117 protein-coding genes, 2 tRNA genes and 1 pseudogene (2 of these 120 only partly in view) are annotated in these 108,837 nt (G+C 61.9%); 67 read left to right on the top strand and 53 right to left on the bottom strand.

What is annotated here, in order from left to right; genetic code table 11:
* A protein-coding gene (locus OHD58_RS04830) for an alpha-ketoglutarate-dependent dioxygenase AlkB family protein (RefSeq protein ID WP_263801925.1) crosses the window boundary here: on the top strand, positions 1-521 show its 3' portion. It extends 97 nt beyond the left edge of the window; 521 of the gene's 618 nt are visible here — the last part of the coding sequence; the start codon falls outside the window, past its left edge; the stop codon is at positions 519-521.
* A 16-nt stretch (positions 522-537) separates the two neighbouring features.
* On the opposite strand, the gene coaA is transcribed toward OHD58_RS04830, so the two are convergent.
* The 3 genes from coaA to hisF are packed head-to-tail and all read right to left on the bottom strand — an operon-like array spanning position 538 to position 2,650.
* Positions 538-1,497 (bottom strand): type I pantothenate kinase, encoded by a 960-nt coding sequence (gene coaA, locus OHD58_RS04825; protein ID WP_263801924.1) that lies wholly within the window; start codon positions 1,495-1,497, stop codon positions 538-540.
* 28 nt (positions 1,498-1,525) lie between these two features.
* Positions 1,526-1,849 carry a phosphoribosyl-ATP diphosphatase gene (locus OHD58_RS04820; RefSeq protein WP_263801923.1) on the bottom strand — a complete coding sequence of 108 codons (324 nt, stop codon included), beginning with the start codon at positions 1,847-1,849 and terminating at the stop codon, positions 1,526-1,528.
* A gap of 9 nt (positions 1,850-1,858) precedes the next feature.
* Complete coding sequence (hisF, locus tag OHD58_RS04815; RefSeq protein ID WP_263801922.1) at positions 1,859-2,650, bottom strand: imidazole glycerol phosphate synthase subunit HisF; 792 nt, start codon at positions 2,648-2,650, stop codon at positions 1,859-1,861.
* 33 nt (positions 2,651-2,683) lie between these two features.
* Here hisF and OHD58_RS04810 point away from each other — a divergent pair, with 33 nt between their 5' ends.
* Positions 2,684-3,421, top strand: coding sequence for a DUF3800 domain-containing protein (locus tag OHD58_RS04810; protein WP_263801921.1), 738 nt, complete (start codon positions 2,684-2,686; stop codon positions 3,419-3,421).
* A 152-nt stretch (positions 3,422-3,573) separates the two neighbouring features.
* Here the strand turns inward: OHD58_RS04810 and hisA are convergent, their stop codons facing one another.
* The 4 genes from hisA to hisB are packed head-to-tail and all read right to left on the bottom strand — an operon-like array spanning position 3,574 to position 6,049.
* Positions 3,574-4,299: a 1-(5-phosphoribosyl)-5-[(5-phosphoribosylamino)methylideneamino]imidazole-4-carboxamide isomerase gene (gene hisA, locus OHD58_RS04805; protein ID WP_263801920.1), complete on the bottom strand. Its 726-nt coding sequence runs from the start codon at positions 4,297-4,299 to the stop codon at positions 3,574-3,576.
* The gene (hisH, locus tag OHD58_RS04800) at positions 4,296-4,946 is read right to left on the bottom strand and encodes an imidazole glycerol phosphate synthase subunit HisH (RefSeq protein ID WP_263801919.1); all 651 of its coding nucleotides are present in this window, start codon (positions 4,944-4,946) and stop codon (positions 4,296-4,298) included. The genes hisA and hisH overlap by 4 nt, the downstream gene beginning before the upstream one ends.
* A 1-nt stretch (position 4,947) precedes the next feature.
* Complete coding sequence (locus OHD58_RS04795) at positions 4,948-5,430, bottom strand: DUF2628 domain-containing protein (protein ID WP_263801918.1); 483 nt, start codon at positions 5,428-5,430, stop codon at positions 4,948-4,950.
* A gap of 7 nt (positions 5,431-5,437) precedes the next feature.
* Positions 5,438-6,049 (bottom strand): imidazoleglycerol-phosphate dehydratase HisB, encoded by a 612-nt coding sequence (gene hisB / locus OHD58_RS04790; protein WP_263801917.1) that lies wholly within the window; start codon positions 6,047-6,049, stop codon positions 5,438-5,440.
* A 187-nt stretch (positions 6,050-6,236) separates the two neighbouring features.
* Here hisB and hslV point away from each other — a divergent pair, with 187 nt between their 5' ends.
* The 5 genes from hslV to OHD58_RS04765 all read left to right on the top strand — a co-directional run bounded on the left by hslV (position 6,237) and on the right by OHD58_RS04765 (position 10,332).
* Complete coding sequence (gene hslV, locus OHD58_RS04785; RefSeq protein WP_263801916.1) at positions 6,237-6,785, top strand: ATP-dependent protease subunit HslV; 549 nt, start codon at positions 6,237-6,239, stop codon at positions 6,783-6,785.
* A complete protein-coding gene (locus tag OHD58_RS04780) occupies positions 6,775-7,284 on the top strand; it encodes a GNAT family N-acetyltransferase (protein WP_263801915.1) in 510 nt (169 codons plus the stop codon). Before hslV ends, OHD58_RS04780 begins: the two co-directional genes overlap by 11 nt.
* 3 nt (positions 7,285-7,287) lie before the next feature.
* Positions 7,288-7,890 (top strand): DUF2585 domain-containing protein, encoded by a 603-nt coding sequence (locus OHD58_RS04775; RefSeq protein ID WP_263801914.1) that lies wholly within the window; start codon positions 7,288-7,290, stop codon positions 7,888-7,890.
* Between the two features lie 2 nt (positions 7,891-7,892).
* Positions 7,893-9,206 (top strand): ATP-dependent protease ATPase subunit HslU, encoded by a 1,314-nt coding sequence (gene hslU, locus OHD58_RS04770; RefSeq protein WP_263801913.1) that lies wholly within the window; start codon positions 7,893-7,895, stop codon positions 9,204-9,206.
* 166 nt (positions 9,207-9,372) lie between these two features.
* On the top strand, positions 9,373-10,332 hold the full coding sequence (locus OHD58_RS04765) for a DUF1402 family protein (RefSeq protein WP_263801912.1): 960 nt from the start codon (positions 9,373-9,375) through the stop codon (positions 10,330-10,332).
* Here the strand turns inward: OHD58_RS04765 and OHD58_RS04760 are convergent.
* Genes OHD58_RS04760 through OHD58_RS04745 form a run of 4 tightly spaced genes read right to left on the bottom strand, consistent with a single transcriptional unit; the run spans position 10,329 to position 13,100 of the window.
* Positions 10,329-10,703, bottom strand: coding sequence for a helix-turn-helix domain-containing protein (locus OHD58_RS04760; RefSeq protein ID WP_263801911.1), 375 nt, complete (start codon positions 10,701-10,703; stop codon positions 10,329-10,331). The two genes, OHD58_RS04765 and OHD58_RS04760, sit on opposite strands and share 4 nt — an antisense overlap.
* Positions 10,700-11,248 carry a Smr/MutS family protein gene (locus tag OHD58_RS04755; protein ID WP_263801910.1) on the bottom strand — a complete coding sequence of 183 codons (549 nt, stop codon included), beginning with the start codon at positions 11,246-11,248 and terminating at the stop codon, positions 10,700-10,702. The genes OHD58_RS04760 and OHD58_RS04755 overlap by 4 nt, the downstream gene beginning before the upstream one ends.
* Positions 11,245-12,351: a murein transglycosylase A gene (locus OHD58_RS04750; protein WP_263801909.1), complete on the bottom strand. Its 1,107-nt coding sequence runs from the start codon at positions 12,349-12,351 to the stop codon at positions 11,245-11,247. The genes OHD58_RS04755 and OHD58_RS04750 overlap by 4 nt, the downstream gene beginning before the upstream one ends.
* Before the next feature lie 44 nt (positions 12,352-12,395).
* Positions 12,396-13,100 (bottom strand): Tim44/TimA family putative adaptor protein, encoded by a 705-nt coding sequence (locus OHD58_RS04745; protein WP_263801908.1) that lies wholly within the window; start codon positions 13,098-13,100, stop codon positions 12,396-12,398.
* 264 nt (positions 13,101-13,364) lie between these two features.
* Here OHD58_RS04745 and OHD58_RS04740 point away from each other — a divergent pair, with 264 nt between their 5' ends.
* Positions 13,365-13,802: an FxsA family protein gene (locus tag OHD58_RS04740; protein ID WP_412177159.1), complete on the top strand. Its 438-nt coding sequence runs from the start codon at positions 13,365-13,367 to the stop codon at positions 13,800-13,802.
* A 112-nt stretch (positions 13,803-13,914) separates the two neighbouring features.
* Complete coding sequence (gene secB, locus OHD58_RS04735) at positions 13,915-14,412, top strand: protein-export chaperone SecB (protein ID WP_263801907.1); 498 nt, start codon at positions 13,915-13,917, stop codon at positions 14,410-14,412.
* A 72-nt stretch (positions 14,413-14,484) separates the two neighbouring features.
* Here the strand turns inward: secB and dnaQ are convergent, their stop codons facing one another.
* The 5 genes from dnaQ to OHD58_RS04710 are packed head-to-tail and all read right to left on the bottom strand — an operon-like array spanning position 14,485 to position 18,126.
* Positions 14,485-15,189 (bottom strand): DNA polymerase III subunit epsilon, encoded by a 705-nt coding sequence (gene dnaQ, locus OHD58_RS04730; RefSeq protein ID WP_263801906.1) that lies wholly within the window; start codon positions 15,187-15,189, stop codon positions 14,485-14,487.
* 51 nt (positions 15,190-15,240) lie between these two features.
* The gene (coaE, locus tag OHD58_RS04725) at positions 15,241-15,846 is read right to left on the bottom strand and encodes a dephospho-CoA kinase (RefSeq protein WP_263801905.1); all 606 of its coding nucleotides are present in this window, start codon (positions 15,844-15,846) and stop codon (positions 15,241-15,243) included.
* On the bottom strand, positions 15,843-16,685 hold the full coding sequence (locus tag OHD58_RS04720; protein ID WP_263801904.1) for a shikimate dehydrogenase: 843 nt from the start codon (positions 16,683-16,685) through the stop codon (positions 15,843-15,845). The genes coaE and OHD58_RS04720 overlap by 4 nt, the downstream gene beginning before the upstream one ends.
* Positions 16,678-17,277, bottom strand: a complete 600-nt coding sequence (locus OHD58_RS04715; RefSeq protein ID WP_263801903.1) for a Maf-like protein — start codon at positions 17,275-17,277, stop codon at positions 16,678-16,680. The genes OHD58_RS04720 and OHD58_RS04715 overlap by 8 nt, the downstream gene beginning before the upstream one ends.
* A 27-nt stretch (positions 17,278-17,304) precedes the next feature.
* On the bottom strand, positions 17,305-18,126 hold the full coding sequence (locus tag OHD58_RS04710; protein ID WP_263801902.1) for a pyruvate, water dikinase regulatory protein: 822 nt from the start codon (positions 18,124-18,126) through the stop codon (positions 17,305-17,307).
* Between the two features lie 397 nt (positions 18,127-18,523).
* On the opposite strand from OHD58_RS04710, the gene hemE reads away from it, so the two are divergent.
* From hemE to rho, 3 genes are all read left to right on the top strand, one after another.
* Positions 18,524-19,558, top strand: coding sequence for a uroporphyrinogen decarboxylase (gene hemE / locus OHD58_RS04705; RefSeq protein ID WP_263801901.1), 1,035 nt, complete (start codon positions 18,524-18,526; stop codon positions 19,556-19,558).
* Positions 19,555-20,094 carry a protoporphyrinogen oxidase HemJ gene (gene hemJ, locus OHD58_RS04700; protein WP_263801900.1) on the top strand — a complete coding sequence of 180 codons (540 nt, stop codon included), beginning with the start codon at positions 19,555-19,557 and terminating at the stop codon, positions 20,092-20,094. The genes hemE and hemJ overlap by 4 nt, the downstream gene beginning before the upstream one ends.
* Positions 20,095-20,254: 160 nt before the next feature.
* Positions 20,255-21,520: a transcription termination factor Rho gene (gene rho, locus OHD58_RS04695; protein WP_263801899.1), complete on the top strand. Its 1,266-nt coding sequence runs from the start codon at positions 20,255-20,257 to the stop codon at positions 21,518-21,520.
* A 13-nt stretch (positions 21,521-21,533) separates the two neighbouring features.
* Here the strand turns inward: rho and OHD58_RS04690 are convergent, their stop codons facing one another.
* Positions 21,534-23,546 (bottom strand): thioredoxin domain-containing protein, encoded by a 2,013-nt coding sequence (locus tag OHD58_RS04690; protein ID WP_263801898.1) that lies wholly within the window; start codon positions 23,544-23,546, stop codon positions 21,534-21,536.
* Between the two features lie 60 nt (positions 23,547-23,606).
* Here OHD58_RS04690 and mnmE point away from each other — a divergent pair, with 60 nt between their 5' ends.
* The 5 genes from mnmE to OHD58_RS04665 all read left to right on the top strand — a co-directional run bounded on the left by mnmE (position 23,607) and on the right by OHD58_RS04665 (position 29,341).
* The gene (gene mnmE / locus OHD58_RS04685) at positions 23,607-24,923 is read left to right on the top strand and encodes a tRNA uridine-5-carboxymethylaminomethyl(34) synthesis GTPase MnmE (RefSeq protein WP_263801897.1); all 1,317 of its coding nucleotides are present in this window, start codon (positions 23,607-23,609) and stop codon (positions 24,921-24,923) included.
* A gap of 166 nt (positions 24,924-25,089) precedes the next feature.
* A complete protein-coding gene (mnmG, locus tag OHD58_RS04680; RefSeq protein ID WP_263802697.1) occupies positions 25,090-26,964 on the top strand; it encodes a tRNA uridine-5-carboxymethylaminomethyl(34) synthesis enzyme MnmG in 1,875 nt (624 codons plus the stop codon).
* The gene (gene rsmG, locus OHD58_RS04675; protein WP_263801896.1) at positions 26,961-27,593 is read left to right on the top strand and encodes a 16S rRNA (guanine(527)-N(7))-methyltransferase RsmG; all 633 of its coding nucleotides are present in this window, start codon (positions 26,961-26,963) and stop codon (positions 27,591-27,593) included. Before mnmG ends, rsmG begins: the two co-directional genes overlap by 4 nt.
* 42 nt (positions 27,594-27,635) lie before the next feature.
* A complete protein-coding gene (locus OHD58_RS04670) occupies positions 27,636-28,433 on the top strand; it encodes a ParA family protein (RefSeq protein ID WP_263801895.1) in 798 nt (265 codons plus the stop codon).
* A 32-nt stretch (positions 28,434-28,465) separates the two neighbouring features.
* The gene (locus tag OHD58_RS04665; protein ID WP_263801894.1) at positions 28,466-29,341 is read left to right on the top strand and encodes a ParB/RepB/Spo0J family partition protein; all 876 of its coding nucleotides are present in this window, start codon (positions 28,466-28,468) and stop codon (positions 29,339-29,341) included.
* Between the two features lie 22 nt (positions 29,342-29,363).
* Here the strand turns inward: OHD58_RS04665 and holA are convergent, their stop codons facing one another.
* A complete protein-coding gene (holA, locus tag OHD58_RS04660) occupies positions 29,364-30,407 on the bottom strand; it encodes a DNA polymerase III subunit delta (RefSeq protein ID WP_263801893.1) in 1,044 nt (347 codons plus the stop codon).
* 92 nt (positions 30,408-30,499) lie between these two features.
* Between holA and OHD58_RS04655 the strand changes: the two genes are divergently transcribed.
* Positions 30,500-31,207 (top strand): HAD family hydrolase, encoded by a 708-nt coding sequence (locus OHD58_RS04655; protein WP_263801892.1) that lies wholly within the window; start codon positions 30,500-30,502, stop codon positions 31,205-31,207.
* Between the two features lie 100 nt (positions 31,208-31,307).
* Here OHD58_RS04655 and OHD58_RS04650 read toward each other — a convergent pair.
* Positions 31,308-31,382, bottom strand: a tRNA-Gly gene (locus tag OHD58_RS04650).
* Positions 31,383-31,596: 214 nt separating this feature from the next.
* Here OHD58_RS04650 and OHD58_RS04645 point away from each other — a divergent pair.
* The 4 genes and pseudogenes from OHD58_RS04645 (at position 31,597) to OHD58_RS04630 (ending at position 34,139) form a co-directional block, all read left to right on the top strand.
* Positions 31,597-32,093 (top strand): annotated as a pseudogene (locus OHD58_RS04645) (prolyl-tRNA synthetase associated domain-containing protein).
* A 63-nt stretch (positions 32,094-32,156) separates the two neighbouring features.
* Positions 32,157-33,158: a thioredoxin gene (gene trxA / locus OHD58_RS04640; protein ID WP_263801891.1), complete on the top strand. Its 1,002-nt coding sequence runs from the start codon at positions 32,157-32,159 to the stop codon at positions 33,156-33,158.
* Positions 33,159-33,216: 58 nt separating this feature from the next.
* On the top strand, positions 33,217-33,888 hold the full coding sequence (locus OHD58_RS04635; protein WP_263801890.1) for an LON peptidase substrate-binding domain-containing protein: 672 nt from the start codon (positions 33,217-33,219) through the stop codon (positions 33,886-33,888).
* 29 nt (positions 33,889-33,917) lie between these two features.
* Positions 33,918-34,139, top strand: coding sequence for a Trm112 family protein (locus OHD58_RS04630; protein ID WP_263801889.1), 222 nt, complete (start codon positions 33,918-33,920; stop codon positions 34,137-34,139).
* 54 nt (positions 34,140-34,193) lie between these two features.
* Here OHD58_RS04630 and OHD58_RS04625 read toward each other — a convergent pair whose 3' ends face one another.
* The 3 genes from OHD58_RS04625 to OHD58_RS04615 are packed head-to-tail and all read right to left on the bottom strand — an operon-like array spanning position 34,194 to position 39,764.
* The gene (locus tag OHD58_RS04625; RefSeq protein WP_263801888.1) at positions 34,194-37,562 is read right to left on the bottom strand and encodes an error-prone DNA polymerase; all 3,369 of its coding nucleotides are present in this window, start codon (positions 37,560-37,562) and stop codon (positions 34,194-34,196) included.
* The gene (locus OHD58_RS04620) at positions 37,559-39,019 is read right to left on the bottom strand and encodes a Y-family DNA polymerase (RefSeq protein ID WP_263802695.1); all 1,461 of its coding nucleotides are present in this window, start codon (positions 39,017-39,019) and stop codon (positions 37,559-37,561) included. Before OHD58_RS04620 ends, OHD58_RS04625 begins: the two co-directional genes overlap by 4 nt.
* Positions 38,961-39,764, bottom strand: a complete 804-nt coding sequence (locus tag OHD58_RS04615; protein ID WP_263801887.1) for an ImuA family protein — start codon at positions 39,762-39,764, stop codon at positions 38,961-38,963. Before OHD58_RS04615 ends, OHD58_RS04620 begins: the two co-directional genes overlap by 59 nt.
* Before the next feature lie 43 nt (positions 39,765-39,807).
* Here OHD58_RS04615 and OHD58_RS04610 point away from each other — a divergent pair, with 43 nt between their 5' ends.
* The 3 genes from OHD58_RS04610 to OHD58_RS04600 are packed head-to-tail and all read left to right on the top strand — an operon-like array spanning position 39,808 to position 40,957.
* The gene (locus OHD58_RS04610; RefSeq protein ID WP_263801886.1) at positions 39,808-40,143 is read left to right on the top strand and encodes a hypothetical protein; all 336 of its coding nucleotides are present in this window, start codon (positions 39,808-39,810) and stop codon (positions 40,141-40,143) included.
* Position 40,144: 1 nt separating this feature from the next.
* Positions 40,145-40,585, top strand: a complete 441-nt coding sequence (locus OHD58_RS04605) for a metallopeptidase family protein (RefSeq protein WP_263801885.1) — start codon at positions 40,145-40,147, stop codon at positions 40,583-40,585.
* 24 nt (positions 40,586-40,609) lie between these two features.
* On the top strand, positions 40,610-40,957 hold the full coding sequence (locus tag OHD58_RS04600; RefSeq protein ID WP_263801884.1) for a hypothetical protein: 348 nt from the start codon (positions 40,610-40,612) through the stop codon (positions 40,955-40,957).
* A gap of 10 nt (positions 40,958-40,967) precedes the next feature.
* Here the strand turns inward: OHD58_RS04600 and OHD58_RS04595 are convergent, their stop codons facing one another.
* Complete coding sequence (locus OHD58_RS04595) at positions 40,968-41,174, bottom strand: DUF1737 domain-containing protein (protein WP_263801883.1); 207 nt, start codon at positions 41,172-41,174, stop codon at positions 40,968-40,970.
* A gap of 36 nt (positions 41,175-41,210) precedes the next feature.
* Positions 41,211-42,086, bottom strand: a complete 876-nt coding sequence (locus OHD58_RS04590; RefSeq protein ID WP_263801882.1) for an HpcH/HpaI aldolase/citrate lyase family protein — start codon at positions 42,084-42,086, stop codon at positions 41,211-41,213.
* Between the two features lie 99 nt (positions 42,087-42,185).
* On the opposite strand from OHD58_RS04590, the gene OHD58_RS04585 reads away from it, so the two are divergent.
* Positions 42,186-43,355, top strand: coding sequence for an NAD(P)/FAD-dependent oxidoreductase (locus OHD58_RS04585; protein ID WP_263801881.1), 1,170 nt, complete (start codon positions 42,186-42,188; stop codon positions 43,353-43,355).
* Positions 43,356-43,371: 16 nt separating this feature from the next.
* Here OHD58_RS04585 and OHD58_RS04580 read toward each other — a convergent pair whose 3' ends face one another.
* A complete protein-coding gene (locus OHD58_RS04580; RefSeq protein WP_263801880.1) occupies positions 43,372-43,647 on the bottom strand; it encodes a zf-TFIIB domain-containing protein in 276 nt (91 codons plus the stop codon).
* 318 nt (positions 43,648-43,965) lie between these two features.
* Between OHD58_RS04580 and OHD58_RS04575 the strand changes: the two genes are divergently transcribed.
* The 5 genes from OHD58_RS04575 to leuB all read left to right on the top strand — a co-directional run bounded on the left by OHD58_RS04575 (position 43,966) and on the right by leuB (position 47,595).
* Positions 43,966-44,397, top strand: coding sequence for a glyoxalase superfamily protein (locus OHD58_RS04575; RefSeq protein WP_263801879.1), 432 nt, complete (start codon positions 43,966-43,968; stop codon positions 44,395-44,397).
* A gap of 91 nt (positions 44,398-44,488) precedes the next feature.
* On the top strand, positions 44,489-45,094 hold the full coding sequence (gene leuD, locus OHD58_RS04570; RefSeq protein ID WP_263801878.1) for a 3-isopropylmalate dehydratase small subunit: 606 nt from the start codon (positions 44,489-44,491) through the stop codon (positions 45,092-45,094).
* 63 nt (positions 45,095-45,157) lie between these two features.
* Entirely contained in the window at positions 45,158-45,997 is an 840-nt protein-coding gene (locus OHD58_RS04565; RefSeq protein ID WP_263801877.1) for a hypothetical protein, read from the top strand.
* A gap of 17 nt (positions 45,998-46,014) precedes the next feature.
* Complete coding sequence (locus tag OHD58_RS04560) at positions 46,015-46,398, top strand: RidA family protein (protein ID WP_263801876.1); 384 nt, start codon at positions 46,015-46,017, stop codon at positions 46,396-46,398.
* A gap of 84 nt (positions 46,399-46,482) precedes the next feature.
* Positions 46,483-47,595, top strand: coding sequence for a 3-isopropylmalate dehydrogenase (gene leuB / locus OHD58_RS04555; RefSeq protein ID WP_263801875.1), 1,113 nt, complete (start codon positions 46,483-46,485; stop codon positions 47,593-47,595).
* A 2-nt stretch (positions 47,596-47,597) separates the two neighbouring features.
* On the opposite strand, the gene OHD58_RS04550 is transcribed toward leuB, so the two are convergent.
* The 4 genes from OHD58_RS04550 to OHD58_RS04535 all read right to left on the bottom strand — a co-directional run bounded on the left by OHD58_RS04550 (position 47,598) and on the right by OHD58_RS04535 (position 49,594).
* Positions 47,598-48,296 carry a DUF805 domain-containing protein gene (locus OHD58_RS04550; RefSeq protein WP_263802692.1) on the bottom strand — a complete coding sequence of 233 codons (699 nt, stop codon included), beginning with the start codon at positions 48,294-48,296 and terminating at the stop codon, positions 47,598-47,600.
* A 92-nt stretch (positions 48,297-48,388) separates the two neighbouring features.
* Positions 48,389-48,844: a hypothetical protein gene (locus OHD58_RS04545; protein ID WP_263801874.1), complete on the bottom strand. Its 456-nt coding sequence runs from the start codon at positions 48,842-48,844 to the stop codon at positions 48,389-48,391.
* A gap of 18 nt (positions 48,845-48,862) precedes the next feature.
* Positions 48,863-49,216, bottom strand: coding sequence for a DUF6152 family protein (locus OHD58_RS04540; protein ID WP_263801873.1), 354 nt, complete (start codon positions 49,214-49,216; stop codon positions 48,863-48,865).
* A gap of 69 nt (positions 49,217-49,285) precedes the next feature.
* Positions 49,286-49,594: a DUF982 domain-containing protein gene (locus tag OHD58_RS04535; RefSeq protein WP_263801872.1), complete on the bottom strand. Its 309-nt coding sequence runs from the start codon at positions 49,592-49,594 to the stop codon at positions 49,286-49,288.
* Positions 49,595-49,868: 274 nt separating this feature from the next.
* Here OHD58_RS04535 and OHD58_RS04530 point away from each other — a divergent pair, with 274 nt between their 5' ends.
* The 8 genes from OHD58_RS04530 to OHD58_RS04495 all read left to right on the top strand — a co-directional run bounded on the left by OHD58_RS04530 (position 49,869) and on the right by OHD58_RS04495 (position 59,838).
* Positions 49,869-51,125, top strand: a complete 1,257-nt coding sequence (locus OHD58_RS04530) for an ABC transporter substrate-binding protein (RefSeq protein WP_263801871.1) — start codon at positions 49,869-49,871, stop codon at positions 51,123-51,125.
* A 91-nt stretch (positions 51,126-51,216) separates the two neighbouring features.
* Entirely contained in the window at positions 51,217-52,092 is an 876-nt protein-coding gene (locus OHD58_RS04525) for a carbohydrate ABC transporter permease (protein WP_263801870.1), read from the top strand.
* Complete coding sequence (locus OHD58_RS04520; protein ID WP_263801869.1) at positions 52,089-53,009, top strand: carbohydrate ABC transporter permease; 921 nt, start codon at positions 52,089-52,091, stop codon at positions 53,007-53,009. The genes OHD58_RS04525 and OHD58_RS04520 overlap by 4 nt, the downstream gene beginning before the upstream one ends.
* A gap of 1 nt (position 53,010) precedes the next feature.
* Positions 53,011-54,063: a LacI family DNA-binding transcriptional regulator gene (locus OHD58_RS04515; RefSeq protein ID WP_263801868.1), complete on the top strand. Its 1,053-nt coding sequence runs from the start codon at positions 53,011-53,013 to the stop codon at positions 54,061-54,063.
* 26 nt (positions 54,064-54,089) lie between these two features.
* On the top strand, positions 54,090-55,994 hold the full coding sequence (locus OHD58_RS04510; RefSeq protein WP_263801867.1) for a glycoside hydrolase family 127 protein: 1,905 nt from the start codon (positions 54,090-54,092) through the stop codon (positions 55,992-55,994).
* Between the two features lie 293 nt (positions 55,995-56,287).
* The gene (locus tag OHD58_RS04505) at positions 56,288-57,244 is read left to right on the top strand and encodes a sugar-binding protein (protein WP_263801866.1); all 957 of its coding nucleotides are present in this window, start codon (positions 56,288-56,290) and stop codon (positions 57,242-57,244) included.
* A gap of 60 nt (positions 57,245-57,304) precedes the next feature.
* Positions 57,305-58,864, top strand: coding sequence for a sugar ABC transporter ATP-binding protein (locus tag OHD58_RS04500; protein ID WP_263802691.1), 1,560 nt, complete (start codon positions 57,305-57,307; stop codon positions 58,862-58,864).
* A complete protein-coding gene (locus OHD58_RS04495; RefSeq protein WP_263801865.1) occupies positions 58,861-59,838 on the top strand; it encodes an ABC transporter permease in 978 nt (325 codons plus the stop codon). The genes OHD58_RS04500 and OHD58_RS04495 overlap by 4 nt, the downstream gene beginning before the upstream one ends.
* A gap of 18 nt (positions 59,839-59,856) precedes the next feature.
* Here the strand turns inward: OHD58_RS04495 and OHD58_RS04490 are convergent.
* Positions 59,857-59,932 (bottom strand) — tRNA-Ala (locus tag OHD58_RS04490).
* Positions 59,933-60,160: 228 nt separating this feature from the next.
* On the opposite strand from OHD58_RS04490, the gene OHD58_RS04485 reads away from it, so the two are divergent.
* The 4 genes from OHD58_RS04485 (at position 60,161) to OHD58_RS04470 (ending at position 62,228) form a co-directional block, all read left to right on the top strand.
* Positions 60,161-60,451: a YggT family protein gene (locus OHD58_RS04485; RefSeq protein WP_263801864.1), complete on the top strand. Its 291-nt coding sequence runs from the start codon at positions 60,161-60,163 to the stop codon at positions 60,449-60,451.
* Between the two features lie 12 nt (positions 60,452-60,463).
* Complete coding sequence (locus tag OHD58_RS04480; protein ID WP_263801863.1) at positions 60,464-60,790, top strand: DUF167 family protein; 327 nt, start codon at positions 60,464-60,466, stop codon at positions 60,788-60,790.
* Complete coding sequence (locus OHD58_RS04475) at positions 60,790-61,251, top strand: hypothetical protein (RefSeq protein WP_263801862.1); 462 nt, start codon at positions 60,790-60,792, stop codon at positions 61,249-61,251. Before OHD58_RS04480 ends, OHD58_RS04475 begins: the two co-directional genes overlap by 1 nt.
* Before the next feature lie 68 nt (positions 61,252-61,319).
* Positions 61,320-62,228, top strand: coding sequence for an SMP-30/gluconolactonase/LRE family protein (locus OHD58_RS04470; RefSeq protein ID WP_263801861.1), 909 nt, complete (start codon positions 61,320-61,322; stop codon positions 62,226-62,228).
* A gap of 12 nt (positions 62,229-62,240) precedes the next feature.
* Here OHD58_RS04470 and OHD58_RS04465 read toward each other — a convergent pair whose 3' ends face one another.
* On the bottom strand, positions 62,241-62,882 hold the full coding sequence (locus OHD58_RS04465; RefSeq protein ID WP_263801860.1) for a LysE family translocator: 642 nt from the start codon (positions 62,880-62,882) through the stop codon (positions 62,241-62,243).
* A gap of 172 nt (positions 62,883-63,054) precedes the next feature.
* Here OHD58_RS04465 and OHD58_RS04460 point away from each other — a divergent pair, with 172 nt between their 5' ends.
* The 3 genes from OHD58_RS04460 to OHD58_RS04450 all read left to right on the top strand — a co-directional run bounded on the left by OHD58_RS04460 (position 63,055) and on the right by OHD58_RS04450 (position 66,316).
* A complete protein-coding gene (locus OHD58_RS04460; protein WP_263801859.1) occupies positions 63,055-64,176 on the top strand; it encodes a TRAP transporter substrate-binding protein in 1,122 nt (373 codons plus the stop codon).
* 83 nt (positions 64,177-64,259) lie between these two features.
* Positions 64,260-64,901 (top strand): TRAP transporter small permease subunit, encoded by a 642-nt coding sequence (locus OHD58_RS04455; RefSeq protein WP_263801858.1) that lies wholly within the window; start codon positions 64,260-64,262, stop codon positions 64,899-64,901.
* Positions 64,898-66,316 (top strand): TRAP transporter large permease, encoded by a 1,419-nt coding sequence (locus OHD58_RS04450; protein ID WP_263801857.1) that lies wholly within the window; start codon positions 64,898-64,900, stop codon positions 66,314-66,316. Before OHD58_RS04455 ends, OHD58_RS04450 begins: the two co-directional genes overlap by 4 nt.
* A gap of 130 nt (positions 66,317-66,446) precedes the next feature.
* On the opposite strand, the gene OHD58_RS04445 is transcribed toward OHD58_RS04450, so the two are convergent.
* Positions 66,447-67,457 (bottom strand): hypothetical protein, encoded by a 1,011-nt coding sequence (locus OHD58_RS04445; protein WP_263801856.1) that lies wholly within the window; start codon positions 67,455-67,457, stop codon positions 66,447-66,449.
* A gap of 205 nt (positions 67,458-67,662) precedes the next feature.
* Here OHD58_RS04445 and OHD58_RS04440 point away from each other — a divergent pair, with 205 nt between their 5' ends.
* Together OHD58_RS04440 and OHD58_RS04435 are read left to right on the top strand one after the other, a co-directional pair.
* Positions 67,663-68,886 carry an argininosuccinate synthase gene (locus OHD58_RS04440; RefSeq protein ID WP_263801855.1) on the top strand — a complete coding sequence of 408 codons (1,224 nt, stop codon included), beginning with the start codon at positions 67,663-67,665 and terminating at the stop codon, positions 68,884-68,886.
* A 5-nt stretch (positions 68,887-68,891) separates the two neighbouring features.
* Positions 68,892-69,419 (top strand): hypothetical protein, encoded by a 528-nt coding sequence (locus OHD58_RS04435; RefSeq protein WP_263801854.1) that lies wholly within the window; start codon positions 68,892-68,894, stop codon positions 69,417-69,419.
* Positions 69,420-69,485: 66 nt separating this feature from the next.
* Here the strand turns inward: OHD58_RS04435 and OHD58_RS04430 are convergent, their stop codons facing one another.
* Entirely contained in the window at positions 69,486-70,283 is a 798-nt protein-coding gene (locus tag OHD58_RS04430; RefSeq protein WP_263801853.1) for a lytic transglycosylase domain-containing protein, read from the bottom strand.
* Positions 70,284-70,448: 165 nt separating this feature from the next.
* On the opposite strand from OHD58_RS04430, the gene OHD58_RS04425 reads away from it, so the two are divergent.
* Positions 70,449-71,714: a flavin monoamine oxidase family protein gene (locus OHD58_RS04425; protein WP_263801852.1), complete on the top strand. Its 1,266-nt coding sequence runs from the start codon at positions 70,449-70,451 to the stop codon at positions 71,712-71,714.
* A gap of 63 nt (positions 71,715-71,777) precedes the next feature.
* The gene (locus OHD58_RS04420) at positions 71,778-72,446 is read left to right on the top strand and encodes a DUF1236 domain-containing protein (RefSeq protein WP_263801851.1); all 669 of its coding nucleotides are present in this window, start codon (positions 71,778-71,780) and stop codon (positions 72,444-72,446) included.
* A 46-nt stretch (positions 72,447-72,492) separates the two neighbouring features.
* Here OHD58_RS04420 and OHD58_RS04415 read toward each other — a convergent pair whose 3' ends face one another.
* Both OHD58_RS04415 and OHD58_RS04410 read right to left on the bottom strand, forming a co-directional pair.
* Positions 72,493-72,975 (bottom strand): PaaI family thioesterase, encoded by a 483-nt coding sequence (locus OHD58_RS04415; protein ID WP_263801850.1) that lies wholly within the window; start codon positions 72,973-72,975, stop codon positions 72,493-72,495.
* A 65-nt stretch (positions 72,976-73,040) separates the two neighbouring features.
* Positions 73,041-73,520 (bottom strand): MarR family winged helix-turn-helix transcriptional regulator, encoded by a 480-nt coding sequence (locus OHD58_RS04410; protein WP_263801849.1) that lies wholly within the window; start codon positions 73,518-73,520, stop codon positions 73,041-73,043.
* A 349-nt stretch (positions 73,521-73,869) separates the two neighbouring features.
* Here OHD58_RS04410 and ffh point away from each other — a divergent pair, with 349 nt between their 5' ends.
* From ffh to rpsP, 3 genes are read left to right on the top strand one after another with little or no spacing between them, the layout of a single operon-like run.
* Positions 73,870-75,453, top strand: coding sequence for a signal recognition particle protein (gene ffh, locus OHD58_RS04405; RefSeq protein WP_263801848.1), 1,584 nt, complete (start codon positions 73,870-73,872; stop codon positions 75,451-75,453).
* 8 nt (positions 75,454-75,461) lie between these two features.
* Positions 75,462-75,797, top strand: a complete 336-nt coding sequence (locus tag OHD58_RS04400) for a chorismate mutase (RefSeq protein ID WP_263801847.1) — start codon at positions 75,462-75,464, stop codon at positions 75,795-75,797.
* A gap of 54 nt (positions 75,798-75,851) precedes the next feature.
* Complete coding sequence (gene rpsP, locus OHD58_RS04395) at positions 75,852-76,265, top strand: 30S ribosomal protein S16 (RefSeq protein WP_263801846.1); 414 nt, start codon at positions 75,852-75,854, stop codon at positions 76,263-76,265.
* Positions 76,266-76,394: 129 nt separating this feature from the next.
* Here rpsP and OHD58_RS04390 read toward each other — a convergent pair whose 3' ends face one another.
* From OHD58_RS04390 to OHD58_RS04380, 3 genes are all read right to left on the bottom strand, one after another.
* Positions 76,395-77,369 carry an alpha/beta fold hydrolase gene (locus OHD58_RS04390; RefSeq protein WP_263801845.1) on the bottom strand — a complete coding sequence of 325 codons (975 nt, stop codon included), beginning with the start codon at positions 77,367-77,369 and terminating at the stop codon, positions 76,395-76,397.
* Between the two features lie 64 nt (positions 77,370-77,433).
* Positions 77,434-78,561, bottom strand: a complete 1,128-nt coding sequence (locus OHD58_RS04385; protein WP_412177158.1) for a metallophosphoesterase — start codon at positions 78,559-78,561, stop codon at positions 77,434-77,436.
* 40 nt (positions 78,562-78,601) lie between these two features.
* Entirely contained in the window at positions 78,602-79,507 is a 906-nt protein-coding gene (locus tag OHD58_RS04380) for a bestrophin family protein (RefSeq protein ID WP_263801844.1), read from the bottom strand.
* A gap of 360 nt (positions 79,508-79,867) precedes the next feature.
* Between OHD58_RS04380 and OHD58_RS04375 the strand changes: the two genes are divergently transcribed.
* The gene (locus tag OHD58_RS04375) at positions 79,868-80,665 is read left to right on the top strand and encodes a hypothetical protein (protein ID WP_263801843.1); all 798 of its coding nucleotides are present in this window, start codon (positions 79,868-79,870) and stop codon (positions 80,663-80,665) included.
* A 169-nt stretch (positions 80,666-80,834) separates the two neighbouring features.
* Here the strand turns inward: OHD58_RS04375 and OHD58_RS04370 are convergent, their stop codons facing one another.
* Positions 80,835-81,869 carry an aspartate-semialdehyde dehydrogenase gene (locus OHD58_RS04370; protein WP_263801842.1) on the bottom strand — a complete coding sequence of 345 codons (1,035 nt, stop codon included), beginning with the start codon at positions 81,867-81,869 and terminating at the stop codon, positions 80,835-80,837.
* Between the two features lie 610 nt (positions 81,870-82,479).
* On the opposite strand from OHD58_RS04370, the gene OHD58_RS04365 reads away from it, so the two are divergent.
* From OHD58_RS04365 to OHD58_RS04355, 3 genes are all read left to right on the top strand, one after another.
* A complete protein-coding gene (locus OHD58_RS04365) occupies positions 82,480-83,610 on the top strand; it encodes a porin (RefSeq protein ID WP_263801841.1) in 1,131 nt (376 codons plus the stop codon).
* A 300-nt stretch (positions 83,611-83,910) separates the two neighbouring features.
* Positions 83,911-85,035 (top strand): porin, encoded by a 1,125-nt coding sequence (locus OHD58_RS04360; protein WP_263801840.1) that lies wholly within the window; start codon positions 83,911-83,913, stop codon positions 85,033-85,035.
* A gap of 205 nt (positions 85,036-85,240) precedes the next feature.
* On the top strand, positions 85,241-86,479 hold the full coding sequence (locus tag OHD58_RS04355; protein ID WP_263801839.1) for an MFS transporter: 1,239 nt from the start codon (positions 85,241-85,243) through the stop codon (positions 86,477-86,479).
* Between the two features lie 101 nt (positions 86,480-86,580).
* Here OHD58_RS04355 and OHD58_RS04350 read toward each other — a convergent pair whose 3' ends face one another.
* From OHD58_RS04350 to hemC, 6 genes are all read right to left on the bottom strand, one after another.
* A complete protein-coding gene (locus tag OHD58_RS04350; RefSeq protein WP_263801838.1) occupies positions 86,581-87,282 on the bottom strand; it encodes a glutamine amidotransferase in 702 nt (233 codons plus the stop codon).
* Between the two features lie 16 nt (positions 87,283-87,298).
* Entirely contained in the window at positions 87,299-87,778 is a 480-nt protein-coding gene (locus tag OHD58_RS04345; protein WP_263801837.1) for a TerB family tellurite resistance protein, read from the bottom strand.
* Between the two features lie 48 nt (positions 87,779-87,826).
* Positions 87,827-89,476, bottom strand: a complete 1,650-nt coding sequence (locus OHD58_RS04340; protein WP_263801836.1) for a heme biosynthesis protein HemY — start codon at positions 89,474-89,476, stop codon at positions 87,827-87,829.
* A 17-nt stretch (positions 89,477-89,493) separates the two neighbouring features.
* A complete protein-coding gene (locus OHD58_RS04335; protein WP_263801835.1) occupies positions 89,494-90,984 on the bottom strand; it encodes a COG4223 family protein in 1,491 nt (496 codons plus the stop codon).
* Positions 90,985-91,094: 110 nt separating this feature from the next.
* A complete protein-coding gene (locus OHD58_RS04330; protein WP_263801834.1) occupies positions 91,095-91,811 on the bottom strand; it encodes a uroporphyrinogen-III synthase in 717 nt (238 codons plus the stop codon).
* Positions 91,811-92,734, bottom strand: a complete 924-nt coding sequence (gene hemC / locus OHD58_RS04325) for a hydroxymethylbilane synthase (protein ID WP_263801833.1) — start codon at positions 92,732-92,734, stop codon at positions 91,811-91,813. Before hemC ends, OHD58_RS04330 begins: the two co-directional genes overlap by 1 nt.
* A gap of 76 nt (positions 92,735-92,810) precedes the next feature.
* Here hemC and tsaD point away from each other — a divergent pair, with 76 nt between their 5' ends.
* The 6 genes from tsaD (at position 92,811) to OHD58_RS04295 (ending at position 96,884) form a co-directional block, all read left to right on the top strand.
* Complete coding sequence (gene tsaD / locus OHD58_RS04320; RefSeq protein WP_412177177.1) at positions 92,811-93,911, top strand: tRNA (adenosine(37)-N6)-threonylcarbamoyltransferase complex transferase subunit TsaD; 1,101 nt, start codon at positions 92,811-92,813, stop codon at positions 93,909-93,911.
* Positions 93,908-94,897: an NAD(P)H-dependent glycerol-3-phosphate dehydrogenase gene (locus tag OHD58_RS04315; RefSeq protein ID WP_263801831.1), complete on the top strand. Its 990-nt coding sequence runs from the start codon at positions 93,908-93,910 to the stop codon at positions 94,895-94,897. Before tsaD ends, OHD58_RS04315 begins: the two co-directional genes overlap by 4 nt.
* A gap of 98 nt (positions 94,898-94,995) precedes the next feature.
* Positions 94,996-95,292 (top strand): YciI-like protein, encoded by a 297-nt coding sequence (locus OHD58_RS04310; RefSeq protein WP_263801830.1) that lies wholly within the window; start codon positions 94,996-94,998, stop codon positions 95,290-95,292.
* A gap of 31 nt (positions 95,293-95,323) precedes the next feature.
* Positions 95,324-95,749 carry an EVE domain-containing protein gene (locus OHD58_RS04305; protein WP_263801829.1) on the top strand — a complete coding sequence of 142 codons (426 nt, stop codon included), beginning with the start codon at positions 95,324-95,326 and terminating at the stop codon, positions 95,747-95,749.
* Positions 95,704-96,408 (top strand): class I SAM-dependent methyltransferase, encoded by a 705-nt coding sequence (locus OHD58_RS04300; RefSeq protein ID WP_263801828.1) that lies wholly within the window; start codon positions 95,704-95,706, stop codon positions 96,406-96,408. The genes OHD58_RS04305 and OHD58_RS04300 overlap by 46 nt, the downstream gene beginning before the upstream one ends.
* A 50-nt stretch (positions 96,409-96,458) precedes the next feature.
* The gene (locus tag OHD58_RS04295) at positions 96,459-96,884 is read left to right on the top strand and encodes a DUF1761 domain-containing protein (protein WP_263801827.1); all 426 of its coding nucleotides are present in this window, start codon (positions 96,459-96,461) and stop codon (positions 96,882-96,884) included.
* A gap of 30 nt (positions 96,885-96,914) precedes the next feature.
* Here the strand turns inward: OHD58_RS04295 and gcvA are convergent, their stop codons facing one another.
* Positions 96,915-97,832: a transcriptional regulator GcvA gene (gcvA, locus tag OHD58_RS04290; RefSeq protein ID WP_263801826.1), complete on the bottom strand. Its 918-nt coding sequence runs from the start codon at positions 97,830-97,832 to the stop codon at positions 96,915-96,917.
* 120 nt (positions 97,833-97,952) lie between these two features.
* Here gcvA and OHD58_RS04285 point away from each other — a divergent pair, with 120 nt between their 5' ends.
* Positions 97,953-98,189: a hypothetical protein gene (locus OHD58_RS04285; protein ID WP_263801825.1), complete on the top strand. Its 237-nt coding sequence runs from the start codon at positions 97,953-97,955 to the stop codon at positions 98,187-98,189.
* A 52-nt stretch (positions 98,190-98,241) separates the two neighbouring features.
* Here OHD58_RS04285 and OHD58_RS04280 read toward each other — a convergent pair whose 3' ends face one another.
* Positions 98,242-98,757 carry a L,D-transpeptidase family protein gene (locus OHD58_RS04280; protein ID WP_318528233.1) on the bottom strand — a complete coding sequence of 172 codons (516 nt, stop codon included), beginning with the start codon at positions 98,755-98,757 and terminating at the stop codon, positions 98,242-98,244.
* A gap of 166 nt (positions 98,758-98,923) precedes the next feature.
* On the opposite strand from OHD58_RS04280, the gene OHD58_RS04275 reads away from it, so the two are divergent.
* Positions 98,924-99,607: a response regulator transcription factor gene (locus OHD58_RS04275; protein ID WP_263801823.1), complete on the top strand. Its 684-nt coding sequence runs from the start codon at positions 98,924-98,926 to the stop codon at positions 99,605-99,607.
* 202 nt (positions 99,608-99,809) lie between these two features.
* Positions 99,810-100,262 carry a Crp/Fnr family transcriptional regulator gene (locus tag OHD58_RS04270; protein ID WP_263801822.1) on the top strand — a complete coding sequence of 151 codons (453 nt, stop codon included), beginning with the start codon at positions 99,810-99,812 and terminating at the stop codon, positions 100,260-100,262.
* 24 nt (positions 100,263-100,286) lie between these two features.
* On the opposite strand, the gene OHD58_RS04265 is transcribed toward OHD58_RS04270, so the two are convergent.
* From OHD58_RS04265 to OHD58_RS04240, 6 genes are all read right to left on the bottom strand, one after another.
* A complete protein-coding gene (locus tag OHD58_RS04265) occupies positions 100,287-101,093 on the bottom strand; it encodes an exodeoxyribonuclease III (protein WP_263801821.1) in 807 nt (268 codons plus the stop codon).
* A 114-nt stretch (positions 101,094-101,207) separates the two neighbouring features.
* The gene (locus OHD58_RS04260; RefSeq protein WP_263801820.1) at positions 101,208-101,900 is read right to left on the bottom strand and encodes an outer membrane lipoprotein carrier protein LolA; all 693 of its coding nucleotides are present in this window, start codon (positions 101,898-101,900) and stop codon (positions 101,208-101,210) included.
* A gap of 93 nt (positions 101,901-101,993) precedes the next feature.
* Positions 101,994-104,585, bottom strand: a complete 2,592-nt coding sequence (locus OHD58_RS04255; protein ID WP_263801819.1) for a DNA translocase FtsK — start codon at positions 104,583-104,585, stop codon at positions 101,994-101,996.
* A 296-nt stretch (positions 104,586-104,881) separates the two neighbouring features.
* Positions 104,882-106,264: an ammonium transporter gene (locus OHD58_RS04250; RefSeq protein ID WP_263801818.1), complete on the bottom strand. Its 1,383-nt coding sequence runs from the start codon at positions 106,262-106,264 to the stop codon at positions 104,882-104,884.
* A gap of 88 nt (positions 106,265-106,352) precedes the next feature.
* A complete protein-coding gene (locus tag OHD58_RS04245) occupies positions 106,353-106,691 on the bottom strand; it encodes a P-II family nitrogen regulator (protein ID WP_263801817.1) in 339 nt (112 codons plus the stop codon).
* 218 nt (positions 106,692-106,909) lie between these two features.
* Positions 106,910-107,785: an acyl-CoA thioesterase gene (locus tag OHD58_RS04240; RefSeq protein WP_263801816.1), complete on the bottom strand. Its 876-nt coding sequence runs from the start codon at positions 107,783-107,785 to the stop codon at positions 106,910-106,912.
* A gap of 90 nt (positions 107,786-107,875) precedes the next feature.
* Between OHD58_RS04240 and OHD58_RS04235 the strand changes: the two genes are divergently transcribed.
* Positions 107,876-108,837 carry the 5' portion of a ubiquinone biosynthesis hydroxylase gene (locus OHD58_RS04235; protein ID WP_263801815.1) on the top strand. 301 nt of this gene lie beyond the right edge of the window, so the window shows 962 of its 1,263 coding nt (coding positions 1-962); its start codon is at positions 107,876-107,878; its stop codon lies off the right edge, out of view.

The following is a 108,837-nucleotide window of genomic DNA, read 5'->3' as shown; positions in this document are numbered from 1 at the left end:
AGGCGCCGCTCTATGTGCCGACCATGCCACGCACGGGAAAGCCGATGAGCGTCAGGATGACCAATTGCGGAACCCTTGGCTGGGTCACCGACAAGGAACGAGGCTACCGCTATCAGGCGACGCATCCCGAAACCGGTGCGCCGTGGCCACCGATGCCCGAACGGTTGCTGCAGCTGTGGCGGGAGGTTGGCGGCTACCCGCATCCGCCCGAAGCATGCCTGGTCAATTTCTATGCCGCCGATGCGAAGATGGGGCTGCATCAGGATCGCGATGAACAGGATTTCGACGCTCCGGTGGTTTCCGTCTCGCTCGGCGACACCTGCCTGTTCAGGGTCGGGCAGAATACGCGCGACGGACAGACGGTTTCGTTCAAGCTTGCCAGCGGCGATGTCGTCGTGCTGGGCGGCCAGGGCCGGCTGGCATTCCACGGGGTCGACCGGGTCTATCCGTCGACGTCGGCGCTGCTGAAGAAAGGCGGACGGATCAACCTGACGCTGCGTCGTGTGACGAAACCAGCCTGAAAGCCAATGCGGCGGCTCAGAGCTTCCTGAGCGCGACTTCCTCGACCAGGTGGTCGGCGCCCTTGCGCAGGATCAAGTCCGCCCGCGCGCGCGTCGGCAGGATGTTTTCGCGCAGGTTCTTCAGGTTGATGTTGTTCCACAGGCCTTCGGCAATCGCCTTGGCCGCATCCTCCGACAGCTGCGAATAGCGGTGGAAGAAGGATTCAGGATTACGGAATGCAGTTTCGCGCAGCCGCATGAAACGGGCGATATACCACTCGTGGATCAGGTTTTCGTCGGCGTCGATATAGATCGAGAAATCGAAGAAATCCGACAGGAACGGAACGATCTTGCCGTCTCGCGGCAATTTGCCGGGCTGCAGCACGTTGATGCCTTCGAAGATCAGGATGTCGGGGCGGTCGATGGTCGTGAACACACCTGGCAGGACGTCGTAGGTCAGGTGCGAATAAAGCGGTGCTTGAACATCGCGCAGGCCCGCCTTTATCCCCGACAGGAACCTCAGCAGCGCGCCGACGTCATAGCTGTCTGGAAAGCCCTTGCGCTCCATCAGGTTCTTCTGGCGAAGGGTCTCGTTGGGAAAGAGAAAGCCGTCGGTGGTGATGAGATCGACCTTTGGGCTCGAAGGCCAGCGCGCCAGCAGCTCTTTCAAAACGCGTGCGGTGGTCGACTTGCCAACTGCAACCGAACCGGCGATGCCAATGATGTAGGGCGTCTTGACCACGCTTTCCTTGTTGAAGAAGGCCTGACGTTGCCGAAACAGCAGCTGGCTCGACTCGACATGTGCCGACAGCAAGCGCGACATCGAGAGATAGATGCGCTTCACTTCTTCCAGATCGAAGGGATCGTTGAGCGAGCGTAGCCGGTCGATTTCCTCCTCGGTCAGCGTCAGCGGCGTGTCGGCGCGGAATTTGGCCCATTCGGCGGCGGAAAAGAAAAGATAAGGAGAATATTTCTCGGTGGGCGCAAGCTGGTCCATCAAAACTCACTCTTGTGCTTCCACCGGATCAGCCCGGCTTGCGTGAAGCCTTTTCGGCCAGGCCCGACTGGGCGGTGCGACGCTCAAGCTCGGCCATCACGTCGGCCAGCGGAATGCCGGCGATCGCCAGGACGACCAGCCAATGATAGATAAGATCAGCACTTTCGGAAACGAGGCCTTCGGCATCGCCTTTTACGGCGGCGATGACCGTCTCGACCGCTTCCTCGCCAAGTTTCTGCGAGGCCTTGTCGATGCCGCGCGAAAACAGCTTCGCGGTCCACGAATCAGTATCACCGGATCGTGCGCGTTCAGCAACAATCCGTTCCAGGTCGGAAAGCGAAAAACCTGCCATGCGCGCCCTTTAGGATGGTTGGGCGACGGAGTCGAGTCGCATCGGGAGACCGGCCCGGGCCATGTGCGCCTTGGCTTCCGCAATCGTATAGGTGCCGAAATGGAAGATCGACGCGGCCAGCACCGCCGTCGCGTGGCCGTCGCGAATACCGGCCACCATGTGGTCGAGATTGCCGACGCCGCCTGAAGCGATCACCGGCACGCGCACTGCATCCGCGACCGCTCGCGTCAGAGCAATATCGTAGCCGATCTTGGTGCCGTCGCGATCCATCGAGGTCAGCAGGATTTCGCCGGCTCCCCGGTCCACGACCTGCTGGGCAAACTCGACCGCGTCGATGCCGGTCTTCTCGCGGCCGCCATGCGTGAAAATCTCCCAGCGAGGGCTCTCGTTCTCCCGGGAAACCCTTTTTGCGTCGATGGCGACGACGATGCACTGGTTGCCGAACTTGTCGGCGGCTTCGGCGACAAAATCCGGGTTTTTGACCGCCGCCGTATTGATCGAGACCTTGTCGGCGCCGGCCAGCAGCAATTTGCGTATATCCGCGACTTGGCGCACACCGCCGCCGACTGTCAGCGGCATGAAACATTGTTCGGCGGTGCGGGCGACGACGTCGAAGATCGTCTCGCGATTGTCCGACGACGCGGTGATGTCCAGGAAACAAAGCTCATCGGCGCCGGCGGCATCGTAGGCCTTGGCCGCTTCGACGGGATCGCCGGCATCGATGAGGTCGACGAAGTTGACGCCCTTGACGACACGGCCGTCCTTGACGTCGAGGCAGGGGATGACGCGGGCTTTCAGCACGGGCTAAACTGATTACCTTTCCGAGGGATTCTCATGGCAGCGCATGGAGACTATATCTTCTATGCTGATGAAAGCGGCGATCACTCGCTTACGTCGATTGATCCCGCCTATCCAGCCTTTTCTCTGTCGCTCTGCGCTTTCCGTAAATCAGACTATTGCTCGCGCATAATACCCAGCTTTCTGAGCTTCAAGTTTAAATACTTCGGCCACGACGCGATCGTACTTCATGAGAGAGAAATCCGGAAACAGACGGGTGCCTTCACCTTCCTTGTGGATCTGAGGACTCGCGAGGCATTCATGGAGGATTTGACTGCGCTGGTTGGTCGTTCGCGGTTTGCGATATTCGCAGCGGTGATCGACAAGCATGCCCTGAAGCTAGATCTGTTTCCAAGCAATCCGTATGGGATCTCACTTCGGATTTGTCTTCAATCGGCTTTCCGCTATCTCGAGAAGCGAGGCCAGATAGGATTGGTCCACCATTTCATCTTTGAGAAGAGAGGCACCAAGGAAGACCAAGACTTAGAACTCGAGTTCCGCCGGATCGTCGATGGAGCGAATGATTTAAGGATACGGTTCCCTGAGTTTAATATCCACTTTTCCGACAAGCGGACAAATTCAACAGGCATGCAGATAGCAGATCTGACCGCGCGTCCTATTGGATTGAAGATCGTTCGGCCAACTCAGGCCAACCGATCATATGATGCAATCGCCATGAAGCTTAACAATTATAAGCGATTCGCTCGGCCCAGCAGCGGTGTCTATGCTCCATAAGCGAAAGGCTTCGGAATACTCCGAAGCCCAACGCCGACCGGGAACCCCCAATCCATTTATCCAGTTATATAGTCTGGAAAACCAGAAAAGTCAAAGAAATAGATCTTGACTTTCAATTACATAGCGAATTCGGCTAAGTGATTCTATCGATTCTACTTTTTCAGGATCGCCAAGGCCTCGTGCGGGTCGATGCGACCGTCATAAAGTGCCCGCCCGGAAATCGCACCCTCCAGCTTTTTCGCGTCGGGCATTGTCATGCGGACAACATCGGCGATCGACGCCAGCCCGCCTGAAGCAATGACCGGAATCGTCACCGCCTCGGCGAGATCGATGGTCGATTCCCAGTTGATGCCGGCCAGAACGCCGTCGCGATCGATGTCGGTATAAACGATGGCGGCAACGCCGGCGCCCTCGAACTTTTTCGCCAGCTCGATGACACCGAGTTTCGAGGCTTTCGCCCAGCCTTCAACCGCAACCTTGCCGCCCTTGGCATCGATGCCGACGGCCACCTTTCCCGGAAACTTCCGGCAGGCCTCCTTCACCAGATCGGGGTCCTTCACCGCGACAGTCCCCAGGATGACGCGGGCGAGCCCCTTTTCCAGCCAGGCCTCGATGTGCGCGAGAGTGCGGATGCCGCCGCCAAGCTGCACCGGATTTTTGGTCGCCCTGAGGATTGCCTCGACAGCGCTGCCATTGACACTCTCCCCGGCAAATGCGCCGTTCAAATCGACCACATGCAGCCACTCGAAGCCTTGGCCTTCAAAGGCTTTCGCCTGCGCGGCCGGATCCGCGTTGTAGATCGTCGCCTGGTCCATGTCGCCGAGCTTCAGGCGCACGCATTGGCCGTCCTTGAGGTCTATGGCCGGGAACAGGATCATGGCTTCCACCTCAGGAAATTTGCGATCAATGCCAGGCCGAGTGCCTGGCTTTTTTCGGGGTGGAACTGGGTGCCCGCAAGGTTGTCCCGGGCCACCACCGCCGTCACCGGGCCGCCATAGTCGGTCACTGCCACCACTTCATCGGCATTGGTCGCCTCGAGATGATAGGAATGGACGAAATAGGCGTGCAGCCCGTTTGGCCCGGTCGGAATGCCGGTAAACAGCGGATGGTCGCGCTGGAGCTTCAGCGTGTTCCAGCCGATCTGCGGAATCTTGAGGGCCGGGTCGGCAGGCGCGATCTCCTTGACGTCACCGTCGATCCAGCCAAAGCCCCGCGTAACGGTTTTCTCCAGGCCACGCTCCGACATCAGCTGCATGCCGACGCAGATGCCGAGGAATGGCCGCGCCTTGGCGACCGCAACCTCTTCGACCGCCTCCCACATGCCGTCGACGGCGCGCAGGCCGGCAGCACAATCGGCATAGGCGCCGACACCCGGCAGCACGATGCGATCGGCGCTCCGCACCCGTTCCGCATCGGCGGTCAGGTCGATCTCAGCGGCAATGCCGCCTTCGCGCGCGGCGCGCTCGAAAGCCTTGGTCGCCGAGCGCAAATTGCCCGAGCCGTAGTCGATGATTGCAACCCGCATTTCAGGATTTACCGGGGTTGAGGAGCAAGCCGAGCATCGGGCCTGAGTCTGCCCTGCGCGACGCGTCGGGCGCCGGCGAAAAATCCGGGCGTCCGAATTCGGGTTCTTCCGGCAAGGCTCCTGCCTTGATCAGCCAGCGCATTTCAGCGTCGTCCTGGCTGTCCGCCACAACCACGCCGAGTTCACGCCAGCCGCGGCGGCGCAGTGCCGCGATGCGCAATGCCGCTCCTTCGAGCCCGGCATAAATCGAAACCAGCAAAGACAGCAGCGGCGCGGCCATGCCGAATCCGCCAACATTTCCGAGTGCCGTCAGGGCCAATGTCGTAGCAATTGCCAGTGCGGCCTCAATCCACAAGCGGTGCCACAGCAGCCAGACCGCCGGCAGGAAGAAGGCTATGTAGGCAAAACCGTCACGGACGAACACCGCGGCCTCGGCATCCGCGCCGGCATTGCCCTCAGGCTGCATCACGACATAACTGGCCATTACAGCGTCACCCGTTCAGTGTGCCCTTGGTCGAGGGGACCACGCCCGCCTGACGCGGATCATGCTCGGTGGCTGCGCGCAGCACCCGTGCCACGGCCTTGAAGCACGTCTCGGCAATATGGTGATTGTTGGCGCCGTAGTGGTTGGTCACATGCAAGGTGATGCCGGCGTTCTGCGCCAGTGCCTGGAAGAACTCGCGCACAAGTTCGGTATCGAAAGTGCCGACCTTGGGTGCCGAGAACCCGACGTTCCAGACCAGGAACGGGCGGCCCGAAACATCGATCGCGGCGCGCGTCAGCGTTTCATCCATGGCGAGGTCGAGCGATGCATAGCGGGCGATGCCGCGACGGTCGCCAAGCGCCTTTGAAATCGCCTGGCCGATGGCAATGCCGGTGTCTTCCACCGTGTGATGATCGTCTATGTGAAGATCGCCCTTGGCCTTGACCGTTATGTCGATCAGCGAATGGCGTGAAAGCTGCTCCAGCATATGGTCGAAAAAGCCGACGCCGGTCGAAATATCGAAGCTGCCCGAGCCGTCGATATCGACGGACACCGAAATCTCGGTCTCCTTGGTCTTGCGGCTGACGCTCGCGGCGCGTTTTTCCTTGCCGGATGCCATCGATCATTTCTCCGAAACGAATTGCAGAAGCGGCTGCCTTCTATCAGCATGGCGCGGCGAATTCCAGTTGGCCGACGGCTTGGCGGCCGACATGGTTTGCAAACGTTTCGGCCATGCATACATATGGCCGGACCCTCACTCGTAACGGGCGATTGCCATAAGGGATCGCGCGACATCGGAGCCATATATGTCGAATGATTTGAGCATGCACGCCACGACCATCGTGACGGTGCGCAAGGGCGGCAAGGTCGTGATCGCCGGCGACGGCCAGGTCAGCCTCGGCCAGACCGTCATGAAGGGAAATGCCAAGAAGGTCCGGCGCCTCGGCAAGGGCAATGTGATCGCGGGCTTTGCCGGCGCAACGGCAGACGCCTTCACCCTGCTTGAGCGCCTCGAGGCAAAGCTCGAGCAATATCCGGACCAGCTGACGCGTGCCTGCGTCGAGTTAGCCAAGGACTGGCGCACCGACCGTTATCTGCGCCGCCTCGAAGCAATGATGCTGGTCGCCGACAAGAATGTTTCGCTGGCGCTCACCGGCACCGGCGACGTGCTCGAGCCGGAGCATGGCGTCATGGCGATCGGCTCGGGCGGCAATTATGCGCTGGCGGCGGCACGCGCGCTGATGGATACCGACAACGACGCGGAAGAGATCGCCCGCAAGGCCATGCAGATTGCGGCCGACATCTGCGTCTACACCAACCACAACGTCGTTGTCGAAACCATCGATGCCGCGTGACGCAGCGCCTCGCTACGATTTCCGCTCGGTAACAGTGGACGACCTGCCGATGCTGGCCCGATGGCTTGCCGAGCCGCACCTCGCCGAGTGGTGGGGCGACCCGCAGGAGTCTCTGGCCGAGATCCGGGAAGCCATGGATTCCGTCGAGACCGAGCCGCTGATCGTCGAGCTGGGCGGGCGTCCGATCGCCTACATCCAGAGCTACGACCCGCATCTGGAAGACGGCCATCCCTATCAGGATCAGCCGTACGGCACCTTGGGCATCGATGTTTCGATCGGCGATCCGGCCCTCGTCGGCATAGGGCACGGCTCGGCGATTATCCGCCAGTTCGTCGACACGCTGTTCGCCGAGGGCACGCCTCGCGTGGTCATCGATCCCGATCCAGCCAACATCCGCGCCATCCGGGCATACGAAAAGGCCGGGTTTCGGGCTTTCGATACCCGCACCTCGGTGTATGGTCCTGCCCTGATGATGGCGCGGGAAGCCGGAGAGGACTGACCCATGAGCACGTCCGGTGGCGGAAAAAACGGATCGACGTTCGCGGACGCCTGGCGGATCGGGCTGCTGGTCTCGATCGGGCTGATCGTGTTCCAGGCCGGCATTCTCTACGGCATGGGCCGCACGCCGATCTGCGAGTGCGGCTACGTCAAACTGTGGCACGGCGTCGTCCAGAGCTCGGAGAATTCCCAGCACATCGCGGACTGGTATACCTTTTCCCACATCATCCACGGCTTCCTGTTCTATGCGCTGACCTGGTTCCTTTTCCCGCGCATGTCGCCGTGGCTGCGGCTGATACCGGCGATCCTGATCGAAGGCGCGTGGGAAATCCTGGAAAACAGCGATTTCATCATCAACCGCTATCGGGAGGGAACGATCTCGCTGGACTATTACGGCGACAGCATCGTCAATTCGGTGGCCGACACGCTGGCCATGGTGCTGGGCTTTGTGATGGCCGCGAGGCTTCCTATATGGATGATCGTTGTCCTCGCCCTCATCTTCGAGTTCGGCGTGGGCTATCTCATCCGGGACAATCTGACGCTCAACGTGATCATGCTGCTGCATCCGTTTGAGTCCATCAGGCAGTGGCAAAGTGGATTACAGTAGATATGAGCACCTTCTCTCCCCGCGAAATCGTTTCAGAACTCGATCGCCACATCATTGGCCAGCAGGACGCCAAGCGCGCCGTGGCCATCGCGCTGCGCAACCGGTGGCGCCGGCAGCAGCTCGAAGGCGACATGCGCGAAGAGGTCATGCCGAAGAACATCCTGATGATCGGACCCACCGGCGTCGGCAAGACCGAGATATCGCGCCGGCTGGCGCGGCTGGCCGGAGCGCCCTTCATCAAGGTCGAGGCGACCAAATTCACGGAGGTCGGCTATGTCGGCCGCGACGTCGAACAGATCATCCGCGACCTGGTCGAGGTCGCCATCGGACTGGTCCGTGAAAAGATGCGCGAAGACGTCAAGGCGCGCGCGCACATAAACGCGGAAGAGCGCGTTCTCGAGGCATTGGTCGGCAAGACGGCAAGCCCGGCAACGCGCGACAGCTTCCGCAAGAAGCTGCGCGATGGCGAACTGGACGACAAGGAAATCGAGGTCGAAGTGACCGACACCGGCACCGGCGGCATGCCCGGCTTCGAGATTCCGGGAATGCCTGGCGCCAATATCGGTGTGCTGAACATCAACGACATGCTGTCGAAGGCGATGGGCGGCAAACAGACCAAGACGCGCAAGACCACGGTCAAGGAATCCTACGCACTGCTGATCGGCGACGAGTCCGACAAGCTGCTCGATCAGGACGAGGTGGTTCGCAAGGCACTCGAGGCGACCGAAAACGACGGCATCGTCTTCCTCGACGAGATCGACAAGATCGCCAACCGCGAAGGCGGCATGGGGGCTGGCGTCTCCCGCGAAGGCGTGCAGCGCGATCTGTTGCCGCTGGTCGAAGGCACCACGGTCGCGACCAAGTACGGACCGATCAAGACCGACCATATCCTTTTCATCGCGTCGGGCGCATTCCATGTTTCCAAGCCGTCGGACCTGCTGCCTGAATTGCAGGGCCGCTTGCCGATCCGCGTCGAACTCAGGGCTCTGGAAAAGAACGATTTCGTCCGCATCCTGACCGAGACCGAAGCCAGCCTGATCAAGCAGTACATCGCCTTGATGAAAACCGAGGGGGTCGATCTCAGCTTCTCGGACGATGCCATCGATTCGCTCGCCGGCATCGCGGTCGATCTCAATGCGAGTGTCGAGAACATCGGCGCCAGGCGGCTTCAGACGGTGATGGAGCGCGTGCTGGACGATATTTCGTTCAACGCCCCCGACAAATCGGGCACCTCCGTTGCGATCGATGCCGCCTATGTCGAGAAACATGTCGGCGACCTGTCGCGGAACACGGATTTGTCGCGTTTCATCCTTTAGCGAAGCGGCATCGGATCTGCTCCGATGCCGGGCTGCGGGTTGCCCGGTCTTGGCCGGGCAACTATTCCCTCGACTTGCTTGCTGGCGTTACCTAATTTGCGCGGTTAATACCTTCTGGGTGTGCATGATCTTGGCGGATCAAGCATGGGCAACGGTGCGGCGGCGCATGAAACGATCCTTTCTTCTTCTATCCTGCCTTTTCCTGGCGATGGGTTTTGCCCACGCGCAGGCCGCCACGTTGGTGCCGCCGGGAAACCATTACCCGGATCAGCCCGATGTTCCCGGTGCTTCGGCCAAGCGGACAAAGGCCAACAACACGACTTATGAAGCCAAATACCGCAAGGTTTATGCGCTGCTGAAGAACGACCGGAAGCTTCGCTCGAAGATCAGGGAAGCCGCCGCCGCCTACGGCATCGACCCGATGCACATCGTCGGTGCGATCGTCGGCGAGCACACCTACAACGTCGATGCGTATGACAGGCTGCAGACTTATTATGTGAAGGCCGTCGCCTACCTCAGCAACCGGCTCACCTTCAGCTATGAAGGCGAGGATATCTCGGATTTCGTCGCACGGCCGGAATTCGCCAGATGCAGCGGTGCGAACGGCAGCTACGATCTCTGGACTTGCCGCGAATCCGTTTGGAACGCTTCATTTCGCGGCAGGCAGGTCGGGGGCACAAGTTTCCCGAACGATCGCTTCAGCGCGACCTTCTTCCAGCCGCTTTATGCCGGACAGACCTTCGGCATCGGTCAGCTCAACCCGCTGACGGCGCTGCAGATGAGCGATATCGTCAGCCGGGTTTCCGGACTGCCCAGGCTTGACGCGAAAAATCCTCACCGGGTCTACGAGACCATCATGGATCCCGACCTGACGCTGCCCTATGTGGCTGCGACGTTGAAAAAGTCGATCGATTCCTACCGGAGCATTGCCGGTTTCGATATCTCGCAAAATCCCGGGATCACCGCGACGCTGTACAATGTCGGAAATCCGGAAGCGCGTGCCTACGCGCTCAAGGCGGAAAACGAGAAGCGCCAAAGCGAAGGTGTGGAGCCAAAACTTCCCGAAGAAAACTACTACGGCTGGCTGGTGAACGAAAAACTGCCCGAGCTTCGGGCGCTGTTCTAAGCTTGTTTCGTCCTTTCAAGCGCGGCATCGAGCTGAAACATCAGACCGTCGATATCTTTTTCGTCGAGCTGTGAAATGTCCTTCGACAGGCGATTGGCCAATTCCGTCGCCCGCGGCGAAAGGCCGGACGTATCGATCACCACGCGCGGATGGGAGGTCTCGGCAAGCCGCTGGAGTTCCTCCGCATCGTCCCAGATGATGTTGAAGTAGCCGATCATCTTCTGCACCATCGCCCAGGTGGGAATGCCGCGACGGCCATGTTCCAGCGCGGAAAGATATGCCGCGCTGATGCCGAGTGCACCGGCCATCTGTTTCTGGGAAACGCCTTTGGCGCGGCGAAGCTCACGCAGTTTCAGGCCGAATGGCGTCATGTCCGGTCGCCGTTTCGCCGGCGCAGCCGGACATAGATGGCGCCGCCACCGCCGTGATGGCGCGCCGCACCGTCATGGCTGCTCACCAGGCCACGGAAGGACGGCGTTGCCAGCCATTCGGGCACGGCGCGTCGCAACACGCCGTCGCTGCCGAACGACGAACCCTTGCCGGTGATGATCAGGACGTAGCGCATGCCTTCGGCATAAGCGCGATGCAGGAAGGAGAGCAGCAGGGCATGCGCCTCGCTTTGCGTCATCCCGTGCAGATCGACCCTGCCTTCGATCGGCAACCGGCCTTTCGAGAGCTTGTTGCGGGTGGGAGCATCGAAGGGGTGCAGTCGTGATTTTTCCTTAACTGGCTGTTTAACCGAGGTCGCCGCGACGATCGCCTCGGCGGCAAAAATCTGCTCCATCGCAGCCCGATCCGAGGGCTCGGGCTCCGACATGAGGACAACTTTGCTGCCTCTCAGCGGCTTTGCCGTCTTGGCGACCCTGTTCCAGAGAATGCGGTCCTCGTCGCTGAGCTTTTTCTCCCGACCGTTCATCGGGGCACGCCGGACAAGAGTACCTTTGGCACAAGTGCATAAAAATCTGCCGGATGCCGGATAACGCCGGCGATTTCGCCAGCCGCGAAGCCTGATCCCGCGAAGAGATCGCCCCGCGCCGGACCGGTTATCGCCGAGCCGGTATCCTGGGCGATCATCAGTCGGCGGAACGGCTTTCCGTCAAATGCCGTCAGCGTCGGCGCATCGATGAAAAATGGCGTACCGAAGGTATGAAGGAGCCGGTCCACCGCAATCGAGCGGCCGGGCGACAGCGGCACCTTTGCCGCCGCCACAGGACCGAGTTCCGGATCGTCGACCGGCGCCTCGCGGAAGAAGATAAACGAACGATTCTGCCAGAGAATTTCGGCAATCCGGGCGGGATTTTCGCGAAACCAGGCTCGAATCGACTGCATGGTCACGTCTTTTTGCGAAATCTCGCCAAGGTTGACCAGCTTATGACCTGGTCCCGAGAAACGATGGCCGGACTTGGCGGCATAGGTAACCCGCTTCAACCTGCCGTCGGTCATGGTCAACCGGGCAGCGCCCTGGACATGGACGAAGAAAACATCCACCGGATCTTCCAGCCAGGCGATCTCCAGGTTTTTGCCGGCCAGCGCGCCCTGTTCGATGGCCGCGCGGTCAAAATATTCGACGATTCCCGCAGCGGTCTCTCGGCCGAACGCAAGGTAAGGGTCCATGCCGGCCGGCCTGTTGCCGTCGTCGATATCCACCAGGTCGGCCGGTCGCGAAAAGAGCGGATAGCGGAAGCGATCGGTCTTTTGTGGCGAAGCTTCGACCTCCGGCTCATAGAAGCCGGTTACAAAGCCTCTTTCGCCGCTGTCGGGGATCACCCTATGAGGCGAGAAATGACGCTCGAAGAAGGTTCGCGCACCCGCTTGGGTTTCCGGGTCTATCGCGCGTGCCTCTTCGTAAGCCTCGGAAAACAATGCAAAATCAATGCCTAACGCGCCGGTCCGGTAAGGCTTGCCGAGAGCGTGAACTGCTGACTTTTGGAAAGCGATGAATGCTTCCTCGAGCGCATCCTCCCGCCAATTGGGAAGCTCAGCCCAGGAAACTTCGCGGAAGGATTGAGACAACGACACCTGACCGAGCCCTTCTGAAAGCGCCTCCGCGATCTCAGTTGGCGTCAGTCTTCGGCTTCGGTTGCCACCAGCTTCCAGTTCGGGTCGCGCGACCGCGTATCGCGCGCGAAGGTCCAGACATCCTTCACTTCGGCAACGGTTTCCGGATCGCCATCGACGACTTCGCCGGCGCTGTTGCGCGTGGCCGAAATCAGCTCGCTGACGATGCGGAGCGTGACGTGGGCCTCGCCACCCTTCATCTCAGCCGAAACGATGTCCGCCTTGTCGATGCCAACGAACGAGGACTGGATCTTCTCCGAACGGCCTTCGCGTTCGGCGATGGCTGCCACGAAGCCGTCATAGACTTCGCGTGACAGGAGGTTTTTCAGCGTCTTGCGATCGCCGTCGGCATAAGCCATCACGATCATTTCATAGGCCATCTTGGCGCCGTCCACGAAGGACTTCGGTTCGAACGAAGCGTCGGCATCCTTGATGGCGCGCAGGCCCTTGTTCAGATCGGTATCGGGTTTGGCAAAGGCGTCGATCGCCTTGTAGGTCTCGTCGGCTTCGCCGTTCGCCCGCTTGCGAGGCAACGAGACGACGTTCTCCGACGCCCCGGCCACTTCCTTGTCGCGTTTGCGGCCGGCCGTATACGGATCGAATGGCGGGCGCTCATTCCCCGTTCGACGTCCAAGCACGTTGCGGAGCTGGAAAAAGATAACCACCGCTGCAACGAGGAAAAAAATGGTGCCGAAATCGAAGAATTCCATGTCTTCCGCCAATCGATCCCTTGTTTGCCGCACCGCGGGCCCGCGCCGCGCCGCCAATCAGCGTTCGCATCGCACAATTCTCAATCAATGCATATAGAACGCATACGGCTATCATTCAAATCAAAGGCATGAATGCCTATTTAATGTGCCCGTCGGCATGATAACGCTTGCGTAAATCTGTTCCCAACAAAAAGAAACGAGACATTGTTTCCCTTCTCGCTCCTTCTCCTGGCACTGCCGCTGATCGAAATCGCGGTCTTCGTTTTGGTCGGCAGCCAGATCGGCGTCCTGCCTACGATCGGCCTGGTGGTGCTGAGCGGCATCGCCGGCGGGATTCTGCTGCGTGTCCAGGGATTTGGAATTCTGTCGAGGATCCGTCAACAGGTCGAAGCCGGTCGCGACCCCGGACGTGAGCTCGCGCACGGCGTGATGATCCTCCTGGCAGCCATCCTGCTTCTTATACCCGGCTTCGTCACAGACATTCTGGGAATCCTGCTGTTCATCCCGCCGATCCGCGACCTGGGCTGGTATCTTGTTCGCGATCGCATCCAGATTGTTGGCGGCTTCGGGAGGGGCTTCGGGCAATCGCCGAGGCCCGATGGCCGCGGAGACGGGAAAACGATCGATCTCGATGAAGGCGAATATTCCAAGGAACAGGACAAAGCCTCCCCCTGGCGCCGTCTGGACAAAGACGAACCGTAGACCAGCGTCGACGATAAAATCCCGGACAGCGAAACTTGTCACGGTCTGTTCCCCATGCTAGCCAACGCGCGATTTATGTGCCGTTTGACGGCTGAACGAGAGGATTTGGCTGATGGCCACAAAAGAAAACGCCCCGTCAGGCGCCGCGCAGGCCGGCAACGGTGCACAGCCGACGCTGAATGTGCTGGCCCAATACGTAAAGGACCTGTCCTTCGAGAGCCCCGGTGCGCCCAATTCCTTGCGCGGCCGCGAACAGGCGCCGGCCATCAGCATCAACGTCAACGTCAACGCCAATCCGCTTTCGGACAAGGAATTCGACGTCAACCTGACGCTGAGCGCCAAGGCCGCCTTCGAAAAGGACGTGCTGTTCAATGTGGAACTCGTCTATGGCGGCGTCTTCCGTATCGAGGGTTTTCCGCAGGAGCACATGCTGCCGGTGCTGTTCATCGAATGCCCGCGGCTGCTTTTCCCGTTCGCACGCCAGATCATCGCCGAGGCGACCCGCAACGGCGGTTTCCCGCCGCTGATGCTCGATCCGATCGATTTTGCGCAGATGTTCCAGCAGAAGATTGCCGAGGACCAGGCAAAAGCCAAAGTCCAAGTCAGCTGATTTCATCGGCATGACAGATCAAAAACCCGGCTCTCCAGCCGGGTTTTCAAATTTCAGCCATGCATCAACAGGTCAGGCCGAGCCGACGCGGTTCCAGATCGCTTTTTCGCCGATCTCGGCGATCATCGCGGCATGCGCCGCGAGTTCGTCGGACGTCAACCGCGGCGACAACGGACGCGGGCGCGCTTCGATAATGATCGCCACGCCCTCCACCTGCACCGCACCCGGAGCCGGCTCGACGATGATTTCGAGGCCGAGCGCGGCCTGCTTGCCGCCGACGAGCTCGATATAGACCTCGGCGAGAAGCTCGGAGTCCAGCAGAGCGCCGTGCTTGGTGCGGCGGCTGTTGTCGATGCCGTAGCGCCGGCAAAGGGCGTCGAGCGAATTCGGGCCCATGGGATGCTTGCGCCGGGCCAGCATGAGCGTGTCCACGACACGGCCGGGCTCGACCGACAGATGCCCGAGCCGAGCCAGTTCGGCGTTCACGAAGGCAACGTCGAAGCCCGCATTGTGCGCGACAAGTTTCGCACCGTCGATGAACTCCAGAAAATCGGCCGAGATCTCGCCGAAGGTCGGCTGTCCCACCAGCTGAGCCTCGCTGATGCCATGCACCGCGAGTGCTTCGGCGTGAATGCCGCGGCCCTGCGGGTTGATGAAGCGGTGGAAGGTACGGCCGGTCGGGAAACGGTTGACCAGTTCCACGCCACCGATCTCGATGATGCGGTCTTCACGGGCGTCGAGGCCCGTTGTTTCCGTATCAAAGATGATTTCCCGCATCGAATCACTCCGTGTCCCGGAGAATGCACCGCGGGGCAATGATGCGGCAACCTAAGGGGCGGTGTTTTGCTCTGCTTTCGAGGTCAGCGTGTCGATAATCCGGCGCACCTCCCGTCGCGCGACGGCCATGCCTTTTCCTGTGTCGATGATGAAATCGGCCTGGCGTCGCTTTTCGGCGTCGGGCACCTGGTTCGCCAGGATCGCCGCGAATTTCGCGGCTGTCATGCCCGGCCTGGCAAGCACCCGTGCGCGCTGGGTATCCGCGGGCGCCGTGACGACAACGACCTTGTCGACGCGGTTCCTGCCGCCGGTTTCGAAGAGCAGCGGAATGTCGAGAACGACCAGCGGCGACCCGCGACCGCGATTGTCTTCGACAAAGGCATTGGCATCCGCCCTCACCAGGGGATGGACGATCTGCTCGAGGCGCTTTATCGCCGACGGGTTGCCCAGCACCGTGGACGACAATCTCGCGCGATCGACGGCGCCGTCGACTGTCGTGCCCGGAAATGCCGCCTCGACCAGGGGGGTCGCCGCACCCGCGTAGAGGCGGTGCACGGCCGCGTCCGAATCATGCACCGGCACACCGGCCTCAACGAACATCTTTGCAGTCGTCGACTTTCCCATGCCGATGGAACCGGTGAGGCCGAGAACGATCAAGCCCGCGTCTCCAGATCGGCGACGATGATGCTCCGCAATTCCGGCATCACCGTCGGACGAATTCCGAACCAGCGCTCGAACCCCGGCACCGCCTGATGAAGCAGCATGCCGAGACCATCCACCGTCTTCAAACCACGCGCGGCCGCGGCGGCAAGCAACGGCGTCTGCAAGGGCACATAGACAATGTCGGTAACGATGGCATGTTCAGGCAGATTTTCCAGGTTCGGCACCGTGGCATCTTCACCGTGCATGCCGAGCGACGTCGTGTTGACGAGCAAGTCCGCATCGGGAAGCAGGTCGGCCAGAGCGTCCCATGGGTGTCCGGTCACGCCGCCACGAAAGCGGTACGACAGGTCCCTGGCGCGCTCCACCGTCCGGTTGACGATGCGAACATCCGCAATGCCGCGTTGCTGCAAGGCAAAGACCACGGCGCGCGCGGCACCGCCTGCCCCCAGCACAACCGCCGAGCGGCTCTTTGCCCAACAGGAGACTTTCTCGTCCAGGTTGGCGGCGAAGCCGTAGGCGTCGGTATTGCCTCCATGAAGAGCACCCTCTTGCCGCCAGAGGGTGTTGACGGCCCCGATCAGTTCGGCGGCTTCATCGCGTTGAGCAACCAGTGCGAATGCAGCTTCCTTGTGAGGGATGGTGACGTTGCCGCCCACAAATCCCCGTTCGGGAAAGCTGGCCAGGAAGTTTGGCAAGTAACCGGGCGCGACATCCTGGGCTGTATAGGAGCCGGCGACGCCGAACTGCTGCAGCCAGTGGCTGTGGATCATCGGCGACCGGGAATGCGCCACGGGATGGCCGCACACAAAGGCCTTTCTGCCACCCTCAGCCATCGATCGCTCCCCGCTGCCGCAGCGCCGCGAGCAAGGGGATCAGCGGCAGTCCGACGATGGTGAAATAGTCGCCGTCGATCTTTTCGAACAGCTGGATGCCTTCACCCTCGATCTGATAGGCGCCGACACTCGACAGTGCCTTATCGCCGACCTGCGAAAGGTGGCGGTCGATGAAAGCAGGGTCGAGGTGGCGCATCGTCAACCGTGCGGTCCCGACGTGGCGCCACAATGTTTCACCATCCCGTACCAGCACCACCGCGCTGTTCAGATGATGGGTCTTGCCTGAAAGTTTGAGCAAATGCCTGCGGGCAGCTTCCATGTCGGCTGGCTTGTGGAAGATCGTATCGCCCAGCGACAAGGTCTGGTCGGAACCTATGATGAGCGCACCTGGATTTCTCTCGCTCACATCGAGCGCCTTTGCCTCGGCAAGCACCAGCGCGACATCTTCAGGTGTTGCGCCTGTTCTCTCCAGCGTCGCTTCGACGGCACGTTCGTCGATCGAAGCAGGGATTGCCTCGAAATCGATGCCGGCGTTTTCCAGCAGCTTCTTGCGGAAAGGACTGCCGGAGGCAAGAATGATGCGTTCGGTCATGGCTTTGCTTTCGACACTGGCGCCGGATTATCGCGCCTTGCCACGCAGCGCAACAATGGCGGCGGCCGTCTCCTCGATCGACCGGCGGCTTACGTCGATCATCGGCCAGCCGTGGCGTGCGCAGATCTGCCGCGCGTAGGCAAGTTCCTCGGCAATGTTCGCCCTGTCGACGTAGCCCTGTGAATGATAATCCGAACTCGTGCCCAGAACGCGATTTTGGCGGACATGCGATATCCTCTCCGCCGAGGCGATCAATCCGACGATCAACGGCTTCCTTGCGGTGGCCAGGCTCTCGGGCATGGGCACGCCGAGAACGATCGGAATGTTGGCGGTCTTGATGCCGCGGTTGGCGAGATAGATGCTGGTCGGCGTCTTGGAAGTCCGGGAAATGCCTATGAGGATGATGTCCGCATCGTTCATGTCGGCGGGCAACTGGCCATCATCGTGCTCCATCGTGAAATTCAATGCGTCGATGCGGCGGAAATATTCCGCGTCGAGAACATGCTGGGCGCCGACGCGCCGGCCGGCCGGAGTACCGAGATAGGATTGGAACACGGCAAGCACCGGTTCGAGCACCGACACGCAAGGCAGACCCATCGCGGTGCTGCGTTCATCGATCAGTTGGGCAAGCTTCTGGTCAACCACCGTGTAGAGAATGATACCCGGCTCCTGGTCGATGTCGTCGAAAACCTTCATCAGCTGCTTTTCGGTGCGGATCAAAGGATAAATGTGCTCGATGGCACGGGCATCCTTGTACTGAGCCGATGCAGCGCGACCGGCGGCGAGCAAGGTCTCCCCGGTGGCGTCGGAAATCAGGTGGAGATGAAAGAAGCTCTGGGGTTTGTTCACACCTTGGATTCCCGGTTGTGGTGGAATGTGGATAACATCCGCCGTTCGGCGCCGTGTCCGTCGGGGACTGTATCAGAACGGGTTTTGTCCACAATTCGAGCCGCGGTGAAGTCTCCGGCAGTGCTGTGGAGAACAATGGAGGTTCCGATTTTCAGCCACAGGGCCGGGCTTGGGAAGGCCGCCCTAGAGGATTTCAACATATTGATTCTAAAGTAGAAAAAGTGAACTTCCCCACTGTTAACATATCCTCGATGGCCGGCATGCGTCATTTGGCATGATCGGGTTTTTCCGGCTGATGTGAAAAACAGAGAATTCCCGATTCCAACAGACTCTTAGAATCAGAAGACTCATATCTATAGATATTTTATTTAGTTCATTCGGAGAGAACCGAGGCGGTATGGCAATGAAGCGGGTGATGGTCGACGTCCTCAAAGGGCAAAGCGTTTTCCCGCCGCCGGTCTGGATGATGCGCCAGGCAGGCCGATATCTTCCCGAATATCGCGAAGTCCGGCAGCGCGCGGGCAGCTTCCTGGATCTCTGCTATAATCCGGATCTTGCCGTCGAAGTGACTTTGCAGCCGATACGCCGTTTCGGCTTCGATGCGTCGATCCTGTTTTCGGATATCCTTGTCGTGCCTCACGCGCTTGGCCGCGATGTTCGTTTCGAGGAAGGGCGCGGCCCGCTGATGACGCCGATCGGCGCCGGGGAAATTGCGGGCATCGATGGCGAATTGTTTCACGTGCATCTCGCGCCGGTCTATGAGACGGTCCGGCGTCTGCGCAACGAATTGCCGGCCGAAGTCACGCTGATCGGCTTTTGCGGGGCTCCCTGGACTGTTGCAACCTATATGATTGCCGGCCATGGGACCCCCGACCAGGCGCCGGCGCGCTTGTTTGCATTCAGGCATCCGGAGAAATTGGCCGCGTTGCTCGACCTCCTGGCCGAATTCTCAGCGGCCTATTTGATCCGGCAGATCGAAGCCGGCGCGGATGTGGTTCAGATCTTTGATTCCTGGTCAGGCGTGCTCGATGAGGCCTCATTCGAAGCGCACTGTGTTCGCCCTGTCCAAAAGATCGTCGGGCTGGTGCGAGCGGTTTACCCGGATGTCCCGATCATTGGATTTCCGAAGGGAGCAGGTACCCGCTACGATGTCTATAGGGCAAAAACCGGGGTTACCGGACTGGGGCTGGATTGGACCGTTCCACTCAGCCAGGCAGCACGCCTGCAGAGCGACGGTGCGATACAGGGAAACCTCGATCCGTTGCGGGTTGTCGCCGGTGGACGGGCGCTGCAGGAGGGCGTCGAGCGCATTCTTGGAGCATTGGGAGGAGGTCCGCTGATTTTCAATCTCGGCCATGGCATCACGCCAGAGGCTCCGATCGCTCATGTTGAAGCCATGCTGCAATATGTGAGAGGCTCGGAAGGGCTATGACTGGAATTGATAAAGCGCGAGCCAGCGGTGCGAAGGCGATGCAGAGGGCCGCTATCGCGGTTGTGATCTTCGTCCTTGGCGCCGCGGCGCTCTTCTATTGGGATCCGGACGGGTTTTATCCCTGGGCCAAGGCGATCCACGTCATCGCAGTCATCTCGTGGATGGCGGGGATGCTCTATCTGCCGCGGCTGTTCGTCTATCATGTGGAGGCGGAAAAGGGTTCCGTTCAATCGGAGACTTTCAAGGTGATGGAGCGCCGGCTGCTGCGCGCGATCATCAATCCGGCAATGATGGTGACCTGGATCGTCGGCCTCTGGCTTGCTTGGAAAGGTTTTCAGTTTAGCGGCGGATGGCTGCATTTGAAGATCGCGCTGGTGGTCGGATTGTCGGCGACCCATGGTTATTTTGCACGGGCGGTGCGGATGTTTGCCGAGGATCGCAACGAAAAGCCGGCACGCCACTGGCGGATGATGAATGAAGTTCCTACATTGCTGATGATCGCGATTGTCATCCTGGTGATCGTCAAGCCTTTCTGAGCTTCGATCTGAAAATGCTGCCTTGCTCTTTGCCGGGGTCGGCGATAAAAGACAGCTCCCTCCCCGCCCACGCGCGCTCCCATTTTTGCTTTCTCGGCCGCGTCCGGTGCACATCGCGTACCGTCGATATTTTCCCTTACCCAATCCAGAGTCCGCACCCATGCAGGAAATGAAACTACAAGAGCTCAAGAGCAAGAAGCCGCCTGAACTCATCGCCTATGCCGAGACGCTCGAAGTCGAAAACGCCAGCGTCTTGCGCAAGCAGGAATTGATGTTCGCGATTCTGAAGAAGCTGGCGTCGCAGGACGTCGAGATCATCGGCGAAGGGGTGGTGGAAGTGCTCCAGGACGGCTTCGGCTTCCTGAGGTCGGCGAACGCGAATTACCTGCCAGGTCCGGACGATATCTACATCTCACCGTCCCAGATTCGGCGTTTCTCGCTGAAGACCGGCGATACGGTCGAGGGACCTATCCGCAGCCCGAAGGAAGGCGAGCGTTATTTCGCGTTGCTCAAGGTCAACACGATCAATTTCGAGGATCCGGAAAAAATCCGGCACAAGATCCACTTTGACAATCTGACGCCGCTCTATCCGAACGACCGGCTGAAGATGGAAGTCGACAATCCGACGACCAAGGACCTCTCTGCCCGGGTGATCGACCTGGTGGCGCCGCTGGGCAAGGGCCAGCGCGGTTTGATCGTCGCGCCGCCGCGCACGGGTAAAACCGTGCTGCTGCAGAACATCGCCCATTCGATCACGTCCAACCACCCTGAATGCTATCTGATCGTTCTTCTGATCGACGAGCGTCCGGAAGAAGTGACCGACATGCAACGGTCGGTGAAGGGTGAGGTCGTCTCGTCTACCTTCGACGAGCCGGCGACGCGTCACGTCCAGGTCGCCGAAATGGTCATCGAGAAGGCGAAACGTCTCGTCGAGCATGGCCGCGACGTGGTCATCCTGCTCGATTCGATCACGCGGCTTGGCCGCGCCTACAACACCGTCGTTCCCTCATCGGGCAAGGTGCTGACCGGCGGTGTGGACGCCAATGCGCTGCAGCGGCCGAAGCGCTTCTTCGGTGCTGCCCGCAACATCGAAGAAGGCGGGTCGCTGACCATCATAGCGACCGCGCTCATTGATACCGGCAGCCGAATGGACGAAGTGATCTTCGAAGAGTTCAAGGGCACGGGCAATTCGGAAATCGTGCTCGACCGTAAGGTGGCCGACAAGCGCATCTTCCCGTCGATGGATATTCTGAAGTCCGGCACGCGCAAGGAAGACCTGTTGATCGCACGTCAGGATCTTCAGAAGATCTTCGTGCTGCGGCGCATTCTGGCCCCGATGGGGACGACGGATGCGATCGAGTTCCTGATCGACAAGCTGAAGCAGACGAAAACCAATTCGGATTTCTTCGACTCGATGAACACCTGACGCCCCGACCGGGTTAGGCTGGCTTCCGTCGCAGGACATTTTCCAGCTCTGCTGGATCGGTGATCACCGGCAGGCAGATTTGTCCGGTGCACAACCATGCACCCGGCTTGGATGTGTCCGGCAGGATGCCGCCGGGAAGATTGAAGCCCGACGTCTCGCCGAGACGAACCACAATGTCGACGCGGCGTGGGTCGGGATTTCGATTCGTCACCGGAACGAAGAGCGGATTGTCCGTATCCTCGACCAGAATCAGTTTGATTGGTTCCAACACCAGCGTGCAGGCATTGAAGATGCCGGCCTGGCCGTGATGCTGGTTGATGGTGCGCCCAAATGCGGCTTCCGCTACGGACCAGGTTTTCTGCTGGAGTTCGTGATCGCCGGAAAGGCTTGCTGCCCGGCTCATGGCGACAATGATCTGGCTCGTCGCGGATGGGATCGCCTCGTCGACATCGCCACGGATACGAACCGGGACGTCATGGCAATCTGAAGCGGTCAGGAAGTAACCTGTCGCGCGCTCGTCGATGTATCGTTCGTCAAGCTCCCTCAACAGGATGAAGGCCTGGTCGCGGTATTCCTCGCTACCGGTGGCTTCGAACAGCGATATCGCAGCATTCGTCATGGCCGCGTAATCGCTCGACATTCCTGGAAAACTGCGCCGGTTTCCCAATATCGAGTGTGGAAGCCGTCCGTCCTGCGACTTCGATTCGATTACGAAACGATAGGCCGCTTCAGCCGCCTCGATCCAGTCGCCGCGATTGAAGAGCCTGCCGGCTTCGGCAACTGCCGCGATAGCGAGGCCATTCCAGTCAACCAGGACCTTGTCGTCCCTGCCGGGGCGAATCCGCTGTTCGCGCGCGGCGAGCAGTCTGCTCCGCAGGTCCGCCATGGCCTTATCGTCTTGCGTGGTCTGTGCCGTCCTGTGAATGACCGGCTTGCCCTCCCAGCTTTCCGGCTTGGCGAGGCTGTATTCCGCGAGAAACTGCACCGCCTGATCACCCAGGACCTGGTCGATCTCGTCCCTGCTCCACGTATAGAAAAGGCCTTCTTCGCCTTCGCTGTCGGCATCGAGGCTGGAAGCAAAGCCGCCGCCGTCCAAGCGCATCTCGCGCAGCAGCCATTCTATGGTTTCTTCGATTCGGACCTGAAACAAATAATCGCGCGTTTCCGCATATGCCCAGTTTGCAAGGCGGATCAGCTGGGCGTTGTCATAGAGCATCTTTTCGAAATGCGGGATCAGCCAGAGTGAATCTGTGGAGTAGCGGCTCAAACCTCCGCCGATGTGATCGTATATGCCGCCGTTCAGCATGTGCCTCAGGCTGTCGAGAACCGCGTCTCGGTGGGTTGTATTGCCGGTGGTCAGCCAATTAAGCCAAATGGTTTCCATGAACGGTGCATTGGGAAATTTCGGCGCGCCCCTTAGCCCGCCCGCCTCATGGTCGACCATGCTGTAGATGCTGTCGGCGAGTGCTGTTAGGCTGGCCGGCGTCATCGGTGATGGCGGTGACGATGCGGCCAGCTGGCTGCCGACATGGTCGGTCAGGGCGGCCGCGCTTTGGTTAATGCTTTCTTTCTTTTCGCTCCACGCCTTGTGGATCGCCTCGAGCACCTGGCCGAATCCCGGGCGCCCGAACCTCGGCCGATCCGGAAAATAAGTACCGCCCCAGAAGGGCTTCGCTTCCGTTGTGAGAAACATGGTCAGGGGCCACCCCCCCTGCTCCCCCATAGCGTTAAGCGCGGCCATGTAGATCTGATCGATGTCCGGTCGTTCTTCGCGGTCAACCTTGATATTGACGTAGAGCCGGTTCATGAGAGCTGCGATTTCCGGGTTTTCGAAGCTCTCATGTGCCATTACATGGCACCAGTGACAGGCTGCGTACCCGATGGATAGCAGAATCGGTTTTCCAAGTTCGGCCGCCTCTGCAAGCGATTCTGCGGACCAGGGACGCCAGTGGACCGGATTGTTCCGATGCTGCTGTAGATAGGGGCTGGTTTCGTTGGCCAGCAGGTTTAACGGTGGCAGCGGCACAGCTACGGTTCCAATGTTAAAACGAAGGCTGAGCCTAGGTTGGTTGCCATGCAGGGGCAAATGATATTCCCGGATTCCATCTACGCGCTGTCGAGCGGGCTAGTCCCCGCCGGCGTTGCGGTCATTCGTCTTTCTGGCCAGCATACGAGAGCAGCGCTTGCTGCGATGACGGGGTCCGTGCCGGAACCGCGCATGATGCGGTTCGGAGCAATCCGTGGGCTGGATGAGCGCCTGCTAGACCAAGGGCTAACGGTTTTTTTTCCGGGGCCAGGAAGTTTTACAGGTGAGGATAGCTGTGAGTTTCACCTGCATGGCGGCCGTGCGGTGGTCGCGGCGGTGTTGGAAGCGGTGAGCACGCTTGATGGGTTCAGGCAAGCGGAAGCGGGGGAATTCAGCCGTCGAGCGTTCCTGAACGGCAAGATTGATCTGACGGGAGCGGAGGCGCTGTCCGATCTGGTTTCTTCGGAAACCGAGGCGCAACGGCGTTTTGCATTGGCCAACGCCTCGGGGGCACAGTCGAAGCTTTACAGGGGTTGGCGGCATCGCATTATCCGTGGTCGCGCAATGATCGAGGCCGAACTCGATTTCTCCGACCAGGAGGATGTGCCGGGTTCCGTCGCGAACGAGACCTGGTCCGATCTAGAGGCGCTGGCCGGAGAGATTGCACAACATATTGGCTCTTACCGGCGCGCCGAAATCATTCGCAATGGCTTCAAGGTCGTCATTCTGGGCGCCCCGAATGCCGGAAAATCCAGCTTGTTGAATGCGTTGGCTCAACGAGACGTTGCGATCGTCACCGATGAGCCGGGAACCACACGTGATCTTGTAGAGGTTACGCTGGACCTCGATGGGATCAAAACGATTATTATCGATACGGCGGGTATTCGCGAAACCACAGGAAAGGTCGAGGCGATCGGAATCGCCCGAGCACTTGAAACCGCCGAAACCGCCGACCTTCTTCTGGAATTGTTCGATCTAGCTGCCGAACGAAGTTCGTTGTCATTACAAAATGACGTTTCGCGCATCTCTATCGGGACCAAGAGTGATTTGGCGCCCCACGGTCAGGCGACGTGTGATCCCGATTTCATCATTTCAGTCACTACTGGCGAAGGCGTCTCAGAGCTTCTCTCCGAAATCCAACGGCGGGCGCTCATTGCCGCGGGCAATTTTGGAGATGTAATGCCTTCGCGCATCAGGCACCTGGAGTTGCTTGATAAATGCCTGCTCGCGCTTCGGGAAGGGATCGAGGATGGGGCCTTGGAATTGAGAGCGGAGTCCTTGCGGCACGCCAGCGAAGCCCTCGGTCGAATTGCTGGGGCTATCGGTGTCGAGGATTTGCTGGATACGATTTTCTCGTCTTTTTGCATTGGAAAGTGATTCACGTGAAACATTGCCGCCGAGTGTGATTCACGTGAAACATTCAAGCGGCGAAATCTACCGGTGTTTCACGTGAAACAATTCCTACCGGCATCTCCCCTTTCTTGACTTTATGGCCTGAAAGTCACATGTGTCGCGCTGTTTCAGCAGACTTTGGATTCTGACCATGCGAGACAGCTATGATGTCGTCGTCGTAGGAGGCGGGCACGCGGGGTGCGAAGCGGCATCTGCCGCGGCGCGAGCCGGCGCCGCTACGGCACTTTTCACCCTGAGCTTTGAAACAATTGGCGCGATGTCATGCAATCCGGCTATAGGCGGCTTGGGCAAAGGTCACCTCGTCCGTGAAGTTGATGCACTCGACGGCTTGATGGGCAAGGTGGCGGATGCTGCCGGCATTCAATTTCGCTTGCTCAATCGCCGCAAAGGCCCTGCGGTGCGCGGTCCGCGCACCCAAGCCGACCGAAAGCTCTACAAGCAAGCGATGCAGGCTGCTATCGCGGAGCAATCCAGCCTTACAGTGATCGGCGGCGAAATTGTCGATCTCGACATTCTGGATGGGATACTGAGAGGCGTTTGCCTGGCGGATGGGCGGTTTATCGCTTGCCGGGCCGTGGTTCTCACCACCGGAACCTTCCTGCGGGGGCTGATTCATATCGGCGAGCGCACGATCAGGGCCGGCCGCGTCAACGAGCTGGCAACGATGGGTCTTTCCGAGACGATGGCTCGAGCCGGTTTCCGGCTAGGCCGCCTCAAGACGGGCACACCGCCGCGACTTGATGGTCGCACGATCGACTGGGCGTCGCTTGATATGCAGGCAGCAGATGAGGACCCGGTGCCGTTCTCGCTGATGACGGATCGAATTACCAACCCGCAGATCAAATGCGGCATCACGCGGACAACCGCGTCGACCCATGCGTTGATCAAGAAGAACATCCATCGTTCCGCAATGTATTCAGGATCCATCGAGGGCGTAGGCCCGCGTTACTGTCCGTCGATTGAGGACAAGATCGTCAAGTTTGGCGATCGCGAGGGTCATCAGATATTTCTGGAGCCGGAAGGCCTCGAAGACGACACGGTCTACCCGAACGGCATCTCGACGTCGCTGCCTGAGGATGTGCAGCTCGCTATACTGAAGACCATTCCCGGCCTGGAGAAGGCTGCGATGAAACAGCCCGGCTATGCCATCGAATATGACCACATAGATCCGAGGGAACTTGATGCCACTCTGGAGACCCGGCGCGTTTCCGGGCTTTTCCTGGCAGGACAGATAAACGGCACCACCGGCTACGAAGAAGCCGCGGCGCAAGGCATCATCGCCGGCATCAATGCCGCTCGGAAAGCATCCGGCGCTGACGGCATCGTGCTTGGGCGAAGCGAGGCCTATATCGGTGTCATGCTGGACGATCTGGTGAGCCGGGGCGTGAGCGAGCCGTATCGGATGTTTACGTCGCGGGCTGAATTCCGGCTCTCCCTTCGTGCCGACAATGCCGATGAACGATTAACCCCGACGGGCATCAATCTTGGAATTGTCTCGAAGGTCCGGGCCGATCGTTTTTCCGAGGTCGGTCGGAAGCTCGACAAAGCTCGTGAAGTCGCCCGCTCGTTGACGATCACCCCCAATGAAGGGGCACGCGCTGGACTGAACGTCAACCACGATGGTGTCCGACGGTCGGCTTACGAGCTTTTGGCCTACCCCGGTGTTGACATCGCTAAGTTAACAGCACTCTGGCCGGAACTCGGTTTGTTGGACAGTAAAACGATTGAGTCTCTGGAGACCGAGGCGCGCTATTCCGTCTATCTCGACCGGCAGAAGGCGGATGTCGCGCTGATGCGCCGCGAGGAGCAGCGGCTAATTCCGAAGGATGTCGACTTCTCGGGCATTCCGGGGCTTTCTAACGAGTTGAGGCAGAAAATGCGGGATCGCCGCCCAGGCTCCGTCGCCGAGGCGCAGCGTATCGAGGGGATGACCCCGGCTGCCCTGGCGATAATCCTGGCCCAGATACGGCATGTGGAAGATGTCGAACGTCGTGGTGCGGCGTGACTGAAACGGCTTTCGAAGCGCTCCGCGGAGCTGCGGGGCCTGTTTCACGTGAAACATTCGAGCGCCTTCTGGAGTTCGAACGCAGCTTCCTGCGGTGGTCGGAACGAATAAATCTGGCGGCGCCTTCCACGCTCAAGCAAACCTGGAGCCGTCATATCCTGGATAGCGCGCAGCTCGTGCAGCTTGCACCAGTTGAAAAACGCTGGCTGGATCTCGGATCCGGCGGTGGATTTCCTGGGGGCGTCGTTGCGATTCTGCTTATGGAGCGAGATGGCGCCGGCATCGACCTTGTGGAGAGTAACCGCAAGAAGGCCGCATTCCTCCAGAGTACGCTGGGTCAACTCAAAGCACCTGCACGCGTATATCCCGACCGCATAGAAAATGTGTATGGGGCGGTGAATGTCCCAGAGATAGTCACCGCTAGGGCTCTCGCGCCGTTGCCAATCCTGCTCGGTCTCGTGGCTCCCTGGCTGGCCGGAGAAGCACGCGGACTTTTTCACAAAGGCCGGGATTACCGATCCGAGCTGAAAGAAAGCGTTCAACAGTGGAGCTTCGATCTGGTAGAACACCGAAGCATCGTTGATCCAGAAAGCGTCGTGCTCGAGATTTGGAATCTTCGGCGCCGATAGGTATCCGTGAACTCGAGGCGCAATTTGCGCGAGCAGTCAGACATGAAGCACGGCCCCCGCATTATCACAGTCGCCAACCAGAAAGGCGGAGTTGGGAAAACCACCACCGCCATCAATCTGGCGACGGCGCTTGCCGCTATCGGCGAGCGTGTTTTGATCGTCGATCTGGACCCGCAAGGGAATGCCAGCACCGGGCTTGGGATAGACAGGCAGGACCGCACCGTATCTTCTTATGATGTTTTGACCGGTGCTCTTACGATCGGTGCCGCTGCGATACCGACGGCGGTGCCCGGATTGTCGATCGTCCCATCGACACTCGACCTCCTCGGCATCGAGATGGAGATCGCCAATGCACCGGATCGGGTGCTGCGGCTTCGCAATGCGCTCAGTCACAATACTGCGGAAGAGACAGGCTTTTCTTACGTGCTCATCGATTGCCCGCCTTCGCTGAACCTCCTGACGCTTAATTCCATGGCTGCGGCCGACTCGGTTCTTGTGCCGCTCCAGTGCGAGTTCTTCGCGCTGGAGGGTCTCAGTCAACTGCTGGCAACCGTCGAGCAGGTGCGGCGGTCTATTAACCCTTCGCTAACCATACAGGGCATTGTGCTGACCATGTTTGACAGGCGAAACAACCTCGCCAATCAGGTCGTGGAAGATGTTCGCGCTCATATGGGAGAAAAGGTCTACGACACGATCATCCCCCGCAATGTGCGCGTGTCTGAGGCGCCATCGCATGGCAAGCCTGCGATCCTGTACGATCTAGCCTGCGCCGGCAGCCAGGCCTATCTGCAGCTTGCTTCCGAAGTAATCCGCCGCGAGCGCCGTCTGCAGGCGGCGTAAACGATTCGATAGCGTAATGATCTGGGCAAACCATGAGTGACGACCTGTCAAAAAAACGGCTTGGCCGCGGCCTCGCGGCGTTGATCGGCGAGATGGACAGACCGGCCGAACCCGACCGGCAGCCGGCAAGCGCGGATGGTCGCGTGCCGCTCGAATTTGTGACGCCCAATCCGCGAAACCCACGCCGAAGTTTTGCGGACAGCGATCTAACCGACCTGGCGCAGTCCATCCGTGAACATGGAATAGTGCAGCCTGTCGTCGTCCGGCCCGCTGGAAAGGCCGGCCATTATGAGATCATAGCCGGCGAACGCCGTTGGCGGGCGGCGCAACGCGCCGGGCTTACCGAATTGCCGGTCATAATTCGTGACGTCGACGACCGCGCGGCCCTGGAGCTGGCGATCATCGAAAACGTCCAGCGGGCCGATTTAAATCCTGTTGAAGAAGCGATGGGATACCAGCAGCTGATGGACGAGCATCACTATACCCAAGCCGATCTGGGCCAAGTGATCGGCAAAAGCCGCAGCCATGTGGCGAACACGCTGCGGCTATTGAAACTGCCAGAGGTGATACGGGACATGCTGGTGAGCGGCGCGCTGTCGGCCGGTCATGCCCGTGCTCTCGTCTCGGCCGAAGAACCGGCAGGACTAGCCAAGCGGATTGTCGAGGAAGGCTTGTCGGTTCGCCAGGCCGAGGCGCTGGCGCAACTTCCTGCCACGGAGCAGACCAAGCCTAAGCAAACGTCGACGCCAGCCGAGAAAGACCCCGACACTTTGGCGCTGGAGAAGGCCCTGTCGGATGTGACTGGCTTGCGCGTGGCCATCAGCCACCGCGACAAAGGCGGGGAGCTAAAAATCGCTTATCGCACGCTCGAGCAGCTCGATGAGCTTTGTCGCAGGCTGAAACATTAATCTATAGCCGACTAAGATTTATCTAGTTCCGGCTTCGCCGCCTGGCGCTTTCGACGGTGATCGCCAGCAGGGCCTGCCGGGCTATTGCTTCCGCGAGATCGGATTTTCGACGGGCCTGCAGCACCGCTGACTGGAGAGAGGCGAGTGCGCGGGCGATGCTGTCTCCATTCCAACTGGCGAGTGCATTTTCGACGGTCTTGCGCCGTGTGAAGAACACCGGGGGCCTCGCCGATGCGACGACGGAAGCCGGGCTGCGTCCATCGTTATCCATCGTGCCCCGCATCAGTTGCAGCGCTTGGAACTGTCGTAATGCTGAGCCCAGCACCTGACTGGCTGCCTGGCCGCCACCCAGACGGGCGAATGCAACATCGAAGTCGACAATCTTGCCTTCGAGTGTTGCATCGATGACATCGTCGACCGACAGGCTAGCCACATCGCCAATCATCAACCTCACGTCGTCCAATGTGATCTGCTTTTGGCCGGATGCGTAAAGCGAGAGCTTTTCCAATTCGCCGCGTGACGCAAGCCGGTCGCCCCCGAGGCTTCGCTTGAGCAATTGCCTCGCGTCCAAAGCAATGGAAAGCCCCGACTTCTGAAGCTCTTCGTCGATCAGGCCATCGACGCTTCGGCTTTCATCTGCGTAGCACGGCAGTGCCATTGCATGTTCGGATGCTTCGACGGCGGCGCGAAGCGCGGAGCCTTTTTTCAGGTCGCCGGCTTCAATCAGGATGATGGCATCGCGAGGCGGCTGCTGCCCGAGCGCCTTCACATCCTCTGCAAGCGCCTTCTGCGCGCCGGCATTCCGCACCCAGATCAGGCGGCGATCCGCAAACATCGGTACCGTCCTCGCCTCGTCGATCAAGCGTCCAGGCGTCTGTTCAATTTCCACGGCATCGAGGCGAACAACCGAAAAAGGGTCGTCCGAGGAAAGGCCGGTCGATGCGGCAACCTTGCGCGCTCGCTCCGACACGAGACCGCGATCCGGGCCGTAGAACAGCAGGATCAATTTCTGCAGGTCGCGCCGGGCAAGCCACGCATCGACCTCATGCGCCTTTTTCTGAGCCATGACGTTCGCTAACATAATATCCAGGCGCGATGAATCGGTATCTTCGCACTTAAGGACTGTTCGCCGATCGGGTCATATCATTGAGAGAGAAAATGTCGCTTGGGCTCCTGCTATCAACGATCGGTTTCGACGCCGACGATACGCTCTGGCAGAACGAGCATTTCTACAGGCTGACCGAGCGCCGCTTTGCAGAGTTGCTGGCCAATTATGCCGACGGGCAGCATCTCTCCGACAGGCTGCTGGAGGCAGAGAAGCGAAACCTCCAGATCTATGGTTTCGGCATCAAGGGCTTTACGCTTTCGATGATCGAAACCGCCATCGAACTCACCGAAGGTCGCGTGCCGGCCGCGATCATCGGCGATATTCTCGCTGCCGGCCGGGAAATGCTCGGCCATCCAGTTGAGACCTTGCCTCACGTTCGCGAAACGCTCGAACAGCTGGCAGGTGTCTACCGCCTGGTGCTGATCACCAAGGGTGATCTTTTCGATCAGGAGAGGAAATTGGCTCAATCCCAACTGGGAAATCTGTTCGATGCCGTTGAAATCGTCAGTGACAAGAATGTTTCCACCTACGAACGGATATTCGAGCGCCATGGGGAAGGGCCGGGCCGCAGCATGATGGTGGGAAACTCACTGAAATCCGACATCGTGCCGGCGATACAGGCAGGGAGCTGGGGCATTTATGTGCCGCATGATCTCACCTGGGTTCTGGAACATGTCGAGGAACCGGTGAACGAACCGCGTTTCAGGCGGCTCAATCACCTCGGAGAGCTGATTGGCCTTCTTGAAAAACTTCAGTGAACGGCATGCGATCGGCTCAAGCTTACGTCGAGCCGACGCAAAGGGGAGAGCCTTGAAACGAAAAAACCGCGGAGAACCGCGGCTTTTCTGAGAAGAAAACTGGAGCGGGTGAAGCGATTCGAACGCTCGACCCCAACCTTGGCAAGGTTGTGCTCTACCCCTGAGCTACACCCGCTCGCGCGGCCTTCAGCCGCAAGCCGCGCCTATATGGCCGAAGAGCGCAGCGAATGCAACAGGGGAATGGAGACATTTTGGCGCGTTCCGGAAGCCGGCCGTCGGCATGGGGTGGATGCCTCATTTGAGGATGTGGATAGCACTGAAAGGCATGAACGCTCTTGTTCGCAGCGAAGGTTGGAAATAGATCGACCTTCAAAGGAGCACGCGAACCGATGCCGAAATCAACAGATGAACTGCTGGCTTTTCTGAAGGGACTGGGATCAGTGTAACCACTGTCATCCATCCGCCACTCTTCACTGTGGCCGATTCACAGGCATTGCGCGGTGAAATCCCGGGTGGGCATACCAAGAATCTTTTCCTGAAGGACAAGAAGAACAACTATTTCCTGGTGACGGTTGGCGAGGACGCGATTGTCGATCTGAAGTCCATCCATCACAAGATCGGCGCTGCCGGCCGTGTGTCGTTTGGCAGGCCGGAAGCGCTGCTCGATCTTCTGGGAGTTACTCCAGGGGCGGTTACGGTGTTCGGAGCCATCAACGACACGCACAACCAGGTGAAGATCGTTGTCGACAGCACGCTGCTGGAGCATTCGGTGATCAATGCGCACCCATTGACCAACACTGCAACTACATCGATCGATGCAAACGATCTCCTAAGATTTCTGCGGGCGACAGGGCACGAACCTGCTATCTTGAAAGTATCGGAATGATCGCCACATGGGAGGCGACGGGCCCGTACGTGGGATCGAAGTCATGCGACCGAAAGGGCTGAAATGAGCAAACAGGACAATCCCTACGGTGGTGCCGGCCAATATTCCGCTACCAGTGTGCAATTTGGCGCGGGTGAGGATAATGGCTTAAATGAAGGCGGGTCCGGTGTCGGGCTTGGCACTTCTTCTACAGCCGATCTCATCAAAGATACGACAACCGCCACTTTCGCACAGGATGTCATTCAGGAATCGCGCAAGCAGCCGGTGCTTGTCGACTTTTGGGCGCCATGGTGCGGCCCATGCAAGCAACTGACGCCAGCGCTGGAAAAAACCGTCCGCGCAGCCGGCGGGCGCGTAAAGCTGGTCAAGATGAATATCGACGATCATCCCTCGATTGCAGGTCAGTTGGGTATCCAATCGATACCAGCCGTTATTGCTTTCAAGAACGGACAGCCGGTTGACGGTTTTATGGGCGCAGTTCCCGAAAGCCAGATTCGCGACTTCATCCAGAAGGTTGCCGGCAAAGACGATGGCCAGGCGGGAGTTGCCGACGCCTTGACGGCGGCTACACAGGCCCGAGCCGCTGGTGACATGCAGACGGCTGTCGAAATCTATTCGGCAGTGCTTCAGGAAGCACCCGAGACTATCGATGCAATCGCCGGATTTGCCGACCTGCTTTTCGAAGCGGGTGATGCAGCCGCGGCCGAAGACGTTCTGGCCGGTGCGCCTGAAGACAAGAAGGATGCTCCGCAGCTTGCCGCTGTCCGTGCAAAAATGGTGCTGGCAAAGCAGGCCGAAGAACTGGGAAACCCAGTGGAATTCGAACGGCGCCTGGAAGCCGACCCCAGGGACCACCAGGCCCGCTTTGACTTGGCGATGATCCAGAATGCGCAGGGGAAACGCACTGAAGCGGCAGACAATCTGTTGGCGATCGTGAAGGCCGATCGCACCTGGAACGATGATGGTGCACGCGCCCAGCTTCTTAAGTTCTTCGAAGCATGGGGGATGACTGACGAGGCAACGCTGGCAGCCAGGCGGAAACTCTCGTCGGTGCTCTTTTCGTAAACCGCGGCGTGATGCCGATAGATTTTGATCGGAAGCACGCACGGTAAAGGAGGCTAGCGTGCAAGCGGGCAATGCTCATTATCGACAGGGTTCGGACCTCCCGACGGTTGTCGCGGTTTTTCCCTTGTCGGCTGCGCTGCTTTTGCCCGGCGGCCGCATGCCGCTCAACATTTTCGAGCCGCGTTATCTGCAGATGATCGACGAGGCAATGAAAGGACCGAGGCTCGTCGGCATGATCCAGCCCAGCCTCGATGGCGCACAGCGCGAGGATGGGGAACCCGAGCTTTGCCAGGTCGGCTGCCTCGGCCGGATCACCTCTATGGCGGAAACGGGTGACGGGCGCTATTTGATTGCGCTGCAAGGTGTCTGCCGGTTTCGAGTCGCTTCGGAACTGTCGGTCAAAACACCTTTTCGCCAGTGCCGCGTCATGCCCTTCGCTGCCGATCTTCGCGAGGAGCAGGGCGCCGACGAAATCAACCGCCCCGCTCTTTTGAAAACGTTTCGCGCCTATCTTGAAGCCAACAGCCTCGATGCTGATTGGGAAAGCGTAAGCCGCGCCGAAAATGCCATGCTGGTCAATGCGCTGTCGATGATGGCTCCTTATGGAGCAGCCGAAAAGCAGGCCTTGCTAGAAGCTCCTGACCTCAAGACACGCGCGGAGACGCTGATCGCGATTACCGAAATGGCGTTGGCGCGCGAGCAGGACGATTTTGGCGCAAGCCTCCAATAGAATAAGAGCCGGGTAAAGGAGGATGGAAGATGGCCGAACTGGCACGCGATGCGAAGATCGACACGAAGCTTCTCGAACTGCTTGCCTGCCCGCTTACCAAAGGTCCGCTTGTCTGGGATCCTGTCGCTTCCGAACTGATCTCGAAAGTCGCCAAACTCGCTTATCCGGTTCGAGACGGAATCCCGATCATGCTGCCTTCCGAGGCAAGGCAGATTGTTTCCAAGGATGATGTCAGACCAGCTTCCGGCTGAACCTTCCGGTCGTTATCAGACGAAAACCGCGGGGCCCCCAAATCCCTCCGACATTCAGTGAAAATTCCGGCCTTTTGGCATGACCTTCTCGGCTTTCTCCGAAAATTCTTCGTAATTTTCAGCCGGATTCTGGAATTCGGGTTCCCGATTCAGCAATTTCGACCGCGATTCGCTCCTTTTCAGAATATTCTGCCGGACGGTGTTAACCTTGGTTTCAGGTTTCACGTTGCCTGGTGCTTCCTCGCTCAGTTCACCGAGCCAGGAGGAGAGGTCTTCGATCCTTTCGGCGACGATATGGATGACATCCGATTCGGACTGCAGGCGACCGTGAACACGTACGAAGCGGGAGCCCATTATCACCGAGCGGTAGCGATCGAAAACCCTCAGCCAAACGATGACATTGGCGACGGCTTCTTCGTCTTCGAGCGTCAGGAAGATTGCATTTCCCGTACCTGGACGCTGCCGCACCAGGACAAGTCCGGCAACCGAGACGCGGCGGCCATCCGGTACCGCGATGAGACGGGCATTCGGCACTACGCCTGATTGATCAAGCCGATGGCGCAGGAAAGAAACCGGGTGCGCCTTGAGCGAAAGCCCGAGCGATTGGTAATCGTGGATGACATGTTGGCCGAGCGGCATGATCGGCAATTTGGTCTCCGGCTCATGTTCGATCAGCCGCAGGTTCGGCTGATCGAACAGTGGTAAGCGCTCGGCGGCGCGGTTTCTGTCGAGGGCGCGAACGGCCCAAAGTGCATCGCGGCGGTTGAGGCCAATCGATCGGAAGGCATCGGCCTGTGCCAGCCGCTCGATCTCGCTGACGTCGAGACCCGAGCGTAGCCAGACATCCCTGACTGATTCATAGCCGCTGCCACGGCGGGTGACAAAGTCGGCCATCCGCTCCTCGGAAAGCCCCTTGATCTGGCGAAAGCCGAGTCGAACGGCATGTTGTGTGCGGATTATCCCTTTCATTTCGGCATGGCGGTCGATGATGCGCGCGGGATCGAATGCGGCGGCCTCCAGGTGGCAGTCCCATTGCGAATGATTGACATCGACCGCGAGGATTCCGACGCCATGATCCTGCGCGTCGCGGACAAGCTGAGCCGGCTGATAAAAACCCATCGGCTGGGAGTTGAGGATCGCTGCGCAGAAGACATCCGGATAATAGGTCTTGAACCAACAGGAGGCGTAGACGAGAAGGCCGAAAGCGGCGGCGTGGCTTTCCGGGAAACCATATTCGCCGAAACCCTCGATCTGTTTGAAGCAGCGCTCGGCGAATTCCTGCGGATAATTTTTCGAGACCATGCCGTCGATCATCTTCTTGCGGTAGTTCCCGATCGTGCCGGTGCGCCTGAAGGTGGCCATCGCGCGGCGCAGTTCATCGGCCTCTCCAGGCTTGAAACCGCCTGCGACGATGGCGATTTTCATCGCCTGCTCCTGGAACAGCGGCACACCCAAAGTTTTGTGCAAAATCTCCTTTAGTTCTTCGGTATAATATTCCACCGGTTCCTTACCTTGCCTTCGCCGCAGATAGGGATGCACCATATTACCCTGTATCGGGCCGGGCCTGACGATCGCCACTTCGATGACGAGATCGTAAAATGTCCTGGGCTTCAATCGCGGCAGCATCGACATCTGCGCGCGGGATTCAATCTGGAAGACACCGAGCGTATCGGCGCGGCAGATCATGTCGTAGACGTTTTTGTCTTCCGGCTTGATGGTGGCGAGTTCGACGGGACGACCGTGGTCGTCCAGAACATCGTAGTGCTTGTGCAGAAGCTCGAAAGCGCGCCGCAGGCAGGACAGCATGCCGAGCGCCAGTATATCGACCTTCAGAATCTTGACCGCATCGAGATCGTCCTTGTCCCATTCGACCATTTTTCGGTCGTCCATCGCGGTCTTGATGATGGGAACGATCTCGTCCAGCCGGTCCTTGGTGATGACGAAGCCGCCGACATGCTGGGAAAGGTGGCGAGGAAATCCCATGATGTCGTTGGCGAGATCAATGACATGTTTTGCCCAAGGGTCGGCGCCGTTGAGCCCACCGGCATCGGCTTCCTTCTTGCCGAGTTCGGACGAAGACCAGCCCCAGATCGAGCCGGACAGGGCGCTTCGTACATCATCCGACAGCCCCATCGCCTTGGCGACCTCGCGCAGGGCTGAACGTCCACGATAGCTGATGACGGCAGCCGCCAGAGAGGTGTGTTTCTCGCTGTATTTTTTATAGATGTAATCCATGACGGGTTTGCGTTTTTCATGCTCGAAGTCAACATCGATATCAGGGGGCTCGTCGCGCTCCCTGGAGATGAAACGTTCGAAGAGCGTGTCAATCATGTCGGGCCCGACATCGGTGATACGAAGGCAATAACAGATGATGGAATTGGCGGCGGAGCCGCGGCCCTGGCAGAGGATTTCCTGCGAGCGGGCGAATTTGATGATGTCGTGGACTGTCAGGAAATAGCGGGCGTAGTTGAGTTCGCGAACGGTTTCGAGTTCGTGACGAATGATCTTCTCGACCTTGGCAGGCACGCCATCCGGAAAGCGGAGTTTCGCTCCTTCCCAGGTCAGCCGTTCCAATTCTTCCTGTGGTCCAAGTCCTGATTCTGTCGGCTCGTCCGGATAATTGTAATGCAGATCACTCAACGAAAATTTGAGGGTTTCCGCGAAACGTAAAGTCTCTGCGATTGCTCCAGGGTGGCGGCGGAAAAGCCTGGTCATCTCGGCGCGGGGCTTCAGGAAGCGTTCGGCATTCCTGGTCAGTTCCAGGCCGACTTGCGCGACCGGTTTGTTCAGTCGGATCGCCGTCAGCACGTCCTGGAGCGGGCGGCGGTCGGGCATATGATAAAGCACGTCGTTTACGGCCATCAACGGAAGCCCGGCAATCCTTGCCATTCCGGTCGCTTGTTCCAGACGGAAGCGGTCGTTTCCCGTGTAGTTCGGGGACAAGGCTAGCCAGACAGCGTCGCCGAAGCGGTTTCTCAAGGCATGCAGGAATTCCAGGCTGTCGCCCGGCGGGGCATCCATATCCGGGATGACCGCAAGGGACAGAAGATCACCCCACTCGAACAGATCGCAGCGGTAAAGAATCGGGGCACCCTTTTCGCTTTCATCGCGCATGTTGGCTTGTGTCAGCATGCGGCAGAGATGTCCCCATCCCTTGCGGTTTCGGGGATAGGCGAGCACATCCGGCGTGCCGTCGGCAAAGACCAGCCTGCTGCCGGGATGATAAGGAAGCTTTTCCACCTTCGCCTGCTGCCAGGCCCTCACCACGCCGGCGACGGTGTTGCGGTCGGTAAGACCGATTGCGGAGAGGCCGAGCATCTTGGCGGCAACGACCAATTCTTCGGGCTTGGACGCGGCGCGAAGGAATGAAAAATTAGATTGCACGGCGAACTCGGCATAGGGAGCGGAAGCGTCAGTTTTCATGCGAAGATCCCATGCATGAACCAGCGGGGTGTGTCTTGTGATGCGCCGTAAAGCCCTTGCCGGTAGAGCCAGTAGCGGCGGCCATCGCCGTCCTCGACGCGGAAATAATCACGTGTCGGGGCATCTTTTCCCTCGAGCCACCATTCCGGAGCAATGCGTTCGGGCCCCTCGGACCGAGTAACCTTGTGGATGACGCGCCGCCAGCGGAAGTAGATCGGCGGTCCCTCCGGTATTTCCGCTGCGGCAACCTCAACCGGCTCTGGATGACGAAAGAGGCGGAACGGACGCTCCGGTCTCGAAAGGTCCCAAGGGGCGACCTGCCTGCCCTTTGCCAAATCACCTTTTCCAGGCGCTTCCGCAAAAGGCACCATGATAATCGACCGTTCCGGAATGTGGCTCTCGACCGGGACAGGCTTCATCACGGCCTGCTCGCCGAGCCGGGCTCGGACGCGGTCGGCAAAAATTGCAAGCGCTTCACCAGCGTGGCCGACATCGCCGTCGAGGTCGGTCTGTTGCATGTCGAAATGCGCGACCGCGAGCGCGGAGAGGCGGACAAGCTCGAATCCATATCCCGCATCGATGTCGCTCTCGACGGCGGTGAGTTTTTCCTGGAACAGGCGCCCGATCAGGGACGGTTCGCGCAACGGCCGCGAGGTACCGATCACGATCCGGCAGACGGCGCCGTCGACCCGAAAAAGCGCCAGTTGCAGAACGCGGGCGCCCTCGCCGCGCCGCTCGAGATCCTTTTTCAAGGTTGCCGCGAGCAGCGGTGTCAGGGTCTTTATATCCTCGGTCTGCATGATTGGCTCGGCGAATTGCCGCTCGACGGAAAGCGCCGGCACCGGCAGGCGCGGCGAGATCGCCTCTTCAATTCGGCCGAGCGCCTGATCGAGGCGCAGCAGAAGCTGTTTACCGAAGCGACGTGCAAGCGGAGCGCGGGGCGCCGACATGACTGCGCCCGCCGTGCGCAGGCCAACGCTTTCGAGACCGATGCGAACCGCCGGCTCGATACGCAAGGCGGAAAGCGGCAAGGGCGCCAGAAGCTCTTCCTCCTTGCCCGGCTCGACAATGCCGGCTCCGAGAAAACGGGCGGCCGCCCATGCCGCGCCGGCTGTCGAAGCAAGGCCGGCCCTTGTGTGAAATCCTTGCCCGAAAAGTCGGACGAGGAGATCGTCCAGCATCTGCCTTTCGCCACGGTAAAGGTGGGCGCAGCCGGTGATATCCAGAAACAGCCCGTCAGCCCCCTCGATCGCCACCAATGGCGTGTACCGATCGCACCAGTCGGCAAGGCTTTCGAGCAGGCTGCGATCCACTGCCGGCTCCGCTTCGACGACCTCGACCGACGGATACATGGCGCGGGCATCGGCAATGCCCATGCCACGCTTCAACCGAAGTGCTTCAGCCTGCTCGTCGAGTGCGGCGATGCGCTGGGTGTTGTTTTCCCGATGGCTGATGATCAGCGGGGATCGCCGGCCTGACGGGCTTGAACGCCACGATCTCCCCAGCCGTTGGCGCAAGATCCGATCCGAGGAAAGGTGCGGAAACCACAGGGCGAGAATTCTCTGGCCGTCTTTCCTGAAATGCGCGTTCATGAGGGTTCCACTCCAATATGAATTCTCCAGGCAAGGCGGTGCGGCTCTTGCCGATCGTCACGGTGAAAGCCGGCTGACCGATCGTGCCGGCGAGCGGGCCAGCCAGGGTGTTGCGGGGGCTAGCCGGGGCGGCCGAAACGATCAGCCGCACAGGCGCGGCGGTCGGTTCTGCGTGAGCAGCTTGCCGAAGCAGAAAGATCGGCCTGCCTGCCAGCAGACCGCGACGATGCAACCGGCGCGTGGCGGTTAGATCAAGACGATTGGGATTACCGTCGAGCTCCAGGAAAACCGCTGAGAGCTCCCTCAGCTTCGCGGCTTCCTCGGCGATCCAGAGGGCATCGAGAAGTTTCGATGCCTGTGCGACGAGAAGCTCATCCGGAGAAAACCCCGAAAATCCCGAGAGGCCGGGAGCGTGGGGAAAGCCCATCTCGGCAAAAGCCTGACTGGTTCCAATCCAGAGAATTGGACCCCGGAGACTTTTCCCCTGAGCTTCATTGCCACGTAGGACCAGTCCGGCCATGGCCCAGGCAAAACCAGCCACCGCGCCACCATCGCGCAGTTCGCCGCCATGAATCTCGATCAAGCCGGCGGCAGGCAGGCCACCGCCCAAGGCAAAGTCCAGGTGCGCAACACTTGTCGGGAGAAAGCCGGAAGTGTCAGATCCCGCAACCGCGCGCCGCAAAGCCGCCGATGCCGGGGAAGTCAGCAGTTGGGGCTGCGTGCCTTCGATCTTCGCTATTTTCTGGCGCAAGGCAAAAACAGTCGCCTGCGCCACGGCGTTGTGCGCCATGACGGTTGCTTTCGTATCAATGTTCTCTTTATGTTCCTATGGATTCCAGAGGATTGCTGGAGAGTCAAGTGTATCGCAGAAGAATTTATTCCTCTCGAATGAGCTCAAGAGCGCCGCGGCCCAGCTAAATTATTCAAAAGAATGCAAAAACCTCGAAAGCCGAATTGCAAAAGGCTATATGCCGGGTTCAGAGGATTGAAATGGCCCGTATCTATCAAACCCGCGCCTGGCATGACCAACTTTCCCCGTCGATCGACGAGCTGGAGTTGCTGGCGCTTGAAGCCTATGCACACCTACCCAATGATTTCCGCACGCTCACCGGCGAAATCGTCATCCAGATGGCCGAGTTCCCGACCGACGAGATCATGGACGATCTCTCGCTCGAGACTCCCTTCGACCTTTTGGGACTATTCGAAGGCCGGGGGATTGCCGAGCGCTGGAATCCGCAGACGGGCGAAGGTCCAAACCGGGTCACGCTTTATCGCCGCGCCATTCTCGATTATTGGGCGGAAAACGAAGAGACGTTGGGCGATATCATCACCCATGTGCTGATCCATGAGATCGGCCACCATTTCGGCCTTAGCGACGACGATATGGAACGGATCGAAGAAGCGGCCGATCAGGCCGCCGATCAAACCTGATCATCACCACCAGCGAGCCGCCGAATGAGCGCTTTCACGACGCCTGATGCACTTTTCGAGAGATTGAAGATCGCCTGGAGCAAGGAAAGTTCGGACAGCTGGAGCGCCGAGAATCCGGCGAAAGGCCAATGCAGCGTCACGTCGCTGGTGGTGCATGATCTGTTCGGCGGTGACATCCTCAAGACGAAGACGCGCGGCGGTACGCATTTCTACAACTCGATCAACGGCGTCCGCTGGGACCTGACGGTCAGCCAGTTCGGCTATCCCATCCCTTTCGAGGATAGGCCCTCCAGCCGCGACGAAGCCATGGCCGATACGTCGCAAGACAAGTACGACGCGCTCAGATCCAAGCTTGGCGTATCATGGCGATAGGCGCGCCGGCTCAAAAATCGCCGAGCTTGATGCCGGGATCGTAATCGACGCCATCGACATCCTTCACGACAGCCTGTCCGCAGCGCATTGCCCTGGTTTCGGCATCGAAGGCATAAGTCGGCGAGCCGAACAGATGCCAGCCCTTGTTAACGGCCGCCGTCACCTTGTGGCAGAAGCTTGCATCGTCCGGGCCGGTCAGGAAGCGGTATAGTTTCATAAACTTTGTCCCGTAGCGGCGCCCGCCATCAGACGATCATTTTCCGATCGAGGCAGCCTTCGCAAGCAAATTCTCAGCCTGATGAAGGTGCATGCGTTCCACCATGCGCCCATTCAGAACGATCACCCCCTTGTCCTCGTTCTCCGCCGCGGCGAAACCCGCAACGATTCCGCGGGCCTCCGAAAGCGCCTCCTGCGAAGGAGAAAAAGCTTCGTTTGCAGCCTCGATCTGGGCGGGATGAATAAGCGTCTTGCCGTCGAAGCCCATCGCAGCAGCTTCGGCACACTCCCGGGCAAAGGCTTCAGAATCGCGAAAATCATTGCTGACGCCGTCGAGGATATCGAGACCGCCGGCACGCGCGGCAAGCACCATCTGCATCAGCCACGGCACGAGATAACGCCGGTCAGGCGTAGCCAGGATGCCGGTTTCCTTGACGAGATCATTGGTGCCGGCAACCAGGCAGGCGAGCCGTGAGGCCGGGTCGCGTCCAAGCTCGGCGATGGCGCCGATGTTGAGCAAGGCGCGCGGTGTTTCGATCATCGCCCAAAGCCTGAGCGTATCGCGTGCGTCATTATCATCGAGAATGTCGCCGGCTTCCAGGATATCGCGGGGTGTCTCGACCTTGGGCAGCAGGATGCCGTCCGGCTGGCAGGCAAGCGCCGCCTGAAGGTCGTCGGCGCCCCATTCTCCGGAAATCGGATTGATGCGTATGACAAGTTCGCGGCCGGCCGGCCGCTTTTCAAAAAGGGCTGCCAGGCCCTCTCGCGCCGTAATCTTGTCTCCGGGCGCAACCGCGTCTTCCAGGTCGATGATGGCGGCGTCGCACGGGAGCGACGGAAGCTTCGCCAAAGCCTTCCCGTTCGATGCCGGGGCGTAAAGAACGGAGCGGCGCAGTCTGGTGTGGTCTGGCATCATGCAGACTTCTTGCCTTGCCGGGGCAAGCCATGCAAGTGGTTGCCGCGCGGCAAGGAGCGTTGATCCTGGCGCTGAATTTGAGGCCGGAGTGTCGGAATGGCGCGTTACGATGTCGTCATCATAGGCGGAGCGATCGTCGGAAGCTCGATCGCCTATTATCTGCGCGAGGAAGGATTTTCCGGCTCGATCGCACTTGTTGAACGGGATCCGCAATTTTCGCATTCCGCCACGACGCTTTCCTGCGCTTCGATCCGCCAGCAGTTTTCGATACCGGAAAACATCCGTCTGTCGCAGTTCACGCTGGCGCTGTTCCGGCGGCTGGAAGAGGAATTCGGCGCCGGTTCCGATATCGGGTTCCGGGAAAAGGGCTATCTGATTCTTGCCGGCGAGAACGGCCTGCCGATCCTCAAGCAGAACCATGCGATACAGGAAGCCGAAGGCGCCGATATTGTCTTCGAAGGCCCGGCCGCCCTGCAGAAGCGTTTCGCCTGGCTTTCGACCGACGGCATTGCCGCCGGTGCATTCGGCAGGACCGGCGAAGGCTGGTTCGACGCGCATGCAATGCTGATGCTTTTTCGCAAGGCGCTGCGGTCGCGAAACGTCGATTTCATCACGGCCGAAGTCACCGCCATCGATCGCGACGGCAATCGGGCGACCGATGTCCTGCTCGCCAATGGCGAGAGGCTGGAGGCCGGCATGGTTGTCAATGCGGCAGGTCCGAATGCCGGCAGGGTGGCGGCCCTGGCAGGCCTGTCGCTGCCTGTCGAACCACGCAAACGAAGCGTCTTCGTCTTCGAGGCGCGTGACCGCTTTGACGACATGCCGCTGCTGGTCGATCCGTCGGGCGTCTATGTGCGGCCGGAGGGCGCGATGTACATCACGGGCGGGGCTGAATCGGAAGACGGTGAAGCGGCGGCCGATCCGGCCGATTTCGAGCCCGACTGGGCATTGTTCGAAGAAGTGATCTGGCCAACGCTTGCGACACGCATCCCGGCTTTCGAGGCGATCAAGCCGGGCCGCGCATGGGCGGGTCACTACGACTTCAACACACTCGACCAGAACGCGGTAATCGGTCCGCATCCCGAGGTCGAAAATTTCCTCTTCGCCAACGGGTTTTCCGGACACGGGTTGCAACAGGCGCCGGCAGTCGGCAAGGCGCTGGCCGAACTGATCGTCCATGGCGGCTACCGCAGCGTCGACTGCTCGGCGTTCGGTTACGGCCGCGTCGCGGAAGGCCGGGCATTCCGCGAGCTGAACGTGATCTGAGGGCGACCGATCCTGGTCAGAAATCGAAGAGTTCGCCCAGAAGCGATTTCTTTTTCTTGTGGGGCCGATAGTCACCTTTGTGGGAGCGGTCTTCATATGAACGATGCTCCTGGCGCCCATACCCGCCTTCGTCCCGTGCAGCGCGCGGGCTTTCCTCGGGCGCCGAGCGCTCGATGATCTTGTCGAGCTCGCCACGGTCCAGCCAAACGCCGCGGCATTTCGGGCAATAGTCGATCTCGATGCCCTGGCGGTCGGTCATGACCAGCTCGGCATTATCAATAGGGCACTGCATTGTGTCTCCTCTCACGCTTCACACCTGGGGGAGATAAGGGGAAATCCATAGTCTTCAAGCCTGCCTCCGGCTATTTGCCGTCGCCGGACGGGATCAGGCGCGTTCGGCAAGCTCTCCGCACCGTGTCGCTGGAGCTGTTGACGTTGTGGGAGTGAATCACTATCTGCGCTGCCTGGGCGGGAAGCCCCTGCCGCCCGCGGCCGAAGGCCCTGGTAAAGCTTCCTTTGAAAGTTCGTTTCCCTGTCGATGCGACGGCCGAAACGGCAATGCGGGCCCCGTTCAAAATGCCGTTCGCATATCGCGAAGGAGCGAACCAAGATGACCAAGGAATTGTCGTCCGACTACAAGAACCATGCCCGCAAGCTGCGCGACGCGCTGGCCGCCGACGGCATAACCGTATCCCATACCAAGGCGCTCGAACTTGTCGCCAGGCAAAACGGCGCCCGCGACTGGAACACGCTTGCCGCGCGCCCGGTGACGGAAGGGAATATCGTTCCCTTTGCTGTCGGCGAAAAAGTATCGGGCACCTTCAACGGTAGTCCGGCTCAAGGCCGCGTCATCGGTCTCGAGGAGACGATCAAGCCCGATCTGTGGCGCGTGACCGTCGCTTTCAATCCGCCGGTGAATGCCTCAACCTCGGAGCATTTCGCTGCCGAAAGGCGGCGCGTGCAGATGGTGGTTGGCGCCGACGGCCGTTCGCGGCGGCTGACCGGCACCGAGACCGGGGTGATGGCGCTTCACAGAGCCTGACTATCCAAAGGGCGGCCAAAAGCCGCCCTTTGCTTTGCCGGTCACCTTGTGTAAAGCGTAGGTCGGATTTTCGGAACCGACGGGCAAAGTCATGGAAAAATTCACCAAGCTCACCGGCGTCGCCGCACCCTTGCCGATCGTCAATGTCGATACCGACATGATCATTCCCAAGGATTATCTGAAGACCATCAAGCGCACCGGACTTGGCACCGGCCTCTTCGCCGAGATGCGCTACAATGATGATGGCTCCGAGAACCCCGATTTCGTGCTCAACAAGCCGGCCTATCGCAAGGCCCAGATTCTCGTTGCGGGCGACAATTTCGGCTGCGGCTCGAGCCGCGAACACGCGCCGTGGGCCCTGCTCGATTTCGGCATCCGCTGCGTGATCTCGACTTCGTTCGCCGACATTTTCTACAACAACTGCTTCAAAAACGGCATCTTGCCGATCACCGTCAGCCAGGAAGACCTGGACAAGCTGATGGACGACGCCGAACGCGGCGCCAACGCCACTATCTCGGTCGATCTCGAAGCTAGGGAAATCCGCGGCCCGGACGGCGGCATGGTCAAGTTCGACCTCGACGAGTTTAAGCGGCATTGCCTGCTCAACGGGCTCGACGATATCGGCCTTACCCTGGAAAAGGCGCCGGCGATCGCAAGCTTCGAGAAGCGGAATGCCGAAAGCCGGCCCTGGGCGTGACCTCCGTTTCTCGGCTTCGCCGAAGCGCGCCGGTTGTTTGACCCGCAGCACGGAGTAGCGAGAATGAGACTGCCCTCTCGACCTTCTGCTGTTGCGCTGATCTTGACCGGTCTGACCGGCTTTGCCGTCGCGCAAGAAGAAAAGCAGGCGCCGATCCCGTTCGAAGGTGGAACGCTGACAATCACCGAGAACGAAGATCTCGAAAAGATCGTCGCCTTCGACGGCAAGGAACTAGCGCGCAATTACGTCGCCTACTTCGACAGGATCGTCGAAATAGGCGGTGTCGATGTCGCGCTGTTCAGCGTCGGCGACGGAGGCAATGCCTGCGGCCCGGCCGCCGTGATGGTCTGGAAGCCGAAGGACAGCGATATCCGGAGCATTTCCGTCGGCGCGGAAGATTGCGGCGCGCCGCCCGCAGCGGCGACCGAAAACAATGTCTTCTTCGTACCCTATCCACTGCCGGGAGAAACCTTGCCCGTGCAGGTGTGGTCGCCCGATGCCGGTCTTTCGGTGCATGGCGATATCACATACGCGCCGCAGCCCGGCACGGACTGGGCCGATCTCGATCCGACAAAGCTGAACAGCATCGTCGAGGCATTCAAGAACGAGGCTGTCTTCAAAGCGGGCCAGCAATTGTTGGGCGACGCGATGACCAGCGTTGCGACAAGCCTGCTGGTCGGCGGCGGGACGGAATCGACGCCGTCCGGCGCGTTCTATTCCAGCGGTTGCGTGCCGCATGCCTGCGGCAGCGCCGACGGCTTCATGGCTGTCGATCCGAAGGCGAAAAAACTCTATTTCGCGCAGGAGGGTGAAAAACCCGAACCCGACGCCTGGCCGCCGGTTGTCGAATGGCCTGCCGAGATCCGGGACGCCATGAAAAACGCTCTCGTTCCGCCACAATAAAAGTCTCAGGGTTTCCAATGCGCAAATTGATTTCCACCGGTTCCCCATTCGAGAGGACAGCCGGTTATTCGCGCGCGGTGGTCGACGGGGAATGGTGCTTCGTCTCCGGCACCACCGGCTACAACTACGCCACGATGACGATGCCCGACAGTGTCGAGGAACAGACGCGAAACTGCCTGGCGACCATTGCCGCTGCCCTCGACGAAGGTGGCTTCGCGATGGCCGACGTGGTGCGGGCGCATTATTACATCACCGACGCGGCTTATGTGGACCTCGTCTTCCCGATCCTCGGCGAGGTTTTCGGGGAGGTCAGGCCAGCGGCCACGATGATCGTCTGCGGCCTGAACAAGCCCGAAATGAAGATCGAAATCGAGGTCACGGCGCTGAAGCGCCAGTCCTGATCCATCCAGTCGCCTTTCCGCCTTGCGCAGCCGGCTTTGGCCGTTTAGCAAGACGGCCGGTTCACGGCATTCGAAGGATTTCCAATGGCAACGCGCAAGCTCCTCCTCCTTCCCGGCGACGGCATCGGCCCCGAGGCGATGGCGGAAGTCCGCAAGCTCATCGCCGTGATGAACGAGAAATTTTCGGCAGGCTTCGACATCGATGAAGGTCTGGTCGGCGGATGCGCCTATGACGCGCATGGCGCGGCGATTTCCGATGCCGACATGGCGAAGGCGATGGCGGCGGACGCAGTGCTGTTCGGTGCCGTCGGCGGACCGAAATGGGATGCGGTTCCCTACGAGGTTCGCCCCGAGGCCGGGCTGCTCAGGCTGCGCAAGGACATGGAACTGTTCGCCAATCTCAGGCCGGCGATCTGTTATCCGGCGCTGGCCGCGTCTTCCTCGCTGAAGCAGGAAGTGGTCGAGGGCCTCGACATCCTGATCGTGCGCGAATTGACCGGCGGCGTCTATTTCGGCGAGCCGAAGGAGATCATCGATCTCGGCAACGGCCAGAAGCGCGGTATCGACACGCAGGTCTATGACACGTTCGAGATCGAGCGCATTTCCGGCGTGGCGTTCGAGCTGGCGCGAACACGCCAGAACCGTGTCACTTCGATGGAAAAGCGCAATGTGATGAAGTCAGGCGTGCTGTGGAACGAGGTGGTGACGCAGACGCACAAGGCGAAATATTCCGACGTCAAGCTCGACCACATGCTGGCGGATGCTGGCGGCATGCAGCTGGTGCGCTGGCCGAAGCAGTTCGACGTCATCGTCACCGACAATTTGTTCGGCGACATGCTGTCTGACATCGCGGCGATGCTGACGGGGTCGATCGGCATGCTGCCTTCCGCGTCGCTTGGTGCGCCGGACGCCAGGACCGGCAGCAGGAAGGCGCTCTACGAGCCGGTGCATGGCTCGGCGCCCGACATCGCCGGCAAAGGCATCGCCAATCCGATCGCCATGATCGCGTCGTTCGCCATGTGCCTGCGCTATTCGTTCGGCATGGTCGCCGAGGCCGATCGGGTCGAGGCGGCGATCGCCGCGGTGCTCGACGAAGGTTATCGTACCAAGGACATCATGTCCGAAGGCAAGACCGAGATCGGCACCGTCCGGATGGGCGACGCGATTGTCGAAAAATTCCTAGCGCTTCCGGCGTAGGGTCAGGCACGAACGCCGGCCGGTATAGGTCCCCATTTGTTTTCGTGCTTCTGGCTGGGAATCAGCGAGAACACGAAGATGATGAGGCCGCCGATATAAGGGATCAGGATCAGCAGGTAGAACCAGCCCGACAGGCCGATGTCGTGCTGGCGGCGGATCACCACCGCGAGGCTGGGCAGAAACGTCGCCAGGGCGAAAAGGCCACCAGCAACAAGTGATACGACTGGTGTTTTGTTGGGAGTGAGGTTGTGAAGCCTGTCGTCAATCAACAGGCCGACGATGATGACGACGACGCAAGCGATCAGCCAGAACAGATAATAGCCCCAATATTCCTTGCGGCGGGCGCGGCCCTGGAAATTGACGTAGTTGGCGGTGAGACCGCGCCAGAAATAGCTCCACAAGCCTGTATTTCCGGTATGCTCGGAGACGGCGGCGCGACCGAAATGCCGAGGTGACTGCATCGGTGAATGTGGAGCATCCACCACCGGCATGCCAGCTGCCGGTACGCTGCCCATCTGGGCGCGTATCGAGAAAATCTCGCGGGCCTGGCTACCGGACGGCTGGAATTCGACCTGCATTCCCTTGCTTATGATGACCTCGCGCCGCAGGTCCTCGCGCGAAAACGTGTACCGATTGCCGTCGACTGCGGTGATGAAACCGAAACCCTGGCTTTCGTCGTAATGGAGCACTTCGCCGCGCACTGCCGCCCCTCGCTGCAATTCAGTTCGTTTCTGCAAGCTCCTTCGCTCGCCAGGCGATGTCAATCCGCTACGGAATGCCGGCCGCGGCGATCTCACAGAAACCCGATGAAACGCCCGCAAAGCAGGGCGCCGATCCACAATCCGAGGGAAGTCATCGCCGAGACGCGGATCCATTTTGAGGGCATCTCCGCTTGCCGGTCGAGCCTCAGGAAGAACAGGAAATTCAATGCGGCCAGCGCGACCAGGGTCATCTTCGCGAGGAAGACGGGCATGGCGGCATAGTTAGTCGCCTTGATCGCGAACATCGCAAAGCCGGTGACGAGCGCGCCGCAGAAGGCGATGAGGGCGACGCGCCGCAGCAAGGCCATGAACGGTGCCTTCGCGACGGCCCGGATGGCGCCGAGAACATACAGATCCATCAGCATCACGCTGGTCAACACCGCACCGATCGACAGGATGTGCAAGGCATTGACGATTGGATAGGCGAAGAAGGAGGTCTTGAACGCACGAGCCAATCCTGACTGTTCGAGCGCTTCCAGAAACTCCATCGGAGCTGCTAGGCCCGGTCAGTTCGACGGCGCCCGATCGGGATAGACATCGTAGGTCTTGTCGCCGATCACGATCCGCACGGCCTTCATGCGTTTTTCGGTTTCCTCCCGCGAGCGGTTGCCGATCGCGGTGATTTCGTCACCTTTCTTGACGACGTCCTCGGTGAAGCCGGCGCGCATCGTCGCCGAAGGTGGCGCGAGTTCCACGCGCCAGATGTCGCCCTCCACATCGACATCGAGCGTTGCGTGCGGGTTGCCGATGTAGATTTCCGTGACAACGCCCTTGAGCTCGAAGAAACCATCCTGGGTCCATGACCAGCCATGGTGGGCGAAAGCGGGAACGGCAGCCAGAACCGCCAAAACCGCGATCAAGGTGCCATTCCGGAACCTGTTTGTGCCTGTCCAGCACATTCTCTCCTCCTGTCGCTGTCCGAAGCCTAGCTAGTGCCTCGGCGGCAGCGGCAGCACTTCACCGTCCCTGTCTATGGCGACTTTCTCGAAGGAATCGTTCGCCAGGATGCCGGTGATGCGCGCGAAGCTGGCGAAAGCCTTGCGGGCGTCTTCGGTCGGAACGCTGTCGTGTTTGGCGGCAGCGCAGCAGGAAAGGGCGGTCTGATAGATCGGGCCCTTGCGTCCGACCGGCCATGCCTCGAGAAACGTCAGTGCATCGTCGACGTCATAGATTTCGGTCACCGGCTGGTCCGCTTCGGCGATGATTCTCACAGGCACGAAAAACTGCAATCTGTCCATGAAATTCCTCCCGTACATTCGCGACTGATGCGCAACCTTCCTTAACGCAGCTCCACAACGGAGGTTGCACGATAACACCGATTTGATCGCAATGCTCCGGCGATCTGGTGAAGGAGCTCCACATTGCAATGCATTACAATTCGTGCCTAAAATACGTTGAGAAAAGCTTTTCCCAACCGGCCGGAGGTCCGATCCGGCCTGGGTGGAGTTCTAAGGCGGGAACAGCTTTTCCCCAGAGACAAGAGAAATGCCGGCTCGCTAAAGGGAGGAACCTATGAGCTTGCAGATGAAGATGTTTTGCCGGTCGGCCGTTGCCGGCCTGCTGGCCATAATGGCCTTGCCTGCTCTCGCGCAAGACCTGCAGATGTGGGAGAGGAGCGGCGGGAACGCCGGCATGGTCGATGCGCTGGTCGCGGCATGGAATGCCAAGAACCCCGATCGGAAGATCAATCTGACCTACATTCCGCACACCGATATGGTGCCGAAGATCGCGCAGGCGATCGCCAGCGGGGAAGTGCCCGACCTGATGGGCATGGATCTGATCTACGGCCCGCAGTTCGAAGCGGCGGGACAACTTGTCGACATCACCGACAAGATCAAGGACTGGCCCGAATTGAAAACCGCTAGCCCCGGTCACATGGCGGTCTCGACCTACGACGACCGGCTCTATGGCGTGCCGCTCTACGCCGACGTTTCGGCCCTCTTCTATAACAAGGACCTGTTCAGGAAGGCCGGCCTCGACCCCGAAAAGCCGCCGACCAGCCTTGGCGAGATCCGCGAGTATGCCGACAAGATCACGGCGCTCGGCGGCGATGTGAAGGGTTACTTTCTGCCCGGCTCCTGCGCCGGCTGCAACATCTTCACCGTCGGCCCGCTGATGTGGGCGAGCGGCGCCACCATCGAGCCGAAGGACGCCGATGACGAGCCGTTGACGGGCGACGGCGTCAAGGAAGTCCTGCAGTGGTCGCGCGACATGATCAAGGCCGGCAACGTGCACGAGGATGCGCGCGCCGAAACGGGCGAGACGTTCCACCTGCGTTTTGGCTCGGGCAAGATCGGCATGATGGGGACGGGCAACTTCAACATCACGCTGGCCAAGGAGCAGAATCCGAACATGGATTTCGGCATAGCTCTCCTGCCGGGCGTGAAGAGCGGCGAGGTATCGTCGTTCGCCGGCGGCGATATCGTCACAATCCCGAACGGGTCGAAGCGCGTGGATGACGCGATCGACTTCATGAAGTTCCTGCTGTCGGACGAGACCCAGGTCGAGGTCTACGCCAAGATGCTGAACATGACGACACGCGGTGACATGGCCGAGAACAAATACTTCCAGGCCGAACCCAAGGTGCAGGAGGTGGCCAAGGCCATTGCAGTCGCCAAGACACCCTACACGCTGAAGTTCTTCGAACTGATCAATTCCCCTCAAGGCCCGTGGCTGCAGATGCTGCAGCGTGCCTATTACGAGGACACGGACCTCGACACGATCGTCTCGGAGGCGAAGGCGCAGATGAAGGCGATCGCCGCCGAATAAGCGGGCTCTCTCCGCGGGCTGCGGCGTTCCCCCATAGGCGCCGCAGTCCATTTTCCGCATCGTCAACAATTGTCGAGTCACGAAGGGTGCAATGCACGCAAGGGCGAGCCGCTATATCGGACTTCTCTATGTCACGCCGGCACTTGCCTTCGTGCTGGTCTTCACCGTCTATCCACTCGCCCAGATGATGTGGATGTCGCTTCACAACTGGTCGCTGATTGCCCCCAAGAAATATATCGGCTTCGGCAACTTCGCCAAAGCGTGGAACGACCCACAGGTCTGGACATCGCTGGAGTTCACGCTGAAATATACGGCCATCATCACGCCGATCCTGATGATCCTCGGCTATCTCGCCGCACTGCTCACCGCGGAGAACCGGCCGCTTAGGCAATTCACACGCAGCGTTATCTTTGCGCCGGTGGTCATCGGGCTCGGCGCGTCCAGCCTGCTCTGGTACTGGCTCTTCAGCTATGACTTCGGACTGATCAACCGCGCGCTGATCGACCTCGGCGTGATCGCCAGGCCGGTTGTCTGGTTCGGCGCCGACGCCGACGTCGCCATGTGGGCGGTCATCGCCTCGATCGTATGGAAGGTTGTCGGCTTCGGAACCATCCTGTTTGTCGCGGCAATCCACGCCATCCCGACCGAACTCAGTGAGGCGGCGATGGTTGACGGCGCAAGCTACTGGCAGCGGGTGCGCAAGATCACCCTGCCGCTGACCGCAAAGACCATACTGCTCGTCACGCTGGTCAGCATCATCGGATCGCTGCTTGCCTTCGACCAGTTCTACATCATGACGGCCGGGCAGCCGCGCAATCTCACCGCGACCTCGGTGTTCATGATCTATCTGAATTCGTTTCCGTATCTGAAGCTCGGCTATGGCGCGGCGCTATCGCTCATTCTCGCCGGCATCATCCTGGTGTGCACGGTGCTGCAAATGCTGCTCAGCCGCAGGAGCCATGCATGAGCGCCTTTCCGCACGTCGCGGGCACGGGCATCGAGCGGGCACGGGCGCAGCGGAGCGCCGCGGCCGGATTGATGGAGGGTCTCATTCGGGGCCGGCGGAAATATCTCGTCGCCGCCATCTGCGTGGCTGTCTGCACCGTGATGCTGCTGCCATTGCTGGCGTCGGTGCTCGCATCGCTGAAATCCACCGAAGAAGCCGCTGCCGTGCCGCCGACTTATTTCCCCCACGCACTCAGCCTCGACAGCTACAAGCGGCTGTGGGACTACCAGGCGGGCCTGCCCACCTATTTCTCCAACAGTCTTGGCGCGGCCTTGCTCACGATCATCTTCTGCTTGGCCCTGACCGTGCCGGCCGGTTATGGCCTGGCGAAATTCCGGGTGCCGGCAAAGGAAGCGCTGTTCGTGGTGCTGCTGCTCGGGCTGATCGTGCCATATCAGGCCTTGCTCACGCCGCTCTTTTTTCTGTTCGTCCAGCTCAAGCTGCACAATTCGCTGGTCGGCCTGGCGATCGTGCACACGGCGATCCAGCTGCCCTTCAGCATCTATGTGATGCGCAACGCATTCGAGGCGGTGCCGCGCGAGTTGGAAGAGGCCGCGACCATGGACGGTTGCAACAGTTTTCAGGTGCTGGTGCACATCTGCCTGCCCGCCGTCGTGCCGGCGATGATCACAGTATCGCTTTTCGCTTTCATCACTTCATGGAACGAACTGCTGGCGGCACTGGTGATCATGAACAAGGATTCGTCCTTCACCCTGCCGCTCATCCTTGCCGCGGCGCGGCAGCAGACCAGCATCGGCGGCACCGACTGGGGCATGCTTCAGGCCGGCATCGTCATCTCGATCATTCCCTGCATGGCATTCTACCTGCTGCTGCAGAAGTACTACATGGCCGGCTTCCTCAGCGGGGCGGTCAAATAACATGAAGGACGACGCCCCTACCCCGCTCGACCCGCCGCCCCGCGCCACCGTGGCCGGTACGCCGACGATCCGCGATGTCGCGCGCCTCGCCAATGTCTCGATCGGCACGGCATCGAAGGCGCTCAACGCCGGCGGGCGCCTGAGCGCGGAAACCAGGGAGAAGGTGCAACAGGTCGCGCGCGAGATCGGCTATCGCCCCAACGACCTCGCGCAGAGCCTGCACAGGGCGAAGTCGCGCACGATCGGCATCATCTCAAACGACAGTTTCGGCCGCTTCACCTTTCCCATCGTCGAGGCTCTCGAGGAGCGGTTGGCGGCGGAGGGCATCGCGGTTTTCATGTGCAATGCCACGGACGATCCGGAACGCGAGCGGCAGCATCTCGACCAACTGCTGGGCAAGCGTATCGACGGCCTTGTCGTGACGGCGCGGCGCGCTGATAAGCGCCCGTCGATCGGCCCGCTGCCCGACGGGTTGCCTGTTATTTATGTTTTCTCCCAGGCCGACGATCCGCATGCTCTGTCGCTGCTGCCGGACGACGAGGGTGGCGCTGTTCTCGCCGTCTCGCACCTTGCGTCGCTGGGACGCACACGCATCGCCCACCTGACCGGACCGGAACACTTCGAGGCAGTGCGGCTTCGCCAAAGCGGCTACCGCTCCGCGCTGGCCGCTGCCGGGCTGCAGGAAATCGAGGGCTTCTATCGTTCGGGTGTCTGGTCCGAGGCCTGGGGGCGCGAGGCCGTGGCTTCGCTCTTTGCGAAGCCGGAGCGGCCGGACGCGATTTTCTGCGGCAATGACCAGATCGCCCGTGGTGCCTTGGACACCCTGCGCGAGATGGGCATCAGTGTGCCGGGCGACGTAGCGGTTGTCGGTTTTGACAACTGGGACGTCATGACGCTGGCGGCGCGGCCACCGCTTTCCAGCATCGACATGAACTTGAAGGCATTGGGGCGAGAAGCGGGCAACAGCCTGATCAACATGATCGGCGGCGGGAAATTGGGTGGAGTGCAGCGACGGCCGTGTTCGCTGGTCGTGCGCCAATCGTCCGGTGCTTGAAGAAAATTGACGACGGAGTTGTCCGAATGAGCAAGTTAAGTCCGGTTCGTTTCGTCGATGTCGCGCTTGAGGGGCAATTCTGGCGCGAGCGCCTGGAAACTGTTCTCACCAGGACGATCCCCAGCCAGCACGTGCAATTGTCCAACCACGGCATATTGGACTCGCTCAAGCTGCCGAATCCGCCACCACCGCTGCGCTTCCCCCGCAACGAGCACAATTTCACCGTCCAGGTTTTCTGGGACTCTGACGTCGGCAAGTGGGTGGAAGCGGCATCCTATGCACTCTCGCACAGGCGCGACGCCGGCATCGAGGCAAAGATCGAGGCCATCACCGACGACCTGGAAAAAGCGCAGGCGCCCGATGGCTACCTGAACTGCTGGTATCTGCAGCGGGAGCCGGACAAGCGCTGGACCAACCTGCGCGACAATCACGAGCTCTACAATCTCGGTCACCTGCTGGAAGGCGGCATCGCCTATTTCCTGGCAACCGGGCGGCGCCGGCTGCTGGGTATTCTGGAACGGTATGTCGAACATGTGCGCCAGACATTCGGGCCGAATTCCGGCCAGAAGCGCGGCTATTGCGGCCATCAGGAAATCGAGCTGGCGCTGGTCAAGCTCTATCGCCTGAGCGGGGATAGAAAACATCTCGATCTCGCGACCTACTTCATCAACGAACGCGGGCGTCAGCCCCATTATTTCGACCAGGAAGCGGCAGCGCGAGGCGAAGATCCCAAGGATTTTTGGGCCAGGAGCTACGAATACAACCAGTCGCACAAGCCGGTGCGCGAGCAGACCAAGGTCGTCGGTCACGCGGTGCGCGCCATGTACATGTTCTCCGCAATGGCCGACCTGGCGGCCGAACTCGACGACCATGGCCTGAAGCAGGCTTGCGAAGTGCTGTGGGCCGACGTCATGAGATCCAAGATCTACATCACATCCGGCCTCGGCCCTGCCGCTGCGAATGAAGGCTTTACCGAGGCCTACGACCTGCCCAACGACACCGCCTACGCGGAGACCTGCGCATCCGTCGCCCTCATCTTCTGGGCGCAGCGTATGCTGCACCTCGATCTCGACGGCCGCTATGCCGATGTCATGGAACAGGCCCTGTTCAACGGCGCGCTGACTGGGTTGTCGCGTGACGGCGAGCATTATTTTTACTCGAATCCGCTCGACAGCGACGGCCGGCACAGCCGCTGGGCCTGGCACACTTGCCCCTGCTGCACGATGAATTCGTCCCGCCTTGTCGCCTCGGTCGGGGGTTATTTCGTTTCCGCCAGCGACGAAGCGGTTGCGTTCCATCTTTACGGAGGCATGTCGACGACGGTCGCGCTGGCCGGCACGAAAGTGTTCCTGCGCGAAACCAGCACCTACCCGTTCTCCGGTTCGATCAAGGTGGAGGTCAGTCCCGAGAACCCCGCCACTTTCACGGTCAAGCTTCGCATCCCCGGCTGGGCAAGCGGCACGTCCGCCACCCTTAACGGGGCGCCGATCGACGTGAAGACGGGCATTGCGAACGGCTACCTCTCGATCACCCGCGCCTGGCATGCAGGGGATGTCATCACGCTGGACCTTCCCATGCCGCCGGAGCGCATCTACGCGCATCCCGCGGTGAAGGAGAATGTTGGCCGCGTCGCCCTCAAGCGCGGTCCGCTGGTCTACTGCGTCGAGGAGGTCGACAATCCCGGGGGACGCGTGCAGCAGTTGCAGCTGCCGCGGGATGCGGAGATTTCGGTACAGAACCGGGATGATCTCTTCGACGGGATTATAACACTGACCGCTCCTGCCGGGCGGGTCGAAGCGAAAGACTGGGCGGACAATCTCTACCGGACAAGTCCACCGCTCAGATCGGGCGGCGAGCTGATCGCGCTGCCATACTATCTTTGGAACAATCGCGGCAGCGGTTCAATGCAGGTGTGGATCTGTGAAGCCTAGCGCTTCCAATTGGCCGCTTGCGCGGAAGTTCTTCCGGCGCAAGCTCGCCGGGTGGCCGGGAAACTCTGACTGGGCGTAGGCATGGCAAAAGGGCAACCGTTTGTGTTCCAAATTTTCTGCCCGCCCAGCATCTCCGCGAGCCTATTTTTTCGCCTCCCGCAAAAATGCCTGGCGAACGTTAATGGCCTAAGGCACAATATGCAGCGGTGGCGTAGCCATCGCCTGGGAGGGCGCATAACAGGATAGAAGTAAATCAGATGCCTGCAACAGTCGGGCATAAGGAGGAGACGCACATGAATTACAGATTACTGCTTACAGCAACCGCTGTAGCTGGCCTGCTGCTCGGTGGTTCCACCTTCGCGCAGGAGAAGAAACAGCTTGCCTTCGTTGTTAATGCGTCGTCGGACTTCTGGAAGCTTGCCGAGGCCGGCGTCAACAAGGCGCAGGCCGAACTGGGCGATGGCTACGAACTGCAATTCCGTTATCCGGCGCAAGGAACGGCTGCGCTGCAGAACGCGCTGATGGACGACCTCGTGTCCGCTGGCACCGACGCGATCATGATTTCTTCGGCCGACCCGAAGAACTCGATCGACGCCTTCAACAAGGTCGCGGCGCAAGTGCCGCTCTTCACCACCGACTCCGACGCGCCGCAGTCCAAGCGCATCGCCTATCTCGGTTCGTCCAACACCGCAGCCGGCGTGCAGGCCGGTGAGGAGATGGTGAAGGCCATGGGCGGCAAGGAAGGCAAATGCATGGGCTTCGTCGGCTTCCTGGGGGCTGACAACGCTGTCGAGCGCATCAGCGGTTTCAAGCAGGCGATCGATGGAAAAGGCATCGAACTGGTCGACGTTCGCGGCGACGATGTGGATTTCACGCGCGCTCGCACCAATGTCGATGACGTGCTGGTGGCCAACCCGGAGATCAATTGCATGGTCGGGTTCTATTCCTACAACCCGCCCAAGATCTACGAGGCATTGCAGGCGGCCGGCAAGCTCGGCCAGATCACCGTCGTCGCTTTCGACGAAGATCCGGTCACGTTGGGCGCGGTGAAGGAGGGCAGCTTCGCGGCGACCGTCGTGCAGCAGCCGTTCGAGTGGGGATATCAGGGCATGAAACTGATGGCGGCCTACCTCGGCGGTGACAAGTCCATGGTGCCGGCGGACGGCCTGATCATCGTGCCGACCGCCGTCATCAACAAGGACAATGTCGATGCGTTCTCGGCCGACCTGAAGGCCAAGATTGGCGGCTGATCCGGCGAGCATGGGCCCATGGCGCGGCCTGCCTGGCCGCGCCATGGGCTTCCGCATCGCATGAGCGCCCCGTCACCAGAGCCAGAGCCGAATGCCGCCGCGCCGCCGTTTCTACGGCTGAGCGGCGTGCGTAAGGTCTATCCCGGCGTGGTCGCGCTGGCTGGCTTCGACCTCGAAGTGCGTCCCGGTGAGGTGATCGGCATCGTCGGCGAAAACGGTGCCGGCAAGTCTACCCTCATGAAGATCCTGGGTGGTGTCGTAGCGCCCGACGGCGGCACGATCGACATCGACGGCGTGACAAGCCAGTCTTTCACGGTGAGCGAGTCGATCCGCGCCGGCATCGCGTTTGTGCACCAGGAACTCAACCTGTTCGACAATCTCGACGTGGCGGCCAATGTCTTCATCGGCCGGGAACCGTGCAGCTATGGCCTCTTCAAGATCGTCGACACCGAGCGGCAGTCGGCTGCGGTCGCGCCGCTCCTGCGCAGGCTGGGCGCCAATTTCAGCCCGCAAGCGCCCGTCCGCAAGCTGTCGCTCGCCCAGCGGCAGATCGTCGAGATCGCCAAGGCACTGAGCTATGACGCGCGTCTCATCATCCTCGACGAGCCGACCTCGAGCCTGCCGTTGCACGAGACGGAGAAGCTGCTGGAAGTCATTCGCGCGCTTAAGACCGAGGGCATCGCCGTCATCTTCATTTCGCACCGGCTGCACGAGATCGAGAGCGCCTGCGACCGAGTGATCGTGCTGCGCGACGGCCAGTTCGTCGGCAATCTCGACCGCGCCGAGATCAATTACCAGAAGCTGGTCCGGATGATGATCGGACGGGAGCTCAAGGTGGTCTACACACCGCCGTCGGCGCCGCGCGGCCAGGTCGCCCTGTCGGCGCGCGACATCAGGACTGCCGCCTATCCCAGGCAGCCGGTCTCGCTCGACCTCAATCGCGGCGAAATCCTCGGGCTTGCCGGATTGGTCGGCTCGGGCCGCAGCGAGCTTGCCCGCGTCATCTTCGGCATCGACCCGAGCTACGGCGGCACCATTCTCTTCGAGGGGAAGCCGCTCGCCCTCGGGACGGCGGGCGATACCGCGACGCGCGGCATCTTCCTCGTGCCCGAGGACCGCAAGAGCGCCGGCATCCTGCTCGACCTGTCGATCGCCCAGAACATCACCCTGCCAAATCTGCCGGCCTACTCGCGCGGCGGCATCGTCTCGCCGAAAGCCGAAAACGCGCGTGGCGAGCGCAGCAAGGTCGAACTCGACATCCGCGCCCCGAACGTCAAGACACGCGCAGGTGCGCTGTCGGGCGGCAACCAGCAGAAAGTGGCGCTCGCCAAGTGGCTGGCGATGAACCCCCAGGTCATCATCCTCGACGAACCGACGCGCGGCATCGACGTCGGCGCCAAATTCGAGATCTACCGGCTGATGCGCGGCCTGGCCGATGCCGGCGTCGCCGTGCTGATGATCTCCTCCGATATGGAGGAGGTGATCGGCGTGTCCGACCGCATCGCCGTTATGCATGAGGGCCGCATCTCCGGCTCGCTGACGCGCGACCGGTTCAGCGAGGAAAACGTGCTGACGCTGGCTGTGGGCGGCAACGTGGACGAGACGGGAGCAAGCACGTGAACAAGAAAGACCTCGGATTACTGGTTCTCATCCTCGTGGTCGGCCTTGTCGTCTATCTGCGCAACCCGTTGTTCCTTTCGCCCAACAACCTCGCCAACACCGCCAATCTCATCGGCCTGTTCGGCCTGTTTGCCATCGGGCAGGGTTTCGTCATCATCACCGGCGGCATCGAGCTGTCGGTCGGCTCGATGATCGCGCTGCTCGGGGTGCTTTTCGTCGACATGGTCGGCCGCATGGGCATTCCCTGGCCGGTCGCGGCGGCAATCGTCATGGCGCTCGGCCTGGCGTTGGGGTTGGCCCACGGCCTGCTGATCACAAAACTGCGCATGCAGCCCTTCGTGGTGACGCTGTGCGGCCTGCTGATCTATCGCGGCGTGGCGCGCGGCTATACAGCCGATGCCACCGCCGGCTTCCCCTTCGGCAGCACCTATCCGGGCCTCGATTTCTTCGTCGCACGGCCCTTCGGCATCCCGACTTCGGTCTATGTGCTGGTGGTGGTCGCGATCATCGCCTGGATCGTGCTGCACCGATCGGTGTTCGGGCGCTACCTCTACGCGGTTGGCAAGAACGAGGAAGCGGCGAGATTCTCCGGCATCCGCACCGATCTTGTGGTTATCGCGGCCTATGTGATCTGCGCAGCACTTACGGCGCTCGCGGCGATCTTCTTTGCCATGTACACCCGCTCCGTCCAGCCCTCCGGCCACGCCAATTTCTACGAGCTCTACGCCATCGCGGCGGCGGTGCTGGGCGGTTTTTCCCTGCGCGGCGGCGAGGGGTCGATCATCGGGGTCATTCTCGGAACGATCCTGCTCCAGATCCTGCAGAACCTGGTCAATTTGCTCGGCATCCCGTCATCGCTCAACTTCGCGGTCATGGGCACGGTCATTCTTGTCGGCGTGCTGGTCGATCAGCAATGGGGCCGGTTCCGCGAGCGCCGGCGCATCCGCGAAGCGGCGCGGGTGGCGCAAAACTGAGCACAAAGTGAATTCCGCTGGTGGAGCTGAGGAGGATCGAACTCCTGACCTCGTCATTGCGAACGACGCGCTCTCCCAGCTGAGCTACAGCCCCGTCCAGCGGATGCGGCGCATTTAGTGTGGGGTGCCGCCCGCTGTCAAGCGTGCGATCGGCTGCGACTGCGCGCACTTGCCGCGATCGCAGCCAGTGGCTACATGTCGCGGAACCAGCGCTTCGGACGGAAATCGGGAATCGATTCCCCAAACGGTTCCGATGCGTCGATTCAAGCGTCGGTGCGTCCTCGCCATTGGGAGGACGCGGCGCGCCAGAAAGGAGACCGGCATGCTTGCTCTTATCCAGACCGTTGTTCTGGCGCTCGACATCTACTGGTGGCTGCTCATTGCCTCGGCGATCTTCTCCTGGCTTTACGCATTCAACGTGGTCAACCCGCGCAACCAGGTGGTGATGACGATCGGCAATGCGCTGTTTCGCATCACCGAGCCGGCGCTGAGACCGATCCGGCGCCTCCTCCCCGACCTCGGCGGCATCGACATTTCCCCGATCATCCTGCTGCTGATCATCTTCTTCATTCGCCAGTTTATCATCCAGACAGTCGCCCCGGCTGTCATTTGACCGGACGGGCCGATGGGCGGTTTCTTCAAACCGCGCACTGACGGTGTCGACCTGTTCGTGCGTCTGACGCCAAGGTCCTCGGCGGACACCGTTGAGGGCATCGCAACGTCCGCGGACGGCTCCAGCCATCTGAAGGCGCGGGTCCGCGCGGTGCCCGAGGACGGCGCGGCCAATGCCGCGCTCGAAAAACTGATCGCAACATGGCTTGGCCGGCCGAAGCGCGACGTCACGGTGACCGCCGGCGCCACCTCCCGGCTGAAGACGCTGCGCATTTCCGGCGACGCCGGGGAAATCGCGGCCGCCATCGTTGCGCGAACCGACCCGGGAGCGTCTGCATAATGACCAGTCTTCTTTCCCGTCTCGGCAGGCTTTTTATCATCCTGGCCGGTTACGTCGCCGCATCGCTCGCGGCCAGTGCTTTCCTCAACCTTCTTCTCATCGGCACACTCGATCTTCCGGCTTCTGCCCTGCCCGACGCCATCCGCGGCAGTTCGATCGTCGCGGTTCCTTTCGTGGCGATTTTCGTGGCCTGGCTGGCATTCACGCCCTCGCTTGTCTTCATCGTGATCGCCGAACTGGCCGGCAAGCGCGATTGGCTCTTCCACGCGATCGGCGGCGGCGTGGTCGCCGCCGTGGTGACCGCCGGCTATTTCTGGCAGGCATCGGGCCCCGGCGACTGGACAGCCGCCAATCCGATCATTGCGCTGGCGCTCGCCGGCAGCGGCATCGTCGGCGGCATTGCCTATTGGGCAGTCGCCGGACGCATGGCCGGCGGCTGGCGTTCGCCGCCGCGTAGCTGACCTGCCGGCATTGCAACCGGCAACGGTGCGGATTAGCCTCTTCCATCAAATCGATGGGGGGAAGAAGTATGGCCGCGGCAGACTATTACGAAATTCTCGACCCGCGGTTCTCAGGCCTGTTCAACAGCAGCGCGCATGTCGACAAGCTGTTCACCGGCTGCCGCTGGGCGGAGGGCACGGTCTACTTCCCCGCTGGGCGTTATCTGCTCTGGTCGGACATCCCCAACAACCGCATGCTGCGCTACGACGAGACCGACGGCCAGGTTAGCGTATTCCGGGAGCCGTCCGGAAACACCAACGGTCACACCGTCGACCGCCAGGGCAGGCTCGTCTCCTGCGAGCATTCAGGCCGGCGTGTCAGCCGCACCGAGCATGACGGGACGATCACCACCATCGCCGATCGCTGGCAGGGCAAGCGGCTGAATTCACCCAACGACGTGGTGGTCAAATCCGATGGTTCGATCTGGTTCAGCGATCCGACCTACGGCATCGATTCCGACTACGAGGGCGACAAGGCGGAGAGCGAGATCGGCAAGTCGCAGGTCTACCGCGTCGACCCCGCCGGCGGCGGCGTCGAGGCCGTCATTACCGACATGATCCAGCCGAACGGCCTGGCCTTTTCGCCCGACGAGAAAAAACTCTACGTCAGCGACACCGGCCGCAGTGACAGCCCGGTGCACATGCGGGTCTTCGATGTCGGCGCCGGCAGCGCGCTTTCTAATGGGCGGCCATTCGCCAATTGCACCGCCGGCGTGTTCGACGGATTTCGCCTCGACGACCAGGGCCGCATCTGGACCAGCGCCGGCGACGGCATCCATTGCTACGATCCCGACGGCACGCTGATCGGCAAGGTCAAGGTGCCGGAAGTCACCGCCAATTGCGTCTTCGGCGGCATCAAGCGCAACTGCCTCTACATTGCCGGCACGACGTCGCTCTACATGGTCCGGCTGATGGTCAACGGCGCCAAAACGTTCTGATCGAACGCCAGTCTACTTCGCCTGGGCGGTCAGGATCTTCAGCGCAAATGCCGAGAATACGCCCGCAAACAGATAGTCGACCACGCGTGTCACCCTTGGGCTTTTCCGAAGCAGCCCGGCGAAGCGGTCGGCGGCGATCACCATCGGCGCCGTCACCGGCAGCGACAGCGGGATGAACAGCAGCCCGAGGAAGAACAGCTTGCCCGGCGCATGCGGATCGCTGGCCGAGACGAATTGCGGCAGAAAGGTCATGAAGAACAGGATGATCTTGGGGTTGAGCAGATTGATGCCAAGCCCCATCGCCCAGTTCTGGAAGAGAGATCGCTGCTGGCCACTTTTCTTCTCGGGTGAAAACGCCGAGCCGTGACGGATCGCCTGGTACGCGAGCCAGACCAGATAACCGGCGCCGCCGATCTTCAGCACCAGAAAAGCCTCGGGCGAAGCAACGATCAGCGCCGACAGGCCGAGCGCCACCAGCGTCGTGTGGATGATGATGCCGCTCATTGCCCCGAACATGCACGCAAATCCCGCGGCTCGGCCTTCCGAGAGCGCCCGCCCGACGAACAGCGTCATATCCGGTCCCGGCGTGATGGCGATGATGAAGGTCGCGATGGCGAACTGGAGGATGATCGGCCAGTCGGGGATGAAGGACATTGGAGCGTTCCACCTGCTTGGACGCCCGTTCCTATAATGGAAGTCCGCAATACCCGCCAGATAGGCCAATCGTAGGACATTTACGTCCTTTGACTGACTTGCGTGGCGTAACGTATTCAATATGCTAACTTTCGCGAACAACAAGAAACCATCACTCAAGGGAGGAACTTCAATGACCGAGAAACCGATCTCACGCCGCAGATTCCTGAAATCTTCCGCGTTGGGGGGAACCGCGGCCGTCGGCGCCACGCTCGCCGCGCCGGCCGTGTTGGCCCAGGCACCGGTGACGCTGAAGATGCAATCGTCATGGCCCGCCTCGGACATCTTCCAGGAGATGGCCGCGCAATATGTGCAGCGCGTCCAGGAAATGTCGAACAACCGCATCAAGATCGATCTGCTGCCCGCCGGCGCCGTTGTCGGTGCCTTCCAGGTGCAGGACGCTTGCCATGACGGGACGATCGATGCGGCCCATACCGTGCCGGTCTACTGGTACGGCAAGAACAAGGCCGCCTCGTTGTTCGGCACCGGCCCGGTCTTCGGCGGCGACGCCAACCAGATGATCGCCTGGCTCTATCATGGCGGCGGCCAGGAGTTCTATCGCGAGCTTACCCAGGACATTCTCGGCCTCAACATCGTCGGCTTCCTGTCCTTCGGCATGCCGGCCCAGCCGCTCGGTTGGTTCAAGGGCGAGATCACGGACGCTGCCCAACTGCAAGGTCTGAAATACCGCACCGTCGGTCTGGCGGCCGACCTGTTCCAATCAATGGGCGCGGCGGTGTCGCAGCTTCCCGGCGGCGAAATCGTGCCGGCCATGGAGCGCGGCGTCATCGACGGTTTCGAGTTCAACAACCCGACGTCCGATATGCGCTTCGGCGCCCAGGACGTGGCCAAGAACTACATGCTGGCTTCCTACCACCAGGCTTCCGAATCCTTCGAATACATCTTCAACAGGGACACGTTCGAGGGCCTCGATCCCGACCTTCAGGCGATCCTGAAATACGGCGTCGAAGCGGCGCACCTCGCCAATTATTCGCTGGCGATGCAGCAATATTCGGCCGATCTGCAGAAGCTGCAGACCGAATCCGGCGTCAACGTGAAGCGCACCCCCGACTCGGTGCTCAAGGCGCAGCTGGAAGCCTGGGACAAGATCCTTCCGCCGCTGATGGAAGACCCCTATTTTAAGAAGGTGGTGGACAGCCAGAAAGCCTGGTGCGAGCGTGTCGTTTATTACAGCCTGCTCAATGCTCCAGACTATCAACTCGCCTATCAGCACTATTTCCCGGACAAGATCTGACGTCATTGGTGTTTTGAGACCCCGTGACGGAGCGAACCGGTTCGCTCCGTCACCATCCTGAACCGCGTGCTGAGGCAACTGTCATGGAAGGCTACATTCGGTTTGCGGATGACCTGTCGGCATGGTTCGGCAAGGTCTTCGCCTGGTGCATCATCGTGATGGCGTTCGGCATCGGCTACGAAGTGGTCGTGCGCTATGCCTTCACCGCGCCGACGCCCTGGGCATTCGACCTTTCCTACATGCTCTACGGAACCCTGTTCATGATGGCGGGGGCCTACACGCTCTCGCGCGACGGCCATGTGCGCGGCGACTTCATCTACCGCCTGTGGCAGCCCCGTACCCAGGCGGGCGTCGAGCTGGTGCTCTACTTCCTGTTTTTCTTTCCCGGAGTGCTGGCGCTGGTCTTCGCCGGCTGGAAATATTCGGCGCGCTCCTGGCGCTATTTCGAGGTGAGCTCCAACAGCCCCGCCGGAATCCCGATCTTCCAGCTCAAGTCGGTCATTGTCGCGGCCGGGATCCTGCTCTTCATCCAGGGTATCGCGCAAGTGTTCCGCTGCGTCATCTGCCTGCGCACGGGCGAGTGGCTTCGCGCCGAGGAAGACGTCGAGGAGACGGAAAAGGTCCTAATGCAGGCGCAGACGCTCGACGTGCTGAAGCACGGTTCCGAGGCCATCGACATCCCCTCCGGCTATAGTCCGGACATCAACAGGAAGGACGACCAATGAGCGATCCGCAAATTGCCGTTGGCATGCTCCTTATTCTTATCCTGGCGATATTCCTGGGTTTTCCGGTCGCCTTCACCCTCATGGCGCTCGGGGTGGCGTTCGGCTACTACGCCTATTTCGATGCCGACCGCATGTGGCGCAGCTACGAGCGGGCGGTGGAGTCCGGCGCCGATGGCTGGACGCTGACCGAAACCTGGGTCGGCGGCTTCTTCAACAACCGCATCTTCGATCTGTTCGTCAACCAGACCTATTCGGTCATGTCCAACGACGTGCTGACCGCGATCCCGCTCTTCCTCTTTATGGGCTACATCGTGGAGCGGGCAAACATCGTCGATCGGCTGTTCAACACCCTCTTTATCGCGACGCGACGCATTCCTGGATCGATGGCCGTGGCGGCACTCGTCACCTGCACGCTTTTCGCGACCGCTACAGGTATCGTCGGCGCCGTCGTCACCCTGATGGGACTGCTTGCCTTTCCGGCCATGCTGAAGGCCAAATACGATGTCAGATACGCCTCCGGCGTCATTTGCGCCGGCGGCACGCTCGGCATTCTGATCCCACCCTCGATCCTGCTGATCGTCTATGCGGCGACCTCCGGCGTTTCGGTGGTGCGGATGTATGCGGCCGCACTTCTGCCTGGCCTCTTTCTGGCGGGTCTCTATCTCGTCTACGTCGTCGGCAAGGCCGTCCTGCAACCGCATCTTGCGCCGAAACCGACCAAGGAGCAGATCGGCGATCATTCGTTCGTCCAGATATGCTGGATGATGTTTACCTCCTTCGTGCCGCTCGCCTTCCTCATCCTTGCCGTTCTCGGCGCCATCCTTTTCGGCTTCGCGACCCCTTCGGAGGCCGCCGCGATCGGTGCGCTCGGCGGGCTGCTGCTCGCGGTCGCGTATCGGGCGCTGACCTGGCAGCGGCTGAAGGAAAGCGTCTACCTCACCGCCCGCACCTCGGCGATGGTGTGCTGGCTGTTTGTCGGCTCGGCGACGTTTGCGTCTATCTTCGCCTATCTCGGCGGCCAGCAGTTCATCAGCGAGTTCGTCACCGGGCTCGACATGTCGCCGCTGATGTTCCTGATCGTCGCTCAGCTGATCATCTTCATCCTCGGCTGGCCGCTCGAATGGACGGAGATCATCGTCATCTTCATCCCGATCTTCCTGCCGCTGCTGCCGCATTTCGGCATCGATCCGTTATTCTTCGGCATCCTGGTGGCGGTCAATCTGCAGACGGCGTTCCTGTCGCCGCCGATGGCCATGTCGGCTTATTACCTCAAGGGTATCGCGCCGGCGCATGTGCGGATCTCGGACATATTTCGCGGCATGATGCCCTATATGCTGATCGTGATCCTGTGCATGGTCCTGATCTATATATTCCCGCAGATCGTCTACTGGCTGCCGAACCTCATCTACGGCTGACGGGCGGATAAACGGAGACCTTGGCATGATCAGAAAACGCCTCTTCGCCTTCCTCGCCTTCCTGTCTCTGGCGGGCTTCTTCAGCGTCGTTCTGTGGTTCGTGCCACGCGTGGACCTGGCTGGCGCAATCCTACTCGGCCTCGCGCTCGCGGCTTACGACCTCTGGACCCAGTTGCGGCCACGTCGCCGTCCGAGTGCGTAATCCAGGAACCGGCAGATCTTCGGCGCGCTGCTTCGTATTGGCTGCGCCGCCATCCGGGATCGCATAGGCGCCGCCGTCCCAGCGCCAGCGGCTCGCTTCGGTGCCGCCGGCGGTGGGCAAGGTCAACAGGTCCGGCCAGCCATCCTTCGCAACCTTCGGGTCGGTGTGCAGGAGCAGCCCGTCGGTGGAGTAGACCTCCTTCCATTCCGCGGCTGCATTTTCCGTCGCATAGCCGGTAAGGCTGCATCCGGACTCGCCGAAATAGCTTGTCGAACCGCACAGCGTGGCGAACAGAAGCTTCCTGTCCGCTTCGAGGTCGACGACAACCGCCGCCACCGCCGGGGATTTTCCCGTCGCCGAACGGAAGCGCTTGATCTCGCCGGCAAGCAGTGCTTTCGCCGGCTCGACGCCGGGACCGGTTTCGGAGAATGCGATCCGGTCATACGCCGACATGTCGACCTGGCTGCAGCGCGGCGCGACCGCCTCGATCGCCTTGCGCGATCCGCCGAGCGGGAACGTTGCTTGTGCCGGCTCACTGCCGCTCCCGCCGGTGATCGAAACGCGGTTGCCGGCCTTCAGCGCTTCAAGCGCCTCCGGCAGGACAGAAACCGTGATGCCGGCGCCGGTCCGGTTCGCCTTGGCGGGAAACTCCTCGCGGCCGATCGTCAGCCGCGCGTCGTCGCCGGCGATCCCGGCCGCCGCGGGGTCCACCCTCAGCAGGAAGTTCCAGCGCTGCTCGGCGCAATGCAGCGAACCACCGGTGATCCCCGTGGAGTCGAGCGGCGGCGGTAGGATGGCGACGGCGCCGGAACCGGCCTCCTGCCAGTCGCCCTGGGCTGCTGCGGAAGAAAGCGAAAGGAGCAAACCAGCCGCCAGGGCAGCCAGGAACCGGCAATCGGCCGGCACCACAATCTTCGCTGGCTGCAGCAGCTGTCCCATCTGGTCTCCCGTAAAGCCATTCACTGTTGGAAGAATCGGTAAAGATTTAATGAAATTGCGCATCCCGCCGGCGGAGGCAGCCCGGTTTGAAGAGGATATCGCTCGCCGCGACGAGCCGGGCGACAGGCGTTTTCGCGCTCATCTCTTGCGGACACCGGAAATGGCGTGATACCTCGCCCGCGAACCCCAGGCTGGAAATTCAAGAATGTCCAAGTGGAAAGACGTCAAGAAGGTCGTGCTCGCCTATTCCGGCGGTCTCGACACCTCGATCATCCTGAAATGGCTGCAAACCGAACTCGGTGCCGAAGTCGTCACCTTCACCGCCGACCTCGGCCAGGGTGGCGAACTCGAGCCGGCGCGCCAGAAGGCCGAGATGATGGGCATCAAGGACATCCGCGTCATGGATGTCCGCGAGGAGTTCGTCTCCGACTTCGTCTTCCCGATGTTCCGCGCCAACGCACAGTATGAAGGCGTCTATCTGCTCGGCACCTCGATCGCCCGGCCGCTGATCTCCAAGCACCTGGTCGACATCGCCCGCGAAACCGGCGCCGACGCGATTGCCCACGGCGCCACCGGCAAGGGCAACGACCAGGTCCGCTTCGAGCTGTCGGCCTATGCCCTCAACCCGGACATCAAGGTCATTGCGCCGTGGCGCGACTGGTCGTTCAAGTCGCGCACCGATCTCCTGAACTTCGCCGAACAGCACCAGATCCCGGTGCCCAAGGACAAAAAGGGCGAAGCGCCGTTCTCGGTCGACGCCAACCTCTTGCACTCCTCTTCCGAAGGTAAGGTGCTGGAAGATCCGTGGAACGAGCCGCCGGAATTCGTCCACCAGCGCACCGTCTCACCGATGGACGCGCCGGACGTGGTCACCGAGATCACGCTGGAATTCAGGAACGGCGATCCGGTCGCCCTCAACGGCAAGAAGCTGTCGCCCGCAACACTGCTCGCGGCACTCAACGATCTCGGCCGCGACAACGGCATCGGCCGCCTCGACCTGGTCGAGAACCGTTTCGTCGGCATGAAATCGCGCGGCGTCTACGAAACACCCGGCGGCACCATCTTGCTCGCCGCCCACCGCGCCATCGAATCCATCACCCTCGACCGCGGCGCCGCGCACCTCAAGGATGAGCTGATGCCGCGTTATGCGGAACTCATCTACAATGGCTTCTGGTTCTCGCCAGAACGCGAGATGCTGCAGGCGCTGATCGACAAGAGCCAGAAGGATGTCGAGGGCGAGGTTCGCCTCAAGCTCTACAAGGGCAATGTCATCGTCACCGGGCGCCGCTCGAAAAAGTCGCTTTATTCCGATGCACTTGTCACCTTCGAGGACGATCGCGGCGCTTACGATCAGAAGGATGCCGCCGGCTTCATCCGCCTCAATGCACTGCGCCTGCGGACGCTGGCCGCGCGCGACCGCAAGGAGTGAACCTGATGCGCCTTCGCCGTTGCGCCGCCATGCTGCTTTCGATTGCCGCCGCCGCGCCGGCCGGCGCCCAGGATTTCGATCCGGCGACGCTCGATCTCGCGGCGCTGATCGAATGCAGGGCCGACGTCCCCACCTACAACAACTTTGCCTTCTGGCTGACCGGCGAGGAAAACGGTGCGCTGGAAAAGCTCGGCTGGACCGAGGTCGAGAGTGGCAATCCGCTGCTTGGCCAATTCAAGCTGCCGGCGCCGGTCACCGCTTTCGGCCACCAGACCGACAATATCGTCTTCACCAGTTCGGGCCCCATGATGGTGCTCGACGGCGTGCCGCCGCAGGAGCTTGCCGACAAGCTCGGCGTCGCCCCCGTCGTGGCGTCATCGGAAAAATTCCTCGGCGAAAAGGTGATCGTGGAGAAAAGCGAGGAGGACGGCGGCATCACGCTGAAGACCCGCATCGCCCTCAATGTCTCCACCGTCGATTCGCATCCCGGCAAGACGCTGGCCGGCTGCTCCTACCAGATCGAAGTCCAGTAGGCGTGTCGCGAACATGAAAAACCCGGCCTGAGCCGGGCTTTTCTTTTGCGATGAGGCAGGCAGATCTCACTGGCCGTCGATCTCGGCGCCGATGATGGCGATCGCCTGCTGATAGACCGAGGCTGCGTTCCAGCCCGCGATTGCACCCATGTTGCCCGCATAGCCTGCGCCGGCCCGCCAGCCATGCGCCCTGAGGAAGTTGGCTGTGGAGGCCAGAGCAGTGCCTTTGTCGCGCAGGTTTTTGTTGCCGACGCCATATTGCAATACATTCCCGGGCAGGAACTGGGTGTGTCCAATCTCGCCATGCATGGCGCCGACCGAGCCGGCGCTCAGCGCGCCGCGATCAACCAGCATGAGTGCTCCAATGGCATGCGGGGTAAAGAAACCCGGGCGGCGGCAATCATAAGCGAGCGTCACGATGGCTGAGACCGTATTCTGCTTGCCCATAAATGAGCCGAAGCCGGTCTCCATGCCCCAGATGGCGAGCAGCACGCCGGGCGGCACACCATAGGTGCTTTCGATCTTGTTGAAGAGCGCCGCGTTCGACTTCTTCAGCGAACGGCCCTTGGAGATGATGGCAGCACCTCCGCGGCGCTTCATGAAAGATTCCACCGAGCCGCTGAACGCCTTGTGGACGGCGCGGTCGGCTTTGATCGTCGCCGTGGCGTATCTTGCGCCGGCCAGCGCTGAAAGACCCTTGCTCTTGACGCCGGCAGCTCTCGCCTCGTTGGCGAACTCTGCCTTCCACTGTTCGAACCCGCCGGCGTTGTTGCCGCATGTCGCCGCCTGGGCGTTTCCTGCCGCCATTCCGAACATGACGAATGCAGCGACTGCTAAAAACTTTCCCTTGGCAGATCGTGCCATGCCGTTCTCCTTCAGAATTTCCTGAATCATATCGCCGGATTTTCCCAACATCTATTCAGTTTGTCATCGTTAAGGTCAAGTTTACGGCCAAACCGAGACCTTCTGGCGGATACGCACAATCTTGCCTAAGATCAAGTGGAACAGAACTTGAGGGGGGCAAATTCCATGGAAGATGTCGATGTTGTGATCGTCGGTGCTGGCTCGGCCGGACTTGCAGCGGCAAAGTCCTTGCGCACCGCAGGGCTGACCTTCAAAGTATTCGAGGCGATGAACCGCATCGGTGGCCGCGCCTGGACCTCCACGGAGCATTTCGGCGTTCCGTTCGACATCGGTTGTGCATGGCTGCATGCCGCGGACCGCAATCCTTACTTTCCCGAGGCGGAGGCCGCCGGCTGGACGCTCCACCATCACGACATGAATGTCGATCATCTTTATTACCGCAAGCGCAAGGCCTCGGAGGAGGAGGAGGCCGCGATGAAGGCTGCCGACACGGAAATATCCGAACTGCTCGAAAACCACACAGGGACGGACGACCGCCTGTCGTCGCTGCTCGCCAAGGGGCACGCCACGCGCGCGGCCGCGACCTTCGCCGGGCCGATGGACTTCGGCGCCGACGAGGACGAGATCTCCATCGCCGACTTCAAGGCCGCCGCCGACCTCGAGCCGAACTACTTCACCTACGAGGGCTTCGGTGCGCTGGTTGCCAGGTTCGGCGCCGACGTGCCGGTCGAGCTCTCGACACCGGTGCGCAAGATCCTGTGGGATGTCCCCGGCGTCGCCTGCGTCACCGACCGCGGCACCGTCCGCGCGAAAGCCGTCATCGTCACCGCGTCGCCGGCCGTGCTTGCCTTCGAGGAGATCGAGTTCAGCCCCCTGTTGCCCGACAGCCATTTCTCTGCCTTCTTCGACCTGCCCATGGGCATGCTGACCAAGATCCCGCTCGAGATTCGCGGCACCCGGCTTGGCCTCAGCCCGTTCGACGATCTGCTGATCGAACGGATCGCGCGCCACGACATCTACTTCCTCTGTTTCCCTTTCGACCTCGATCTTATGGTCGGCTTCATCGGCGGCGACTTCGCCTGGGAGGTTTCCGCCGCGGGCGAGGCCGCCGGCGTCGACTTCGTCACCGACCGGCTTTGCGGCATTTTCGGAAACGACGTCAGGAAGCATGTCGGCCGCGCCATGATGACCAACTGGGGCGGCGAGCGCTTCGTCCGCGGCGCCTATGCCGCGGCGCGGCCGGGTAAAGCCGAGGCGCGCAGGATCCTGATGGAGCCGGTCGCCGAGCGAATCTTTTTCGCCGGCGAGGCGCTCGCCGGTTCCTTGATCCAGACCTGCGGCGGCGCGCGGCTTTCCGGCGAAGCGGTGGCACGGCAGGTCGCGGCGCAACTGGCTGATAGCCGCTGCGAGGCCGTGCAGCTGGCATTTTAGAGGGAACTAAACCCCGCCTCATCCGGTTAGTGCCACCGAAGGGGTACAACTGGAGTGAATATGATGAAACCGAAGCTTCTCGTTTCGGCGGCAGCCCTTGGCTTGCTCGCAATGTCCGGCGCCGCTTTTGCAGCGACCGCAACAGCCACCACCGATCTGAACGTCCGCGCCGGTCCCGGCCCTCAATACGAGGTCGTCGGCGTCGTCGGCGCCGGCCAGTCGACCGAAATCACCGGCTGCCTGGAAGGCAGCAAATGGTGCCAGATTGCATCGAATGGCGGCCAGGGCTGGGTCTATTCGGACTACCTGACAGCGGATTTCGGCGGCGGCCAGCAGGTCGTCCTCACCCAGCGTCCCGCCGAAGCAAAAGTAGCCATCATCCCGCCGCCTGATGGCGGAACCGAGGGTGCTGCCGTTGGCGGCGCGACCGGAGCCGTTGCCGGTGCGCTTATCGGCGGGCCGATCGGTGCCGCTGTCGGCGGTGTCGCCGGCATCGCGGTTGGCGGCGCGGCCGGCAATGCAGCCGAGCCACCTCCGGAAGTGCGCACCTACATCACCGAGAACCGCGTCGATCCGGTCTATCTCGACGGTGAAGTCGTGGTCGGCGCCGGCATTCCGGAAAACGTCGAAATCCGCGAGATCCCGGACTACGAATACCGTTATGTCTATGTGAACGGCCAGCCGGCGCTGGTCGATCCGGATGATCGCCGCATCGTTTACGTCGTCCGCTAAACGACGCGGGTGCGAACAAGCCGCCGGGCCTTGCGTCCGGCGGCTTTCATTTTGTCTCGAACACCAGGCAGCTCTCGCTGCCATGCGCGATCAACCGGCCCTTGCCGTCGATCAGCCGGCCTTCGCTGGTTGCCATCCGCGCACCCGAATAGACCGTCGTCGCCTCGCAGCGCACCTCGCCAGAATCGGCAGTCAGCGGCCGCACGTAGTTGATCGTCATTGCCGTCGTCGCATAGAGTTGGCCCGGCTTCAGCGTCGAATGCACCGCGCACCCCATGGCGCTGTCGAGGATCGTCGCGATCCAGCCGCCATGCACCGTGCCCATCGGATTGAGGAACGCGAAATCCGGTTGCCCGCTGAAGACGATGCGGCCTTCTCCGACCTCGGCCAGGTCGATCCGCATGGTCGGCGCGAAGGGCGGCGCCGGCAACTCGCCGCGCAATATCATTTCCAGCGTTTCCCGGCCGGAAAGCCCGGCAAGCTGTTCGCGCGGCAGCGGCTGCGGCTTGATGCGTTCGGCGAGGGTCATTGCAACTCCGTTAAATCTTGTAGCTACACAATTGTCGTTATTTAGGCGACGCGCATCTGATCGGTTCAGGAAGCTTCGGTGAGGATGCCTTTCGCGGCGCGGCGCAGCAGCCTGAAATCCTCGCGGATCGCGCCGTCCGTCGCTTCCGGCAGCCGCCCCACAAAATCGTCCTGCGCCTTGCGCCACAGCGGCAGCGCCTCGGCGATCATGTCGACGCCCTTGTCGGTCAGCCGGTGGATCAGCCGCCGCCCGTCGCCCTTTTCCGCTACGACCAGTCCGACGGCGATCAGCCGGTCGAGGTTGCGCGCCAGCGTCGACCGCTCCACACCGATCATGTCGGCAAGTTCCGAAGCCGATTTCGCCCTTTCCATCGCAATGGTGCACAGGATGCTGAACTGGGTGACCTCAAGTCCGGTCGGGGCGAGATGGTGGTTGTAGGCCCGCGTCACCACATTGGCAGTGCGTCGCGCCGCCCGCACGAGACAAGTCGTCCCGATCAGCGTCAGGTGGTTGGGCAGGTCGTCGATCGTCTTGGTGGCGGACATGATTGTGTAATTACAACACAAGATTTTCCTTCTTGCAACCAAGGATCTGTGCCGCGCGAGCGCCGGCGGCAAAATATGGCACGGAGGCCGTCGTACCGACGGTTAGGGTCCGATTAGGGCTCCGTGCTTGACTCTTCCAGCCTTTTCCTGTCTACACGCGCCGAATTCAGCGACGAGTGTCAACTCCGAGCAGCCGACCGGGACCCTTAGTGGTATAAATCGATCCCGGAGGCCAACACCCGGCAGCGCGATGCGCCCCCGGGTGCTTTTTGGTTTTGGCATTTGCTTGGACACCCGGCGCGAACGCATTACCTCTCGGGTCGAATGGCTTGAGAGAAAAGGGAAAGAAATGTTCGAGAGCTTACAGGAACGCCTAGGCTCCATATTGAACGGCCTGACCGGCCGTGGCGCGCTGTCGGAAGCCGACGTCGCGGCGGCGATGCGCGAAGTTCGCCGCGCGCTGCTCGAAGCCGACGTGGCGCTCGAGGTCGTGCGTTCCTTTACCGACAAGGTGCGCGCCAAGGCGGTCGGCGCTGCGGTGCTTAAATCGATCAAGCCCGGCCAGATGGTCGTCAAGATCGTCCACGACGAGCTGGTCGAGATGCTCGGCAGCGAGGGCGCTGCGATCGACCTCAATGCGCCGGCGCCGGTCGTCGTCATGATGGTTGGCCTGCAGGGCTCGGGCAAGACGACGACGTCGGCCAAGATCGCCAAGCGACTGACAGACCGTCAGAACAAGAAGATCCTGATGGCGTCGCTCGATACGCGGCGCCCCGCTGCGCAGGAGCAGCTCCGCCAACTCGGCGAGCAGGTCAAGGTCGCCACGCTGCCGATCGTCGCCGGCCAGACGCCGGTCGAGATCGCCCGCCGCGCCGTGCAGGCGGCGAAGCTCGGCGGTCACGATGTCGTCATCCTCGACACCGCTGGCCGCACCCATATCGACGAGCCGCTGATGGCCGAGATGGCCGAGATCAAGCGGGTTTCCAGTCCGCACGAGATTCTGTTGGTCGCCGATTCGCTGACCGGCCAGGACGCGGTCAATCTGGCCAAAAGCTTCGACGAGCGCGTCGGCATAACCGGCCTCGTGCTGACCCGCATGGACGGCGACGGCCGCGGCGGTGCTGCCCTTTCGATGCGCGCCGTTACCGGCAAACCGGTCAAGATCATCGGCACTGGCGAGAAGATGGATGCGCTGGAGGAGTTCCATCCCAAGCGCATCGCCGACCGCATCCTCGGCATGGGCGACATCGTCTCGCTGGTCGAAAAGGCTTCCGAAAACATCGACGCGGAACAGGCCGCGGCGATGGCCAGGAAGATGCAGTCGGGCAAGTTCGACCTGAACGACCTCGCCGGCCAGCTGCAGCAGATGCAGAAGATGGGCGGCATGGGCGGCATCATGGGCATGATGCCCGGCATGGGCAAGATGAAGGACCAGATGGCCGCCGCCGGCCTCGACGACAAGATGTTCGGCCGCCAGCTTGCCATCATCTCGTCGATGACCAAGGCCGAGCGCGCCAATCCTGATGTACTAAAGCACAGCCGCAAGAAGCGCATCGCCGCCGGCTCCGGCACCGACGCCGCCGACATCAACAAGCTTTTGAAGATGCACCGCCAGATGGCCGACATGATGAAGGCGATGGGCGGCAAGGGCAAGGGCGGTGGCCTCATGCGTGGCATGATGGGCGGCCTTGCCCAGAAGATGGGCCTCGGCGGCATGATGCCCGGCATGGGCGGCATGCCCGACCTCTCGAAGATGGACCCGAAGCAGCTCGAAGCGCTGCAGAAGCAGGCGCAGGCATCCGGGCTCGGCGGCGGCTTGCCGAAGGGCCTGCCCGGTCTTCCCGGCGGTGGCGGTCTACCGGGCCTCCCCGGTGGCATGCGGCTCCCGGGCCTTGGTGGCGGCGGTCTGCCCGGACTGCCGAAGAAGAAGTGAGAACGCCCATGAACGATGCATCCAGCCCGCAGGCCCAGCTCGCCGAATACCGCGCCTCGATCGACAACATCGACGCCGCGCTCGTCCATATGCTCGCCGAGCGCTTCCGCTGCACCAAGGCGGTCGGCGTGCTCAAGGCGACGCACGGCCTGCCGCCTGCCGATCCGTCGCGCGAGGGCCAGCAGATCGCCCGCCTGCGGCAGTTGGCGAAGGACGCGCATCTCGATCCCGATTTCGCGGAGAAATTCCTGAATTTCGTCATCAAGGAAGTCATCCGCCACCATGAGCAGATCGCCGCCAATGGCGTCGACCTGAAGAATTCGGCCGCCAGCCGCGGCGAATAGAAGAATGCCTCAACTCAACGAAGATCGAACCGAACTGCCTTTAGGAGAAAGAAAATGTCACTGAAAATTCGTCTGGCCCGTGCGGGCTCCAAGAAGCGTCCTTATTACCACGTCGTCGTCGCCGACGTCCGTTCGCCGCGCGACGGCCGTTTCATCGAGCAGATCGGCTCGTGGAACCCGCTGCTGCCCAAGGGCGAGGAGCGCGTGAAGCTCGACGCCGACCGCATCAAGCATTGGCTGTCGCATGGCGCGCAGCCGACCGACCGCGTGCTGCGTTTCCTCGACGAGGCCGGTATCGCCAAGCGCGAGGCCCGCTCCAACATGAAGAAGGCCGAGCCGGGCAAGAAGGCCCAGGAACGCGCCGCCACCATCAAGAAGGCGCAGGAAGACGCCGCTGCCGCCATCGCCGCCGCGTCTGCCGCACCTGTGGAAGCCGAGGCTCCGGCCGAAGAAGCCGCAGCTTCGTAAGCCGATTAGCCGGCTAATCTCATTTGCCACGGCGGGCTTCGGCCCGCCGTTTTTTGACCGGCTCGCCCCCTGCGAAGCCGGAGAGGGGAACCATACGAAGCATGGTGGAGGGGGCATATGCTATAAGATTCAAGGCTGCGCTGGAGCCGGATCGCCGGTGGTGCCATCTTCAGCACCGGAGCCGTCATCGCCGGCCGGTGGCGGGTCGAGATCGAGGTCCAGGAACTCGTCGATCAGGCTCGCCGCCTTGTCGGGAAATTCCCAGAACATGTTGTGGCCGGCTCCGGCAAACACCTGGAACACCGCGTCGGGATAGGCCTTTTCCAGCTTCTCCTGATGGGTGAGGTCGAACAGCCCGTCCTTTTCGCCCCACAGGACCAGGATCGGTGCCTTGACCAGCGGCGTCGTTGGCGTCAGATCTCCGACCAGCGTGCCCCACAGGACGCCGAGCCAGACATGGATCGGCACGGCAGCACTTTCGGTGCGCTCGCGGGTCAGGAAGTCCCCGTCGACCGGGTTCGGATTGGCGTACCAGTCCTTCATGAACTGGCTTTCCGGATCGATCGGCGCCTTGAGCTTCGTGACGTTGTCCCACAGCCATGTGCCCGGCCCGCCGCCGACCGCCGTGGTCGAGCTGACCAGCACCAGGCTTCTCACCTTGTCCGGGTGCTGCGCGGCCAGCAGTTGCGCCGCCAGCGAACCCAGCGAATGGCCGATCACGTCGGCCTTGGCGATGCCCATCGCGTCGAGGAACAGCGACGCGTCATTGGCGAAGTCGGTATAGGCATAGCAGCAGTCCGGAGCATCGGACTTGCCATGGCCGCGCAGGTCGATCGCCAGCAGCCGGCGCTTCTTGAGATTCGGCGCCACCAGAGACCACGAGCGGCTGTTGTCGGTATAGCCGTGGATCAGCAGGGTCGGCGGTCCCTCCGAATTGCCCATCTCGACATAGGCGAGCGAGATGCCGTTGGCGAGCTTCACCGACTTCTTGGCGTCCGCCCATTCGGCCTGCGTCGGGATCGGTATTTCCACCGCCTGCGCGGCCGGCGCGAAACCCAGCCAGAGGATCGCCAGCACCAGCGCTGCTTTTCCGATCGAGATCATACCGTTCTCCTTGCCTTGCAGGCTGGCATCTTCGGCAACCGGCCGCGGTCGCGCAACCCGCCGCTTATTTTTTCGCCCGGCCGACCGGCTTGCTGAACGCATGAGTGAACCGCACGGTGCCCGCCGCGTCCACCGCTTCGCCCAGCGCAACATCCATGGCCGTATCGGTCACATGCACCAGCGCGAAGCCGCCGAGATAGGCGGCTTTCGGCTTGAACAGGTCCAGCCCGTCGCGATTGTAGACCAGCGCGCTGTCGTGCTCGTGCCCGTGAAAGATACCGATGACGTTGTGGCCGGCGAGTACATCCACCATTGCCAGCCGCTGCTCGTCGCTCCACCAGTGCGGCGTTCCGCTGCCGTCGTCGTCGAAGGTTTTTGCTGCTGGGTCCCAGCGCTCGATGGAGAACGAATCCCAGCCGTAATGCTGGAAGATCACCACCGGCCTGCCGCCGGCATGGTCGGCCAGATCCTGCTTCAGCCAGGGCAATCCGCTTGGTGCGCCCTTGGTCGTATCGCCTGCGAAACGATGTGTCTGGACGAGATGCAGTCCTCCCCAGTCCCAGGAATAGCAGTCGGACCCGACATCGTAGTTCGCCGCTGGCACCAGCGGCTTGAAGAACACGCTCGGCCGGTGATTGATCTCGACATAGTCGCGCAGTTCGCGGCGGTACCAGTCGACGCGCGGCGGATGGCCGTCCTGGTCGAGGTCGTGGTTGCCGAGCCCGGTGTAGACCGGAAAATGCACGCTGTCGGGGCCGGCGCCTTGCTGGTAGCGCTGGCTGAATTGCTGCAGTTGCGTTCCTTCGCCGGGCTCCGCCACCTGCCCGCCGCCGTCGTCGGTCATGTCGCCGCCGATCACCAGGCCGAGTGGTATGTCTACTTTTTGGCCTGCTCCAGCCAGCCCGCTGGCCACACCGCCGATATCCGCCGGCCACCTTTGTTCGCTGATCCCGTTCAGTGCAGCAATATGGCGCAACAGGTTCGCGTCCGTCTTGCCTTCCTCCTGGCAGTTCGGCGACAGGCCATCGCCCATCCGGCAGGTATGAATGTCGTTGCTGAACAAGAACGTGGCATCGATCGCCGGCCTGGCTGCGCCTTGTTGCGCCTTAAGTCTTGCCGGGCTGGCCAAGGCGGCACCGCCCAGTCCGAACAGCCCGGCGGTGAACTGGCGCCGTGAAAGGGAAATCGCCACGGGTTGCTCCTCCCGTTCTCCTGCCCGCGCCGAACCGGCGTCAGGAGTAGTAAAACCTTTCCGCCGCGATCGGCGGCGGTGGTGTTTCGCCCAGCGCCTCGAACACCGAAATCTCGCAGACCCGGCACAGCCCGTCCAGTGCCAGGTCGTTGGCTTGAGTGCCGAACGGATCCTCCAGTTCCTCCGAGAGCGCATCGAGGCCGAAGAACGTATAAGCGATCAGCGCGGTGAACAGCGGCGTCGCCCAGCCGGCGGAGAAAGCCAGGCCGAACGGCAAAAGCAGGCAGAAGATGTAGGCGGTGCGCTGCAGGAGCAGCGTGTAGGCAAAAGGCAGCGGAGTGCCCATGATCCGCTCGCAGCCGGCCTGCATGGCCGAGAGGGCCGAAAGACGCTCGTCGAGGATGCGGAAATCCATCGGCTCCAGCGTTCCGCGCCGTTTCAGCGCGCCGATCCGCTGGCCCATCCGGCGCATGGCGGCGTCCGGTTGGTTCGACGCGGCGAAAATCGCCTCCGCGGCATCGCCGACGAAGCCGCGCGCCTGCTCCCGCGCGTCGACCTTGCGCAATTCGCCGCGCAGGAAATGGCAGAAGGCGAGCGAGTCCATCAGCAATGGGCGAAGCTCGTCGCGGTCTGCGATCAGCGCCGACGCGGCGCGCGAAAGATTGCGGATTTCGAACACCAGCTGGCCCCACAGTTTTCGCGCTTCCCACCAACGGTCATAGGCGGCGTTGTTGCGGAAACCGAGATAGACCGACAGCGCCACGCCAAGCAGTGCGAACGGCGCCACGCCGGCATTGCCGAGATCGAGCTCCAGTGCCTTCACCAGGGCAACGACGACTGCACCATAAAGCGCGAACCCAAAAATCTGCGGCAGGATGCGCGGCACCACCGAGCCGCGCATGACGAAGAAGAGCTTCCAGAAGCTGGGGCGGGGACGAACGATCATCGGGGCAGCTCGCATCCTGTGTCGGAGGCGGCATCATACCGCGTCTGGCGATCATGTATTCTTGGCCTTTCGCGACAGGAGCGGCCGCTTTTACGAATTTCGCCGGTAGCGATGTTCACCTCCCCTTTGAGGGGAGGTCGGCGGCCAAAGGCCGCCGGGTGGGGGCTTCAGCATGGAGAAACCGCCGCAAGGGCGTGAACAGATTTCCCGTTTCAGGTCCATTTCAGCCTCCGCTGAAGATTCTTTCCTGTGATTTCAATGGTTTGTGCGATTCTCGAAAATTTCGGCCTTCGTCTTTTTCCACGCCCCTCCGGCCCCGCTTTATCCTTTTGCCTATTCTCATTTTCGAGGCGAGGCGTGGTGGAAAGGCAGGATCGGCAGGACAGGGAGACGAAGCGTCATCACGCGACGCTGCTGCGCCTGCTCGCCATCCTCTTCGTTTATGCCGGGCTTGCCGACGACACCGGCTCCGCGCTGTCCGACAGCGAGCGCGCCCGGCACGCTTTTGAGGCAAGCCGCGAGGCCTGGACGCTGTCGCGCCGGATCTGCCGCAGGCTGCTCTTGCTGATCCGGCCGGTCGAGGCCGCGACGCGCCGCCTGATCGTCGTTCTGGCGAGCGGCCTTCCCATCCCGGAGCCGCGGGCCCCCGAACGCCCGGCGACACTGCCGGCGCCGACCCGGTCCCCCTCCCCCTTGAGGGGAGGGGTTAGGGGTGGGGGTAGTTCCATAGCCGCTCCGTCCGGCGACGGCAAAACTTCCGATGCACGTCCGCCGCTTTTCGCACTGGCCGACCGCGACAAGCGCTACGAGTGGTTCTTTTCGGGAAGACCGCACGGCGCGGGCTGGAAAGGTCCGGCGCCGGCCTTGCCCGGTGACGATCAGCTCGACGCCGCCGGCATCCTGCGCCGCATCGCCGCGCTGGCGCTGGCGCTCGACGATTTGCCGGCACAGGCCCGCCGTTTGGCACGCTGGCGGCTCCGGCGCATGGCCGCCCGCGCGGCGGGCAAAGCCAGAGCCCTGTCGCCGCTCCGGCCCGGAATTCCGCCGGGTTCGCTGCCGCGCAGGGCGCCGAAAAAAGTGCTGCGCGAGGAGCACCACCTTTTGTCCGAGACCCACGCGCTCGCCCGCGCGGCTCTGGCGCGCTTCGACACGTCATGACGCGCGCAGGCTTTCACCTCCCCCTCGAGCGGGAGGTCGTGCCGAAGGCACGCGTGGGGATGATCGAGGTCACACCAGCGAAAAAAATCGGGGCGTGGCGAGGATGGAGCTTGTCTTGAAAAACTGCCCCTCGCCCTTACCCTCCCCGCAAGAGGGGAGCCACGCCGCTTCAGGCGGCTTTTTTCTTCGGCTGGATCAGGCCGCGCTCGACCAGCAGCTCGGCGATCTGCACGGCATTGAGCGCGGCGCCTTTGCGCAGATTGTCGGAGACGATCCACATCGACAGGCCGTTCTCGATGGTCGAGTCCTCGCGGATGCGCGAGATGAAGGTGGCATCCTCGCCCGCCGATTCGAGCGGCGTGATGTAGCCGCCGTCCTCGCGCTTATCAAGTACCTGGCAGCCCGGCGCCTCGCGCAGGATATCGCGCGCCTCGTCGGCGGTGATCGGCTTCTCGAACTCGATGTTGACGGCTTCGGAATGACCGATGAACACCGGCACCCGCACGCAGGTGGCGGTCAGCTTGATCTTCGGATCGAGCATCTTCTTCGTCTCGGCGACCATCTTCCACTCTTCCTTGGTGAAGCCGTCGTCGAGGAACACGTCGATATGCGGGATGACGTTGAAGGCGATGCGCTTGGTGAACTTCTTGTTCTCCACCGAATCCGCCACGAACACCGCCCGCGTCTGCGTGAACAGCTCGTCCATGCCGTCCTTGCCTGCGCCGGAAACCGACTGGTAGGTGGCGACGACGATGCGCTTGATCGTGGCGGCGTCATGCAGCGGCTTCAAGGCCACGACAAGCTGCGCGGTCGAGCAGTTCGGGTTGGCGATGATGTTCTTGCGGGTGAACAGCGAGATCGCATCCGGATTCACTTCCGGCACGATCAGCGGCACGTCCTGGTCGTAGCGGAAGGCGGACGAGTTATCGATGACGACGCAGCCCTGCTTGCCGATCTTCGGCGACCATTCCTTCGACACGTTGCCGCCGGCCGACATGATGCAGATGTCGGTATCGGAAAAATCGTAGGTGTCGAGCGCCTTCACCTTCAGCGTACGGTCGCCATAAGACACTTCGGTGCCCTGGCTGCGGCGCGAGGCGAGCGCCACGATCTCATCGATCGGAAAGCCGCGTTCTTCGAGAATATTCAGCATTTCCCGGCCCACATTTCCCGTGGCGCCGACGACTGCAACCTTGAAACCCATAAAAAATCTCCTGTCCCTCTCCGCCTGGCTGCTTGGAGAAAACCCGCTGGCCGTTGCGGGTCTCGCCCCCGGGCCGGACCCGGGAGAGGGTGGTTAGGCCAAGGGAGATCAGACCGTTTTGGTGGTCGTTTTGGCCGTGGTTTTGCTGGAACGGAGAGACGCGCGCCGATGCCCGGCGTCGTGGCCGGGAAAATCGATTGCAAAAAGCGCCATCAACAGGCCGCGCATGGAGTGCTCCGTCGTCAGGACGGGCTTTTACGCGCTTTCGCTAAAGAGTCAATCGAGCGCCGCCGCCGATCAGCAGCTTGTGACTTGACCGCAAGGGCTGCGGTCCTAGGCAACAATAAATTTCCAGCAATCAAGTAGTGTGACGCGCATTACGGCGGCGGGGGTTCTGCCGCAAGACGACAAAGAGTGTCATTTTCATCACAGCGCGCACGGATAGGTGTGGCGGCGAAGCAATCGCGATCCTCGTGAAGGCGGTTGCCGTTGCGCGCCGAATGGCGAAGCGTAAGCTTTGAATCGCGACGCAACTGCTTCGCAATCGGGCAGGGGAGCTGTCTCAGCAAAGTACCCGGACCGGCTTATACTTTGGCTGGAGATCGAAAAGATGAATATCAGAAGCCTTTTTCTTGGATCGGCCGCGTCGTTTTTGGCGGTTTCCGGCGTGCGCGCCGCTGACGCGGTGGTCGTTGCCGAACCGGAGCCGGTCGAATATGTGCGCGTCTGCGATGTCTACGGCACCGGCTTCTACTATATGCCCGGCACCGAAACCTGCCTGAAGGTCAGCGGGTACGTCCGCTACGATATCGGCGTTGGCTACCTCGGCTATGAAGACGTCATCGACAAGAAGGATTTTGCCGAGAGCGGCGGTGTCATCCAGAATCTCAACGACACATACTACAAGCGCGCCCGCGCAGCCCTTGAGCTCGATGCGAGGACGGAAACCGAACTCGGCACCTTGCGCGCCTATTTCCAGATCAATTTCCAGTACGATTCCGTCGCTTCCGAAGACGACGACACGACCCCCGGGATCGAAGGGCCCTTCACCAGCACCGAGAACTCGCTTGAGATGGAGCACGCCTATATCGAACTCGGCGGCTTCCTGATCGGCAAGACGGATTCCTTCTTCTCGACCTTCAACGATTATGTCGGCGCGGTGATCAGTGACGACCTGATCCCGTACGGACCGTTCGACACGCACACGATCCAGTACAAATTCGATGCGGGTAACGGCTTTTCTGCCGGCATCGCGCTTGAAGAAGGCGCCGACGTCGAATTCACCATCGACGACTATGTCCCGCATGTCGCCGCAGGCGTGAAATACGCGAAGGACTGGGGCGGCGTCTCGGCTGTCGTCGGCTACGATTCGGTGTGGGAAGAATGGGCCGGCAAGGTGCGCCTCGACGTGACGGCGTCCGAAGCCATCTCCGCTTTCATCATCGCCGGCTTCAAGGACGACGATGGCGGGGAGCCGAATTTTTATGGCAACTGGTCGGGTGATTGGGCTGTGTGGGGCGGGTTCACCGCGCAGGTCAGCCCCAAGGCTTCGCTCAACACGCAGTTTTCCTATGACGGAGCCGACAATTTCGCCGCGGTGGCCAATGTCGAATACGAGCTGGTGCCCGATTTCAGGATCACACCGGAAGTCGTCTATGTCGACAATTTCGACGACGACACAGCCAACGATTTCGACGGCGGCCATTTCGGCGGCTTCGTCCGCTTCCAGCGCAATTTCTGACAGCACTCGAAGCTCTTTGGAACCCGGCTGGGCGGCCGGGTTCTGTCTGGGATGGCCGACCACCGGTGGCTCTGGTCCACAGTCGGCAAACTCATTCCTCCAGATCGTATCTTTTACGCAACACACGCGCCGGATATGACCCTCTGAGCCTTGTTTATGCATGCAGTGTCAAAAACTCATAACTAGATGACAGTATGGGTGGGACATGGCGCACGCTTGCGCCGCAAATCTGCAAATGCGGCTACGGAAGGTGGCAACGACACCATGCCCAACCGGATTTGGACTGCCTGGAGCACTGTCATGAAAATCAGAAGTATCTTCCTCGGATCGGCCGCCGCGCTTTTCGCTGTATCCGGCGCCCGCGCCGCGGATGCGGTGGTCATCGCCGAACCTGAACCAGTCGAATATGTGCGCGTCTGCGACGTCTACGGCACCGGTTTCTACTACATGCCCGGCACCGAGACCTGTCTCAGGGTCGGCGGCTACCTCCGCTACGATATCGGCGCCGGCTTTCTTGGCCACGAGGATGTCCTCGACAAGAAGGATTTCTCCGAGGGTGTGCTGAACCTCAACGACACCTACTACAAGCGGGCGCGTGCCGCCCTGCGACTCGACGCACGCACCGAAACCGAACTTGGCACGCTACGCAGCTACATCCAGGTGAATTTCCAGTACACAACCAGCGTGACCGACGATGATCCGGATACGGCCGGCATCGAGGGACCGTTCACCACGGCCGACAACGGCGTTGACCTCGAACACGCCTATATCGAGCTCGGCGGCTTCCTGATCGGCAAGACGGATTCGTTCTTCCTCAGCTTCTCCGACTTCGCCGGAAACGTGGTGAACGACGACCTGATCGGCTACGGCCCGATCGACAATACCCATACCATCTCCTACACCTTCCACGGCGGCAACGGCTTTTCAGCGGGCATCGCGCTCGAAGAAGGCTATGACGTGGAATACACCATCGACGATTACGTGCCGCATGTCACAGGCGGCGTGAAGTTCACGCAAGGTTGGGGCGGCGTCTCGGTCATGGGCGGGTATGACTCCGTCTGGGAAGAATGGGCTGCCAAGGCCCGTCTCGACGTCAAGGTCAACGATACGATCTCCGCTTTCGTGATGGCGGGGCTCAAGGATGACGATGTCGGCGAGCTGAACTTCTATGCGCCGTGGAACGGCGATTGGGCCGTCTGGACCGGGTTCACGGCGAAGATGTCGGAAAAGGCGTCGATCAACACCCAGGTGACCTACACCGACGCCCAGGACTTCGTTGCCGTCGCCAACGTCCAGTACGAGCTGGTTCCAGGGCTCACGCTCACGCCCGAAATCGTCTACGCGGACAATTTCGACGACGATGTCGTTACCCAGTACGACGACGCCGAATTCGGCGGCTTCCTGCGCGTACAGCGCAACTTCTGAGGTTTTTTCCTCACTCGCTTGAAAGACCCGGCTCCATCTGCCGGGTCTTTTTTGTTCGGCGCAGGCAATTCCGCGCCGGCATCCAGACGCACTCATATTCGCGAAACGCCGGGTGAGGCAAAAAAGGCGCGCCCGCACGCAATATCTGCGCTAATCCTGCGGTGGCGCTCGCCATCCCGTTGCATAACCGAAACAGAATTCCTGCATGACAGCCGAAAATCCGTCCGCCGACCAGCGTTATGCAGCCTTCCGCCACCGTGCCTTTCTGCTTTACTGGGGTGCGCGCTTCCTGGCGAACTTTTCGACCCAGATCGTCTCGGTCGCCGTCGGCTGGCAGATCTATGATCTGACCCGCAATCCCTTCGATCTCGGGCTGGTCGGCATCATCCAGTTCGCGCCCTCGCTCATCCTGGTGCTGGTTACCGGCGCGGCCGCCGACCGCTTCGGCCGGCGGCTCATCATGGGCATCGCCACGCTGCTCGAAGCGCTGTGCGCTCTTGCGCTGCTTGCATTGACCTTGCGCGGGCTCGCCGATCCGTTCGGCATCTTCGCCGTGCTTGGCGTTTTCGGCGTCGCGCGGGCATTCTTCGCGCCGGCTTCCGCGTCGCTGGTTGCCAATCTGGTCCCGGCAGAGGACTTCGCCAACGCTGTCGCCTGGAATTCTTCGGCCTGGCAGATGGCGACCATCATCGGACCGGTCGCCGGCGGATTGCTATATGGGCTTTCGCCGGAAGCCGCCTATGCCGTCGCCACGCTGCTGATGTTCTGCGCGGGGATGTTGGTCTTCTCGATTCCGAAACCCAAGCAGCGCACCGAGACCGAAAAGCCGTCACTTGACACGCTATTTGCCGGCTTCCGCTATATCTGGGGCGAGAAGGTGGTGCTCGGCGCGATCTCGCTCGACCTGTTCGCGGTGCTGCTCAGCGGCGCTGTGGCGTTGCTGCCGGTCTATGCGCGCGACATCCTGGAACTCGGGCCGTGGGGGCTCGGCCTGCTGCGCTCGGCACCGGGGATCGGTGCGCTCGCCGTTGCCGTATGGCTGGCGGGACATCCGATTCGGGATCACGCGGGCCTCGTCATGTTCTCTTTCGTCGCGCTGTTCGGCGTCTTCACCGTCGTGTTCGGTGTCTCGACGGTGCCGTGGCTGTCGATCTTCGCACTCGCCATGCTGGGTGCCACCGACATGATCAGCGTCTATGTGCGCGAGACGCTCATCCAGCTGTGGACGCCGGATCGCGTGCGCGGCCGCGTCAATGCGGTGAACATGGTGTTCGTCGGTGCGTCCAACGAGCTGGGCGAATTCCGTGCGGGCACGATGGCCGCGTTGATCGGCACGGTTCCAGCAGTGGTGTTCGGCGGTGTCGGCGCTGTTGCCGTGGCAGGCATCTGGGCAATCGCGTTTCCGCAACTGCGCAGGATCCGCCACCTCAACGGCCGTGTTTAGAGCGCATCGCGCCGAATAGGATTTGGCGGCCGCGCTTCATATTCTTTGATTTGATGTATCTCGTTATCCCGAAACCGAGGACACGTTCGGGCGACATGCATTTAGCGCGGCCTGGCGAAGATCAGTTCGAGGAATTCGGTCAGCCAGCGTTTCAGGTGCATGTCCCAGATCATCCGGCCGCCGAGATGATCGCGGCCCGGCTGGGCATTAGGCAGCACGAAGCGATGCGCGCCGCGTACCACCCAGCGCTGCATCATCATGCGGGTGAGTTCGGCGTGGAACTGGATGCCCCAGGCGTTCTTGCCATAGCGGAAGGCCTGGTTGGGGTAGGTTTCGGAGGTGGCGAGAAGAGTGGCGCCGGCCGGCAGCGAAAAGCCCTCGCGGTGGAACTGATAGACCATCTCGGGCCAGTGCAGCAGCCGCCTGCCTTCTTCCGTTGCCTGCAGCGGATACCAGCCGATCTCGACGGCGCCTTCGCGATGGCCGTCGACTTTGCCGCCGAGATGGTTGACCAGCATCTGGGCGCCGAGGCAGATGCCCAGCAACGGTTTGTCTTCCGAGAGCGGCACCGCCAGCCAGTCCGTTTCGCGGCGAACGAACTCGTCTTCGTCATTGGCGCTCATCGGTCCACCGAACACCACCGCACCGGCGTGACCGGCGAGCGTTTCCGGCAGCGCGTCGCCAAGCGGTGGCCGCCTGATATCGAGATCGAAACCGTCGGCATGGAGGAGTTGGCCGACGCGCCCCGGGCTCGAGGCTTCCTGATGCAGGACGATCAGTATCCGTGGGCGCGCGGCAGGCATAACTGGTTTCGGAAACCTATTCGTCGTTCGCGTCGCCATATGCGCCGGGCATGTTGCGCCGGGCGTGCTGCCGCGCCGCGATCCTGTCCTGCCGCTCGACACCGATCAGTTCGGCAACCCGCCACACCGTATTGTCTTCCAACTCGTGCAATTCGCCGTCGGAATAAACCACGTCCCACATGAGACCGATGAATTCGACCCGCGCCGTCGCGTCGAGATGGCGACGCAGCACGCTGGTGAAGGCATAAAGATCGATCGCTTCCTGGTCGGCCCTTTCCCCGGCAGCCAGCAGCGCATCGAGTGCGTCGCCGGTGACGCCGTAGCTTTCGCCCAATGCATGGCGCAAGGCGGTGCTCTCGGCGCTGCGGCGAACCCCGTCCGCGTCCATCACATGGATCATCAGCGCCGCTGCCGCGACGCGCGGATCGTCGGACGGGTCCGACGCGGCCTGGGCGCCGGGAATGTCTTTCAAAAAGGAGAGAATGCGGTCGAGCATGGGGGTTCCAGGTGGTGGCATCGGTAATCCTTAGCGCAGGATCACCGCTCAGAACAAACGGAAACGGCGGGGCTGTTCTTCCGTTTCGTCTTCGGGAGCGACACCCGGATCGTCGGGCGGACTGGTCGGCAAGAAGGTGCTGGCTTCCGCTTCCGAGGTCACGGTGGAGGCGCGTTGGCGGGGTTCGCGCGGCGGCGGTGGCGGCGAGGGCTCGGCCTTCGCCGGTTCGGTTTTGACCGGCGGGGCCTCGCTTGCGATGGGTTGCGGCGGCGCAACCTGGTTCTCAGCCGGAGTTTCCGCCGGTTCGGCCTCTTCCTCGATCACTTCTGCTTCCTCATGTGCCGCCATGGCCGAAATCAGCACGGGCGAGCGGTCTTCTTCGAGGTCGACATCCTCGATCAGCGGCGCCAGGCGTTCCGCCGGCGCCCGCCACTCGAAGGCGTCGAGCTTGCCGGTGATCGGTGATATCGGCGCCCAGCGATCGGAAACGTAGCCATCGGCCACCCAGGCCGGATCGCGCGGCGCCCGCACCGCCTTCGACAGGAACTGCCGCACCCGGCCCTGGTCGCCGGTTTCAGCCTCCTCGATATCGGCGAGCAGCAGGTAGGCGCCCTCGCGCGGCTGCATCCGGGCCGCCGACTCGGCCGCGGCGCGCGCTTCCTTGTATTCGCCGGCATCAAGCGCGGCGCGCGCCACGATCATCGACGATTCCGGATTGTTCTGCTTGAGCGACTGCAGCTTCTTCGCCCGCGCCAGCCGGTCGTGGGTCGCGTCGCCCGGCCGTGCATGCACGTAGAGGTCGGCGATTTCCGGATGCGGCTCGATCTTCCATATGGCCTCTAGGATTTTGGCGCCCTTGCGCACATCGTTCTGGCGGAACAGGGACTTGGCCGCGATGACCGCCGCCGGCACCAGGTCTGGCTGCAGCCGGTTGGCCTCGAGCGCTGCATTCCTGGCGGTTACCGGATCCGTGTCCATCAGCGAGATCGCCTTGGCGGTCAGCAGCACTGCGCGGCGGCGGTTGGCGACGTCGCGTTCGATCTGCCGCGATGATTTCTGGCCGTCGAGAAGCTTCAGCGCACCATCCCAATCGCCTCGTTCGGTCTTTTCCTCCAGCGTCGCGGTGCTGGCCCAGACGAGCTGCGGCGCGACCTCGGCGGCACGGCCGGCATAGTGGCGCGCCGCCGCGCGATCGCCCAGCCGCTCCGCCTCGAGATAGAGCCCGCGCAGGCCGAGCAGCCGCATTTCGGGATCGTCGAGCATCGCCTCGAATTTCTGCCGCGCCGCGTCGTGGTCGCCTTCGAGCAGCGAGGTCTGCGCGTCGAGCAGGTTGATCAGCGGCTCCTGGTCGGAGCGGATCAGCTTCGCCGCCTGCTTGTTGAGGAGCCTCGCCTTGGCCGCGTCGCCGGCGCCGGCCGCGATCATGCCGGTCGACAGCGCCTGGTAGCCGCGGTCGCGCCGCCTGACCCTGAAATAGCGTGCGATCGTATAGGGGCTGTTCCAGATCGCCTTGGTCAGCCACCAGACGATCATCACCGCAGCGACTACGGCGGTCACCGCGACCGCCGCGACCATCAGCGTGATCTCGTAGCGGTAGCCGTTGAAAGTCAGCTCAAGGTCGCCGGGCCTGTCGGCCAGCCAGGCAAAGCCAAGGCCGAGCGCGAATACGACGATGAGGAAGAACAGGATACGAATCATCGCTCAATCCTCGCGGGTCACGCCTTGAGCGCGCCGGCGGTTGCCTTTTCGACCAATTGCTCGGCGGCCAGCCGGGCACGAACCTTTTCCATGAACGCATGACCCGCCGCTTTCGGCGCCTCGGGCAACGTATCGTATTCGGCGATCGCCCTGGCGAAATCGCCGCTGCCCAATGCGGCTTCCAGCCTGGCAACCGTCTCCGGCACGCCGGCGCCCTCGACAGGGCCGACCGGGCGGACCTTGACCAGCGATTCGGCGCTTGCCAGCAGCCGCTCGAAGTAACCAGCGTTGTCGTCGACGGTGCGGCCGGCGTCGATCATCGCCGTGGCGGCGGCGGGCGCCTCGGCGGCGATCTGGTCGCGGCTGGGTATGCCCTTTTCGGCAAGCGAGCGCAGTGCCGCCAGTTCCGGCGCATTCGGCGCCACGGCGGCGAAGGTCTCGACCTGGGAGGTGAACGAGCCGCCGGCGTCGATCGCGGCTTTCAGGGCCGATACCGCGATTGCCAGCGCGACCCTGGGCTGCGAGGCCTGTGCATCGACTTTGCCGGTCAGCGACGCGACGCTCTGTTCGAGCGCGGCCAATCCCTGTTCGACCGTGCCGATGCGGCTGTCATTGGCCGACTGCGCGCTGGTGGCGGCATTCACCGCGGTTTCGACCGCGGCGAGCTTTTCACCGAGCGCGGTGATTTCGGCGGGCGTTGCATTTGCGCCGGGCTGGGCGGCGGCGGCGACCGATTTCTCGATTTCGGCGATCTTGTCCTGCAACGCCTGCAGTCCGGCGTTTTCGCCCGCGCCGCCGGCTTCGACCGCCGATTTCAGCGCGGCGACATCCGACTTGACCTGGTCGAGCGCCATGTTGAGTCCATCGATGCGGCTCGTCGATTCGTCGACAGTCTGGCGAAGACCTTGGACATCGGCGCCGTCTCCTGCTGCCGGAAGTCCCTCAACCTGTTGCCTGAGCGCGGCGACCTCGGCCTGGAGGCTGGAAACCGCCGCTGCATCGCCGCTTCCGGCGCCCGGAGAGGGAAGCAAGCCGGCAAATTGCAGGCCGCTCGCGCCGAGAAGCGCGATGATGCCGCCGACCAGCCCGGCTGCGAGCCCCGAAAAGCCGCTCCTGTTTGGCCGGCGCGGCTCGACCGGTGGAACGCTGGACGACATCGCGGCGGTCCTTTCCTGCGTTCCGGAGCGGCCGAATTCGGTGGCGCCTTCTTCGGATGGCTCTTTCACGCCGGAGGATGTTTCCGCGCGGCTGTCGGCTTCTGGTTGATCGAACGGTACCCAGTCCTGCTCGGTAGCGGCGGGGCGGTTCTCCGCCTGCGGCGATTCGGCCGTTGTGGCCTGTTCAGCGTTTTCCACCGCCTCCGGCCCGGCATCGGCATCTGTTGCGTCGGGTGTGCTGTCGCCGGGCTTCGCCGTTTCCTCGACGCGCGAAACCGCGCCCGGTTCGAGTTCGATGGTCACCGGATCGCGGGTTGTCTTCGAATGCCGTATCTTGGGCGGTTTGACCATTCTGTCACTCCCGGAAAACCTGCTTCGGAACCGCGATACGGGCTCGGCGGACTGCCACCCCGATCACTATCATACCTGCTCCATCTGAAAAAAGGCCGGTTGATGGCGGATCAGCTTTCACGTTCGAGAAGCGCGACGAGCGCGTCTTCGTCTGGCGTCTCGGATATCGATATATGGCCGGGGTCGATCCCGGTAAGGGCAGCCGCCACACGGCCGGAAATGCAGAAATAGCGGGTATCGGCAAAAAGATGCGCCAGCGCCGTCGTCCGGACGAGCGAAGAAAGCGCCTCCGCGGTCTTTGACGACAGGACAAAAGCCGCTTCGACCGGTTTGTTGCCCAGCGCGGAGGCGGCAAGCTCGGCAGGATGGTTGATGGCGATCGTGTCGTAGGTTTCCAGCGCATCCACCACCGATCCGGCCTCGGCAAGGACTGCCTCGAAGTCCGGACGCCGCACCTTGCCGCAGAGGTAAAGCACCCGCGAAGAGGGCGTCAGTTGCGTAGCCATATGGCTCGCGAGACTGGCGGCATCGCCGTTTCCTTCAAAAACAGTGACAATGCCGGCTTCGCGAGCCAGACGCGCCGTGCGGCTGCCGACAGCGAACAGCGGCTTGCCCCTGAGCGATTCGATCAGTGCCGATGGAGCGTGGCGGAGCGCGTTGGTGCTAGTGACGGCAACGGCGGCGAAATCAGCGGGTATCGGCCTGGCGGCGAGCGGGCGGATTTCGGTGAGCGGCAGCACCACCGGCGCGAAACCGGCCTCGGCAAGACGGGTAGCCGTGCGTGACGCGCCGGGTTCCGGCCGCGTGACCAGCACCCGGCGCTGCATCAGAACCAGCCGTCGAAGAAGGCAGCACCGGCCTTGGCGCGGATCGCCGCACCGGCGTCGCGGCCGATTCGGGCTGCGTCCGAAACCGGGCCTTCGGCGGCGATGTCGTGCGCCTGGCTCCCGTCCGGCGTGATGATGAGGCCCGAGAATTTCAGTGTTTCCCCCTCGGTGGAGGCATAGCCGGCGATCGGTGTGCGGCAGGAACCGTCGAGTGCGGCAAGAAAGGCGCGTTCGCAGGCCAGGGCGGTCGCGGTCGGAGCGTCGTTGATCGGGGCCAGCAGTTCGGCGACGCGCGGGTTGTCGACGCGGGCCTCGATGCAGATGGCGCCTTGGCCGGGTGCGGGCGGAAATATTTCCAGCGGCATCAGGTCGGTGACAACATGCGCCAGCCCAAGCCGCTTCAGTCCGGCATTGGCTAGCAGCGTGCCTTCGACCTGGCCCTCCTCCAGCTTGCGCAACCGCGTCTGCACGTTGCCGCGGAAGGTGATCACCTGAAGGTCCGGACGCTGGCGGCGGATCAGCGCCTGGCGGCGCAGAGATGACGAGCCGACGGTGGCGCCATCCGGCAGCTCCATGATGGTGCGCGCCGAACGCCCGATAAAGGCGTCGCGCGGATCCTCGCGCGGCAGGAAGGCGAGCAGATCCAGCCCCTTCGGCAGCGCTGTCGGCATGTCCTTCGACGAATGCACGGCGATGTCGATGCGGCCGTCGAGCAGCGCTTCCTCGATCTCCCTGGTGAACAGGCCCTTGCCGCCGGCTTCCGAAAGCGGCCGGTCCTGGATGCGGTCGCCGCTGGTCGACATCGGCACAATCTCGAATGCCGATTCGGGCAAACCGTGCGCGGCCATCAGGCGGTCGCGTGTCTCCGTCGCCTGCGCCAGGGCGAGCGCGCTGCCTCTCGTGCCGATTCTGGTTGTTTCCATGGCGAGCGGTCCGTGATAACCCCGCCGCGCGGGATTTTCCCGCCCCTCCTAACGGGGAATTGGTAGACGGGCAATGATGCAACAGGACGCGGTCAAGGTGCTCGGGATCGAGACGAGCTGCGACGAGACGGCGGCCTCGGTGGTCGCGCTCGGCGTCGACGGCTGCCCAGAAATCCTCTCCAGCATCGTGTTCAGCCAGATCGACGAACATGCCGCGTTTGGCGGCGTGGTGCCGGAGATCGCGGCACGCGCCCATGTCGAGGCGCTGGACAGCATCGTCGAGACGGCGCTGTCGGAGGCGGATATCGGTCTTGCCAACATCGATGCCGTCGCCGCGACGGCGGGGCCGGGACTGATCGGCGGCCTCATCGTCGGGCTGATGACGGCCAAGGCGCTGGCATCCGCCGCCGGCAAGCCGCTGATCGCCGTAAACCACCTCGAAGGTCACGCGCTGACGGCGCGGCTGACCGACGGGCTCGAATTCCCCTATCTGCTGCTGCTGGTATCGGGCGGGCATACGCAGATCGTCCTGGTGCGCGGCGTCGGCAGCTATGAGCGCTGGGCGACCACCATCGACGACGCGCTCGGCGAAGCCTTCGACAAGACGGCCAAGCTGATCGGCCTGCCGTTTCCCGGCGGGCCGAATGTCGAGAAAGTGGCGCAGCACGGTAACCCGAAGCGCTTTGCATTCCCGCGCCCGCTGAAGGGTGAAGCACGACCGGATTTTTCCTTTTCCGGCCTGAAGACGGCCGTCCGGCAGGCAGCCACGGCCATCGCGCCGCTCAGCGAAGCTGATGTTGCCGACATCTGCGCTTCATTCCAGACAGCTATCGCCGATACGCTGGACGACAGGGTTTCGCGCAGTCTGGACCGCTTCCGAAACGAATTTCCCGCTGCTCGCGACCCTGCCCTGGTGGTTGCCGGTGGCGTCGCTGCCAACAAAGAGGTCCGGACAACGCTCGAAAATCTCTGCCGGGCACGCGGCTTCGCCTTCATCGCGCCGCCGCTCGAACTGTGCACCGACAACGCGGCAATGATCGCCTGGGCCGGCATCGAACGCCTGCGCGCCGGCCTGGTGGATGACGGCGCCATGCAACTGGCGCCCCGCTCCCGCTGGCCGCTCGACAGCGTTTCCGATCCGCTGATCGGTGCCGGGCGCCGGGGGCCGAAAGCATGAGCGGGACGATTTCCATTGCCGTTCTCGGGGGCGGCGCCTGGGGCAGCGCACTTGCCTCCACCGCCCGCCATGGCGGGCATGACGTGCGGCTGTGGGCACGCGATGGCGCGACAGTCGAGGCAATCAACGAACGCGGTGAGAATCCGCGCTACCTGCCGGGGTTGAAGCTTGCCGAAGGAATAAAGGCGACGGTCGATTTGGTGGAGGCGCTGCGGGGCGTGGGCCTGGTGCTTGCCGCAGCCCCCGCCCAGGCGTTGCGGGACATGCTGCTGGAGGCGGCCGACGCGGTGCCGCACGACATACCCGTGATGCTGTGCGCCAAGGGCATCGAACAGAAAACCGGCCGGCTTCTATCCGAAGTGGTCGTGGAAATCCTGCCGGATAACCCGATCGCTGCATTGTCGGGGCCGAGTTTCGCCACCGACGTGGCCCGTGGGCTGCCGACGGCGGTCGTGGTGGCCGCCCGCCATGGCGACCTGGCGGCCCGGCTTGCCGCGAACCTCTCGGCGCCGCAGTTCCGCTGCTACTCCTCCGACGATCTCGTCGGCGTCGAGATCGGCGGCGCGCTGAAGAACGTATTGGCCATCGCCGCAGGCGCGGTCATCGGCTCAGGCTTCGGCGCCAGCGCCCAGGCAGCCATGGTGACCCGCGGGTTCGTCGAACTGCGCAGGCTCGGTGCGGCCTTCGGCGCGCAGCCGGAAACGCTGATGGGTCTGTCCGGGCTGGGCGACCTGGTGCTGACCTGCGGCTCCGGACAGTCGCGCAATTTTGCCTACGGGCTGGCGCTCGGAAAGGGCGAAGACCTGGCCGGACGGCCGCTGGCCGAGGGTGTCGCAACGGCAGGGGTCGCCGCCAAGATCGCCCGCGAGCGGGGCGTTGAGGCGCCGATCGTCGACGCAGTCGACCGCATCCTGGCCGGCGAGATCGCCATTCGGGATGCGGTGGCGGAATTGATGTCGCGACCTTTGAAAAGCGAGACCGATTAACAAAAATCCGCAGGATCAGCGCTGTTTTCACGAAACAGGCGCCGGTTTTGCGAAAACCTGGCGGAATATACGACGATATCGAGAAAAGGATTCGAAAAATGCTGTTTGCCCTGATCTGCAACGACAAGCCCGGCCAGCTGCAGGTGCGGCTCGACACGCGGCCCGATCATGTCGCGTTCCTGAACGACCTCAACGCCAAGGGCACGCTGAAGTTTGCCGGCCCGTTCCTTGATGCGGACGGCAAGCCGAACGGCAGCCTAGTGGTCATCGAAGCGGCGGACGCGGGCACCGCCAAAGCGATCGGCGATGCCGATCCCTATGCCAGGGCGGGACTGTTCGCGTCGGTGGACGTCCGCCCGTGGAACTGGGTTTTCAACAATCCGGCGAACGGCTAAACCTGCGGTACCGCCTCTGGAGGAATTTCGTATGAATTACTGGCTGTTCAAGTCCGAACCGTCGAGCTTCTCCTTCGACAAGCTGAAAGCCGCCGGCAAGGCCGGACAGGAATGGGACGGGGTGCGGAACTATGCGGCGCGCAACAACATGCGCGCCATGCAGATCGGTGACCTCGGTTTCTTCTATCACTCCAATGAGGGGCTCAACATCGTCGGCATCGCCGAGGTTTGCGGCCTTGCGCATCCCGATTCCACCACCGACGACCCGCGCTGGGAATGCGTCGATATCCGCGCCGTGCGCGAAGTGCCGAACCCGCCGACGCTGGGACAGGTCAAGGCCAACCCGAAGCTCTCCGAAATGGCGCTGGTGCGGCTTGGGCGGCTTTCGGTGCAGCCGGTGACCCCGGCGGAATGGAAAGAGGTCTGCCGTATGGGCGGCGTCGATCCGGCAACCTGAGGCGCATGCGGATTTCGCCGGAAGGCGCGGAGAAATTCATTCTCGACAACACGGCGCTGATGTCGCCGCCGCATGTGCCGGAAATCCGCCTCCACCTTGCCGACGAGGCGCACGATCTCTGGCGCAGGACCGAGGAAGAGCTCGAGGAAATCGGCTTGCCGCCTCCCTTCTGGGCCTTCGCCTGGGCCGGTGGGCAAGGCTTGGCGCGGCATATCCTCGATAATCCAGAACTGGTGGCGGGCAGGCGCGTTCTCGACTTTGCCTCGGGCTCCGGCCTGGTCGGCATCGCTGCGGCGAAAATCGGAGCGGCATCGGTGCTGGCCGCCGACATCGATCCGTTCTGCGCCGCCGCGATCCGTCTCAATGCGCAGGCCAACGGCGTTGCCGTCGACTTCACGGCGGTGGATTGCGTCGACACTGACGGCGGCTGGGATGCCGTGGTTGCCGGCGACGTCTTCTACGAAAAACCTTTCTCCGACCGACTGATTCCCTGGTTCGAGCGGCTGGCCGCGCGCGGCGCCGAAGTCCTGATCGGCGACCCCGGACGATCCTACCTGCCTAAGGAGCGGCTGGCCGCGTTGGCGGTCTATGCGGTGCCGGTCACCCGCGCCCTGGAAGATGCCGAGGTGAAGCGCACGACGGTTTGGCGCTTCGCTTGACGCTGCCCTCGAACAGGCGTTCAGTCGCCGTATTGCAAGAGGGGGAAATCATGGATTTTTCAACGATAAACTGGCTGGCGGTTGTCGTCGCGGCCGTGGCGGCATGGCTGTTCGGCGCGGTTTGGTACGGTGCGCTCATGAGCAAGCCATGGATCAAGGCGACAAAGCTCGATCCCGCCAAGATGGCCCCGTCGATGGGTCCCTATGTCGTCAGCTTCGTCTGTGAGTTCATCATGGCGCTTGTTGCATCGCTGCTGCTCGGCGCGCTCACCGGCGGCGAGCCCAGTCTCGTGGCGGGCCTTGTGTTCGGCTTCGTGTTCTGGCTGGGGTTCGTCTTTACCACCATGGCCACCAACCACCGTTACGAAGGCTTCGGCTGGGACCTGACCCTGATCGACGGCGGCCACTGGCTCGGCGTGCTGCTCATCATCGGTGCGGTGCTCGGCTGGTTCGGCGGACCAGCGGCACCCGTCTGAGCTTCAGCCGGAGGCGTTCCCGCGGGATGATCATATCTGGGTTTTCGCAGCCTCTTCGATGATCCAGGCCCGGAAGGCAACGATGCGTGGGTCGTCGGCAATGCTTTCGGGGTAGACAAGGAAGTAGGCGAACTCCCGCGCCATCTTGATGCCCAGCTGGAAGGGCCGCACCAGCCTGCCCTCAGAGAGATCGTTGGCGACGATCGTGAAATCGGCGAGCGCTACGGCGTGGCCATCGATAGCGGCCTGCAGGGCATCGGTGGACGTGCCGAAGACGATGGTGCGGCTGTCGTCGAAATCGTCGATGCCGGCCGCGGCCATCCACATGCGCCAGTTCGGCCAGGTGACGCCGCGGCGGGACCACTCGATATGGGCAAGCGTATGCCGGAACAGGTCGCGCGGCTCCTTGAGCGGCGGACCGGATTCCAGCAGGCGCGGGCTGCACACGGGGATGATGACGTTGTCGAACAGCCGGTCGGCGCAAAGTCTCGGATATTTTCCGGTACCGAAACGGATCGCGATATCGACGTCTTCGAGTTCCAGATCCCGCACCTCGTAGGAGATGTCGAACCGCAACTCGATGTCGGGGTGCGCCTTCTTGAAAACCTCGACACGACGCATCAGCCATTTGGATGCGAATTGCGCATCGGCGGTGACTTTCAACAGCGAAGAACCGCGCGCCATCTTTTTGGCACGCGATACCGCCCGCGTCAGGCCGGAGAGCGCTTCGATCGCGGCGATATGCATGATCTCGCCGGCCTCCGTCAGCCGCATCGTCCGGCTGGTGCGGTGGAATAGCTCGATGCCCAGCTGGTCTTCAAATTCCTTGATCTGATGGCTGATGGCCGCCGGCGTCACATGCAGTTCGTTCGCAGCGCGGGTGAAGTTCAAATGACGGCCCGCCGCTTCGAATGCGTGGAGGGCGCGTGTGCCGGGAATATGGGGCATGGCTCATCTTCAAATAAAAATATCGGATGCCATAAAAACTACTCGTTTCTCCCGGTTTGTTCAACGGCGTAGAGTCATCCCATGTCGGAAACTTCAAAGTTTCCTTGAAAGGTGAAGACCATGACCTACTGCACAGATATCAACGAAGTTCCCGTCTCCCGTAGGCCGGCAACCTCGCTTTTCAGCTGGATTCTCGATTTCTTCCATATCCGCGAGCGGCGGCGCATCGCCCTGGAAGACATGCATCGCCTCTCCGATCGCGAATTGCACGACATCGGCGTCAACCGGCGCGATATCGCGGCGATCGTCGACCGTGAAATCGGCAAATTGCGACTGGACGAGTTCCGCTCGAGATAGACTGACATGCGTCGATCGGGCTCGCCCATGAAGGGCGGGCCTGAACTCAAAATCACCGCATGACGCGCAGGATGCTCTTTCGGGAAAGTCTCGGGAGCAGCCGGCGCATCACCGCGTCGGTGATCGCCACGCAGCCGTCGGTCGGCGTGAAGCCTTCCCGCGCCAGATGGAAGAAGATGGCGCTGCCGCGTCCGCGCCGCCTCGGCCTGATGTTCCAGTCGAGCACGATACAGGCATCGTAGAGCCGGTCCTCGCGCAGCATGCGTTCGTGGCTGGCCCCATAGGGTATCGCGACCGGACGGTTGTAGTTGCGGTCGTCCGGGACTTCGCACCAGCCGAGGGCCGGTGAAATCGGCGACATCCCGAGACGTGTCCGCCGCGCCGCGGCGAACTGGTCGGCGCGGAAATATCCGGACAGGATGCGCATCGCGCCGAGCGGCGTGCCGCCGTCGCCTTCGCGCTTGTTGGCGGTGATGCCGCCGCGTCCCAGGGCGCAAGGAAACACCACCCCTGAAACATTCATCAGCCCTTGCGAGCGATGTCCCGGACGTGCCCGCACCGCGAGCAACGCATGCCCGTTCCGGTTTTTTGCCGGCGCCCCATTGCGCTCACGTTTTTTGGAGTATGATCGGGTTACCAAAGCAAATCACCGTGATTGGCTGTACCGCTGGTCACGTTCCGCATAAACGGGGGGCGGTCAACCGTATTTTTGTTTTGAAACAATGGATTGAGACATGACATCACGGACCATCCTGCTTGTCGACGACGACGACGACCTGCGCAACACCCTTGTCGAGCAATTGTCGCTCTATGAGGAGTTCGATGTCCTGCAGGAGGCAACCGCGGCGAAAGGCGTGGCCACGGCGCGTGGCGGCCTTATCGATCTCCTGATCATGGACGTCGGCCTGCCGGACATGGACGGCCGCGAGGCCGTGAAGATCCTGCGCAAGGGCGGCTACAAGGCGCCGATCATCATGCTGACCGGCCACGACACGGATTCCGATACGATCCTCGGCCTGGAAGCCGGTGCCAACGACTACGTGACGAAGCCGTTTCGCTTTGCCGTGCTGCTCGCCCGCATCCGCGCCCAGTTGCGACAGCACGAGCAGAGCGAGGACGCCACGTTCTCGGTCGGACCCTATACGTTCAAGCCGAGCCAGAAGCTCCTGCTCGATCAGCGCGGCGGCAAGGTGCGGCTGACCGAAAAGGAAGCATCGATCATCAAATACCTGTATCGGGCCGACCAGAAGGTGATCACCAGAGACGTGCTTCTGGAAGAAGTATGGGGTTACAACTCCGGCGTTACCACGCACACGCTGGAAACCCACGTTTACCGCTTGCGACAGAAGATCGAACGCGATCCTTCCAATGCGGAAATTCTTGTGACAGAAAGCGGCGGATACAAACTGGTTCCATAACTGATTTGCGGAGGGTGGGCCGCATTCCGAGGGGAGGACCAGCATCGTAAACCGGGGACGCCTGCCATGATCCGCGCAATCCTGCGCGCCGTTCCAACCGATGGCGACCATGCGCCGTGCGCCCATTGGTCCGCCAGGGACGCACATCGCCCCTCGAAGAGTGCGCATTTTCGCCTGGCGGAATGCGTGAAAGCCGAGGTCCATGTCGCTGGATGACGACATCCGCGTGCTGACCGGCGTGGATCTGTTCGAGGGATTCACGCAGGAGCAGCTGCGCCTGCTTGCCTTCGGCGCCGAGAACATGCGGCTTGCCGCCGGCCGGGAACTCTACCTTGAGGGCGTGCCGGCGGACGGCGCCTATGTCGTGGCGCGGGGCCGTATCAGCCTCTACCGCGACCGTGACGGTGAGCGCGTGGTGATCACCACGGTTGGCCCGGGTGCGCTGCTCGGCGAAATGGCGCTGATTTCCGATACCGACCGCCTGACTGGTGCCTTCGCCGCGACGGAGGCCGAGGTCATGCGGCTTAACCGCAAGCTCTTCCGCCGCATCCTCGAGGAATATCCCGACGTGGCGATCGCGTTGCACCGCCGTGTGTCGAATGACCTGCACCAATTGGTCAAAAGCATCGAAAAGCTGGCGCCGAAGTTTTCGTAGCGGAGTCAGTAGGCCACTGCCTCACTATTCCCACCCAAACCGCGCTATCACCGGCACATGGTCCGACGGGCGGTCCCAGCCGCGGGCGCTGCGCAGAACCTCGATGCCGAGAAGGTCGTCGACGATGTTTTGCGACGACCAGACATGGTCGAGCCGGCGGCCGCGATCCGACAGTTCCCAGTCGGCGGCGCGGTAGCTCCACCAGGTGTAAAGTTTCTGGTCGGCCGGCACGACATGCCGCATCAGGTCGACCCAGTTGCCGGCCTTGCGCATTGCTTCGAAGCTTTCCGTCTCGACCGGTGTGTGGCTGACCACCTTCAGCAGCTGCTTGTGCGACCAGACATCGTTTTCGAGCGGCGCGATGTTGAGGTCTCCGACCAGCACCGAGGCAGAGGCGTCGCTCGACTCGGCGCGGACTTCGTTCATCTCCTGGACGAAATCCAACTTGTGGCGGAATTTCCAGTTGACGTCGGGGTTGGGCTCGTCACCGCCGGCCGGCACATAGAAATTGTGGAGCAGCAGCGATTTGCCACCGGCCCGCACCCTGGTCGAAATGTGCCGGCAGTCTTCCATCTTGCAGAAACGCCGCCGTTCGACGATCTCCAGCGGCCGCCGCGAAATAGTGGCGACGCCGTGATAGCCCTTCTGGCCGCTGAACGCGACGTGTTCATAACCCAGCCTGTGGAAGGCCTCCGCCGGAAACAGTTCGTCCGGGCATTTGGTTTCCTGAAGGCAGAGCACGTCGGGCGCATATTCGTTCAGCAGCCGCTCGACGATCGGCAGCCGGAGGCGTACGGAGTTGATGTTCCAGGTGGCGATGGAAAAAGGCATGAAGCAGTCCGGAAGCGGAGAATCGCGCCGGGAACCTGACAGCCGCCGCTCCGAAAAACAAGACGCCGGGCAATGGCTCGGCGCCTTGTCATGCTGTGTCTCGCGATCGACGGATCAGCGGTTCTTGTTGTTCTTCTGGTTGACCTCGAAATTGCGCTTGTAGTCGATCTTGAACAGGCTGGCGTCGAGCTGGACGCCCTGCTTCACGTTGTCGATCAGCACCGTGGTGTCCTTGCCCTGCGCGTCGGTAATCGTCCACTGGCGCAGTTCATAGCTCTTAGTGTCGAACATCATGGTGATGCGCGAATTGCCGAACACCGATTTGTCGGCGAGCTGGATGGTGATGAGGTCGGCTTCTTCCTTGACGCTCTTCACCCTGCTGCCGGAGAGGTCGATACGCTCGTCAAGCAGCAGCTTCAGCGGCGTCTTCGACAGCGGATAGAGGTCCATGGTGTTGAGCTTGCGGTTGTCGATGACGACCGATTCGCCGTCCGAAATCACCCGGTAGGCCGATGGCGCTTCATAGTTGAAACGGATCTTGCCGGGGCGGGCGATGAAAAACTTGCCGCCGGTCTGCTCGCCGCGCGGGCCGAACTGGATGAAATCGCCGGACATCGTGCGGATCGAGGAAAAATGGTCGGCGATCTTCTGGGCCGCCCCGGACGATGCCTGCGCTTCCGCGGTGGACAGGAAAGCGGGAAGCGTCTGGCCGATCGTCAGGGCGCCGAATGCGGCAAGGCCGAGGCCCAGCACCTTGCGGCGCGTCATGCCCGAGCCTGCGTTTGTGCCTGAGGTGTGGTCGTTCATTCCGGTCACTCCGGTTCAGTCTCGTTGGGTAGTCGATATGTCTATCTAGTTGGGCTTAAGTTTGGCGCCGGCAAGGGGTTCCTGTGGCGCGGCTCAAAACTTGTCGTCCTCCGTCGGCACCAGGATCTCGCGCTTCCCGGCATGGTTGGCGGGGCCGACGACGCCTTCCTGCTCCATCCGCTCGATGATCGAGGCGGCCTTGTTGTAGCCGATGCCGAGCCGGCGCTGGATGTAGCTGGTCGAGGCCTTGCCGTCGCGCAGCACCACGGCAACCGCCTGGTCGTAGGGATCGTCGCTGTCCTCGAAATTGCCGCCGCCGCCGGAGCCGCGCCCGGCATCACCCTCGCCATCGTCGTCGCCGTCATCCTCGGTGATGGCGTCGAGATATTCGGGCACGCCCTGCAGCTTCAGGTGGGCGACGATCTTTTCGACCTCGTCGTCGGAGACGAAGGGGCCGTGGACACGCTGGATACGGCCGCCGCCGGCCATGTAGAGCATGTCGCCCATGCCGAGCAGCTGTTCGGCACCCTGCTCGCCAAGGATGGTGCGGCTATCGATCTTCGAGGTCACCTGGAACGAGATGCGGGTGGGGAAGTTGGCCTTGATGGTGCCGGTGATGACGTCGACCGACGGACGCTGCGTCGCCATGATGACATGGATGCCGGCGGCACGCGCCATCTGCGCCAGCCGCTGCACCGCGCCTTCGATATCCTTGCCGGCGACCATCATCAGGTCGGCCATCTCGTCGATGATGACGACGATGAACGGCATCGGCTCGAGATCAAGGTTTTCTGTCTCGTAGATCGCTTCGCCGGTCTGGCGGTCGAAGCCGGTCTGCACGGTGCGCGAGATCTGCTCGCCCTTGGCCTCGGCCTGCGCTACGCGCTGGTTGAAGCCTTCGATGTTGCGGACGCCGACCTTCGACATCTTGCGGTAGCGGTCTTCCATCTCGCGGACCGTCCACTTCAATGCCACCACGGCCTTCTTCGGGTCGGTGACGACCGGAGTGAGCAGATGCGGGATGCCGTCATAGACGGAGAGTTCGAGCATCTTGGGGTCGATCATGATGAGCCGGCACTGTTCTGGCGTCATCCGGTAGAGCAGCGACAGGATCATCGTGTTGATGGCGACCGACTTGCCGGAGCCGGTGGTGCCGGCGACCAGGACGTGCGGCATCTTGGCGATGTCGGCGATGACCGCCTCGCCGTTGATCGTCTTGCCGAGCGCCAGCGCCAGCTTGGCCTTGGTCGTCTCGAAGTCGCGGCTGGCAAGGATTTCGCGCAGATAGACGGTTTCGCGCTTGGCGTTGGGCAGTTCGATGCCGATGGCGTTGCGGCCGGGAACGACGGCGACGCGGCAGGCGATCGCGCTCATCGAGCGGGCGATGTCGTCGGCAAGGCCGATGACGCGGGACGATTTGATGCCGGGTGCCGGCTCGAGCTCGTAAAGAGTGACCACCGGACCCGGGCGGACATGGATGATCTCGCCCTTGACGCCGAAATCTTCCAGTACGCCTTCGAGCAGCCGGGCGTTCTGCTCCAGCGCGTCCTTCGACAGGCTGGCGTCGCGCACGACGTTCTTCGGCTCGGCGAGGAAATGCAGAGACGGCATCTCGAATTCGCCGCTGCCGATCAGCGACGTCTGGGCTTCGCGCTGGACGCGTGCACCGGGAACCGGTCGTGGCGCAGGGGCCGCGACACGCGCCGGGCCTGCGGAACCATTCTGGCTGGAGGCGGCGAGACGGCGAGCCATTTCGCTCACCGGCATGATGTCGTCGTCGAGATCCTCGTCGAATTCGTCGTCGTCGATCTGCAGCACCGGTTCGCGCACAGCGGGGCGCATGCCAAATTCCGGCTCGATGCGCGCATCGCTCGAACGGTCCGAGGATCCTATGCGACGCTCCCCGACCGGGAACTCGATGTCGTCGTCGACGTCATGCTCGACCGCACGGCGGCGGGCCGCCATCCTACGGCGTACGAAGCCGCGGGCGGAGAGCCACCAGTGGGTGATGGCGCCCAGCGCCAGGATGCCTTCGCTGTCCTCGTCGTCATCCTCCTCGGCAAGGCCGGCTTCCGGCTCCGGTTTGCGGCGCGGCGACGCCATTGGGGCAAAGCCGTTCTCTCGCGACAGCAGACCGGCGCCATAGGCGTAAAGCCAGAGCGCTGGCGCGGCGAGCAACGTCGCCAGAATGGTGGCGAGCATGCCGGCCGGATACTGACCCGTCACGGCGGCCGGGATATTCAGAACCATATCGCCGAATACGCCGCCGAGGCCGGTCGGCAGCGGCCAGGTCTCGGGCGGTGCGATGCAGCCGGCGATCGCCGCTCCGAGAAGGGCGCCGCCAATCCATGCAGCGGCACGCCGGGGCAGCTTGTCGATGTTGCGTGCGCTAAACAGGAGAACAGCCCAGATGACCGCCGGTACCAGGGCAGCCACGGAGGAAAGGCCGAAAAACTGCATGGCGAGGTCGGAAAAAACCGCGCCGGAGTAGCCCATCGCATTGGTGACGGGATTGGCAGTGGCGTGGCTGAAGCTCGGATCGGCGACGTTCCAGGTGCCGAGGCTGGCGAGACAGAACGCGACCGTCAGGAACAGGCCCGCGCCGACGGCACGCCAGATCTGGCGCCGCGCGAAGGCCTGCAGGCCGTGATCCGATTCATCGAGCGCGAACTGTGCAGAACGCATGCGTAACCCCGTCAGTCTTTTGCCTGCCTGATGCCTGAGCGCAGTTCGGCAGATTCGACGGCCAGACTATCGGGGGGAAGGTTAAGGCGGCATTAACCATGGCCGCCGGCGCGGCGATGTTTCATCGAAAATCGCGGCAACCGGAAGTGCGGGGTTGTCGCCGAACAGCACACATCGCGAAGCGCCCGATCCGATAAAAAAGAGCCCGGCCGAGGGCCGGGCTCAGGTTCGAGCGGCCGAAGCTGCTCGGACGGGATGAAATTGCGGGGTGCGGTTCGCGCACCCCGCCGATCGGGTTAGCTGTGGTAGGCCACTTCGCCGTGCGAGGTGACATCGAGGCCCTGGTTTTCGGCTTCGGGTGTCGGGCGCAGGCCCACCAGCATGTCGACGATCTTGTAGAGGATGACGGAACCGATGCCGCACCAGGCGATGGTGACGAGCACCGCCAGGATCTGGGTCCACACCTGGCCGCCCATGCTCACGCCCTCGGCATAGCCGATGCCGCCCAGCGAGGCGCTGGCGAAGATACCGGTGCCGATTGCACCGACGATGCCGCCGACGCCATGGATGCCGAACACGTCGAGGCTGTCGTCATAGCCGAGCTTCGGCTTCACCACCGCCACGAAGTAGTAGCAGACCGAGCTGGCGATCACGCCGAGCACGATGGCGCCGATCGGGCCGACAATGCCGGCAGCCGGAGTAACCGCGACCAGGCCGGCGACAACACCCGACGCCGCGCCGAGAAGCGAGGCGGTCTTGCGTGCGACTGCTTCGATCGCAACCCAGGCGATGATCGCGCCGGCGGTTGCGGTGAAGGTGTTGATCATCGCCAGCGCGGCGCCGCCGGTTGCTTCGAGGTTGGAGCCGGCGTTGAAGCCGAACCAGCCGACCCACAGGATGCCGGCGCCAGTCAATGTCAGCGGCAGCGAGTGCGGGGCCATGTTGTCGCGGCCGAGACCGGCGCGCTTGCCGATCATGATGCAGCCGACGAGGCCGGCAATGCCGGCGTTGATGTGGACGACCGTGCCGCCAGCGAAGTCAAGCGCGCCCCAGCCGAACAGCAGGCCGTTGGCATCCCAGACCATGTGGGCGATCGGGAAGTAGACGAACGTGACCCAGAGCGCCACGAAGATCACGACCGCCGAAAATTTCACCCGCTCAGCGAATGCGCCGACGATCAGCGCCGGCGTGATGCAGGCGAAGGTCATCTGGAAGCAGATGAACACGAATTCCGGGATGACGACGCCGTCGGAGAAGGTCGCCGCCGTGCTGTCGGGCGTTACGCCGGCAAGGAACAACTTGCCGAGGCCGCCCCAGTACGGGCTGGTGCCGCCGCCGAAAGCGAAGGAATAGCCCCAGAGCGTCCAGATGACGATGACGACAGCGGTGATGGCCGTGCACTGCATCAGCACGGAAAGGACGTTCTTGGCACGCACCAGGCCGCCATAAAACAGGGCGAGGCCGGGCAGGATCATGAACAGGACCAGGATGGTCGAGACCAGCATCCAGGCGGTGTCGCCCTTGTCGGGGACCGGCGCGGCTGCCGGGGTGGCAGCGGCGTCGGCCGCTGCAGGGGCGGCTTCCTGGGCGAAGGCGGCAACGGTGCCCAGCGCCCCCAGAACGAGTGTGCCCAAGAGGGCCTTGCGCGCCAACGGCGCCAGACTGCTAGGAATTTTCATTGAAATCTCTCCACAAAAATCTGATGGCGGCTCACACGGGTTCCGCATGATGCTTGTCCGAACAGGTTCGCAACCTTCGGGGTCATGCTCAGAGCGCGTCGGTGTCTGTTTCGCCGGTGCGGATGCGTACCGCCTGGTCGATGCCGAAAACGAAGATCTTGCCGTCGCCGATCTGTCCGGTCTTGGCGGCCGAGGTGATCGCGTCGACGGCCTTGTCCACCGTGTCGGCCGCCACCGCGACTTCGATCTTGATCTTGGGAAGGAAACTGACGGCATATTCGGCGCCGCGATAGATTTCCGTGTGCCCCTTCTGACGCCCGTAGCCTTTGACTTCGGTGACGGTCAGGCCCTGGATGCCGATCGCGGTCAGCGCTTCGCGGACCTCGTCCAGCTTGAACGGCTTGATGATTGCCATCACGATTTTCATAAGGTTTCACCCTCTGCTTTTGCGGATCCCCCGCGTTACATGGCATCGCCGGCGGATACGCAGCCGGAGAGTGCAAAGGGTTATTCAAGCTCCGTGCCAGTTCGAACGGCAGGGTCTTAACGCTTTGGAAACAAACGGAAACAGGGGTTGGCCGCGCGGGTTTCTTCGCACGTGCAGCAATCAGGTTGCTCAAAAACTAGGCAAAAATAGAGAAATGCCTAATCGGCAGGCTTCCCGCGCAGGCGAATGAGACCCTCTTGGGCTACGGATGCGATCAGGGTTCCGTCACGGGCAAACAACGTGCCGCGCGTAAAGCCACGCGAGCCTTGCGTCGAAGGGCTGTCCTGCGTGTAGAGAATCCAGTCGTCGAGCGGATGCCAGCGATGGAACCACATCGCGTGGTCGAGGCTCACCGCCTGGATGTCGCGGTCGAAGATGGCACGGCCATGGGCGAAGGTGGTGGTATCGAGCAGGGTCATGTCCGACAGGTAGGCGAGTACGGCGGCCTGGGTCGCCCTGTCAGCCGGAACCGGGCCGGTGGTCCTGATCCAGATGTTCTGCTTCGGCTCAAGCTTTTCACGGCTGGTGTAGTGCTCCAGCATGACCGGTTTCATCTCGATCGGCCGATCGCGCTCCCAGTAGCGCTTGATGCCGTCGGGTACCGTTTCGCCGAACTTGCCGAGCAGCTCGCGCTGCGACAGCAATGTGTCGGGCGCCGCCACGTCGCGCGGCATCGGCACCTGATGCTCGAGCCCGATCTCGTCCGTCTGGAACGACGCCTCGAGTGAAAAGATCGCCTGCCCGTGCTGGATCGCCACGACACGCCGCGTGGTGAAGGAACCGCCGTCGCGAATGCGGTCGACCTCGTAGATGATAGGCACTTTCGTATCGCCGGGCCGCATGAAATAGCCATGCAGCGAATGGACGTGGCGATCCGGTTCGACGGTGCGCTGCGCGGCGACTAGCGCCTGGGCGATGGTCTGCCCGCCAAAAACGCGCTGCCAGTCGACCTTTGGGCTGCGACCACGATACAGATTGTGTTCCAGCTTCTCGAGGTCGAGTATGTCGAGAAGCTCTTGCATGGCCGAGGACATTCTTTCGCGCCTTTCCAAAGGTACGGAAGCCGGGTTCCAACAGGAAGGCCGGGCGAAGTCAAGCAGGGCCGCAGCGTAAGGACAGGATCGATGGCGGAAGCAAAGACAGCACGTAAAAAAAGCGCCGACAACGAGGGCCCGCGCCTCGACGTGCTGGTGGCGGGCGCCGGTTATGTCGGGCTTGCCGCCGCCGTTTCCATCCGTGAAGCGCGGCCGAATCTCAAGGTCGCTGTCGTCGATGCCGCGCCGGAGGGTGTCTGGGAAAAGGACACACGCGCTTCGGCGATCGCCGCCGCCGCATGCCGGATGCTGGCCAGGCTCGGCTGCTGGGACGAGATCGCGCCGCACGCCCAGGCGATCACCGAGATGATCGTCACCGATTCGCGCACCACCGACCCGGTGCGCCCGGTCTTCCTGACCTTCGACGGCGAGGTCGCGCCCGGCGAGCCCTTCGCCCACATGGTCGCCAACAAGGTGCTGAACGGCGCCTTGCGCCGCCGCGCCGCCGATCTCGGCATCGACATCATCGAAGGCGTCGCGGTGCAGGGTTTTGAAACCGGCCCGGCGAATGTCTCGGTCCACCTCGCTGACGGCATCGTCGTCAATGCGCGACTCCTGGTGGCGGCGGACGGCGTCAACTCGAAACTGCGTGCCATGGCCGGCATCAAGACTGTCGACGTCGACTATGGCCAGTCCGGCATCGTCTGTACGATCCTGCATGAGCGGCCGCACAACGGCCGCGCGGAGGAGCATTTTCTGCCGGCCGGGCCGTTCGCCATATTGCCGCTGACCGGCGACCGCTCGTCGATCGTGTGGACCGAGCGCACCGACGACGCCAATCGCCTCGTCGCCTCCGACGACCTGGTGTTCGAGATGGAGCTGGAGCAGCGTTTCGGCCTGAAGCTCGGCGAACTCAGGGTCGAAGGCAAGCCGCGGGCCTGGCCGCTCGGCCTGAAGCTGGCGCGTGCTTTCGTGGCGCCACGCCTTGCGCTGGCGGGCGATGCCGCGCACGGCATCCACCCGATCGCTGGCCAGGGGCTGAACCTCGGCTT

It is taken from the genome of Mesorhizobium sp. ZC-5 (assembly GCF_025753855.1).
GTDB lineage: Bacteria > Pseudomonadota > Alphaproteobacteria > Rhizobiales > Rhizobiaceae > Neomesorhizobium.
This window is presented reverse-complemented; position numbering and strand designations above follow the sequence as displayed.

Excerpts from the sequence above, each read along its gene's own strand:
- coaA (WP_263801924.1), bottom strand. The coding sequence starts at position 1,497 with ATGGACCAGCTTGCGCCCACCGAGAAATATTCTCCTTATCTTTTCTTT.
- OHD58_RS04820 (WP_263801923.1), bottom strand. The coding sequence starts at position 1,849 with ATGGCAGGTTTTTCGCTTTCCGACCTGGAACGGATTGTTGCTGAACGC.
- OHD58_RS04810 (WP_263801921.1), top strand. The coding sequence starts at position 2,684 with ATGGCAGCGCATGGAGACTATATCTTCTATGCTGATGAAAGCGGCGAT.
- hisA (WP_263801920.1), bottom strand. The coding sequence starts at position 4,299 with ATGATCCTGTTCCCGGCCATAGACCTCAAGGACGGCCAATGCGTGCGC.
- hisH (WP_263801919.1), bottom strand. The coding sequence starts at position 4,946 with ATGCGGGTTGCAATCATCGACTACGGCTCGGGCAATTTGCGCTCGGCG.
- OHD58_RS04795 (WP_263801918.1), bottom strand. The coding sequence starts at position 5,430 with ATGGCCAGTTATGTCGTGATGCAGCCTGAGGGCAATGCCGGCGCGGAT.
- hisB (WP_263801917.1), bottom strand. The coding sequence starts at position 6,049 with ATGGCATCCGGCAAGGAAAAACGCGCCGCGAGCGTCAGCCGCAAGACC.
- hslV (WP_263801916.1), top strand. The coding sequence starts at position 6,237 with ATGTCGAATGATTTGAGCATGCACGCCACGACCATCGTGACGGTGCGC.
- OHD58_RS04780 (WP_263801915.1), top strand. The coding sequence starts at position 6,775 with ATGCCGCGTGACGCAGCGCCTCGCTACGATTTCCGCTCGGTAACAGTG.
- OHD58_RS04775 (WP_263801914.1), top strand. The coding sequence starts at position 7,288 with ATGAGCACGTCCGGTGGCGGAAAAAACGGATCGACGTTCGCGGACGCC.
- hslU (WP_263801913.1), top strand. The coding sequence starts at position 7,893 with ATGAGCACCTTCTCTCCCCGCGAAATCGTTTCAGAACTCGATCGCCAC.
- OHD58_RS04765 (WP_263801912.1), top strand. The coding sequence starts at position 9,373 with ATGAAACGATCCTTTCTTCTTCTATCCTGCCTTTTCCTGGCGATGGGT.
- OHD58_RS04760 (WP_263801911.1), bottom strand. The coding sequence starts at position 10,703 with ATGACGCCATTCGGCCTGAAACTGCGTGAGCTTCGCCGCGCCAAAGGC.
- OHD58_RS04755 (WP_263801910.1), bottom strand. The coding sequence starts at position 11,248 with ATGAACGGTCGGGAGAAAAAGCTCAGCGACGAGGACCGCATTCTCTGG.
- OHD58_RS04745 (WP_263801908.1), bottom strand. The coding sequence starts at position 13,100 with ATGGAATTCTTCGATTTCGGCACCATTTTTTTCCTCGTTGCAGCGGTG.
- secB (WP_263801907.1), top strand. The coding sequence starts at position 13,915 with ATGGCCACAAAAGAAAACGCCCCGTCAGGCGCCGCGCAGGCCGGCAAC.
- dnaQ (WP_263801906.1), bottom strand. The coding sequence starts at position 15,189 with ATGCGGGAAATCATCTTTGATACGGAAACAACGGGCCTCGACGCCCGT.
- OHD58_RS04720 (WP_263801904.1), bottom strand. The coding sequence starts at position 16,685 with ATGGCTGAGGGTGGCAGAAAGGCCTTTGTGTGCGGCCATCCCGTGGCG.
- OHD58_RS04715 (WP_263801903.1), bottom strand. The coding sequence starts at position 17,277 with ATGACCGAACGCATCATTCTTGCCTCCGGCAGTCCTTTCCGCAAGAAG.
- hemE (WP_263801901.1), top strand. The coding sequence starts at position 18,524 with ATGGCAATGAAGCGGGTGATGGTCGACGTCCTCAAAGGGCAAAGCGTT.
- hemJ (WP_263801900.1), top strand. The coding sequence starts at position 19,555 with ATGACTGGAATTGATAAAGCGCGAGCCAGCGGTGCGAAGGCGATGCAG.
- rho (WP_263801899.1), top strand. The coding sequence starts at position 20,255 with ATGCAGGAAATGAAACTACAAGAGCTCAAGAGCAAGAAGCCGCCTGAA.
- mnmE (WP_263801897.1), top strand. The coding sequence starts at position 23,607 with ATGATATTCCCGGATTCCATCTACGCGCTGTCGAGCGGGCTAGTCCCC.
- mnmG (WP_263802697.1), top strand. The coding sequence starts at position 25,090 with ATGCGAGACAGCTATGATGTCGTCGTCGTAGGAGGCGGGCACGCGGGG.
- OHD58_RS04670 (WP_263801895.1), top strand. The coding sequence starts at position 27,636 with ATGAAGCACGGCCCCCGCATTATCACAGTCGCCAACCAGAAAGGCGGA.
- OHD58_RS04665 (WP_263801894.1), top strand. The coding sequence starts at position 28,466 with ATGAGTGACGACCTGTCAAAAAAACGGCTTGGCCGCGGCCTCGCGGCG.
- holA (WP_263801893.1), bottom strand. The coding sequence starts at position 30,407 with ATGGCTCAGAAAAAGGCGCATGAGGTCGATGCGTGGCTTGCCCGGCGC.
- OHD58_RS04655 (WP_263801892.1), top strand. The coding sequence starts at position 30,500 with ATGTCGCTTGGGCTCCTGCTATCAACGATCGGTTTCGACGCCGACGAT.
- trxA (WP_263801891.1), top strand. The coding sequence starts at position 32,157 with ATGAGCAAACAGGACAATCCCTACGGTGGTGCCGGCCAATATTCCGCT.
- OHD58_RS04630 (WP_263801889.1), top strand. The coding sequence starts at position 33,918 with ATGGCCGAACTGGCACGCGATGCGAAGATCGACACGAAGCTTCTCGAA.
- OHD58_RS04625 (WP_263801888.1), bottom strand. The coding sequence starts at position 37,562 with ATGAAAACTGACGCTTCCGCTCCCTATGCCGAGTTCGCCGTGCAATCT.
- OHD58_RS04605 (WP_263801885.1), top strand. The coding sequence starts at position 40,145 with ATGGCCCGTATCTATCAAACCCGCGCCTGGCATGACCAACTTTCCCCG.
- OHD58_RS04600 (WP_263801884.1), top strand. The coding sequence starts at position 40,610 with ATGAGCGCTTTCACGACGCCTGATGCACTTTTCGAGAGATTGAAGATC.
- OHD58_RS04595 (WP_263801883.1), bottom strand. The coding sequence starts at position 41,174 with ATGAAACTATACCGCTTCCTGACCGGCCCGGACGATGCAAGCTTCTGC.
- OHD58_RS04590 (WP_263801882.1), bottom strand. The coding sequence starts at position 42,086 with ATGCCAGACCACACCAGACTGCGCCGCTCCGTTCTTTACGCCCCGGCA.
- OHD58_RS04585 (WP_263801881.1), top strand. The coding sequence starts at position 42,186 with ATGGCGCGTTACGATGTCGTCATCATAGGCGGAGCGATCGTCGGAAGC.
- OHD58_RS04580 (WP_263801880.1), bottom strand. The coding sequence starts at position 43,647 with ATGCAGTGCCCTATTGATAATGCCGAGCTGGTCATGACCGACCGCCAG.
- OHD58_RS04575 (WP_263801879.1), top strand. The coding sequence starts at position 43,966 with ATGACCAAGGAATTGTCGTCCGACTACAAGAACCATGCCCGCAAGCTG.
- leuD (WP_263801878.1), top strand. The coding sequence starts at position 44,489 with ATGGAAAAATTCACCAAGCTCACCGGCGTCGCCGCACCCTTGCCGATC.
- OHD58_RS04565 (WP_263801877.1), top strand. The coding sequence starts at position 45,158 with ATGAGACTGCCCTCTCGACCTTCTGCTGTTGCGCTGATCTTGACCGGT.
- OHD58_RS04560 (WP_263801876.1), top strand. The coding sequence starts at position 46,015 with ATGCGCAAATTGATTTCCACCGGTTCCCCATTCGAGAGGACAGCCGGT.
- leuB (WP_263801875.1), top strand. The coding sequence starts at position 46,483 with ATGGCAACGCGCAAGCTCCTCCTCCTTCCCGGCGACGGCATCGGCCCC.
- OHD58_RS04545 (WP_263801874.1), bottom strand. The coding sequence starts at position 48,844 with ATGGAGTTTCTGGAAGCGCTCGAACAGTCAGGATTGGCTCGTGCGTTC.
- OHD58_RS04535 (WP_263801872.1), bottom strand. The coding sequence starts at position 49,594 with ATGGACAGATTGCAGTTTTTCGTGCCTGTGAGAATCATCGCCGAAGCG.
- OHD58_RS04530 (WP_263801871.1), top strand. The coding sequence starts at position 49,869 with ATGAGCTTGCAGATGAAGATGTTTTGCCGGTCGGCCGTTGCCGGCCTG.
- OHD58_RS04525 (WP_263801870.1), top strand. The coding sequence starts at position 51,217 with ATGCACGCAAGGGCGAGCCGCTATATCGGACTTCTCTATGTCACGCCG.
- OHD58_RS04520 (WP_263801869.1), top strand. The coding sequence starts at position 52,089 with ATGAGCGCCTTTCCGCACGTCGCGGGCACGGGCATCGAGCGGGCACGG.
- OHD58_RS04515 (WP_263801868.1), top strand. The coding sequence starts at position 53,011 with ATGAAGGACGACGCCCCTACCCCGCTCGACCCGCCGCCCCGCGCCACC.
- OHD58_RS04510 (WP_263801867.1), top strand. The coding sequence starts at position 54,090 with ATGAGCAAGTTAAGTCCGGTTCGTTTCGTCGATGTCGCGCTTGAGGGG.
- OHD58_RS04505 (WP_263801866.1), top strand. The coding sequence starts at position 56,288 with ATGAATTACAGATTACTGCTTACAGCAACCGCTGTAGCTGGCCTGCTG.
- OHD58_RS04500 (WP_263802691.1), top strand. The coding sequence starts at position 57,305 with ATGAGCGCCCCGTCACCAGAGCCAGAGCCGAATGCCGCCGCGCCGCCG.
- OHD58_RS04485 (WP_263801864.1), top strand. The coding sequence starts at position 60,161 with ATGCTTGCTCTTATCCAGACCGTTGTTCTGGCGCTCGACATCTACTGG.
- OHD58_RS04480 (WP_263801863.1), top strand. The coding sequence starts at position 60,464 with ATGGGCGGTTTCTTCAAACCGCGCACTGACGGTGTCGACCTGTTCGTG.
- OHD58_RS04475 (WP_263801862.1), top strand. The coding sequence starts at position 60,790 with ATGACCAGTCTTCTTTCCCGTCTCGGCAGGCTTTTTATCATCCTGGCC.
- OHD58_RS04470 (WP_263801861.1), top strand. The coding sequence starts at position 61,320 with ATGGCCGCGGCAGACTATTACGAAATTCTCGACCCGCGGTTCTCAGGC.
- OHD58_RS04465 (WP_263801860.1), bottom strand. The coding sequence starts at position 62,882 with ATGTCCTTCATCCCCGACTGGCCGATCATCCTCCAGTTCGCCATCGCG.
- OHD58_RS04460 (WP_263801859.1), top strand. The coding sequence starts at position 63,055 with ATGACCGAGAAACCGATCTCACGCCGCAGATTCCTGAAATCTTCCGCG.
- OHD58_RS04455 (WP_263801858.1), top strand. The coding sequence starts at position 64,260 with ATGGAAGGCTACATTCGGTTTGCGGATGACCTGTCGGCATGGTTCGGC.
- OHD58_RS04450 (WP_263801857.1), top strand. The coding sequence starts at position 64,898 with ATGAGCGATCCGCAAATTGCCGTTGGCATGCTCCTTATTCTTATCCTG.
- OHD58_RS04445 (WP_263801856.1), bottom strand. The coding sequence starts at position 67,457 with ATGGGACAGCTGCTGCAGCCAGCGAAGATTGTGGTGCCGGCCGATTGC.
- OHD58_RS04440 (WP_263801855.1), top strand. The coding sequence starts at position 67,663 with ATGTCCAAGTGGAAAGACGTCAAGAAGGTCGTGCTCGCCTATTCCGGC.
- OHD58_RS04435 (WP_263801854.1), top strand. The coding sequence starts at position 68,892 with ATGCGCCTTCGCCGTTGCGCCGCCATGCTGCTTTCGATTGCCGCCGCC.
- OHD58_RS04430 (WP_263801853.1), bottom strand. The coding sequence starts at position 70,283 with ATGGCACGATCTGCCAAGGGAAAGTTTTTAGCAGTCGCTGCATTCGTC.
- OHD58_RS04425 (WP_263801852.1), top strand. The coding sequence starts at position 70,449 with ATGGAAGATGTCGATGTTGTGATCGTCGGTGCTGGCTCGGCCGGACTT.
- OHD58_RS04420 (WP_263801851.1), top strand. The coding sequence starts at position 71,778 with ATGAAACCGAAGCTTCTCGTTTCGGCGGCAGCCCTTGGCTTGCTCGCA.
- OHD58_RS04415 (WP_263801850.1), bottom strand. The coding sequence starts at position 72,975 with ATGACCCTCGCCGAACGCATCAAGCCGCAGCCGCTGCCGCGCGAACAG.
- OHD58_RS04410 (WP_263801849.1), bottom strand. The coding sequence starts at position 73,520 with ATGTCCGCCACCAAGACGATCGACGACCTGCCCAACCACCTGACGCTG.
- ffh (WP_263801848.1), top strand. The coding sequence starts at position 73,870 with ATGTTCGAGAGCTTACAGGAACGCCTAGGCTCCATATTGAACGGCCTG.
- OHD58_RS04400 (WP_263801847.1), top strand. The coding sequence starts at position 75,462 with ATGAACGATGCATCCAGCCCGCAGGCCCAGCTCGCCGAATACCGCGCC.
- rpsP (WP_263801846.1), top strand. The coding sequence starts at position 75,852 with ATGTCACTGAAAATTCGTCTGGCCCGTGCGGGCTCCAAGAAGCGTCCT.
- OHD58_RS04390 (WP_263801845.1), bottom strand. The coding sequence starts at position 77,369 with ATGATCTCGATCGGAAAAGCAGCGCTGGTGCTGGCGATCCTCTGGCTG.
- OHD58_RS04380 (WP_263801844.1), bottom strand. The coding sequence starts at position 79,507 with ATGATCGTTCGTCCCCGCCCCAGCTTCTGGAAGCTCTTCTTCGTCATG.
- OHD58_RS04370 (WP_263801842.1), bottom strand. The coding sequence starts at position 81,869 with ATGGGTTTCAAGGTTGCAGTCGTCGGCGCCACGGGAAATGTGGGCCGG.
- OHD58_RS04365 (WP_263801841.1), top strand. The coding sequence starts at position 82,480 with ATGAATATCAGAAGCCTTTTTCTTGGATCGGCCGCGTCGTTTTTGGCG.
- OHD58_RS04360 (WP_263801840.1), top strand. The coding sequence starts at position 83,911 with ATGAAAATCAGAAGTATCTTCCTCGGATCGGCCGCCGCGCTTTTCGCT.
- OHD58_RS04355 (WP_263801839.1), top strand. The coding sequence starts at position 85,241 with ATGACAGCCGAAAATCCGTCCGCCGACCAGCGTTATGCAGCCTTCCGC.
- OHD58_RS04350 (WP_263801838.1), bottom strand. The coding sequence starts at position 87,282 with ATGCCTGCCGCGCGCCCACGGATACTGATCGTCCTGCATCAGGAAGCC.
- OHD58_RS04345 (WP_263801837.1), bottom strand. The coding sequence starts at position 87,778 with ATGCTCGACCGCATTCTCTCCTTTTTGAAAGACATTCCCGGCGCCCAG.
- OHD58_RS04340 (WP_263801836.1), bottom strand. The coding sequence starts at position 89,476 with ATGATTCGTATCCTGTTCTTCCTCATCGTCGTATTCGCGCTCGGCCTT.
- OHD58_RS04335 (WP_263801835.1), bottom strand. The coding sequence starts at position 90,984 with ATGGTCAAACCGCCCAAGATACGGCATTCGAAGACAACCCGCGATCCG.
- OHD58_RS04330 (WP_263801834.1), bottom strand. The coding sequence starts at position 91,811 with ATGCAGCGCCGGGTGCTGGTCACGCGGCCGGAACCCGGCGCGTCACGC.
- hemC (WP_263801833.1), bottom strand. The coding sequence starts at position 92,734 with ATGGAAACAACCAGAATCGGCACGAGAGGCAGCGCGCTCGCCCTGGCG.
- tsaD (WP_412177177.1), top strand. The coding sequence starts at position 92,811 with ATGCAACAGGACGCGGTCAAGGTGCTCGGGATCGAGACGAGCTGCGAC.
- OHD58_RS04315 (WP_263801831.1), top strand. The coding sequence starts at position 93,908 with ATGAGCGGGACGATTTCCATTGCCGTTCTCGGGGGCGGCGCCTGGGGC.
- OHD58_RS04310 (WP_263801830.1), top strand. The coding sequence starts at position 94,996 with ATGCTGTTTGCCCTGATCTGCAACGACAAGCCCGGCCAGCTGCAGGTG.
- OHD58_RS04305 (WP_263801829.1), top strand. The coding sequence starts at position 95,324 with ATGAATTACTGGCTGTTCAAGTCCGAACCGTCGAGCTTCTCCTTCGAC.
- OHD58_RS04300 (WP_263801828.1), top strand. The coding sequence starts at position 95,704 with ATGGAAAGAGGTCTGCCGTATGGGCGGCGTCGATCCGGCAACCTGAGG.
- OHD58_RS04295 (WP_263801827.1), top strand. The coding sequence starts at position 96,459 with ATGGATTTTTCAACGATAAACTGGCTGGCGGTTGTCGTCGCGGCCGTG.
- gcvA (WP_263801826.1), bottom strand. The coding sequence starts at position 97,832 with ATGCCCCATATTCCCGGCACACGCGCCCTCCACGCATTCGAAGCGGCG.
- OHD58_RS04285 (WP_263801825.1), top strand. The coding sequence starts at position 97,953 with ATGACCTACTGCACAGATATCAACGAAGTTCCCGTCTCCCGTAGGCCG.
- OHD58_RS04275 (WP_263801823.1), top strand. The coding sequence starts at position 98,924 with ATGACATCACGGACCATCCTGCTTGTCGACGACGACGACGACCTGCGC.
- OHD58_RS04270 (WP_263801822.1), top strand. The coding sequence starts at position 99,810 with ATGTCGCTGGATGACGACATCCGCGTGCTGACCGGCGTGGATCTGTTC.
- OHD58_RS04265 (WP_263801821.1), bottom strand. The coding sequence starts at position 101,093 with ATGCCTTTTTCCATCGCCACCTGGAACATCAACTCCGTACGCCTCCGG.
- OHD58_RS04260 (WP_263801820.1), bottom strand. The coding sequence starts at position 101,900 with ATGAACGACCACACCTCAGGCACAAACGCAGGCTCGGGCATGACGCGC.
- OHD58_RS04255 (WP_263801819.1), bottom strand. The coding sequence starts at position 104,585 with ATGCGTTCTGCACAGTTCGCGCTCGATGAATCGGATCACGGCCTGCAG.
- OHD58_RS04250 (WP_263801818.1), bottom strand. The coding sequence starts at position 106,264 with ATGAAAATTCCTAGCAGTCTGGCGCCGTTGGCGCGCAAGGCCCTCTTG.
- OHD58_RS04245 (WP_263801817.1), bottom strand. The coding sequence starts at position 106,691 with ATGAAAATCGTGATGGCAATCATCAAGCCGTTCAAGCTGGACGAGGTC.
- OHD58_RS04240 (WP_263801816.1), bottom strand. The coding sequence starts at position 107,785 with ATGTCCTCGGCCATGCAAGAGCTTCTCGACATACTCGACCTCGAGAAG.